This window comes from Labrys miyagiensis (assembly GCF_030160835.1).
Lineage (GTDB): Bacteria > Pseudomonadota > Alphaproteobacteria > Rhizobiales > Labraceae > Labrys > Labrys miyagiensis.
This window is the reverse complement of sequence record NZ_BSPC01000028.1, coordinates 1-115,343: the sequence shown is the minus strand read 5'-3', so window position 1 is coordinate 115,343 and position 115,343 is coordinate 1. Positions and strand designations below refer to the sequence as shown.

General features: G+C 61.4%; 93 protein-coding genes, 2 tRNA genes and 1 pseudogene (1 of these 96 running past the window's edge). 55 read left to right on the top strand and 41 right to left on the bottom strand.

Going from position 1 to position 115,343, the window contains the following annotated elements:
- Both QQL24_RS16775 and QQL24_RS16770 read right to left on the bottom strand, forming a co-directional pair.
- Positions 1 to 583, bottom strand: the 5' portion of a protein-coding gene (locus QQL24_RS16775) for an alanyl-tRNA editing protein (protein WP_284313436.1). Its footprint begins 131 nt before the window's first position; only the first 583 of its 714 coding nucleotides appear in the window; its start codon is at positions 581 to 583; its stop codon lies beyond the left edge, outside the window.
- A gap of 7 nt (positions 584 to 590) precedes the next feature.
- Entirely contained in the window at positions 591 to 1,622 is a 1,032-nt protein-coding gene (locus QQL24_RS16770) for a cysteine synthase A (RefSeq protein ID WP_284313435.1), read from the bottom strand.
- A gap of 329 nt (positions 1,623 to 1,951) precedes the next feature.
- Here QQL24_RS16770 and ybaK point away from each other — a divergent pair, with 329 nt between their 5' ends.
- Entirely contained in the window at positions 1,952 to 2,425 is a 474-nt protein-coding gene (gene ybaK, locus QQL24_RS16765; RefSeq protein ID WP_284313600.1) for a Cys-tRNA(Pro) deacylase, read from the top strand.
- 83 nt (positions 2,426 to 2,508) lie between these two features.
- Here the strand turns inward: ybaK and QQL24_RS16760 are convergent.
- A tRNA-Asn gene (locus QQL24_RS16760) sits at positions 2,509 to 2,584 on the bottom strand.
- A 156-nt stretch (positions 2,585 to 2,740) separates the two neighbouring features.
- Here QQL24_RS16760 and QQL24_RS16755 point away from each other — a divergent pair.
- The gene (locus QQL24_RS16755; RefSeq protein WP_284313599.1) at positions 2,741 to 3,022 is read left to right on the top strand and encodes a hypothetical protein; all 282 of its coding nucleotides are present in this window, start codon (positions 2,741 to 2,743) and stop codon (positions 3,020 to 3,022) included.
- A 79-nt stretch (positions 3,023 to 3,101) separates the two neighbouring features.
- On the opposite strand, the gene QQL24_RS16750 is transcribed toward QQL24_RS16755, so the two are convergent.
- Positions 3,102 to 3,175: transfer RNA gene (locus QQL24_RS16750), tRNA-Cys, on the bottom strand.
- 214 nt (positions 3,176 to 3,389) lie between these two features.
- Here QQL24_RS16750 and QQL24_RS16745 point away from each other — a divergent pair.
- The 4 genes from QQL24_RS16745 to glmS all read left to right on the top strand — a co-directional run bounded on the left by QQL24_RS16745 (position 3,390) and on the right by glmS (position 8,538).
- Positions 3,390 to 4,046: a protein-L-isoaspartate O-methyltransferase family protein gene (locus tag QQL24_RS16745; protein WP_284313434.1), complete on the top strand. Its 657-nt coding sequence runs from the start codon at positions 3,390 to 3,392 to the stop codon at positions 4,044 to 4,046.
- A gap of 437 nt (positions 4,047 to 4,483) precedes the next feature.
- Complete coding sequence (locus QQL24_RS16740) at positions 4,484 to 5,938, top strand: TolC family outer membrane protein (protein ID WP_284313598.1); 1,455 nt, start codon at positions 4,484 to 4,486, stop codon at positions 5,936 to 5,938.
- A 185-nt stretch (positions 5,939 to 6,123) separates the two neighbouring features.
- Entirely contained in the window at positions 6,124 to 6,564 is a 441-nt protein-coding gene (locus QQL24_RS16735; RefSeq protein ID WP_284313433.1) for a PopZ family protein, read from the top strand.
- Positions 6,565 to 6,711: 147 nt separating this feature from the next.
- Positions 6,712 to 8,538: a glutamine--fructose-6-phosphate transaminase (isomerizing) gene (gene glmS, locus QQL24_RS16730; protein WP_284313432.1), complete on the top strand. Its 1,827-nt coding sequence runs from the start codon at positions 6,712 to 6,714 to the stop codon at positions 8,536 to 8,538.
- A 195-nt stretch (positions 8,539 to 8,733) separates the two neighbouring features.
- On the opposite strand, the gene QQL24_RS16725 is transcribed toward glmS, so the two are convergent.
- A complete protein-coding gene (locus QQL24_RS16725) occupies positions 8,734 to 11,493 on the bottom strand; it encodes a glycosyltransferase family 2 protein (RefSeq protein WP_284313431.1) in 2,760 nt (919 codons plus the stop codon).
- A 112-nt stretch (positions 11,494 to 11,605) separates the two neighbouring features.
- Entirely contained in the window at positions 11,606 to 12,406 is an 801-nt protein-coding gene (locus QQL24_RS16720; RefSeq protein WP_284313430.1) for a DUF707 domain-containing protein, read from the bottom strand.
- 575 nt (positions 12,407 to 12,981) lie between these two features.
- Here QQL24_RS16720 and QQL24_RS16715 point away from each other — a divergent pair.
- The 4 genes from QQL24_RS16715 to QQL24_RS16700 all read left to right on the top strand — a co-directional run bounded on the left by QQL24_RS16715 (position 12,982) and on the right by QQL24_RS16700 (position 19,750).
- Positions 12,982 to 13,914: an ATP-grasp domain-containing protein gene (locus tag QQL24_RS16715; protein WP_284313429.1), complete on the top strand. Its 933-nt coding sequence runs from the start codon at positions 12,982 to 12,984 to the stop codon at positions 13,912 to 13,914.
- A 523-nt stretch (positions 13,915 to 14,437) separates the two neighbouring features.
- Positions 14,438 to 15,481, top strand: a complete 1,044-nt coding sequence (locus QQL24_RS16710; protein WP_284313428.1) for a tetratricopeptide repeat-containing glycosyltransferase family 2 protein — start codon at positions 14,438 to 14,440, stop codon at positions 15,479 to 15,481.
- Between the two features lie 58 nt (positions 15,482 to 15,539).
- Complete coding sequence (locus QQL24_RS16705; RefSeq protein WP_284313427.1) at positions 15,540 to 18,203, top strand: tetratricopeptide repeat protein; 2,664 nt, start codon at positions 15,540 to 15,542, stop codon at positions 18,201 to 18,203.
- Between the two features lie 221 nt (positions 18,204 to 18,424).
- Entirely contained in the window at positions 18,425 to 19,750 is a 1,326-nt protein-coding gene (locus QQL24_RS16700) for an alpha/beta fold hydrolase (RefSeq protein WP_284313426.1), read from the top strand.
- Positions 19,751 to 19,795: 45 nt separating this feature from the next.
- On the opposite strand, the gene QQL24_RS16695 is transcribed toward QQL24_RS16700, so the two are convergent.
- The 3 genes from QQL24_RS16695 to QQL24_RS16685 are packed head-to-tail and all read right to left on the bottom strand — an operon-like array spanning position 19,796 to position 22,102.
- Complete coding sequence (locus tag QQL24_RS16695; RefSeq protein ID WP_284313425.1) at positions 19,796 to 21,262, bottom strand: sulfotransferase family protein; 1,467 nt, start codon at positions 21,260 to 21,262, stop codon at positions 19,796 to 19,798.
- Positions 21,145 to 21,867 carry a B12-binding domain-containing radical SAM protein gene (locus tag QQL24_RS16690; RefSeq protein WP_284313424.1) on the bottom strand — a complete coding sequence of 241 codons (723 nt, stop codon included), beginning with the start codon at positions 21,865 to 21,867 and terminating at the stop codon, positions 21,145 to 21,147. The genes QQL24_RS16695 and QQL24_RS16690 overlap by 118 nt, the downstream gene beginning before the upstream one ends.
- Positions 21,860 to 22,102 carry a hypothetical protein gene (locus QQL24_RS16685; RefSeq protein ID WP_284313423.1) on the bottom strand — a complete coding sequence of 81 codons (243 nt, stop codon included), beginning with the start codon at positions 22,100 to 22,102 and terminating at the stop codon, positions 21,860 to 21,862. Before QQL24_RS16685 ends, QQL24_RS16690 begins: the two co-directional genes overlap by 8 nt.
- Positions 22,103 to 22,594: 492 nt before the next feature.
- On the opposite strand from QQL24_RS16685, the gene QQL24_RS16680 reads away from it, so the two are divergent.
- Positions 22,595 to 23,428 carry a bestrophin-like domain gene (locus QQL24_RS16680; protein ID WP_284313422.1) on the top strand — a complete coding sequence of 278 codons (834 nt, stop codon included), beginning with the start codon at positions 22,595 to 22,597 and terminating at the stop codon, positions 23,426 to 23,428.
- A gap of 136 nt (positions 23,429 to 23,564) precedes the next feature.
- Here the strand turns inward: QQL24_RS16680 and QQL24_RS16675 are convergent, their stop codons facing one another.
- From QQL24_RS16675 to QQL24_RS16655, 5 genes are all read right to left on the bottom strand, one after another.
- The gene (locus tag QQL24_RS16675) at positions 23,565 to 23,825 is read right to left on the bottom strand and encodes a hypothetical protein (protein ID WP_284313421.1); all 261 of its coding nucleotides are present in this window, start codon (positions 23,823 to 23,825) and stop codon (positions 23,565 to 23,567) included.
- A 238-nt stretch (positions 23,826 to 24,063) separates the two neighbouring features.
- Positions 24,064 to 24,822 carry an SDR family oxidoreductase gene (locus QQL24_RS16670; protein ID WP_284313420.1) on the bottom strand — a complete coding sequence of 253 codons (759 nt, stop codon included), beginning with the start codon at positions 24,820 to 24,822 and terminating at the stop codon, positions 24,064 to 24,066.
- A 35-nt stretch (positions 24,823 to 24,857) separates the two neighbouring features.
- Complete coding sequence (locus QQL24_RS16665) at positions 24,858 to 25,259, bottom strand: nuclear transport factor 2 family protein (protein ID WP_284313419.1); 402 nt, start codon at positions 25,257 to 25,259, stop codon at positions 24,858 to 24,860.
- A 26-nt stretch (positions 25,260 to 25,285) separates the two neighbouring features.
- Positions 25,286 to 25,465 (bottom strand): hypothetical protein, encoded by a 180-nt coding sequence (locus QQL24_RS16660; protein WP_284313418.1) that lies wholly within the window; start codon positions 25,463 to 25,465, stop codon positions 25,286 to 25,288.
- 224 nt (positions 25,466 to 25,689) lie between these two features.
- Positions 25,690 to 26,631 carry a LysR family transcriptional regulator gene (locus QQL24_RS16655; RefSeq protein ID WP_284313417.1) on the bottom strand — a complete coding sequence of 314 codons (942 nt, stop codon included), beginning with the start codon at positions 26,629 to 26,631 and terminating at the stop codon, positions 25,690 to 25,692.
- Between the two features lie 607 nt (positions 26,632 to 27,238).
- Between QQL24_RS16655 and QQL24_RS16650 the strand changes: the two genes are divergently transcribed.
- The gene (locus QQL24_RS16650) at positions 27,239 to 31,042 is read left to right on the top strand and encodes an autotransporter outer membrane beta-barrel domain-containing protein (RefSeq protein ID WP_284313416.1); all 3,804 of its coding nucleotides are present in this window, start codon (positions 27,239 to 27,241) and stop codon (positions 31,040 to 31,042) included.
- 7 nt (positions 31,043 to 31,049) lie between these two features.
- Here the strand turns inward: QQL24_RS16650 and QQL24_RS16645 are convergent, their stop codons facing one another.
- Positions 31,050 to 33,896, bottom strand: a complete 2,847-nt coding sequence (locus QQL24_RS16645; protein ID WP_284313415.1) for an ATP-binding protein — start codon at positions 33,894 to 33,896, stop codon at positions 31,050 to 31,052.
- Positions 33,897 to 34,177: 281 nt separating this feature from the next.
- On the opposite strand from QQL24_RS16645, the gene QQL24_RS16640 reads away from it, so the two are divergent.
- The 4 genes from QQL24_RS16640 to QQL24_RS16625 all read left to right on the top strand — a co-directional run bounded on the left by QQL24_RS16640 (position 34,178) and on the right by QQL24_RS16625 (position 38,419).
- Positions 34,178 to 35,479 carry an epoxide hydrolase family protein gene (locus QQL24_RS16640; protein ID WP_284313414.1) on the top strand — a complete coding sequence of 434 codons (1,302 nt, stop codon included), beginning with the start codon at positions 34,178 to 34,180 and terminating at the stop codon, positions 35,477 to 35,479.
- Positions 35,480 to 35,614: 135 nt separating this feature from the next.
- Positions 35,615 to 36,265, top strand: coding sequence for a VOC family protein (locus QQL24_RS16635; RefSeq protein ID WP_284313413.1), 651 nt, complete (start codon positions 35,615 to 35,617; stop codon positions 36,263 to 36,265).
- Between the two features lie 74 nt (positions 36,266 to 36,339).
- Positions 36,340 to 37,407 carry an alpha/beta fold hydrolase gene (locus QQL24_RS16630; protein WP_284313412.1) on the top strand — a complete coding sequence of 356 codons (1,068 nt, stop codon included), beginning with the start codon at positions 36,340 to 36,342 and terminating at the stop codon, positions 37,405 to 37,407.
- A gap of 316 nt (positions 37,408 to 37,723) precedes the next feature.
- Positions 37,724 to 38,419 carry a DUF502 domain-containing protein gene (locus QQL24_RS16625; protein ID WP_284313411.1) on the top strand — a complete coding sequence of 232 codons (696 nt, stop codon included), beginning with the start codon at positions 37,724 to 37,726 and terminating at the stop codon, positions 38,417 to 38,419.
- Positions 38,420 to 38,494: 75 nt separating this feature from the next.
- On the opposite strand, the gene QQL24_RS16620 is transcribed toward QQL24_RS16625, so the two are convergent.
- The 3 genes from QQL24_RS16620 to QQL24_RS16610 form a co-directional block, all read right to left on the bottom strand.
- Positions 38,495 to 40,090, bottom strand: a complete 1,596-nt coding sequence (locus QQL24_RS16620; RefSeq protein ID WP_284313410.1) for a methyltransferase regulatory domain-containing protein — start codon at positions 40,088 to 40,090, stop codon at positions 38,495 to 38,497.
- Positions 40,091 to 40,216: 126 nt separating this feature from the next.
- Positions 40,217 to 42,313: an ATP-dependent DNA helicase RecG gene (recG, locus tag QQL24_RS16615; protein ID WP_284313409.1), complete on the bottom strand. Its 2,097-nt coding sequence runs from the start codon at positions 42,311 to 42,313 to the stop codon at positions 40,217 to 40,219.
- A 55-nt stretch (positions 42,314 to 42,368) separates the two neighbouring features.
- Entirely contained in the window at positions 42,369 to 42,677 is a 309-nt protein-coding gene (locus QQL24_RS16610) for a HigA family addiction module antitoxin (RefSeq protein WP_284313408.1), read from the bottom strand.
- 105 nt (positions 42,678 to 42,782) lie between these two features.
- Here QQL24_RS16610 and QQL24_RS16605 point away from each other — a divergent pair, with 105 nt between their 5' ends.
- The 3 genes from QQL24_RS16605 to QQL24_RS16595 are packed head-to-tail and all read left to right on the top strand — an operon-like array spanning position 42,783 to position 47,665.
- Positions 42,783 to 43,079 carry an FAD assembly factor SdhE gene (locus QQL24_RS16605; protein ID WP_284313407.1) on the top strand — a complete coding sequence of 99 codons (297 nt, stop codon included), beginning with the start codon at positions 42,783 to 42,785 and terminating at the stop codon, positions 43,077 to 43,079.
- Positions 43,076 to 46,585, top strand: coding sequence for a transcription-repair coupling factor (mfd, locus tag QQL24_RS16600; RefSeq protein WP_284313406.1), 3,510 nt, complete (start codon positions 43,076 to 43,078; stop codon positions 46,583 to 46,585). Before QQL24_RS16605 ends, mfd begins: the two co-directional genes overlap by 4 nt.
- 12 nt (positions 46,586 to 46,597) lie before the next feature.
- A complete protein-coding gene (locus QQL24_RS16595; RefSeq protein WP_284313405.1) occupies positions 46,598 to 47,665 on the top strand; it encodes a D-TA family PLP-dependent enzyme in 1,068 nt (355 codons plus the stop codon).
- A gap of 97 nt (positions 47,666 to 47,762) precedes the next feature.
- Here the strand turns inward: QQL24_RS16595 and QQL24_RS16590 are convergent, their stop codons facing one another.
- The gene (locus tag QQL24_RS16590; protein WP_284313404.1) at positions 47,763 to 49,148 is read right to left on the bottom strand and encodes an AMP-binding protein; all 1,386 of its coding nucleotides are present in this window, start codon (positions 49,146 to 49,148) and stop codon (positions 47,763 to 47,765) included.
- Between the two features lie 6 nt (positions 49,149 to 49,154).
- Entirely contained in the window at positions 49,155 to 50,975 is a 1,821-nt protein-coding gene (locus QQL24_RS16585; RefSeq protein ID WP_284313403.1) for an extracellular solute-binding protein, read from the bottom strand.
- A 130-nt stretch (positions 50,976 to 51,105) separates the two neighbouring features.
- On the opposite strand from QQL24_RS16585, the gene QQL24_RS16580 reads away from it, so the two are divergent.
- The 3 genes from QQL24_RS16580 to QQL24_RS16570 all read left to right on the top strand — a co-directional run bounded on the left by QQL24_RS16580 (position 51,106) and on the right by QQL24_RS16570 (position 54,329).
- Complete coding sequence (locus QQL24_RS16580; protein WP_284313402.1) at positions 51,106 to 52,476, top strand: AmpG family muropeptide MFS transporter; 1,371 nt, start codon at positions 51,106 to 51,108, stop codon at positions 52,474 to 52,476.
- A gap of 334 nt (positions 52,477 to 52,810) precedes the next feature.
- On the top strand, positions 52,811 to 53,608 hold the full coding sequence (locus QQL24_RS16575; RefSeq protein ID WP_284313401.1) for an invasion associated locus B family protein: 798 nt from the start codon (positions 52,811 to 52,813) through the stop codon (positions 53,606 to 53,608).
- A 28-nt stretch (positions 53,609 to 53,636) separates the two neighbouring features.
- Positions 53,637 to 54,329: an invasion associated locus B family protein gene (locus QQL24_RS16570; RefSeq protein ID WP_284313400.1), complete on the top strand. Its 693-nt coding sequence runs from the start codon at positions 53,637 to 53,639 to the stop codon at positions 54,327 to 54,329.
- A gap of 66 nt (positions 54,330 to 54,395) precedes the next feature.
- Here QQL24_RS16570 and hspQ read toward each other — a convergent pair whose 3' ends face one another.
- Together hspQ and QQL24_RS16560 are read right to left on the bottom strand one after the other, a co-directional pair.
- Positions 54,396 to 54,728 (bottom strand): heat shock protein HspQ, encoded by a 333-nt coding sequence (gene hspQ / locus QQL24_RS16565; protein WP_284313399.1) that lies wholly within the window; start codon positions 54,726 to 54,728, stop codon positions 54,396 to 54,398.
- Positions 54,729 to 55,138: 410 nt separating this feature from the next.
- Positions 55,139 to 56,314 carry a UbiH/UbiF family hydroxylase gene (locus tag QQL24_RS16560; protein WP_284313398.1) on the bottom strand — a complete coding sequence of 392 codons (1,176 nt, stop codon included), beginning with the start codon at positions 56,312 to 56,314 and terminating at the stop codon, positions 55,139 to 55,141.
- A gap of 59 nt (positions 56,315 to 56,373) precedes the next feature.
- Between QQL24_RS16560 and QQL24_RS16555 the strand changes: the two genes are divergently transcribed.
- The 7 genes from QQL24_RS16555 (at position 56,374) to QQL24_RS16525 (ending at position 64,287) form a co-directional block, all read left to right on the top strand.
- Complete coding sequence (locus QQL24_RS16555) at positions 56,374 to 57,540, top strand: D-alanyl-D-alanine carboxypeptidase family protein (RefSeq protein ID WP_284313397.1); 1,167 nt, start codon at positions 56,374 to 56,376, stop codon at positions 57,538 to 57,540.
- Positions 57,537 to 58,178 carry a dTMP kinase gene (gene tmk / locus QQL24_RS16550; RefSeq protein WP_284313396.1) on the top strand — a complete coding sequence of 214 codons (642 nt, stop codon included), beginning with the start codon at positions 57,537 to 57,539 and terminating at the stop codon, positions 58,176 to 58,178. Before QQL24_RS16555 ends, tmk begins: the two co-directional genes overlap by 4 nt.
- Positions 58,175 to 59,215 carry a DNA polymerase III subunit delta' gene (locus tag QQL24_RS16545; RefSeq protein WP_284313395.1) on the top strand — a complete coding sequence of 347 codons (1,041 nt, stop codon included), beginning with the start codon at positions 58,175 to 58,177 and terminating at the stop codon, positions 59,213 to 59,215. The genes tmk and QQL24_RS16545 overlap by 4 nt, the downstream gene beginning before the upstream one ends.
- Before the next feature lie 122 nt (positions 59,216 to 59,337).
- A complete protein-coding gene (metG, locus tag QQL24_RS16540) occupies positions 59,338 to 60,903 on the top strand; it encodes a methionine--tRNA ligase (protein ID WP_284313394.1) in 1,566 nt (521 codons plus the stop codon).
- A 2-nt stretch (positions 60,904 to 60,905) separates the two neighbouring features.
- A complete protein-coding gene (locus QQL24_RS16535) occupies positions 60,906 to 61,706 on the top strand; it encodes a TatD family hydrolase (RefSeq protein WP_284313597.1) in 801 nt (266 codons plus the stop codon).
- A 3-nt stretch (positions 61,707 to 61,709) separates the two neighbouring features.
- Positions 61,710 to 62,522: an MBL fold metallo-hydrolase gene (locus QQL24_RS16530; RefSeq protein WP_284313393.1), complete on the top strand. Its 813-nt coding sequence runs from the start codon at positions 61,710 to 61,712 to the stop codon at positions 62,520 to 62,522.
- A gap of 106 nt (positions 62,523 to 62,628) precedes the next feature.
- The gene (locus QQL24_RS16525) at positions 62,629 to 64,287 is read left to right on the top strand and encodes a Na/Pi cotransporter family protein (RefSeq protein WP_284313392.1); all 1,659 of its coding nucleotides are present in this window, start codon (positions 62,629 to 62,631) and stop codon (positions 64,285 to 64,287) included.
- Between the two features lie 39 nt (positions 64,288 to 64,326).
- Here QQL24_RS16525 and QQL24_RS16520 read toward each other — a convergent pair whose 3' ends face one another.
- From QQL24_RS16520 to QQL24_RS16510, 3 genes are read right to left on the bottom strand one after another with little or no spacing between them, the layout of a single operon-like run.
- Entirely contained in the window at positions 64,327 to 65,484 is a 1,158-nt protein-coding gene (locus tag QQL24_RS16520) for a M20 aminoacylase family protein (protein ID WP_284313391.1), read from the bottom strand.
- Positions 65,481 to 66,737: a Zn-dependent hydrolase gene (locus tag QQL24_RS16515; protein WP_284313390.1), complete on the bottom strand. Its 1,257-nt coding sequence runs from the start codon at positions 66,735 to 66,737 to the stop codon at positions 65,481 to 65,483. Before QQL24_RS16515 ends, QQL24_RS16520 begins: the two co-directional genes overlap by 4 nt.
- Complete coding sequence (locus QQL24_RS16510; RefSeq protein WP_284313389.1) at positions 66,734 to 67,939, bottom strand: diaminopropionate ammonia-lyase; 1,206 nt, start codon at positions 67,937 to 67,939, stop codon at positions 66,734 to 66,736. The genes QQL24_RS16515 and QQL24_RS16510 overlap by 4 nt, the downstream gene beginning before the upstream one ends.
- Before the next feature lie 99 nt (positions 67,940 to 68,038).
- Between QQL24_RS16510 and QQL24_RS16505 the strand changes: the two genes are divergently transcribed.
- The 7 genes from QQL24_RS16505 to pstS all read left to right on the top strand — a co-directional run bounded on the left by QQL24_RS16505 (position 68,039) and on the right by pstS (position 76,136).
- On the top strand, positions 68,039 to 68,530 hold the full coding sequence (locus QQL24_RS16505; protein ID WP_284313388.1) for an Lrp/AsnC family transcriptional regulator: 492 nt from the start codon (positions 68,039 to 68,041) through the stop codon (positions 68,528 to 68,530).
- A gap of 480 nt (positions 68,531 to 69,010) precedes the next feature.
- On the top strand, positions 69,011 to 70,033 hold the full coding sequence (locus QQL24_RS16500) for a S1C family serine protease (protein ID WP_284313387.1): 1,023 nt from the start codon (positions 69,011 to 69,013) through the stop codon (positions 70,031 to 70,033).
- A 125-nt stretch (positions 70,034 to 70,158) separates the two neighbouring features.
- On the top strand, positions 70,159 to 71,175 hold the full coding sequence (locus QQL24_RS16495; RefSeq protein WP_284313386.1) for an AAA family ATPase: 1,017 nt from the start codon (positions 70,159 to 70,161) through the stop codon (positions 71,173 to 71,175).
- Positions 71,150 to 72,121 carry a DUF58 domain-containing protein gene (locus QQL24_RS16490; protein WP_284313385.1) on the top strand — a complete coding sequence of 324 codons (972 nt, stop codon included), beginning with the start codon at positions 71,150 to 71,152 and terminating at the stop codon, positions 72,119 to 72,121. Before QQL24_RS16495 ends, QQL24_RS16490 begins: the two co-directional genes overlap by 26 nt.
- The gene (locus QQL24_RS16485; RefSeq protein ID WP_284313384.1) at positions 72,118 to 73,194 is read left to right on the top strand and encodes a VWA domain-containing protein; all 1,077 of its coding nucleotides are present in this window, start codon (positions 72,118 to 72,120) and stop codon (positions 73,192 to 73,194) included. Before QQL24_RS16490 ends, QQL24_RS16485 begins: the two co-directional genes overlap by 4 nt.
- A 296-nt stretch (positions 73,195 to 73,490) precedes the next feature.
- Entirely contained in the window at positions 73,491 to 74,948 is a 1,458-nt protein-coding gene (locus tag QQL24_RS16480) for an MFS transporter (RefSeq protein ID WP_284313383.1), read from the top strand.
- Between the two features lie 123 nt (positions 74,949 to 75,071).
- Complete coding sequence (gene pstS, locus QQL24_RS16475) at positions 75,072 to 76,136, top strand: phosphate ABC transporter substrate-binding protein PstS (RefSeq protein ID WP_284313382.1); 1,065 nt, start codon at positions 75,072 to 75,074, stop codon at positions 76,134 to 76,136.
- A 159-nt stretch (positions 76,137 to 76,295) separates the two neighbouring features.
- On the opposite strand, the gene QQL24_RS16470 is transcribed toward pstS, so the two are convergent.
- Positions 76,296 to 77,879, bottom strand: coding sequence for a Na+/H+ antiporter (locus QQL24_RS16470; RefSeq protein ID WP_284313381.1), 1,584 nt, complete (start codon positions 77,877 to 77,879; stop codon positions 76,296 to 76,298).
- A gap of 760 nt (positions 77,880 to 78,639) precedes the next feature.
- Here QQL24_RS16470 and QQL24_RS16465 point away from each other — a divergent pair.
- Positions 78,640 to 79,437 (top strand): outer membrane protein, encoded by a 798-nt coding sequence (locus QQL24_RS16465; protein WP_284313380.1) that lies wholly within the window; start codon positions 78,640 to 78,642, stop codon positions 79,435 to 79,437.
- A 209-nt stretch (positions 79,438 to 79,646) separates the two neighbouring features.
- Here QQL24_RS16465 and QQL24_RS16460 read toward each other — a convergent pair whose 3' ends face one another.
- The 3 genes and pseudogenes from QQL24_RS16460 to QQL24_RS36675 all read right to left on the bottom strand — a co-directional run.
- Entirely contained in the window at positions 79,647 to 85,220 is a 5,574-nt protein-coding gene (locus QQL24_RS16460; protein WP_284313379.1) for a cadherin-like domain-containing protein, read from the bottom strand.
- Positions 85,221 to 85,494: 274 nt separating this feature from the next.
- Positions 85,495 to 86,394, bottom strand: a complete 900-nt coding sequence (locus QQL24_RS16455; protein WP_284313378.1) for a methyltransferase regulatory domain-containing protein — start codon at positions 86,392 to 86,394, stop codon at positions 85,495 to 85,497.
- A 237-nt stretch (positions 86,395 to 86,631) separates the two neighbouring features.
- Positions 86,632 to 86,970: pseudogene (locus QQL24_RS36675) on the bottom strand (methyltransferase domain-containing protein); the annotation flags it as partial.
- A gap of 408 nt (positions 86,971 to 87,378) precedes the next feature.
- Here QQL24_RS36675 and QQL24_RS16445 point away from each other — a divergent pair.
- From QQL24_RS16445 to QQL24_RS16435, 3 genes are all read left to right on the top strand, one after another.
- A complete protein-coding gene (locus tag QQL24_RS16445) occupies positions 87,379 to 87,930 on the top strand; it encodes a phage tail protein (protein WP_284313376.1) in 552 nt (183 codons plus the stop codon).
- Positions 87,931 to 87,963: 33 nt separating this feature from the next.
- Positions 87,964 to 88,518 carry a phage tail protein gene (locus tag QQL24_RS16440; protein WP_284313375.1) on the top strand — a complete coding sequence of 185 codons (555 nt, stop codon included), beginning with the start codon at positions 87,964 to 87,966 and terminating at the stop codon, positions 88,516 to 88,518.
- A gap of 123 nt (positions 88,519 to 88,641) precedes the next feature.
- The gene (locus QQL24_RS16435) at positions 88,642 to 89,187 is read left to right on the top strand and encodes a phage tail protein (RefSeq protein WP_284313374.1); all 546 of its coding nucleotides are present in this window, start codon (positions 88,642 to 88,644) and stop codon (positions 89,185 to 89,187) included.
- Positions 89,188 to 89,215: 28 nt separating this feature from the next.
- Here QQL24_RS16435 and QQL24_RS16430 read toward each other — a convergent pair whose 3' ends face one another.
- Positions 89,216 to 89,551, bottom strand: a complete 336-nt coding sequence (locus QQL24_RS16430) for a DUF6916 family protein (RefSeq protein WP_284313373.1) — start codon at positions 89,549 to 89,551, stop codon at positions 89,216 to 89,218.
- 108 nt (positions 89,552 to 89,659) lie between these two features.
- On the opposite strand from QQL24_RS16430, the gene QQL24_RS16425 reads away from it, so the two are divergent.
- From QQL24_RS16425 to QQL24_RS16400, 6 genes are all read left to right on the top strand, one after another.
- Positions 89,660 to 90,208: a GNAT family N-acetyltransferase gene (locus QQL24_RS16425; protein ID WP_284313372.1), complete on the top strand. Its 549-nt coding sequence runs from the start codon at positions 89,660 to 89,662 to the stop codon at positions 90,206 to 90,208.
- A gap of 3 nt (positions 90,209 to 90,211) precedes the next feature.
- The gene (locus tag QQL24_RS16420; RefSeq protein ID WP_284313371.1) at positions 90,212 to 90,835 is read left to right on the top strand and encodes an aspartyl/asparaginyl beta-hydroxylase domain-containing protein; all 624 of its coding nucleotides are present in this window, start codon (positions 90,212 to 90,214) and stop codon (positions 90,833 to 90,835) included.
- Complete coding sequence (locus tag QQL24_RS16415) at positions 90,835 to 91,113, top strand: hypothetical protein (RefSeq protein WP_284313370.1); 279 nt, start codon at positions 90,835 to 90,837, stop codon at positions 91,111 to 91,113. The genes QQL24_RS16420 and QQL24_RS16415 overlap by 1 nt, the downstream gene beginning before the upstream one ends.
- A 59-nt stretch (positions 91,114 to 91,172) precedes the next feature.
- On the top strand, positions 91,173 to 92,156 hold the full coding sequence (locus QQL24_RS16410) for a sulfotransferase family protein (RefSeq protein WP_284313369.1): 984 nt from the start codon (positions 91,173 to 91,175) through the stop codon (positions 92,154 to 92,156).
- 88 nt (positions 92,157 to 92,244) lie between these two features.
- Positions 92,245 to 94,017: a type I secretion system permease/ATPase gene (locus QQL24_RS16405; protein WP_284313368.1), complete on the top strand. Its 1,773-nt coding sequence runs from the start codon at positions 92,245 to 92,247 to the stop codon at positions 94,015 to 94,017.
- A complete protein-coding gene (locus QQL24_RS16400) occupies positions 94,014 to 95,324 on the top strand; it encodes an HlyD family type I secretion periplasmic adaptor subunit (RefSeq protein WP_284313367.1) in 1,311 nt (436 codons plus the stop codon). Before QQL24_RS16405 ends, QQL24_RS16400 begins: the two co-directional genes overlap by 4 nt.
- 67 nt (positions 95,325 to 95,391) lie before the next feature.
- On the opposite strand, the gene QQL24_RS16395 is transcribed toward QQL24_RS16400, so the two are convergent.
- The 7 genes from QQL24_RS16395 to QQL24_RS16365 form a co-directional block, all read right to left on the bottom strand.
- On the bottom strand, positions 95,392 to 95,835 hold the full coding sequence (locus QQL24_RS16395) for an acylphosphatase (RefSeq protein ID WP_284313366.1): 444 nt from the start codon (positions 95,833 to 95,835) through the stop codon (positions 95,392 to 95,394).
- Positions 95,836 to 96,070: 235 nt separating this feature from the next.
- Positions 96,071 to 96,823 (bottom strand): ribonuclease activity regulator RraA, encoded by a 753-nt coding sequence (locus QQL24_RS16390; protein ID WP_284313365.1) that lies wholly within the window; start codon positions 96,821 to 96,823, stop codon positions 96,071 to 96,073.
- 128 nt (positions 96,824 to 96,951) lie between these two features.
- A complete protein-coding gene (locus QQL24_RS16385; RefSeq protein WP_284313364.1) occupies positions 96,952 to 98,106 on the bottom strand; it encodes a mandelate racemase/muconate lactonizing enzyme family protein in 1,155 nt (384 codons plus the stop codon).
- Between the two features lie 23 nt (positions 98,107 to 98,129).
- Positions 98,130 to 99,230, bottom strand: a complete 1,101-nt coding sequence (locus QQL24_RS16380; RefSeq protein WP_284313363.1) for an ABC transporter ATP-binding protein — start codon at positions 99,228 to 99,230, stop codon at positions 98,130 to 98,132.
- Between the two features lie 111 nt (positions 99,231 to 99,341).
- Positions 99,342 to 100,223 carry a carbohydrate ABC transporter permease gene (locus QQL24_RS16375; RefSeq protein WP_284313362.1) on the bottom strand — a complete coding sequence of 294 codons (882 nt, stop codon included), beginning with the start codon at positions 100,221 to 100,223 and terminating at the stop codon, positions 99,342 to 99,344.
- Positions 100,220 to 101,158, bottom strand: a complete 939-nt coding sequence (locus QQL24_RS16370) for a carbohydrate ABC transporter permease (RefSeq protein ID WP_431310700.1) — start codon at positions 101,156 to 101,158, stop codon at positions 100,220 to 100,222. Before QQL24_RS16370 ends, QQL24_RS16375 begins: the two co-directional genes overlap by 4 nt.
- A 103-nt stretch (positions 101,159 to 101,261) precedes the next feature.
- A complete protein-coding gene (locus QQL24_RS16365; RefSeq protein ID WP_284313595.1) occupies positions 101,262 to 102,704 on the bottom strand; it encodes an extracellular solute-binding protein in 1,443 nt (480 codons plus the stop codon).
- A 284-nt stretch (positions 102,705 to 102,988) separates the two neighbouring features.
- On the opposite strand from QQL24_RS16365, the gene QQL24_RS16360 reads away from it, so the two are divergent.
- The 3 genes from QQL24_RS16360 (at position 102,989) to QQL24_RS16350 (ending at position 106,426) form a co-directional block, all read left to right on the top strand.
- Positions 102,989 to 103,714: a GntR family transcriptional regulator gene (locus tag QQL24_RS16360; protein ID WP_284313361.1), complete on the top strand. Its 726-nt coding sequence runs from the start codon at positions 102,989 to 102,991 to the stop codon at positions 103,712 to 103,714.
- Between the two features lie 112 nt (positions 103,715 to 103,826).
- Complete coding sequence (locus QQL24_RS16355; RefSeq protein WP_284313360.1) at positions 103,827 to 105,119, top strand: mandelate racemase/muconate lactonizing enzyme family protein; 1,293 nt, start codon at positions 103,827 to 103,829, stop codon at positions 105,117 to 105,119.
- Between the two features lie 110 nt (positions 105,120 to 105,229).
- Positions 105,230 to 106,426 carry a mandelate racemase/muconate lactonizing enzyme family protein gene (locus QQL24_RS16350; protein WP_284313359.1) on the top strand — a complete coding sequence of 399 codons (1,197 nt, stop codon included), beginning with the start codon at positions 105,230 to 105,232 and terminating at the stop codon, positions 106,424 to 106,426.
- Between the two features lie 118 nt (positions 106,427 to 106,544).
- On the opposite strand, the gene QQL24_RS16345 is transcribed toward QQL24_RS16350, so the two are convergent.
- A complete protein-coding gene (locus QQL24_RS16345; protein ID WP_284313358.1) occupies positions 106,545 to 106,823 on the bottom strand; it encodes a hypothetical protein in 279 nt (92 codons plus the stop codon).
- 210 nt (positions 106,824 to 107,033) lie between these two features.
- Positions 107,034 to 107,264 (bottom strand): helix-turn-helix domain-containing protein, encoded by a 231-nt coding sequence (locus QQL24_RS16340; protein ID WP_284313357.1) that lies wholly within the window; start codon positions 107,262 to 107,264, stop codon positions 107,034 to 107,036.
- A gap of 631 nt (positions 107,265 to 107,895) precedes the next feature.
- Between QQL24_RS16340 and QQL24_RS16335 the strand changes: the two genes are divergently transcribed.
- The 3 genes from QQL24_RS16335 to glgA all read left to right on the top strand — a co-directional run bounded on the left by QQL24_RS16335 (position 107,896) and on the right by glgA (position 110,396).
- Positions 107,896 to 108,267 carry a hypothetical protein gene (locus QQL24_RS16335; RefSeq protein ID WP_284313356.1) on the top strand — a complete coding sequence of 124 codons (372 nt, stop codon included), beginning with the start codon at positions 107,896 to 107,898 and terminating at the stop codon, positions 108,265 to 108,267.
- A 403-nt stretch (positions 108,268 to 108,670) separates the two neighbouring features.
- On the top strand, positions 108,671 to 109,018 hold the full coding sequence (locus QQL24_RS36670; RefSeq protein WP_431310699.1) for a DUF3309 domain-containing protein: 348 nt from the start codon (positions 108,671 to 108,673) through the stop codon (positions 109,016 to 109,018).
- Positions 108,957 to 110,396 (top strand): glycogen synthase GlgA, encoded by a 1,440-nt coding sequence (glgA, locus tag QQL24_RS16325; RefSeq protein WP_284313355.1) that lies wholly within the window; start codon positions 108,957 to 108,959, stop codon positions 110,394 to 110,396. The genes QQL24_RS36670 and glgA overlap by 62 nt, the downstream gene beginning before the upstream one ends.
- 151 nt (positions 110,397 to 110,547) lie before the next feature.
- Here the strand turns inward: glgA and QQL24_RS16320 are convergent, their stop codons facing one another.
- Positions 110,548 to 111,282: a Crp/Fnr family transcriptional regulator gene (locus tag QQL24_RS16320; protein ID WP_284313354.1), complete on the bottom strand. Its 735-nt coding sequence runs from the start codon at positions 111,280 to 111,282 to the stop codon at positions 110,548 to 110,550.
- 202 nt (positions 111,283 to 111,484) lie between these two features.
- Between QQL24_RS16320 and QQL24_RS16315 the strand changes: the two genes are divergently transcribed.
- Both QQL24_RS16315 and QQL24_RS16310 read left to right on the top strand, forming a co-directional pair.
- Positions 111,485 to 112,684 (top strand): sensor histidine kinase, encoded by a 1,200-nt coding sequence (locus QQL24_RS16315; RefSeq protein ID WP_284313353.1) that lies wholly within the window; start codon positions 111,485 to 111,487, stop codon positions 112,682 to 112,684.
- A gap of 110 nt (positions 112,685 to 112,794) precedes the next feature.
- Positions 112,795 to 113,091, top strand: a complete 297-nt coding sequence (locus tag QQL24_RS16310; protein WP_284313352.1) for a hypothetical protein — start codon at positions 112,795 to 112,797, stop codon at positions 113,089 to 113,091.
- A gap of 228 nt (positions 113,092 to 113,319) precedes the next feature.
- Here QQL24_RS16310 and QQL24_RS16305 read toward each other — a convergent pair whose 3' ends face one another.
- A complete protein-coding gene (locus QQL24_RS16305; RefSeq protein ID WP_284313351.1) occupies positions 113,320 to 114,291 on the bottom strand; it encodes a zinc-dependent alcohol dehydrogenase family protein in 972 nt (323 codons plus the stop codon).
- A 117-nt stretch (positions 114,292 to 114,408) separates the two neighbouring features.
- On the opposite strand from QQL24_RS16305, the gene QQL24_RS16300 reads away from it, so the two are divergent.
- Positions 114,409 to 115,011, top strand: coding sequence for a TetR/AcrR family transcriptional regulator (locus QQL24_RS16300; RefSeq protein WP_284313350.1), 603 nt, complete (start codon positions 114,409 to 114,411; stop codon positions 115,009 to 115,011).
- Positions 115,012 to 115,343: the final 332 nt, after the last annotated feature.

Sequence of the window (115,343 nt, the reverse complement as noted above, 5' to 3'; positions counted from 1 at the left end):
TCTCCACCAGGCGCACGCGGCCCGAGCCGCGCGGGGGCTTCACCGACATGGTCTTGACCAGGGCGGGATTGGCGTCGAGTTCGGCATCGGTGATCCAGCGCTCGGAAACCTCGGCGCCCTGGTTGATCATGCCGTTGACCTTGGCGGCGATCTCCTCCTTGTCCAGCCCGGCGTCCTGGATATCGAAGTCGAGCCGGCCCTCGCCATCGCCGATCGAGCCGCCGGTGACCGGATAGGGCAGGGCTACCGAGAGCAGATGCAGCGCCGTGTGCACCTTCATGCGCGCATAGCGGCGCGGCCAGTCGAGCGCCAGCTCCACGGTGTCCCCGATGGCGGGCAGGAGCCCTTCCGGAGGCGCGACATGGGCGATCTCGGTCTTGGCTTCGTCGTTCCACACGGCATTGACGATGGCAACGGTGCGCCCGTCCGAGAGGGTCAGGGTGCCGACATCGCCGGGCTGGCCGCCGCCCATGGCGTAGAAGATCGTCTGGTCCAGAATGATCCCGTGCTGCGACAGGCCGACCACAGTCGCGGTGGCGGTCAGGGCGTAGGCGTCGTCTCTGAAAAGCAGGACTGTGGCCATGATTCACCTATTCCAATGGAGCCTTGATGGTGGAACGTTTCTCGAGCCATTCCGGGACAGGCAGATTCTTGGAACGCATGAAGGCGGGATTGAACAGCTTCGACTGATAGCGCGAGCCGTGGTCGCACAGGATCGTCACGACGGTCTTGCCCGGCCCCAGGTCCTTGGCCATGCGGATTGCGCCAGCGATGTTGATGCCGGTCGAAAGCCCTACGCACAGCCCTTCCTCCTGGAGGAGATCATAGACCAAGGGCACGGCTTCTTCATCCGGGATCTGATAGGCAAGATCGACAGGGGCATCTTCAAGGTTCTTGGTCACGCGGTTCTGGCCGATGCCTTCCGACATGGACGAGCCTGAGAATTTCAGCTCACGATTGCTGAACCAGGAATACATCGCCGCGCCCATCGGGTCGGCCACGCCGATCTTGATGTCCTTGTTTACGGCTTTCAGGCCCATGCCGACGCCGGCCAGCGTGCCGCCGGAGCCGACCGAGCAGACGAAGCCGTCGAGCCTGCCGTCGGTCTGCTCCACGATCTCCCGGGCTGTCGTTTCGATATGGGCCTGGCGATTGGCGACATTGTCGAACTGGTTGGCCCAGACCGCGCCGCCCGGCTCCGTCTTGGCAAGCTCCGCTGCAAGGCGCCCGGAGACCTTCACGTAATTGTTGGGATTGGCGTAGGGCACCGCCGGCACCTCCACGAGCTCGGCGCCCGCGAGACGTAGCATGTCCTTCTTTTCCTGGCTCTGCGTCTCGGGAATCACGATGACAGTCTTGAAACCCATGGCATCGGCGACCAGAGCAAGGCCGATGCCCGTATTGCCGGCCGTGCCTTCGACGATGGTGCCGCCTGGCCTCAGCTCGCCTCGCGCCACGGCGTCCTTGATGATGAAAAGCGCCGCCCGGTCCTTCACCGACTGGCCGGGGTTCATGAACTCCGCCTTGCCCAGAATGGTGCAGCCCGTCAGCTCCGAGGCGCGATTGAGGCGGATGAGGGGGGTATTGCCGATGGCGTCGACGAGACCGGTACGGAAAGCCATGTGTGAATGTCTGATGGTTTGAGGGGCGGAGACCGTAACCCGTCTTGCGGGTCTGGGATAGAGGGGGCAGGCCACCGTTGTTTTTCTCGATTGATGACCGTTCGTTCGGAACGGGGTCCCTTTTGTTGTCTAGAGCAAAGCGCGTTCAAGCGTGAACGCTTCTTTGCTCTCACTCTTTGTTTCGACGCGTCTTTGCGATTCTTGCCGATTCCGGCAAATCGCAAAACGCTTTAGAGATCTCTCCCAGCCCGAGCAAACATCCATTCTTTCATGGCGCGGGATCGTCCGATATGAACGGCCATCTCAGGGTGAACGAATGGAACGCTGCCATGTCCAAGGCGACGCGCGCGACACAGATGCTGGAAAAGGCCGGCGTCGCCTTCTCCGTCCATACCTATGACTATGATCCGGATGCCGACCATATCGGCCTGCAGGCAGCCGAGGCGCTCGGCGAGGCGCCGGGCCGCGTGCTCAAGACCCTGATGGCGCTGGTCGACGGCAAGCCCGTCTGCGTGATCCTGCCGTCGGATCGCGAGGTCGCCATGAAAAAGCTCGCGGCGGCCTTCGGCGGCAAATCGGCCCAGATGATGAAGCCCGCCGATGCCGAGCGCAGCGCGGGTTATAAAGTGGGTGGCATCAGCCCCTTCGGCCAGATGCGCAAGGTGCGGACCGCCATCGAGCAGGCCGCACTCGACAACGAGTACGTCTTCATCAACGGCGGCCAGCGGGGCCTGCAGGTCCGCCTCAACCCACGGGATGCCATGAGTGTGCTCGAAGCCCTCGCCGCACCGCTGGTGGCGTAAGGCTCGTCATCCAGCAACAGACCGAACTGAAGATTGCGCAATTTGGGGAAGCTGATGCGTCAGCGACGCAAAGGGGAGGAATTTGGCTCCGCGAGCAGGACTCGAACCTGCGACCCAGCGATTAACAGTCGCTTGCTCTACCGGCTGAGCTATCGCGGAACAGGGTGTTCCCCGGTGGGCCGGGCGTATAGCAACATCATCGGGGGTTGCCAAGGCCAATCGTGCCCAGATTGCATCTCTTTTTCGGATTAACATCTATGGGTGAGGGAACACATCCGGATCAATGGGGCGTTTCATACCGTTTGGAGGGGCATTTTGGAGCCAACTGAGCCGATTAGCCGTCCCAAGGTGAGAATCCTGGGACGTCATTTTCATTTGCCGGGATCGCGCTGGCTTCGCATGATTCTGGGCGTCGCGATGATTATCGGCGGCTTTCTGGGCTTCCTGCCGATTCTCGGCTTCTGGATGATCCCGGTTGGCTTGCTGATCCTGTCGGTGGATATCCCGGCCGTTCGGCGTGGCCGGCGCCGGCTCTCGGTCTGGTGGGGCCGGCGGCGCCAGGCCAGCAAACAGGCGCCCTCGGAGCCGACGTCGTGACGGGGGATCATCGGGGTGGCACGGCGCAACTGCCCCTTCGATATGGGCTTGGCAAACCTGCATAAAGTGAGAGGTTTTTTGGAGGCCACGCCCGGAATCGAACCGGGGTGCAAGGATTTGCAGTCCTCTGCGTAACCACTCCGCCACGTGGCCATCCATTGTCGAGCGGTGCAAGACAAAGCGGAGGCGCGCCCTATAACAAGCCAATGGGGCGGGTTCAACCGGTTTTCGCGAGGCCGGCGATATTTGGCGGGAAAGTCGACGTGCGCGGAAAATCGGCGCCTGCGCTGTCCCGCAGCAGCCTGCCGACTTGCCTTTTGCGAGGGCTTGCCCCAAACAACGAACGGACAACCAAGAGAGCCGATCGATGACCGATTTCGCCCAAGCGCGCCGCACCATGGTGGATTGCCAGATTCGCACCAATGACGTGACCGAGGGCCGGGTGGTCGATGCTTTCCTCGCCGTGCCTCGGGAGCCTTTCGTGCCGGCCGCCAAGCAGGCGCTTGCCTATCTCGATGCGGATCTGCCTGTCGGCCTGCCCGGCAGCCAGCGCTATCTTATACAGCCGATGTTCCTGGCGAAGCTGGTTCAGTTGGCCGGCGTCAAGCCCACGGACGTTGCACTCGATGTCGGCTCAGCCACCGGCTACTCCGCCGCGATCCTGGCCCAGCTCGCCGCCAAGGTCGTGGCCCTCGAAAGCGACGAGGGTCTTGCCGGGGAGGCAAAGGCGGCACTTGCCCCCTATGACAATGTCAGCGTTACCATGGGGGCGCTCGCGAGTGGTGCTGCCGCGTCGGGCCCTTATGATGTCATTCTTCTGCAGGGCTCGGTGGAGGAGGTGCCACTGGCGCTGTTCGAATCGCTTCGCGAGGGTGGCCGCCTCATTGCGGTGGTCGGCCGCGGGCGCGCCGGGCGCGCCACGATTTTCGTCCGTGTTGGCAGCGATCACGCGGGACGTATCGCCTTCGATGCCTCTCTGCAGGCCCTGCCGGGTTTTGCCAAGGCACCTGCCTTCACGTTCTGATCAATAAGAATAAGGGCCGATTCGCTCGGAAACCCTCTACGGTTTTTGTGGTCAGAGAGGCGTTACCCTTACGCGGCAGGGTCATGGCAAAGCGGTGGCGCAGTCGGAATTCTGAAATATCACGATCGAGCGAACATCCGCATCTGGGGAAAGCCGTCGGTCAATATTGAGCGTAGCGGATGCCTGTCGAGGGTCGAAAGCAAAGCTTTTGCAAGGCAGTATCAGGCTTGCGTGCCGGCTGAACCGGGGACACACCCATGCCATGTCTGACCGACGATCAATTCGCACCGGAGGGCGTCGTTGACATCACCCTCCGTACTTAATCCTTCATTCACTATAATAGTGGCGTTGACAGTTGATTAACCGAACCTGGGGTTCACTGTCTCTTTTTTGCTTCAGCTCCGGAATTATCGTCTGGCGAATCAAATGAGGTGTTGGTGAATGGCGCCTGTCGGGTTATTTTTTGGCAAAGATTGGGCGGGTTAACCGCCTCTTTTGATTTTGGGTCGGGTAGAGTCATGAAAACTGTGAGCGTCATTTCTCTTTTGGCGGCAAGCGCTTCGCTTGTTTTCTTCATCAATGGCGCGCAGGCGCAATCGCTGCAGTCGGCGCTGTCGCAGGCTTACACTTCCAACCCCACTTTGAACGCTCAACGCGCTGGTGCGCGTGCTTTTGACGAAAATGTGCCCCAGGCTCTGGGTGGTTATCGCCCCACGATCAACGGTCAGGCCAACGTCACCGCCGAGGCGGATACCACGCGCGTCGCCAAGTTTGGGGTTGGCAACGACACTTTGTTTCCCCGCGGCGTCGGCGTCACTATTAACCAGCCACTGTTCGACGGCTTCCGCACGGCGAACTCCGTGCGCTCCGCCGAGGCCGGTGTTCTCAGCCAGCGCGAGACATTGCGCGACGTCGAGCAGCAGACGCTGCTCGCCGCGGTGACCGCCTATATGAATGTGCTGCGTGACGCGGCACTGCTCAACCTGCAAAAGAATAACGTGGAAGTGCTGCAGGAACAGCTCAAGCAGACCAAGGATCGCTTCAATGTCGGCGAAGTGACCCGAACCGACGTGGAGCAGGCCAATGCCAGCCTCGCCGGCGCCCAGTCGCAGGAGATCCAGGCTGGGGCGCAGCTCAAGTCCTCCACCGCTGTCTACCGCCAGATCATCGGCTCCCAGCCGAAGCGCCTCGAGCCCGCCAAGCCGCTCAAGATCCTGCCCAAGAGCCAGAACACTGCCATCTCGGCCGGTCTTGCCAACCATCCCTCCATCACATCCGCGCTCCATGCCGTCGACTCTGCGGCCATGCAGGTAAAGGTGGCCGAAGGCGCTCTCTATCCAAGCCTGAGTGCTCAGGGCGCGCTCTCTCAAAACTATGACGTCACTGGTGCGACACGGATTCAGAGCTCGGCGTCGATCGGCGCTTTCCTGACGGTGCCGATCTATGAAGGCGGCGTGGATTATTCCAAGATTCGCCAGGCCAAGGAGACCCTCGGTCAGGCGCGTATCAATGCGGACATCCTGCGCGACCAAGTCCGGGCCTCCGTCGTGTCGGCTTGGGGCAATCTGGATGCAGCGCGTTCCGAGATCGTGGCTAACCAGGCCGCGGTCGCCGCCGCCGGCGTCGCGCTTGCCGGCGTGCGCGAGGAAGCCAAGGTCGGCCAGCGCACGACCTTCGACGTGCTGCAGCAGCAGCAGGTGCTTCTCAACGCCCGCGCGACGCTGATTATCAGCCAGCGCGATCAGGTGGTGGCGTCCTATACGCTGCTCCAGGCGGTCGGCAAGCTGAACGCCTCGGCTCTCGGCCTCAAGGTGGCCAAATACGATCCGGCTGTCCATTACGACCAGGTGCGCGACAAGTGGATCGGCACCGACATTCCGGATGGCCGCTGAGCAGCGCCTCGCAACGGCGGGTCTGATACTCCGCTGATATCGACAGAATTCTGAAGACAACGCCCTCCACATTCTTGCGATTGGAGGGCGTTCTTGTTTTGAAGGGTATGTCGCATGACTGTCTCGGCCCGAGCCGGCATGCGCAGCGGGCAGGGCGCAAGGCCGGCCCCTCAAGGAGCCGTCCCATGTCCTCATCGAGCCGATTGGAGCCGCCCCAGGCGCCGAAGGAACCTTCCATGGACGAGATCCTGGCCTCCATCCGCAGAATCATCGCCGATGACGCGCCTTCGGTGCGGCGGCCGCGGCGCAGCCCGGTCGAGGCGCTGGTGGCCGAACGCCCGGGCAGCGCTGTCGAGCCCAGGGTAGAGCCGATCGATCCGCCGGCGCCGGCCAATGACGATGCGGGACAGGCGGAGCCCCTGCTGTCTACAGCGCGCGGGGCCGAGGCGGCGGCATCGTTCGCCACGCTCAACCACACCGTCTTCTCGAAGAATGCACGCAGTATCGAGGATGTCGTCCAGGATATGCTGCGGCCGATGCTGCAGGCCTGGCTCGACGCCCATCTGCCCACTCTGGTCGAGCGGCTGGTGCGCCAGGAAATCGAACGCATTTCCGGCAAGCCGTAAGCGCCCGCGGCACGAATTCGCGTTTCCGACCATCCGCGCCGCCATGCGCCTGTCACAAACTGTCAGGCATTTTGATTTCGCCCCGCGTTCACGAAGCCCTAAATCCCTCGCAGCTAGTCTGATGCGAATCGGTAAAGGGTAGAGCGTATGTGCGGCATTGTCGGTATTCTCGGAAAAGAAGCGGTTGCGTTGCCCATGGTCGATGCGCTGCGGCGCCTTGAATATCGCGGTTACGATTCGGCCGGCATCGCCACCCTCGAAGACGGCGCGATCACCCGCCGGCGTGCCGAGGGCAAGCTTCGCAATCTCGAAAACAAGCTCGACCGCGATCCGCTCGAAGGCCTCATCGGCATCGGGCACACTCGCTGGGCCACCCACGGCAAGCCGACGGAGGGCAATGCCCATCCCCATGCCACGAGCAGGGTGGCGGTGGTCCACAATGGCATCATCGAGAATTTCCGGGAACTGCGCGAAGAGCTGATTGCCGAAGGCGCGCGGTTCCAGAGCGAGACGGATACCGAGGTGATCGCCCATCTCGTCACGCGCGAACTCGATCGCGGCAAGATGCCGATCGAAGCGGTGCATGCGAGCCTGCGGCGGCTGCGCGGCGCTTTCTCGCTCGGTTTCCTGTTCTCGGGCGAGGACAATCTGCTCATCGGCGCCCGCCTCGGCTCGCCGCTGGCGGTGGGCTATGGCGAAGGGGAGATGTTCCTGGGTTCGGACGCCATTGCGCTGGCTCCTTTCACCAACACCATCGCCTATCTCGATGATGGAGACAGCGTCGCACTGACGCGCGGCTCAGCCACCATCTATGATGCCGCCTTCAAGCGTGTGCATCGCACGATCCAGAAATCGCAGGCTTCAGCCACCATCGTCGACAAGGGCAATCACCGGCACTTCATGGCGAAGGAGATCCATGAGCAGCCGGAAGTTGTTTCGCATACGCTGACTTCCTTCATCGACATGGTGGGCGAGACCATTCGCCTGCCGGAGGACCTTCCCTTCGACTGGAAGGATCTCAACCGCCTCACCATTTCGGCCTGCGGCACCGCCTCCTTCGCCAGCATGATCGCCAAATACTGGTTCGAGCGCTATGCGCGCCTGCCGGTCGAAGTCGATATCGCCTCCGAGTTCCGCTACCGCGAAGCACCGCTCGACAAGGGTGGGCTGTCGATCTTCGTCTCGCAATCGGGCGAGACGGCCGACACGCTGGCAGCCCTGCGCTATTGCAAGGAGCAGGGGCAGCACACGCTGGCCGTGGTCAACGTGCCGACCTCGACCATCGCGCGCGAGGCCGAGGTGATGGTGCGGACGCTGGCGGGCCCGGAGATCGGCGTCGCCTCCACCAAGGCCTTTACCTGCCAGCTCGCCGCCTTGGCGGGACTTGCCATCGGCGCCGGCAAGGCGCGCGGCACGCTATCGGCCGCGGAGGAGAGCGAACTCGTACATGCGCTCATCGAAGCACCGCGCCTGATGGCCGAAGCGCTGCGCCTGGAGCATGAGATCGAGACCTTCTCGCGTGACCTTGCCAAGGCCTCGGACGTGCTCTATCTCGGCCGCGGCACGAGCTATCCGCTGTCGCTCGAAGGTGCGCTGAAACTCAAGGAAATCAGCTACATCCACGCCGAAGGTTATGCGGCAGGCGAACTCAAGCACGGCCCGATCGCCCTGATCGACGAGACCATGCCGGTGGTCGTGATCGCTCCCTTCGACGCCATTTTCGAGAAGACAGTCTCGAACATGCAGGAGGTGGCCGCGCGCGGCGGCCGCATCATCCTGATCACCGATGCGAAGGGGGCCGAAGCCGCCGCCATGGCAACGCTCAAGACCATCGTCCTGCCCGAAATGCCGGCGGTGGTCACACCCATCGTCTATTCCGTCCCGATCCAGCTCCTGGCCTACCACACGGCCGTGATCATCGGCACCGACGTCGACCAGCCGCGCAACCTCGCCAAGAGTGTTACCGTCGAGTGAGGGCGAGGGTTTCGCATTCGCCTGTGTCGCCGTCGAAGATCCTGCGCTTCCGGCAGAGATCGCTAGAGCAAAGCGCGTTTAGGCGCAAACGCTGCTTTGCTCTCACTCTTTGTTTCGACGCGTCTTTGCGATCGCAAAACGCTTTAGAAGCAATCCGTGGCGTCGATCCTGATGGCAGTGATCGCACATCGGTGCCTATGCAAGGCGCCCTACAAGCCCCTTCATATCGAGAAGGGAGAATGCTTCCGCGAGCGTCATCCCGGCATGTGCGCCATCTGGATCGAGACTCAATGAGTTCAGCAGATAGGCGCGAAGATTGGCACGCTCTTCGTCAGTGATCATGAGGAGCGGCAGAACCGAAGAATCGATCCGCTCCCGTCCTGACATCGGGTCGCCGACGCCGACCAGGCTGCTTCTGCCGCAGGCGCAAACGACTATGCCGAGGAAACGCCGCCACCAGCTACGCGGGATATTCGCTTCCGCCCAGGAACGGAAGCGGTAATGGACCAGGCACGCACCGCCGATATTGCCAATTCTCGCTATCTGGCTGGTCCTGATCCACAGGTCGTAATCTTCTTGTCCATCGAATGCAGAGCGATATCCGCCGACCTTGCGGATGATCGACGGGCGCATCATCACGGAAGGATGGCCAATCGGGTTGCCTGCGAGCATCTGCGCGTCAAAACGCCAAAGGCCTTCGGGATATTGGATCACATCGCCGAGCGATCCATCAGGATACAACAGTCTCATCCAGCCGCCCAGCACACCGACATCCGGGTGCTGTGCCAGGAACTGCAACTGGCGCTCCAGCCTGTCGTGCAGCGCTATATCGTCAGCATCCATACGCGCCACGAACTCGGTCGACACCATGCCGAGACCATGGTTCAGGGCCGCTGAAATACCGCCATTCTTGGGCAGGTGCGCGACGATAACGCGGGAATCCCGCCGCGCGACGGTGTCCAGGATCGCTGCCGTTTCGTCGCTCGAACCATCATTGACGATCACGAATTCTATCTCGCGCAGTGTCTGGCCGAGAATGCTGTCGATCGCCCGCTGAAGAAATCGTGCGCCATTGAACACCGGCATCAGCACGCTCACTTCCGGAGTTTTACGGCGAACTGCACTGGGCGCGATCTTGGAGAGCTGCGAATTGGAGCGCGGGATCGACTCCGGTCCCATCATGCCGGCCGTCCCGAGAGCACTCAATTCACTCTCGACTGCCTTGAACGCCTGGTCGGTATTCTCCTCGCCGAGCAGTTCCGACATATGATGGCGCATCTCGTCCAACGGTAGATTCAACTCGCTCCAACCGATGATGTAGTTCCGAATTCGGTCTTGCCATGTCACCGCATAAGGAATTCCCATCGGGCGGTTGAAGCGATGAACCCAGCCCAGAAAAGGCAGGCACAGCGTGCGGGCACCGGCCTGTCTGAATTTCTCATGCAGATAGAACTCTTCGCCGCCGAAACCACGAAACATCGGATTGAACCCAACCCAGGCGGCCTTCCTGCAGGCAAAGAGCCCCAGACCCATGCAGGGAATCTCGAAGGGCTCGCCAGTCCGGTCGAAATCCGTCAATGGGGGCGCCCAGACCCCGAACATCCCTTTGTTCCATTTCAGGTCCCAGTGGGTGGTCACGGCATCGAGGCCGTCCATGAGGAGTGGGCCCTGAAGAAGGTCGGGCGTATCCGGGTGTGCCGCAAAATAGTCGATCAGGCTTCGCACCGCGCCGGGTACAAGCAGGACATGGCAGTCGATGCACAGGACGAATTCTCCCGCCGCCTCGCGAAATACAAAATCGCGCACGGCCGTTCCGGCCAACTCGGTCTGCGGTAGGTAGCGTAGGTTCAATGCGTGACGATCGAGTTCCTTGAGCGCTTCGGCACAAGCGCCGTCGGGGTGATTGTCGACAATCAGCAGCTCGACCTGATCCATCACGTCGCCATGGTACAATCGCAGGGCCTGGACCGAGAAATACACGCCGTCATAATCATCGTAAGTCGCCATTCCGATCGTAAGTTTCGGCGGCGGGGACATTGTCCGTTCGGTCGCAACCTGTCGTGGATAGACTGCGGTTGGCGGCTTGTGTGGCAACAGGGCCTGGAGAAATCGCTCCAACTGGGGGCGTGGGATCTCGCTTTCAAGTGCGTATCGGATCAGGTGGTCGGCTGCACCATCGAGCTGCGCCATATCGCCGTAGGTGATCCGCACAGCGGGCGTTTTCGTCACCAGGGCATTCATGGCGAAAAGATCATCGAGCGACGGCGCGTTCAGGCGGGCGCATTCGGCAAGGCAGATATCGTTCGCTTCTCCTGCCGACACCGGGCTTATGAGCAGCGCAGACCCTTCCATGAATTCCGGGACGATGATGAGTCCGCAGGGCGCCGACAACTCGTCGGGGCACCAAGCTGTCTCGGGACGCACGACAACAGCTTCCACCGATGCCATGGACGCAAGATTGCGAAATGCCTGCAGGGCGGAGACGTCGGCGGCGACACCGCTCGAAAGCAGGGCCGGCGCGGGAAAGCCTGTAACGACACCTTCGTCTGGGTCAAGACCGATGATGTCGTCGCCAAGATAGGTAAAACCGCGGTCGACAGCCCAGGCCGTGAAAAGCGTCTGGTCGTCTCTGTTCGATGCGAAGATCAGCGCCGATCGGGCCATCCAGCCGATGCAACCAGCGCGAAGGGTGGTCTGCCGCTCGCTGGCCATCTTTGTGGTGATGACGTTCAACAGGAGAGGCAGTACCTCGTTACGACTGTTCGCGACCGCGGGAGTGCGAATTCCCTGCGCGTAAAGTCGCCATGCGCCAGAGCGGCTTTGGATGATTGTCATATCCGGCAGCGCGGTATCTTCGGGCTTGCTGACAAGGTGGAAGAAAACGGCGATATCCCGCAGGATTTGCTCCGGCGCGTTGACTACAAACGACAGACCCAGAATTTCAATTGCGATCATTTACAGCGACTTCCCAGCATGGCGTCTGGTTAGGTGAGTGAAAATTACAGCAACGACGTCGCAACCCTCACAATTACGATGCTCGTGCCGCTCCTGGCTTCGGTGGGAGGGCCTAGTCACCAAAGGGGCCGACAGACGCTTTGTGGATGGTGTCGAAGAGCTGGTGCGGATATTCGGAAAGTCCGTACTTTGCCTTCACGCGCAGCCAATCGTCGTATCGATCCGAAGTTCTGCGCAGTTTTGTTATCTCTCTTGCTCGTCCCGGTCGCTGGTGATCATACGGGTTCAGGACAACGACCTCATCCAATATTGCAAATCGTCCGCTTACATCTGAACCCAGGTGGTTGCAGTACCACCAATCTATTCCCCAACCCGACAAATGATCATCAAAAACATCAAGAAAGCTTTTCAGCCTGTCACTTCTAAACAGTGGGCATGTGTTCTCGACAAAATTTACGAATCGGATACTTGAAGTGCCGCCCACATGTGCCGTAATCGGGTGGGAGATTTTTCCCTCCTGGCTGAAAGCCGGCTGGCAGACCCAAAGATCCAATTGCTGCGCAAGCCCAAAGGCGGCGTCGAAATCCGATATGCGAAGAATCAGATCGTCGTCAGCGACAAAAATAAAATCATATCTGTCGATAATATCAGGCCAACTATCATAGAATTTCTTCAAGTTTTGAAATTTGCCACCTTTCATTGGCAGGCAAATATCTGAAATCAGACACAGCCTGTCGTATGTATCTTTGTAATCGCCATAAAAGGCGGTGATCAGATCCCAGGATCTTGTCGGGGATCGCTCAATCCACGAAGTAACATTGTCGAAATTGCCAGCACTGGTAAATATGCACCATCGACGGTGCTCCGAATGCTTCGACGATGGCAGGGGGTTGTCGCTGTTTGAAATTATCATGCTGCCATTGCCGAGTGCCTGCCGCTTCTCCGCGGCATCCGAGTATAGCAGGAGTTCTTCCGGCTGCGCGGGGGTGGGGAAGGGAAGTTCCGAAGAGTTCGTACAAATCCCCAGTTACATCTCAGCCAATATCCACCATGTCCGGTTCACCGGCAGAAAACGGCAAAGCCGCCCATTATTTTTTCGATTGTACCCTTCTGCTATAAGCCCGTGTACAGAATTTGCACCCATCATTGCTCCGTTCTGCGGCCATCCATTCGGTGTTTCGCACGGGTGGAGAGGGGATGAAGTTGGTGGATTTAATCGCCCCAGGTTTGGCGTGCCTTCCACGCCCAAGGCTGGTCGCTCAAGCGCATTACGCGACGGTCGGCGCGCCAATACCTCCTGTTGGGGTGAGCAGTCTTGGATTTCCCACGGTTGTGGAAATCAATCATCTCGACTGTAACCGCGATGGCGGAACGTCGATTTCTTTGCAAAGCTATTCAATAGAGCGACCTGCGGCCCGGCTCGTCGAATCAAGCCTATAGCTTCGGGGCAGCACAAAACGGCCTTGTCGTGACCTTGCGGAGATGAGTATGTCGCAAACCCGCAATCTCGTTCTGGTGCATAGCGAGGGCTGGCAAGACATCGCGGACATGGAGACGATCAAGAAGCATGTCGAGGAGGCGGCTCCCGATATCGAGGTCTTCATCGCGTCGAATACCGCACGCTTGTCATACACGCGCAAGAAGGCGGCTGGCCGTCCTTGCCTGATTTTCTCGCCGATCAGCCTCCTGACCTTTCAGCCGAATCGCGGCAAGGTCTATTCCGGCCAACCGATGTCGAAGCTCATTGAAATGCAGCGACTGGCTTCGGCGGGAATACCGGTGCCGCATTTTGAGGAAATTCGCCCCGATACGGTTCTTTCGCCGGATTTCTACGGGCCTTTGGTGATCATCAAGCCGTCTTATGCCCTGGCGTCCTGGGGAGTTGGTATCGAATTGGTGCCGACGGCAGGCGTACGCTACAAAGCTCCTTCCGAGTATCTCGATGAGCATCCGGGCCGTAGAGGCCCCATGGTCGCGCAGAGGTTCATCGATTGCGGCTATGCCATGACCTGCCGGGTTCTGACCCTCTTCGGCGCGCCCCTCTTTACCTATTGCCGAGAATCGACCAAGCCGCTCGTACTGGAATCCCGGCATGGGCCCTTCAACCCACGGGACTTCATGCCGGCACCACCCGACAGCATCGCCTATTCCACGCGGGAGCCTGACATCCTGGCCCTGGCCGCCGCCGCCTACGAGGCAATGCCGGATGTGGCCCTGCAGGCCTGCGATATCCTTCGTTCGAAAACCGGTGAACTCTACCTTTTGGAGGTCAATCCTGGAGGAGGCACCTGGATGTTCTCCAGCAAGAACGCGGCAGGATATCGCGAGAGACTTGGCGTCGAGGATTTGGCGACCGAATTCGATGCCTTTCGTACCTGCGCGCGTGTTCTGATCGAGCGGACGCGCGCCGAGGCGATCTGAGGGAGCTAGGCGTCTTGCGGTGGCGGCGGACGATCTGAATGATGGTATTCTTGCTGATACCAAGGCCGCGTGCGATCCATCTTAAGGCGATAGCGTTGTTTAGCTGGAAACCGACGCCGTCGCCTGTGGCTGGAAGCAGAGGACAGCAGTGGTGTGCTATGCTACAAATTCTGAAATTGCGGCGGTTCACCAAGACCCGCGTTGATAATGCAGAGCCCCGATCATCTTGACGTTAGGTCATCAACTCGCCATAGGTGGAAATGTCGCCGGGAGGAGCAAGCAGTGGAACGTTCTGAAAGTAGCGAGGTTAAGGATCACCGTCTGGACGAAAGCGATGCTTTTGGGTTAAGTCCTTCGCTTGAAGCTGCGATAGATGAGCTCATCAACCGCACGGATTGGTCCAGCCCCGCAGCTCTTTCTCAAACCCTCAGGGGCCAAAGCCTAATTGTTCCGCTATCGTTGAGCGGCAACCTCTAGCCAGACCTTGCCAGCGGACATCGGAATTAACACGGTCAGCGCTGTCTTGATTGCACGCGACGAGGCGGTGTTTTTGCCCGGTTGTCTGGAATCGATCAGACCGGCCGTTGACGAGATCATTGTCGTCGACACCGGATCAAGCGACGAAACACGGGAAATCGCGCGAAGCTGGGGCGCCGTTGTCATCGATCATCGCTGGAATGATGATTTCGCTGCTGCGCGAAACGTGGCTCTTGATGCAGCACTCGGTGAATGGCTTTTATATGTTGACGCTGATGAGCGGCTGGTATCTTCACACCAAACAAGAATTTTGGACTGTTTCGACGCGACTTCGGCTCTCGCGGCGTTCGTGCAATTCAAGCCCAAAAGCGGCTATACTCGTTATCGCGAGCCTCGCTTGTTTCGAAATAGGCCAGATTTGCGTTTTACCGGGCCTATTCACGAAACAATTGTTCCCGCCTTGGATGTAATAATGGCGCAGGAACCCTTGGGTATTGTTTCATCTCCGATAAGGCTGGATCACCTCGGATATGACGGCGATCAATCGCGAAAGCATAGTCGCAATCTGCCCCTCCTGCTGCAAGCTGTGAGGGACCAGCCAGGACGCGTCTATTACTGGGCGCATCTGGCCGAGACTTTCGCCGCCTTAGGCAAAGGCGCGGCGGCGATTGAGGCGGCCAAAACGGGTTTGGTAGTGGGACGGCGCGCGGAAACTGACAAGCAGAAGGCCGATACGAGCCTGCTTTTTCAATTCCTGGCTCGAGCCGCACTTGACAAAAATCCTCTTGCCGCAATGGTGCTCATCCATGAGGGATTGGCGCGCTACCCGAGCGACTATGCGTTGACGTTTCTCAAAGGCCGTGGACTTTGCCTGACCGGCAGCTACGAAGACGCTCTTTTCATATTTCGTCAGTTGCTCGAAGTGGAGGTTGACGGACTCGTTGATGAGCTGATTGCTTTTGACGGACGAATATTCGGCGAGTTTTCGGCGCATCTCGCTGGCGTTTGCCTTATGAAGATGGGGCGGCAGAGCGAGGCGACTGCAATGTTTAGAGCGGCAATAGGTATGAGTTTACGATCCGTCTCTTAGGTCTATGCCGCTCCCTTTGCCGGTCGCAGGATTACGCGATCGGCGGATCATGCCTACCTTGTTTGAAGGCACCTTGACAACGATGAAAGCCAAAGCGCCTCCAGATCAAGCAGATGCGAATGAAGCTTATGCCAAAGGTCGGGCTGCTCTGGACAAGTATTCTCTAGACGAGGCACGATTCTGGTTCGGACGTTGTACACAGATAGCCGAGGGCGACCCGCGAGGAGACGTTGGATTAGCTCAAACGGCGTTCCTCGCTGGCCGCAGCCATGAGGCCGCACGGTACTGGCGGGCGGTCGTCGATCGCATTCCAACGAGTCCTTCAGCGCGACTGGGGCAAGCCGATACCTTGATGGCCTTGGGAGACTTCAAAGGCGCGATTGAAGCCGTGGAGTCGGCGGAAAGCCTTGCAGGAGCCAACTCCAACACGATACTTCGGCGTGCCCGGCTTGCTGTCTCTCAAAATCAGATGGAAGAGGCTTGCTACCTATTTGCGACGCTTCGCGCCGCAGTGCCGCCGCGGCTTGAAGGTTTCTTGGAAGCCGCTGCAATCCATATGCATGACGGTGACTATGCCCAAGCGACGGCCATTTTTGAGTCCGCTTGCGAGCTTTTCCCCAGCGTCCACGCCGCTCATGCCGGGCGAGCCCTGACGCTGGCGAGGTCTGGAGACACTGAACGCTTCTCCGAATGTCTTAAGGAGGGACGGCGGCGCTTCCCGGCGTCACCAGATTGGACCTATGCGCAGGTCGAGCATCTCCTGGCAAACGGCAATGCCAATGGGGCCTTGCGGTTGAGCGAAGAACTTCTGGCGCAGCATCCAGAGCGAATTGAAGGTCTGATCGCCGCCGCTCGCGTCGCCGAGGCACTGCAGGACTGGGGTCAGGCGCGCGATGCATGGACTCGTATTGCCGACAGAGACGACAGCCCAAAGGAGGCCCCGCTCTCAAGGCTTCTTTGTCGAATTCGGTTGGGCGAGGCAGCAATTGTGGACAGAGAACTGCCCGAACACCACGACGAGTTGAGAGCGGGGTCGTCTCTTGGTCCGCAGCTCTTGCAAGCGGAGATCGCCGCCGAGCGTGGTGCATACGCGGAGGCTGCGGCAATTTGGCAAGATATGTTGGCTGCACGGCCGACATCGCTTCCAATTCGGGCTGCCCTGGCCAAGATGCTCGCCCTGTCAGGTCGAAGTGACAGTGCTGCTTCCGTTCTCGATGCGGCGCCTCAGTTCAAGGATCACCCCGCACTTTTGGCGGCGCGGCTGATGATAAGCCGAGCAACCCATGACGCGCGGGCAACGGCCCGCAGCGCGAGCAGGCTGCTAAGGAGCAGATTCGGCCGTGCTCTTGCCGCCGCCTGGCTGATCGAAGCGCTTGTTGCGCTGGGCCGCGAGAGGCTCGCAGAGCGGCTCTCCTGCGCTGCAACCGTCATTCCAACAGAGCATGAGCGACTACAGGCCAGCTTCATGCTCCGCCACGCGACGATGCGTTATACCGAAGCTATTGAACTGCTTGAGAACGCAGACGTCAACGCCAGGCTCGGCCTTGATAATTGGCATTGTGACGCATTGATCAGGGTGGGTCGCACACGCGAAGCTGTCACCCTGGCTCGTTCGGCATTTGTCGAAGAGGTTGGAAGAGGTGAATCCGAAAATCGAAGAAATGCGTTGCGTAAGTTCGTACAGGAGCTCGGACAGAATAACGCTTCGCCGACCACCGAGAACGCCGCGCGGTATCGCAGGCTGACCGCCGAGGCGAGACTGAGTGTGGTGAATACAGGCTGGCTCAAGCGGCTGCCCACTCACCCGATTGTTGTTGAATTTCTCCAGGATGTGGAGCGTCGGAGCGGCGATGCCGCAACCCTTGTTGACCTTGTCGCGGAAAAGCTCCCAACCGTGCTCCCTCATTTGCGCTCAGGGCCGCTGATCGCCATGGTGCTGTTTCGAAAGGCAATGGCCTTATATGAAATCGGCGAGAAATATGCGGCGATCGAGTGCCTTCGGGAAGTTTTAGTCTACGATAACACGACCCGTCGTTACTACCTGATATATAAGAAATTATATCGAGAGTTTGTTAGGCCATTACAGATTGAAAACAATCTCTATCCCCTCGTAGTAATCCTAAGCTGCAGGAAAAATCTTTTGGCGGCTCGATTGCTGTCAAAGCAACTTCATGACTTTCCTCATATGATCATCATCGGCGATCCGGAAAGCAGAGTGCCGCTTTTCGATGGTGTACTTTTGACGCTTCCGTGCTCCGACGGCTATGAAGGTTTGCCAAAGAAAGTGGCTGCCGCATATGAATATCTAGCGATTACGAGCACGTGCAAGAGTTGCATCAAAATAGATGAAGACACGTATATAGAAAATTTTGAGCGATTTCGGCAGATGCTGGCGGACATAGGCTCAAGTGGCGCCGATTATGCCGGGGAGATCGATGTCTTCGGTGATCCGGCCTATCATTTCGGCAAGTGCCAAGATCCACTCATTTCCATTCGCCCGGCAAGGCACGCACCAGCCAAATTTTGCTATGGGCGAGCCTACTATTTGTCCAGGAAGGCCCTGGGACGCTTTGCGGAAATCACACGCCGCTTCCCGGTATTCCTGGACGATGCCGTATATGAGGATGTCATGGTCGGTGAGGTGATGGCATCCGTCGGTATTGAGCCTCGCTTTGCGAGCCTTGAGCATCAAGGGACGCTGTTTAGCGATACGCTGGACTAAATCGCACCGACCCCAGGAGATTGATCACCGCAGCATGCGGCAATGACATGATCGCAAACAATGACCGGCTTTTTTCGGCTCTTGTGTGATCGAAACGGCCATCTCACTTCGAGACCTTTGGTGAGTCTTCCGCCCGCACGACACGGACGCTCCTGACGACCACAACGGTGAACCTTGCCCAGGCGCGGCGGCGCTATCCCGCGCATCAAAGGAGTCGCAAAATGCATTCCGAAGCCATTGATCAGAACCGACGCAAGTTCCTGGGCACCACCGGGGCAGGGATCCTGGCCGTTGCCGGGGCAGCGAGCCTTCCTTCCCCCGCATCTGCCACGCCAGCCGATGCGATCCGTCCGTTCCGGATCGACGTCCCCGAGGAGGACCTCGTCGATTTGCGCCGGCGTTTGGCTGCCACGCGCTGGCCCAACAAGGAAACTGTCCCGGATGACTCCCAGGGTGTGCCCTTGGCGACCCTGCAGGACCTCGTGCACCACTGGCAGACGGACTATGACTGGCGCAAGGTAGAGGCCCGGCTCAATGCCCTGCCGCAATTCATCACCGAGATCGATGGGCTGGACATCCATTTCATTCACGTGCGCTCGAAGCATGAAAATGCCTTGCCGTTGATCGTCACGCATGGCTGGCCCGGCTCCGTCATCGAGCAACTGAAGATCGTCGACCCATTGACAAACCCTACAGCGCACGACGGCAGCCCATCGGATGCATTCGATCTGGTGATCCCGTCGATACCGGGCTACGGCTTCTCGGGTAAACCGACCGCCACCGGCTGGGATCCCACCCGCATCGCGAAAGCCTGGGTGGTGTTGATGAAACGCCTTGGGTATACGCGATTTGTGGCGCAAGGCGGCGACTGGGGGTCGCCCATCTCGAACGAAATGGCCAAGCTCGGCGCACCCGAATTGCTCGGCATCCATGTCAATTTGCCCGGCGTGATCCCACCCGAGATCATCAAGGCGCTTCAGTCCGGCGATCCCGCACCCCCAGGCCTGTCAGCCGACGAGCAACACGCTTTCGAGCAGGTCAAGCTGTCGTTCTCCAAGCGGCGCGCCTACGCGCAAATCATGGGTACGCGTCCACAGACTTTGTCGGGCCTGTCCGATTCCCCGGCCGGTCTGGCGGCCTGGCTGCTCGACCATGGCGACGGCTATGCCCAGCCGGCGGCGGCGGCGACCTCGGCCGTGGCGGGGCACACGATCAACGGACACTCTGCGGGCGATCTTACCCGCGACGACGTGCTCGACAACATGACGCTCTACTGGTTGACCAACACGGCGATCTCTTCGGCGCGCCTTTACTGGGAAAACAAGATCAATCTTTACCTCCCGGCCGACGTCTCCATCCCATCGGCGATAACGGTGTTCCCCGGCGAGAGTTTTCAGGCGCCACGCAGTTGGGCGGAGCGGGCCTATCACCACCTGATCTACTTCCATCAGGCCGACAAGGGCGGTCACTTTGCGGCGTGGGAGCAGCCCCAGCTTTTCAGCATCGAAGTCCGCGCTGCGTTCAAGCCGCTGCGCAAGCCGAGTTGAGAGAAACGGTAACTCGCTGGCGAGGGCGGTGGCGGCGAGCGATTGTTATCTTTGAGCCGATGTCACTGTCCGCAGACGGGTGCGCATGGTGCCGATAAGGCCACAAGCGGGACAACTGACCCGGGTCGAACCCCCGGGTTCCGGCAGCCACATTTCGATTTCCTCGCCGCAGCTGGGACAGGCGACACGGGCCGGAGGCGGCGTGCCGAAACGCTCGCGTGCGTGCTCGAGCTGGTCCGCAAGCGGCACCAAGCCCATGGCGGCGCGACGAGCATCGACCGATTCGGGATCCTGCAGCCGGGCCGCGACGAACCCCTCGGCACGCGCGACGAGTTGCGTACCGTAGAGCTGCGGCTCACCGCGCGCCAGCAGCACCCGGTCGGTGAGATGGGCGAGGTCGGCGGCCGAGGCCTCACCAGACTCGACCGAATGGGCAAGCAGCTTGAGACAGCGCCGTTGGAACGCTGGATGCCGATCGGCGTGCTGTGCGATGAGCCAAGCCGCATGAGCACCGTCGACACCAACCAGCGTACGGCCCGGCCAACCCACGCGATTGATGAGCGTTCGCAACCACAGGGTGTTCGCATCATCCATGGCGATAATTCGCGCCTTGTGTTCGGGAGTGCCGGCGAAGCTTCCGCGCTCCGCCTGATCAAGGTCGCGTCGACGAAGCAAGTCGATACGCAGTTCCTCTTGGCCATAGCCGAAGCGGAGCGCAAGCCGGACCGTACGCTGCCATAGGCTCGCCTCGGCTCGCCAGCCGCTCGGCTGCTCGACGGTGCGCGGAAGCTCGACCGCACGGGGGATCGGATCGCATAGGAAGCCCGGATCGTGCCCGCCAGTGACACCACTGCCCGCCAGGCCCGGTCTTGCGAATGGCGATGTCTCGGGATGCAGCATCGCTGTAATGGCGTCGTCGTCGGCGCGCAGTCCCAGCCATCGAGCCACGGCTGCGAGCTGTGGCTCTGGGTCGTCGAGTACGTCCTCCGACCGTATGCACAAAGCCCGCTCCGGCGGCATCCGCTCGAGGAAACGCGCGATACGCTGATGCACCTCAAGCCACGCCGCGATGCCTGCCATCGGCTGGCCATCAAGCGGATAGGATGGCACGGTGCGCCTGCGATGCTCGACCATCGAGACCTGCGTGGTCACCGGATGGCGGGTCACGTGCAGGTAGCGCGCCTTCGGGTATGCGCGGGCAAGGCGGCGCAGCGCTGCTCCGGTAGCCACGTTCTCAGGCGATTTCTCAACCGCCATGCGCGGCGCGAGCCTGGCCAGCAGTGCATCGAAGACGTCTGCGCCAGACCAGTGCTGCCGATCCCGAAGCCAGTGGCGTGCGCGTTGGAGCGTGTCCAGTTCCTGTTCGCCGAACTCGCACTCGGCTATCGCGCGGATCAGACCGGGACTGCACTTTCTCTGGCCTGCGCACCCGCACGACCTTGCCGGGTGCGGTGCGGTAGAAAGTGTGGATCGAGCAGAAGGAGCAGCGCCGGATACAGCCGCGACTTGCAAGCAACGGCAGTGTCGGAAAACCACCGATATGTTCGGGGCTTGAAGGGTCGGTATGGAAATGGCAACGCGTCGAGGTCAGGAACCAGTGCTCTGGCCTGCGTGGCCATCACTTCGGCATCCCGCATGTAGGCGATGCCGTCTATATCGCGCCAGTCCTGACCTGCTCGCAATTTGTCGACAAGCTCGATCAGCGTCTCCTCGCCTTCGTAGCGCACGACGCTGTCGATCTCCGGAAAGTTTTGCAGGAGTTCGTCGTGGCACAGGCTGGGATAGTGCCCGCCAATGGTGGAGTGGCTGGTTATGCCGGCCATCCGCAAGCGCTGCGCCACTTTGCGGAACTGTGGCAGGAAAAACTGAAAGATGAGCGAGAACCCGACAACCAGCGGCTGGCGCGAAGCGAGCCGCGCCGCGATTTTCTCACCTCCAAGCCGTACATCGATCAATTCGACCGTACGGCCTTGCCGCTGCAGGACGGACGCCAGGTAGCCCATCCCGAGATTGCCCTGATCCTGATAGCCAACGAGCGCAACCTCGGTGCGGGGCTGAATCGATGCGGAAACAACGGAGGCGTCTTCGAAGACCTGGCTCCGCTCGCCGTTATCCACGGGTCTTGAGCAGCTTCGCGGCCTGGTTCGAGGCACCGGGCATGGTCTGGTGAATCTGGGAATCCGTTTCGAGACGGAGTGCAGTCGCCTCGCGGCTGATTGCTGGATCCACGGCGAACAGGTGGTCCATGTCAATCGGGTCAGTTGCCAAGCAACGGATGTGCTGCCATGACAATTGCAATCCCCTGGTGTCGATTTTTTGTGCTGCTGGAGAAAGTTCAGGTTTCTTTGCCAAAATAACCTCCCCGCCATCCCACAAAGGTACAGTATGGCCATATCTGATCATTTGCCGAATACTGAACGGGCGGCATATTACTCCCGCTGACTTAGGTGCCAATCGTGAAGAATGCTGGGTTGATCAACTAGAACTTGCACGATTTATTCCGGCGTGCTGAAAAAAGATGTCTTCCATTTGAGTATTGGGGTCGAAAACGGTCGTTGGTCAGTGGGCTTTCGTCTCATTGTCGAGGCCATGACTTCTGACCGGCACAAGCGAGGTTCGCTGCAGCCCCAGACCGTGTTCGGAGAGGCCATTACAGGCTGCTTTTCGGGCCAAGGCGCCACCGGCTGGGATGAGAAGCTGGTCTCGGATTGCGCAAGACTATTGAGAGGCAGTCATAATGGCCTCTTCTTGGCGAGCCACGGAAAGAAAGAGGACTAATCCGAAAGAAGGCTGTATTCAATATTTCAATACTTAATACCGTTCGCCACTATCAAGAAGTAGTGGTTGCAGCAACCAGAAAACTCAGCAAAAAATCGCTCATCGAGAAAGGGCGATCCGATGCTGGACCTCACTACCCTTCCCCTGTGGCTGACAGGATTTATCCTGGTTATCGTGCCAACGCTTATCGCCATGGCGGGGCCGATTTTTATCCGCCAGCGCGTCAAGCTTGAGCAGCTCAGCAACAACAACGAGGTAGCCGGCTTCAAATTCGCGACGGTGGGGGTACTCTATGCCGTTCTGCTCGCTTTCGCAGTCATCGTGGTCTGGGAGAAATTCAGCGACTCGGAAGGCCAGGTCGCCCAGGAGGCCGGCGCTGCAGCGACGATCTATCGCCTGGCAGATGGCATCCAGGGAGATGCGGGAGCTGCCCTTGATGCGCGCCTAACAGAGTATGTCAAAGTCGCCATTTCGGATGATTGGCCGGCCATGGCAGATGGCCATGGCAGCAAGGCTGCAACCGAAGCCCTCAACGCCCTTTACAAGACGACCTTGCAGTTCTCGCCCTCGGGCGCCCGCGATAGCGATCTCCTCGCGGAGGTATTGCATCAGCTCGACCTACTTACCCAGGCGAGGCGTGCACGACTGGTGGCAGCATCCGGAATCGTCCCTGACCTGCTCTGGCTCGTACTTTTTGGGGGCGCCATTCTCACGGTATGCTTTACCTTTTTCTTCGGCACGGAAAATGTTTACGCTCAGGCGACGATGACTGGAGTCCTGGCCGTTCTGATTTTTTCGGGGCTTTTGATTATCGTGATGATTGATCGCCCCTTCGCCGGTTCGGTCTCCGTGCGTCCGGAAGCGCTGGTTGCGGTCCTTGATGATCTCGGCAAGCGATAGCCGCAGGACCAGGGATATATGGCCATTGAGCCGCATCAGTCCGTCGTGGCGTTTCCATGGGGGAACCTCGCCCACAGCGGGTCGGTGAGGAATGATTGTAATCCTCGGGGCTGACGGCTGAGACCAGCGCGGGCGTCTACCGAGACGCGGCGGCGATTGTTCGCCGCCATTCATAAGTCGCCGCCGCAATGAGGGCGATCGTCACGACGAACAAGCCGACGACGATCGTCCATTCCACGGACCCGTCGTGCTGATCAGGATCCCAACCGGTCAGAACTTCGATCCAATCCGGAAAGACCGGCGTGATAAATGCCAAGAGACCCGTGATTGCGGCCAAACCAACTTCGACCCAGAACAGCCGAGCGCGGCCGCGAACGGGTTGCTGAGCAGCCGCCAACGCCGGCTCTTGCGTTTGAAGTGCACGCTGGCGACGTGGAGGGTGCGCGCACCCGTGTGGCTTGCGCTGCCGGCCAAGCAGGCGAGGGGGCTTTTCACAGGACCTCTTTCAGGGTGGCCAGCACAGCGCCGCTGTGGGCTCCAGGCATCCCGCTTGGCCTAGCGTCGGTGTTGCTGCGGCGACTTGGAACGAGGTTCCGTTGCGGCGCCACGGAACGGACTCTCCGACACAGCCGCCGTCAAGGATGCCCGAACAGCGCGAGAGCATGCTGATTGAAGCCGTTGATTAGGGCGTGCTCGTTCGGGCCGGCGTTGGCGCGAAAGGCCTTTGCGCCTTCCACCAGGATCTCGTCGGCGTCCGTGGCGAGGACCGACATCGTCTCCGCAATGAACTCGTCGAGCGGCATCGCTTCTTCGGCCTCGCGGCTGTTCATGAGGTCGGTGCGCACCCAGGGCGGAGCGATCTCGAGCACGCGGATGCCGGCGTCTTTCAGCAGGAAGCGCTGCGACAGAGCATAGGAATGAAGAGCGGCTTTCGTCGCCGAATAGACCGCCGTCACCGCCATCGGGACGAAGCCCAGGACGGAACTCGTATAGGCGATAATGGCGTCGTTCTTGCCTCTCAGGTGCTCGACCAGCGCTGACGTCATGCGGATTGGCCCGACCAGATTGGTGGTGATGGTGTCGACCAACAGCTTGTCGTCTATCCGTCCGGCAGCCTGATCGGGCAACATGATGCCGGCATTGTTGATCAGGACATTGAGATCGGGATGGTCGGCCATCAGTCGGGCCGCGGCGGCATCGATGCTGACAGGGTTGGTGATATCGAGCTCGATCGCGACCATGCCGGGATTGGCGGCGATGACCTCATCGAGGTTGGCGCGTCGGCGGCCGGAAATGATCACCTTGTTGCCAAGCTTGTGGAAAGCCTCTGCCAGCCCGCGGCCGATACCCGAGCCGCCGCCTGTAATGAAGATGGTGTTGCCTGTGAGTTTCACGGGTCGTCTCCTTGAATGAAGTCAGATGTGAAAAGTCAGTCGGGAAAGCGGTCGCCGAACATCGGCAAGCCGCTCACGGATTGGGCCTTGGTCGCCTCGTCCTGGAGCACATCCCAGTGCTCGGCGAGCTTGCCGTCCTCGATGCGGACAATGTCGGCGGCGACCCACGCCGCGGGCCGGCCGCTGCCGGAGAACCGGCCATGCGCGATCACGTAGTCGCCCTCGGCGACGATGAGTTGGTTCTCGTATTTCAGGGTGTCCGGCAGCGTGCGGACCAAGTTGAACAGGCCCTCGCGGCCGGGTGCGATGTGGGCGCTGTGCTGGATGTAGCGATCGGACCAGTAGCGTGCGGCGGCGGCATAGTCTCGCTTGTTGAACAAGGCGTCGAAGGCGTCGAGAACGAGCGCCTTGTTCTGCTCAGGCGTGGTCTTGGTCATGTTGGTTTCCTTCATGTTCGAGCGGGTCAGGCCATGGCGTGCGGGATCGTCGGGGAATCGGCAGAAGCCGCGCCGTCCGAGTGGTTCAGGCCGATGGCATTGATGTGCAGGCGGATCTCGCCGGAAGCGGGCTCTCCGGCCTCGACGTCCCCGGCGACGAGGACGTCGGCGTTGCTGAATTCTTTGGTGCGGCTGGATCGGGACACGATGGAAAGCCCTCACATTGATGTCTTGTGAGTGGCTAGATCGTCAGCGCGTGCTTGGGCCGGTAGTTGCTGGTTTCAGCTAATTTCTATGCGCGTCATGCATTAATGGAAGAAGCGCCCCTTCGTTGTGCCCGCCATCCTCCGCCTAAAGCGTTTTGCGATTTGACGGCATCGGCAAGAATCGCAAAGACGCGTCGAAACAAAGAGTTAGAGCAAAGAAGCGTTCACGCTTGAACGCGCTTTGCTTTAGTCGTCAGGGGCCACATCGGCTCGCTGGACAAATCTTGCCGGAAGACAGCGACCAGATGATCGATGGCCGTCCGCGCCGCGGCGCGCGTCGCCCGGCCCATCGGGAAATAGGCGTGCACGGGAATGCCGGCCAAGGTCCATTCCGGCAGAAGGCGCACCAGAGCGCCGGCCTCCAGCTCTCGGCGGCAAGCCCAGCCGCTGGTCGAGGTGATGCCAAAACCCGCGACCACGGCCGCAATGGCCCCCTCGTTCTCATCGGTCGAGAAATGCGGCTCCAGCCTGATCGCAGCCTCCTCGCCGTTTCGCTCAAACCGCCAGGCCGTCGGCACCGCCGCGGCCGTGCCGCCGACAATGCGGTGCCGGAGAAGGTCATCGGGCGTCTCTGGCGCACCGTGGCGAGCGAGGTAGTCGGGAGATGCGACGATCACGCGCGGGATCGTGGCGATGAGCTTCGCCGTCGCGGTCGAGTCGGGCAGCCGGCCGAGCCGTATGGCGACGTCCACGGCGTCCCTGACGAGATCCTGTCGCCTGTCACCCAACTGGAGCTGGATGTGCAGGTGTGGGTGCCGCTCGGCAAATGAGGCAAGCCGGGGTATCACATCGCGGATGCCAAAGCTGGTCGGCATGCTCATTCTCAGCAGCCCCCGCAGTTCGCCGTTCTCGCGAATGCTGTGCTCCGCCTCGTCCAACGCCGCCATGATGGGCTCAATCCTGGCCAGGAATTCGCCGCCGGCTTCCGTGGGCACGACGGCTCGTGTCGTGCGCGACAACAGTCTGACGCCAAGTTCGGTCTCAAGATCGGCAACAATGCGCGAGGCCTGCGACTGCGACAGGCCACATTCTCGTGCGGCGGCCGAGAAGCTGCCGAGGCGGGCGACACGCGTATAAAGGCGGAGGGCGAAATTATCCTTGATCAAATCCGGAGAGCTCCCGCCGGAGCGTGCCGGCCACGCTGCGCGACGCCATTAATGTATTCAATACATAGAAGTTAGCCTAGGGCATCTGGCCAGCTAGGCCCCGGGCGTGACGAATTTCCCAAATTAGAAAATCGACGCTTCGTGGCAGACCGGCCAATGGGGGGCGTGACCTGCTTTGTCGTCGTGCCTTTCGAAGCGAACGGCGAGGGCGAAATTCAGATGCTGGATCCGGCCGACGCCCTAGCGGTGCCGATTCGGCACGGTCTTGGATGACGAAAAGGACAAATCCGCCTTCTTCGTCACGATGTACCACAGGGCACGCACTCGCATCGTCATGAATAAGCAAGAGCAGTCAATCGTCGATAAATCGATCACATCCCGCAGGTGCATGTCTCTTCTCCGCCACAGACGCCAGATAAAGGAAGCGTTCTGGGTAGATCGCGTTCAAGGATAACTTGAGATCTGAACATCAATATCGTAGCAGAATTGTATGATACCCGGGCACCTTAACGGCAGGTGGCCGATTCTAACGCAAAGTAAGATTGCCTGAGGAATTCGGGCTGCCCCTCGCCGGCCGCCGGGGGTGGGTGGAGGGGACGTCAAACGAATGCGCGGGATCATTCTTGTCGGACTGGCCCTTAGCTTTGCCGTCCTGTCCGTGCCCGCCTTGGCTGCCGACGAATGCGGCACCGGCGCCAGCGTCACCTGCGACAATTCAGGCACGCCGCCGACCAATACCAACTCTTACGCCAACGGCATATCCTATACCAACGCCGACCAGACCGTGACGGTCCAGCCTGGTGTTGTGATCAACACCGCGATCGCCAACGGCATCAGCCTCAGCGGCGGCGGAACACAGAGCGTCACATTTGCGCCGGGCGGGCCTCCGATTTCGCTCACCACGACGGGCACCTTTCCCGTCAAGGGCGACGGTATCCTCATCAACAACGCCGACAATATCGACATCAACACGGTGAATGGGTCGATCGCAACGGCGGGGACGATTACCGTCGGCATCGCCGCGACCTCTTCCGGATCGACACCCGCAACGCCTGACCGCATCGTGACGGGTGACATCACGACGACGGGGACGAATGCCCCCGCGATCACATATTTGAACTCTGGCGGGTCGGGCAATGTAACGATCGATACGACAGCGGGAACAATCCTCACCACTGGATTAGGCTCCGCTGGCCTGGACGTCGCTACCAACAATACCACATCGATATTCGACAAGATCGTCACGGCGGATGTCCGAACGGCCGGAGATTTTGCCGATGCAATCAACTACTCCGGTTTTAACGTTGCCGGCGTATCAATCGATACCACCGCTGGGACCGTTTCCACGGCTGGTGCGAGTGCCGTCGGCATCAATGTCTTGGGGACATCCACTGGAGATTTGAAGACGGCGGATGTCGCCACGTCTGGCTCCTCCGCTACAGCCATTTCGGTGCTCGCAGGCACATCCACTCCCAGTTCCTGGATGATCGACACGACGCGCGGAACTGTCGCAACGACAGGAGATTTTTCAGCGGGCGTCAATTCCACGCTCTATGGCGATATCAACACCAGGATTGCCTCCGGCGATGTAACGACAAAGGGATTTTTCGCACCGGGTATCGTTTCGGCCGGTGGCAGCTCTGTTTCGATCGATACAACGGCGGGATCGATCGTGACATCGGGCGATGGCGCCGCGGGCGTGGCCCTTCTGGGCGGTTTCCCTTTGCTGCCGGCTGTCGGTTCCGACCTGACCGTCACCACCGGCCCGATCACGACATCGGGCAATGCTTCCTATGGCATCGCTCAATTTGTGGATTCGCAATCCCCGTCACCGGCATCCACCGATCTGATCTTATCGCAGCCGGTCAACGCCTTGGGGAGCAATTCCGGCGGCGTGGTTTCGTTGCAGGTCGGTGTGACGGGTCCCTTGACAATCAAGGCAAGCGCCAATGTCACCGCGCCGGGCCAGAATTCTGTCGGCGTCGCGGCGGCATCGTTCGACGGACCTGTGAACGTTACTGTTGGGTCCGGCGCGACTGTCATGGGTGGTTGGTCGCAGAATGATGGCGATTTGTCGTCGGCACCGAATGCAGCGAACCAGAATCAGTCCGGTTTCTACTCGCCGACTTTAAGCATGACGGTCGGCGGCAACCTGCCAGCCGCCGGCGTGGTGGTTTGGTCCGGAGAGACAGGGCAAAGGCCGGCCGCCACGGTGGTCAATAACGGCACCATAGGTGCCTTGAGCGATCTAGCGATCACCCAAGGCGTTCCCTGTGGCAGAGGCCACGCGACGTCTTCCTCCCTGAGCCCCGATGAAATCCGGAATCCGGGCTTGTCCGGTCAGGCCGCCAAGTTCGCGGAGGCTGTACTGGACTGGATCGTGCCCTCGGCTCATGCGGAGGCGATGCCCTCCTCCTTTGATTGCCCAAATGTCGTAATCCCGCCTCCGTTTGCAGGAATCACCTTCACGTCGCCGGCTCCCACCACGAACGGCTCCGTGTTGGTCACCAACAACGGGACGGTGAACGGCTATGTGACATTATGGGATGGGGCGGTTCACACCTTCGACAATTTCGGCACCTTCAACATGCGCAACTTCGCCGACACCGATGGCGACGCGGTGCGCGACACCCGCGGCGTGGCGATCTCCGATTTCGGCGCGACGGTGACGGGCGGGCGGGGCGGCGGTATCTTCAACAACGAGGCGGGCGGGGTGGTCAAACCGCTACAGGTGACGGGAGCACAGGTGACCGACACCACCGGCCAGTATATCCCGACCACCGGCTCGAACAGTCGGCCGCTCGATGCCAGCGTCTACGACATGGCGCAAAACCCGGCGATCACCCAGTCGCAATTCGTCAATGTCGCCACCTTCACCAATTCGGGCACCATCGACCTGCAGAACGGGGTCGTGGGGGATGTCTTCCTGATCACCGGCCACGCCTCGGCTTCGGCTTCGGCTCAAGTCAATCCAGGGGTGTTCGTCTCCAATGGCGGGCAGTTGCTGGTCGACGTCAATCTCAATGCCGGCATTCCGGTGGGCGGACAGACCAATTCGATCTCGGACGTGCTGGTGGTGGATTCCACCCGGCGCGGCGCCCGTGGTGCGACGCGAATCTACGTCGCCAATGTTGGTGGCGTCGGCGCGACCACGCCGGGCAATGGTATCGAGGTGGTGGAGGTGCGCGACAAGGCAGCAGGCGCCTCCGCGCCGGGCGTCTTTGCGCTGGGGGCAGCGGTGGAGATCGGCGCCTATGAATACAATCTCTATCGGAACGGGGTGGGCGGGGATGCGCGCGACGGCAACTGGTACCTGCGCAACAATGGTCCAAACGGCACAAAGCCGCCGGCGCGGAGCCCGTCGACGCAGACGGTGCTGCCCTATCCGGATGTGCTTAACAACTATGCCTTTGCCACGCTCGGCACGCTGCAGCAGCGCACCGGCAACCGCATCTGGCCGGGCCAACCGCAGGCCCCACAGACGATCTGGTGCAAGGATCCTACGCAGAACTATCGCTGCACGGTGAGCCAAGCCGAGGCCGGCGTCTATGCTGACGCCAAGGACAGGCTGGTGATCTACGGGCAGGGGGCTTGGGGGCGGATCGGGGGAGAATATTCCTCCTATGATCCCAGGAAGGGCACGCCCTACACGGAGGGCATCGGCTTCCTGCAGGCGGGCTATGAAGGCGTGGCGTATGAGAGCGCTTCGGGCGACCTGACACTGGGCGCCTATGCGACGGTTGGCACGACGCGGGCCGACATGAACCTGACGCCGGATCCGGTGACGGGAGCGACGCGCAAGGGCCATATCACCTCGATGGGCTACGGGCTCGGCGTCAATGCCACCTGGCTGGGCAATGATGGGTTTTATGTCGACGGCATTGGCCAGTTCACCTGGCACGACAGCAACCTCTCCAACAAGCTGGGGAGCAACCAAGGTTACACGACGGCGCTGAGCCTGGAGGCAGGCAAGCGCTTCGATCTGGGCTCCGGCTGGGCGGTGGTGCCGCAGGCGCAGTTGGTCTGGATCCATGCCGGCTTCGACAACTTCACCGACATTTACGGAGCGCCGGTGAAACTCGGCGACGGCGATAGCCTGGAGGGCCGGGCGGGGGTGCGGGTCGAAAAGCTCGCCAGCTGGCAGGGGGATGACGGCAAGCCTCGCCGCTTGCAGCTCTATGGCATCGCCAATCTGGGCTACGGCTTCCTCGGTGGCACGAAGACCAAGGTGGCGGGCATTGCCTTCGAGCAGGAGGAGCAGAATTTGTGGGGCGAGATCGGGCTTGGCGCCACCTATGCCCTCGCCGACAAATGGAGCTTCTATGGCGAAGGCGACTATGCCACCTCGCTGCAGGATGTCGGCAATTCCTGGCGCCTGAAGGGGACCCTCGGATTGCGCTATATGTGGTGAGGGCCGATCAGGCCAATTGATCCAACAAGGCCTTGGCCCGTTTCACTCGCGATGCCGAGAAGCCCTCGGTAAAGCGATTGTATATCGACGAAAGGATGGCAACCGCCTCCTTGTCTCTGCCCTGGCCTTGTAGAAGTTCGGCAAGGCCGATCGCTGCGGACAGTTCCCAATAAGCTGCCTGTTGCGCGCTTGCCTGCCCCATGGACTGTCGCAGCAAATCCTCGATCAACGCAGGCTCGCTCGATCCGAGGAGCGCCAGCAGTTCGGCCTTGGTCCTCAGGATTTCCGGCATGTACCAGCGATAATTCGTCTCCACCGAGAAACGCCACGCCTCTTCGATCTCGGCGAGGCCGTCGTCGAAACAGCCAATCCCGCCCAGTATCGCGGCGAACTTTGTCCGAAAACAGGGATAGAACAGCAAATATCGCGCAGCCTGCATCTCGCCGAGACCGGCGCGAAGCGGCTCAATCCCGGTTTCAGGCTGGCCGCGCCCGGCCGCCACGATCCCCCGCAGACAGAGGCCCGCGGCGTAAAAGGGGCGGAGCGCGCGTTTGGAAGCAAGATCGACGAGCTCCTCGCCGCAGTCGTTCGCCCTCTCATGTTCGCCGAGGCTCATAGCAAGGAAGCCTGCGGACCAGAGGGCGACACACAGCACGAAGGGTTGGTTCGTGCCACGCGCCTCTTCGATGGCAATCCCCGCTGTCCGCGATGCAGCATCCAGCTGCCCCAATGACAGCAAATTGACGACGTTGTGGCTCAGGGCCGAACAGCGCACGTCGCCGCCAAGCCGGATCATATCCCGGCGGCGCCAGAGGACGGGATAGTGGTCGATCGCCCAGCGAAGCTGTTCGCTCGCCTCGACATGGGCGGCGCGATAGGACTGCGGCACGCCGACCAGCCATGCGGCCGTGGCCCGGGACTGCACATCACGGGCCTTGGCGATCTCCTCATATCCACGGGCGAATCCGAGTGCGTCGTTCAAGGCTCCCGATCGTGCGGAGAACAGCCAGAGACCGCAGGTCGCACGTTGCCGATAGTCGAAATCTTCTAATTCACACGCCAGTGCCAGCGCCCGCCTCAGGGCCTCGCAAGCATGAGGGCTCATCCCCTGGGTATAGATGAGAGCGAAGCCCAGACTGCATTGCAGCACCATTTCGCTGCGCGTGCCGACGGCCTCGCCCATCCCTTCCAAGGCCTTGCCGGCCCATTCGCAAGCCTCCGAAACCAGTGACAGCGCGACCCAGAAATCACTCGTTATGGCGGCAAGTTTGACCCCAACGGACAAATCGCCGGCGGGGGAGAACGCCCAGTTCAGCGCCGCGCGAAGATTATCGACATCCCGGCGATAGCGGCCGAGATTGTCGATGGCCGATTGAAGTTCGCTCTCAATTGCGAAGGGAGCGAACAGGGCAAGACAATACTCCGCGAGGCGGCACAGAGCCGGTCCCCGTTCGCCGCCGCCGGCCAGTTTCTCGAGCGAGTACATCCGAACCGTCTCAAGAAGTCGCCAGCGCGGAGCCGCCTCCGATACGTCCAATACGACCAGGGATTTCGAGACCAGACCTGAGATGCAGAGTGCAACGCGCGATTCCGTGTCGCCCGTCACGGTCGTGGCCGCCTCAAGCGTGAAGCCGCCCGCGAAGATCGCGAGGTGCCGAAGCAGCTTGCGCTCCTCCTCAAACAACAGTTCGTAGCTCCAATCCAAGGTAGCGCGCAGCGTCTGGTGTCGCGGCAGCGCCGTGCGACGGCCGCCGGTGAGGAGCGCGAAGCGATCGTCGAGGCGCCCTGCGACCTGCTGGATCCCGAGCGTTGCCGCTCGTGCAGCGGCGAATTCTATGGCGAGCGGGATGCCGTCGAGTTGCCGACAAATCGCGCTGATCGCCGGGAGTTCGTCGCCCTGCGGCAAGAAATCCGCCCGCAATGAGCGGGTTCTTGCGATGAAAAGCTGTACGGCGCTGTGGTGCAGGCCATCGTCGGAGCCCTCCAGATCCGCTGCCGGCACCTCCAGCGCCGAAACGCGATACGCAAATTCTCCCTCGATGCGGAGCAATTCCCGGCTCGTCGCGAGCACCGATACTTGGGGGCAGAGCCGCACCAGGGTTTCCGCCATCGTCGCAGCGGCGTCGATGACATGCTCGCAATTGTCGAGGACCAGCAGGACCCGTTTGTCGCCGATCGCCCGCGCGACTAGCTCCGGCGATATCTCATCGCCATGCAGCTGCAGATCGAGGACATGAGCAACCGTCGAGGGCACCAGACCTGGATCCGACAACGAGACCAGCTCGACGAACAGGACATCGCCTTCCAGGGCCGGGAACACTCTGCGCGCGACTTCCGAGGCCAGCACCGTTTTCCCGATGCCACCCGGTCCTGTCAGGGTCACCACCCGATAGGCGGAGACGAGGTCACGCAGTTGCTGTACCGCCGTCTCGCGGCCGACGAGAGCCGAGGCGGCTACGGGCACATTCGTCAGGAAAGGATGCGTTGGCGATCGCACCCGCTCTGGCAAGGCCGACCGCACCGGCAAAGTTTCCCGCTGGGTCGTCCAGTCGCCCAACAGGCGGTAGCCCCGACCTGAGATCGTCTTCAGCATGTTGCGATCCGCGCCAAGTGCCTTGCGGATCGCAGAAATATGGACCTGGACGGTATTGTCCTCAACGACGAGACCGGGCCAGACCCGCCTCATAAGGTCGTCCTTGGTAACCAGTTCTCCAGCCGCCTCGACGAGCGTCTCGATGATCTCGAAGGCTCGGCTGCCGATCGGGACGGCTGAGCCACGCGCACGCAGCTCTCGCTTTGCGAGATCGACCTCCCATCCGCGGGACTCAAACACGCGTAGCTCGACCAGCCCCAAGGCAATAACGATCCCGTTTGTTGAGTATTACCATTTTCTAGTTAAGGACGAACATGCCGACGAGGGCAATGGGCGATCCGGTTTATTGAACGCATCGGGCGATATTCATCGAACCTATGGGGCCCCTCGGTCGTTTCAGGTTATTTCAGCTATTCTCACACAGCTTCATTCGACCCTGTAAGGGGCTGAGCCTACCCTCTCCTCGGCGGACGAAATTGGCCCGCGGATCAAAATTCATCCGGACCGGCTGCGAATGAGCGGTTCGAAACAGGAGAAACGACATGTCAGACATATCGCTATCGCCGACGCGGCGCGAGATGCTTGCCACGACAGGTGCCGCCGTGGCCCTCACCCTGCTTCCGAGCGCATTCGGTGCCGTAGCCGCTGATGCCCCGATCCGCCCCTTCAACGTCAGCTTCCCGCAGGACCAGCTGGATGATTTGCGCCGGCGCGTGGCGGCGACCCGTTGGCCGGACAAGGAGACCGTCACCGACGACACGCAGGGTGTGCAGCTCGCAACGATCCAGAAACTGGCGAAATATTGGGCGACGGATTACGACTGGCACAAGATGGAGGCGCGGCTGAACGGGCTGCCGCAATTCATCACCGAAATCGACGGGCTGGACATTCACTTCATTCATGTCCGCTCCAAGCATGAAAAAGCGTTGCCGCTGATTGTCACGCATGGATGGCCCGGCTCGATCATCGAACAGCTGAAGATCATCGAACCGCTCACCGATCCGACTGCACATGGCGGGAGCGCATCGGATGCCTTTCATGTGGTGATCCCATCTCTGCCGGGCTACGGCTTTTCCGGGAAGCCGACAGCGCCAGGCTGGACGCCAACCCGTATCGCCAAGGCATGGACGGTGCTCATGCAGCGCCTCGGCTACACGAAGTTCGTGGCGCAGGGCGGCGATTGGGGGAACGCCGTTACGGAACTGATGGCCGTGCAGCAGCCGCCGGGATTGCTCGGCATCCATACCAACATGGCAGCCACGGTTCCTGCCGATATCGCCAAGGCGCTCGCAGCGGGCGGCCCACCGCCTGCCAGCCTCACTGCAGATGAAAAGCGCGCCTGGGATCAGCTCGACGACTTCTACAAGAACGGGCTGGGCTACGCGATCGAGATGAACAACCGCCCACAGACGCTCTATGGGATCGTCGACTCGCCGGTCGGCCTGGCGGCGTGGATGCTCGACCACGACATTCGCAGTTACGAGATGATCGCCCGCGTCTTTGACGGAGGGAGCGAAGGCCTGACGCGTGACGACATCCTCGACAATATTACGCTCTACTGGCTGACGAACACCGCCATTTCCTCGGCACGCCTCTACTGGGACAATGCGCATTTTCCGACAGGAGGCTTCTTTGATCCCAGAGGCATCAAGATTCCGGTCGCCGTCAGCGCCTTTCCGGACGAGATCTACCAGGCGCCGCAAAGCTGGGCGGAGAAGGCTTATCCGAAGCTGATCTACTACAACAGGCTTCCGAAGGGTGGTCATTTCGCTGCCTGGGAACAGCCGGTCGCCTTCACCGTCGAGCTCAGGACAGCGTTCCGGCCCTTGCGCCAGGATATCTAGGGCGAGCGGGCAGCCAGCAGGCCCCGCTCGGCGGAGGCTGATATGAACCTTTCCCTCAGCGCTCCCCCGATGCGCTACCATATCTCCGCTGCTGCCCAGTACGCTGAAACAACGTCAAACAGAAAGGACAGGACAATGTCAGATACGGCAACGGCCCGGCGGGGCACGACGATATCCAAAACTCTCGACATGAAGCTCGAAGTGGTCGTGATCCCGGTTTCGAATGTCGACCGCGCCAAGGCCTTCTATGGCGGCCTGGGTTGGAGGCTCGATGCCGACTTCGTGGTTGGCGACACATTCCGGGTGGTCCAATTCACGCCTCCAGGCTCGCCGAGCTCGATCCACTTCGGCACCGGTCTCACGACAGCCGCGCCAGGTTCGGCGCGGGGACTCTACCTCGTCGTATCGGACATCGAGGCGGTGCGCGCCGACCTTGTCGGCCACGGCGCTGGAGTGAGCGAGGTGTTCCACCGCGCCGGTCCGGGGCAGCCTGCAATCACCGGCCGGGACCCGGAGCGGCGCAGCTACGTCTCCTACGCCACCTTCAGCGATCCGGACGGCAATGGCTGGCTCCTGCAGGAGGTGACCGAGCGGTTGCCCGGACGGGTGGACCCGGACAAAACGACGTTCACCTCCTCCACCGACCTCGCGGCTGCGCTCCGGCGTGCGGCGGACGCACATGGTGAACACGAGAAGCGGGATGGCGGCCGGCATGACGAAAACTGGCCGGACTGGTATGCCGCCTACATGGTGGCCGAGCAGGCCGGCAAGCCTTTGCCCCTGTAAATGCGAGCTTCACGGGGCGACGGTACGCTGCCGCCCCAGATATCCGATCGCCGTCATCATGAGGAGGCCTTGCCATGAGCAAGACCGATATTCCCGACAGGATCGACCAGCGCCGCCGCCATATCGTCGGTGCAGCGGCGATAGGCCTTGCGTTCTCCCGGCTTGGCATCGCCTCACCGGCGCAAGCCGCTTCAGGCGGGGCAAGCGAGGCGACACCGGCTGCCATGAAGGCGGCCCCGGCGACATTTGGCCCGCTCAAGCAGATTGATGCCGGCGTGTTGAACGTCGGCTATGCCGAGCTGGGACCGGCTGACGGCCGTGCCGTCATCCTGTTGCATGGCTGGCCTTATGACATCCACAGTTTTATCGAGGTGGCACCCAGCCTGGCATCCAGGGGATATCGCGTGATCGTGCCGCATTTGCGCGGCTACGGCACCACACGTTTCCTGTCGGACACCGCGATGCGCAACGGCCAGCCATCGGCGCTGGCGAGTGACCTCATCGCTTTCATGGATGCGCTGGGTATCGGGAAAGCCACGCTCGCCGGCTTCGATTGGGGCGCGCGTACGGCGAACATCATCGCCGCGTTGTGGCCCGAACGCTGCAAGGCAATGGTCTCGGTGAGCGGCTATCTGATCGGCAACCAGGAGTCCGGTAAGCTGCCACTGCCGCCGAAAGCCGAATTGCAATGGTGGTATCAATATTACTTCGCCACCGAGCGCGGCCGCGCCGGCTACGAGAAATACACGCATGATTTTGCCAAGCTCATCTGGCAGCTCGCTTCGCCACAATGGACCTTCGACGACGCCACCTTCGACCGCAGCGCCAAGTCCCTCGACAATCCGGATCATGTCGCGATCAGCATTCACAATTATCGCTGGCGGCTCGATCTCGCCAAGGGGGAGCCGCAATATGACAAGCTGGAGCAGCAGCTTGCCAAGGCACCCGTCATCACCGTACCGACGATTACGCTCGAGGGCGACGCCAACGGCGCCCCTCATCCCGACCCCAGCGCCTACGCAAAAATGTTCTCCGGCAAATATTCGCATCGACTGATCACCGGAGGGATCGGACACAACCTGCCGCAGGAGGCACCGAAGGCCTTCGTCGACGCCGTCATCGACATCGATTCGAACAGTTAAACTGCGGAAGAGCCCGTGGGGTATGTTCTGGCCGGCGAAACCAGCCGCCGGCTTTCTTCTTGCTGGAGAATATCCCTCACGCGGCGTCTGACGAACGCCGCAGCCCATATGATGCATGACTATCAGGAAGGGCATGTTTCAGCCGAATTGGGTGGTGCGGCCAGCTGGTCGAGCCGGTGGCCGCGCGCTCCAGTTGGGCGAAATCGCATCGCCGATGTAATGGTTGAATGGCGGGATCCATCCTGCCTTCCGATCAACCAGGGTCTGCTCAAATTTGGATCGACAGACGGCTCACTTGCCATGCTAGAACTGACGCATGGTGCGCGAGACAATAACCCCGACCGTGACGCCGGCGGGCCCGCCGCAGAGGGTGAGCCGGTTTGGCGGACTGCATAATTATTTTCTGACCGGCCTGGTGGTCACTGGGCCGGTTGCTATCACGCTCTATCTGATCTGGACCTTCATCCAATGGGTCGACGGCTGGGTTAAACCTTTCATCCCGCAGCGTTATCTGCCCGAGACCTATCTGCCGTTCCAGATCCCGGGCTTCGGACTGATCGTCGCGGTGATCGGCCTGACCCTGGTGGGCTTCTTCACCGCTAACCTGGTCGGCCGCACGCTTGTGCGCTTCGGAGAGAAACTGCTCAACCGCACGCCGGTGGTGCGCAGCATCTACAAGGCGCTGAAACAGGTCTTCTCGACCGTCTTCTCCCAGTCCGGCACCTCCTTCCGCAAGGTGGGGCTGGTGGAATTTCCCACAGGCGCCTGGTCGATCGTCTTCATCTCCTCCGAACCAAGTCCGGTGATCGAGCAGAGGCTGCCCGGCGGCAATGGCGAGGCCTGGGTTTCCGTCTTCATGCCCTGCGCGCCGAACCCGACCACCGGTTTCTTCTTCCTCCTGCCGAAATCCAAGGTGATCGAGCTTTCCATTACCATCGAGCAGGCGACCAAGCTGGTGATCTCGGCCGGATTGATCCAGCCGGAATCCATCGTCGCCGTGGAAGCGGAATGAGCAGGGCTGGGCCTGACTGAATAATCGGAGACGGCCCGCACGTTCGCAATGACGGTATCCCTCTTGCCAGGCCCTTCAGGCTTCGAGCAGGGCGTTGCTCGCGAGCCACTGGATGGCATTGCCCAGGTGCTCGCGGGCACAGGCGGCGATATCCGCTTCGTCCGTGATCTGCTGGCCATTGCGCTGGAAATGCAGGGCGCCCGCCTTTGCCCGCGCCTCCAGATGGGCACAGAGCCCGTCGCGATCGAGCGTACCATCCATGACCGGCAAGATATGCTGGGCGACCACGCCGAGATCGACGCTCTCGTGGCGCAGATTGGCTGAGCGGGTTCGGCCTCCAGCCGCATCCTTGCGGGCGAGGGCGATCGCTTTCGGCTTTTCGGTATCCGCCGTGGCGGCCTCGATCGGCCGGGTGCGGGCCGAGAATAGACCGGAAAGCACGCCTTGCAGAAGCGCTCCGCCTATGTCGGCGCGGTCCTGGCTCGACAGCGTCTCGCCGCTGCTTTCGAGATCGGTAAGCAACTGGCTGAGATTGGAAGTCGATGGACGCCGCGAGGCCATCAACTGCAAGGCCTTTCGGACCGGTTCCCTGCTGACGCGCAGCTGGCGGCCCTGGCGGCTCTCGAAGCAATAGGGCAGCTCGGGAATGGGGGAGGGAACCTCCGTGATATCGGCGATCAGATGCAGGTTTTCGAGCCGCTGAGAATCGATCAGGCGCCGGACGGCCTGAGCGCGTTCCGGATTGATGAGCAACGTCTGCCGGAAGGTCCGCCCCGTCAGCACATCGATATAGTTCTCAGTGGCGTGCAGGTCGTTTGCACTCAATGCCCGCAGCGACTTGGCAAGATCGGGGCCGAAATTATCGGCCACCATCATGTTGATGTCGCTCTCGCCGAGAAAGGCGAGCTTGTGCTGGCCGGAGGCATGCATGAAGTCGTGGAAGGAGCAGGGCGCGTTGTCGAGCTCCAGGAACTCATGGGCGAGATACTCGTCAGTGGCCTTCTGCAACTCGGCCACGCTGTCCTTGACGGCGGCGCCGTAGGGATTGTTCGGCGTATGCTGGTTGAGGAAGCCCATGAATTCCCGGGCTCTCGTCACACGTTCGCGCTGGTTGCTGGTCTGGCCGACATGCGCCATCAGCGCGTCACGTAGGATCTGCTTGGGGCGCCAGCCAGGCAGGACGTTGTAGCTGACATAAGCGACGCCCCGGAGTTTCAGGTAGCGGGAACAGACCTTGAGGATCGCGTGCCGAACCGGCTCGGACACCCAGGAATAGACGCCATGGCAGATGATGTAGTCGAAGCGGTGCCCCGGACTGCGGAAGGCGGATATGTCCTGCTGGCGCAGTTCGATATTGGTCAGGCCCTGCGCCTCGATACGCCTCCTGCCGTCCTCGATCTGAATTGTGGAAAGATCGACACCCAGAAAGCGGGCCTTCGGATAGGTGCTGGCGAGCGGAATGAGATTGCCGCCGCTGGCGCAGCCGATTTCAAGCACGCTCGCGGTCTCTACCGGCGGCATCTCCAGGTTGAAGAGCGTGCCGATCGCCGCCATCCGGGCTGGATGGGTCTGCGGGAAGGCATGCGAAATATAGGGAAATTCGTCATAACTCGCCTGGGTGCGAGCCTGCGCTTCGGGGAAACTGAGGGTCTGGGTGCTTGTCATCACCATGCGGCTTCTGCTGAGCTGTCCTTGGGGAAGCCAGTCTAGTGCATATGCCGGGTCGGTAGGCAAGGGCGGTGCGGCGGCTATCCCCGGAAGCTCGGGTTAGCGCGACCATCTTGCGACAGTGGTGCATTACCCCGACCGAAGCAACCGCACGGCCTCGTCGCGCTCGAACAGATAGAGCAAGGCGCGCAACGCTTCGCCGCGGGGCGAGGTGAGCTGCGGGTCGCGCGCCAGCACCAGGCGGGCATCGTCATTGGCCGTCGGCAGGAGATGCCGGTGCACGTCGAGATTGGCCACCTTGAATCCGGGCATGCCGGATTGGCGCGTGCCGAGCACATCGCCTTCGCCGCGCAGCTTCAGGTCCTCCTCGGCGATGCGGAAGCCGTCCTCGGTCTCGCGCATGATCTCGAGCCGCTTCTTCGCCACCTCGCCGAGCGGGCCCTTGTAGAGCAGGAGGCAGGTGGACTTGTCCGAACCGCGACCGATACGCCCGCGCAGCTGGTGGAGCTGGGCGAGGCCAAAGCGCTCGGCATGTTCCACCACCATCACCGTGGCCTCCGGCACGTTGACGCCGACCTCGATAACCGTGGTAGAGACGAGGACGCGCAGATCGCCGGCAATGAAGCGGGCCATCACCGCATCCTTGTCGGTGCCCTTCATCTGGCCATGGAGCAGGCCGACCTTGTCGCCGAAGATCGAGGCGAGATGGTTGTAGCGATCCTCGGCGGCGGCGACATCGAGCGTTTCGGATTCGGCGATCAGCGGGCAGACCCAATAGGCGCGAGCGCCGGTCTGCAGCAGGCGGCCGAGGCCGCTGACGACCTCGCCAAGGCGCTCCAGCGAGATTAGGCGGGTATCGACCGGCTTGCGCCCCGCCGGCTTCTCGCGCAGGGCCGAGGCATCCATGTCACCGAAATAGGTCAGCACCAGGCTGCGCGGGATGGGCGTCGCCGTCATCACCAGCACGTCGATCGCCGCATTCTTGCGGCCGAGGGCGAGGCGCTGATGCACGCCGAAACGGTGCTGCTCGTCGACGATGGCCAGGCCAAGATCGCGGAACTCGACCTCCTCCTGGAAGAGGGCGTGGGTGCCGACGACGATGTCGATCTCGCCGCTCCGGAGCGCCTCCTGCATGCGCGCGCGTTCCTTGGGCTTGTCGCGGCCGGTGACGATGCCGAGGCGTAGGCCCGCCGCATCCGCCAGCGGCCGGATGGTGGCAAGGTGCTGGCGCGCCAGGATCTCGGTCGGCGCCATCAGCGCCGCCTGGCGGCCACCCTCGACCATGGTCGCCATGGCGAGCAGCGCCACCACCGTCTTGCCCGAGCCGACATCGCCCTGGAGCAGGCGCAGCATGCGGGTGGGGCCAGCCATGTCGGCCCGGATATCGGCGAGGGCCGTCACCTGGCTCGATGTGAGGCTGAAGGGCAGGGCGGCCTCGATCTTCGCCGTGATCGCGCCCGTGCCTTCGACGGCAAGGCCGGGCAGCGCCTTGTTGCTGGCGCGCACCATGGCGAGCGCCAGCTGGGAGGCCAGCAATTCGTCATAGGCGAGACGCAGGCGTTCGGGCGCATCGAGCGCCACCGCTTCAGGCGTCTGCGGCGAATGGATGCTGGCAAGCGCCTCGCGAAAACCCGGCCAGTTCTGGCTCTTGAGCCAGGCCGGATCCTGCCATTCCGCAAGCTCCGGCGTCTTGGCGAGAGCCTCCTGCGCCGCCTTCTGGATCTGGCGCGGATAGAGACCTTCGGTGAGCGGATAGACCGGTTCGATCAGCGGCAGCGCCTTGAGTCCGGCTTCGTCGACCATGCGGTCGGGATGCGCCATCTGGCGTATGCCATCGAACAGTTCGATCTTGCCGCTCACCCAACGCTTCTGGCCGATCGGCAGGGCGTTCTCGATCCAGGCCGTCTGGGGCACGAAGAAGGCGAGCATCAGATCCGCCGTGTCGTCCGAGCAATAGACGCGGAACGGCCCTCGGCCCGTACTGGGGATATAGCGCTCCGGCGTGACGGCCACCATGACCAGTACTTCGAAAGGCGCATCGATCAGCTTGGGCCGAAGACGCCGGTCGAGCACGCCGGAGGGCAGATGGAACAGCGCATCGATCACCCGCGCACCCACGGGCTCCGTCCCACCCAGCAGGCGCGTGAGAACCTTGACGAGCTTGGGACCAATCCCCGGCAGCGAGGAGACGGAGGCAAAGAGGGGATTGAGAATCGTCGGACGCATGCAAACCTCAGAGGCGCACTTTAGCTTCGTCTCTTCGGTTGGCGTACCCCGATCGTCAAGCAGCCGTGCTGAGTGGCCGTGCCCGCTCGATGCGCTCGAGCTCGTGAGGGTCGTGCATGGCGATCCACAGATCTGTGCGGCGCTGGACGTTCAGCCAGAAATCAGGGCTGTTGCCGAAGAGGCGAGCCAGAATCAACGCCGTCGCAGCCGTTACTGCTCTGCGATCGTTGCATAGTTCGTTGACATGCTTACGCTGCACACCCATGGCCTCCGCCAGGGCGGCCTTCGTAAGGCCAAGCGGCTGCATGAATTCCTCCACGAGGATCTCAGCGACTGTGGCGGGCTTGCGTTTTGTCGTCAGCATTGTCCCCTCCTGACGCCTTCAATCTCGTATCAGCGGCGGCATTTCACTTTGAATGTTTCCTCCGCCATTCCAACTCTCTATACAGCGTCGCAAGGGATTGAGAACATGTCCGGAACGATACGCACATCAGATGAGCTGGATCCGCGTCGTCGGCGCATCGTCTACCGCGCCTGGCATCGCGGCTTTCGCGAGATGGATCTGATCATGGGCCGCTTCTGTGATGCCGTGATTATCGATCTCACCGAGGGCGAGGTCGGCGAATTCGAGCAGTTGATCGACGCCCAGGACCATGATCTCTACAGCTGGATCACTGGCGCGGAGCCGGTTCCCACCCAATATGATACCGAGCTCTTTCGCCGCCTGCGCGAATACCATTCTCCCATGAAGCCGATGTTTGCATGAAAGCCGCTGACCACCTCGCCCAGGGCGGCCATCTCGTTTTTTCCAATTGCGCCGACGGCCAGGACGGTCTCGTCCTCGCCGACCTCGCGCGCGCCCTGACGGCGCAGACCCGCGACCGGCCGGCGGCCATGCTGCATATCGCGCGGGACGGCGCCCGTTCGGCGAGCCTCGAAGCCGCCCTGCAGTTCTATGCGCCCGAGATCGACGTCGTGACCTTCCCGGCCTGGGACTGCCAGCCCTATGACCGCGTCTCGCCCAATGCCGCCGTGATTGCCCGACGCATGACGGCCCTGTCGCGTCTGGCGACGACGCGAGGCGGGGACAGGCCGCGGATCGTGCTCGCCACCGTCAACGCCGCGCTCCAGCGTGTGCCGGCTCGCGATCTCATCGCGGCTCAATCCCTCTCGGCGGCGCCTGGCAATGCCGTGAACATGGACAGGCTGGCGGCCTGGCTCGAGCATAACGGCTATCTGCGCTCCTCCACCGTGCGCGAGACCGGCGAATACGCCGTGCGCGGCGGCATTCTCGATCTCTATCCGCCGGGGCTGCCAATGCCGGTGCGCCTCGACTTCTTCGGCGACACGCTGGAGTCGATCCGCAGCTTCGATGTGGAGACGCAGCGCTCCTCGGCGCAGCTGCGCATGCTCGACCTCGTGCCGATGAGCGAAGTCCAGCTCACCACCGAGACGATCAAGCGCTTCCGCCAGGCCTATCTCGCGGAGTTCGGGGCGCAGACCCGGGGCGATCCGCTTTATGAAGCTATCTCGGAAGGGCGCCGCTATGTCGGCCTCGAACATTGGTTGCCGCTCTTCCACACCAGGCTCGACACGCTGTTCGACTATCTCCCCGGCGTGCCTGTGGCCCTTGATGCGCTGGCCGAGGATGCGGCTGGCGAGCGCCTGGCGCAGATCAAGGATTATTACGACGCCCGCCGCGACGCCCTGGGCAAGCCGGGCGAAAGCGTGCCCTACAAGCCGCTGGGACCGGATAGGCTCTATTTCGGGCCGGAGGAATGGCGCCGCCGCCTCGATGAATCGTCACTCGTCCGCATCACGCCCTTCTCCGCGCCGGGGGCGCCTGGACGGGAAGTTGTCGATTGTGGCGGCAAGCAGGGCCACACCTTCGCCGCCGAACGCGCGGCGGAGGATGCCAATGTCTTCGACGCCGTCATCCGCCACATCCGCGACCTGCAGGGTGAAAACAAGCGCGTAATCGTCGCCGGCTGGACGGATGGCTCCCGCGAGCGTCTCGGCGCCGTGCTCTCCGACCACGGCCTCACCCAGGCCAAGCCGGTGCCGGACTTTGCCCGCGCCCTGGCTCTGCCGAAATCGGAGATCGCGCTCGGCATCCTGCCGCTGGAGACCGGTTTTACGACCCGCGATCTCGCCATCATCTCCGAGCAGGACATTCTCGGCGACCGGCTGGTGCGCCGCACGACCAAGCGGAAGCGTGCGCAGGATTTTCTCACCGAGATCGGCACGCTCTCGCCCGGCGACGTCGTCGTCCATGTCGAGCACGGCATCGGCCGCTTCGTCGGCCTGCAGACGGTGACGGCGGTCGGCGCGCCGCATGACTGCCTCGAGATCCACTATGCCGGCGGCGACAAGCTGTTCCTGCCGGTGGAGAATCTCGAACTTCTGTCGCGCTACGGCTCGGAGGATGCCGAAGCCCAGCTCGACAAGCTTGGCGGCCGGGGCTGGCAGGAACGCAAGGCGCGCATGAAGAAGCGCATCCGCGAGATGGCGGGTGAGCTGATCAAAATCGCTGCTGCCCGTGCCCTGCGCGAGGCGCCCAAACTGGTGCCGGCCCAGGGCATCTATGACGAGTTCGCGGCGCGCTTCCCCTATAGCGAGACCGAGGACCAGCAATTCGCCATCGATTCCGTGCTGGATGATCTCGCCTCCGGCCGGCCGATGGACCGCCTCGTCTGCGGAGATGTCGGCTTCGGCAAGACGGAAGTGGCACTGCGCGCGGCCTTCGCCTGCGCTCTCGCCGGTCGGCAGGTCGCCGTCGTCGTGCCCACCACGCTGCTGGCGCGCCAGCATACGAAGACCTTCGCCGACCGCTTCAAGGGTCTGCCTGTCAAGGTCGCGCAGTTGTCCCGCTTCGTCTCGGCGGAGGACGCGCGCAAGACCAGGGCCGGTTTGGCCTCCGGCGATATCGACATCGTTGTGGGTACGCATGCGCTGCTCGCCAAGACGATTTCCTTCCGCGATCTCGGCCTCCTGATCATCGACGAAGAGCAGCATTTCGGCGTCGGCCACAAGGAGCGGCTGAAGCAGCTGCGGGCCGAGGTGCATGTGCTCACGCTCTCGGCGACGCCGATCCCGCGTACGCTGCAGCTGGCTCTCACCGGCGTGCGTGAGCTGTCGATCATCGCCACACCGCCGGTCGACCGCCTGGCCGTGCGCACCTTCGTGACGCCGTTCGATCCCGTGGTGCTGCGCGAGGCGCTGATGCGCGAGCGCTATCGCGGCGGCCAGAGCTTCTTCGTGGTGCCGCGCATCGAAGATATCGCCGACGCCAAGGCGTTCCTCAACGAATACGCACCGGAGGCCAAGGTCGCCATCGGCCATGGCCAGATGGCAGCCGGCCAGCTCGAAGACGTGATGACGGCCTTCTACGAGGGCAAATACGACATCTTGCTCTCCACCACGATCGTCGAATCCGGCCTCGATATCCCCACCGCCAATACGCTGGTCGTCTGGCGCGCCGACATGTTCGGCCTTGCCCAGCTCTACCAGTTGCGCGGGCGTGTCGGCCGCTCCAAGACGCGAGCCTACGCCCTGTTCACCCTGCCGGCCAACCGCACCATCACGCCCGGTGCCGAACGCCGGCTCAAGGTGCTGCAGTCGCTCGATACGCTCGGCGCAGGCTTCCAGCTTGCATCGCATGACCTCGACATTCGCGGCGCCGGCAATCTGCTCGGCGACGAGCAGTCGGGTCATATCAAGGAAGTCGGCTACGAACTCTACCAGCAGATGCTGGAAGAGGCGGTGGCGGCACTGAAGGATGGCGGCGTCGAGACCGAGGTCGAGGAGCAGTGGTCGCCGCAGATCACCATCGGCACGCCGGTGATGATCCCGGAGGATTATGTCCCGGACCTCACGCTGCGCCTTAGCCTCTATCGGCGCCTGTCCTCGCTCGACACCGATGCGGAGATCGATGCCTTCGGGGCCGAACTTACAGATCGCTTCGGCGAGCGCCCGGCCGAGGTCGACCAACTGCTGCGGCTGATGTCGATCAAGGCGCTGTGCCGCCGGGCCAATGTCGAGAAGGTCGATGCCGGCCCCAAGGGTGTGGTCGTCTCCTTCCGCGAGAACTCCTTCGCCAATCCCAACGGGCTGGTGCGCTACATCGCCGACCAGGGCTCCTTCGCCAGGGTGCGACCCGACATGCGGATCCTGTTCCAGCGCGATTTCGAACAGCCCAATGATCGCCTCAAGGGCACCGCCGTCATCCTCAAGAACCTCGCCCGCATCGCCGAGACCAAACAGGCCGCCTGATCAGGATCAATCATGGGTAAAGCAGCTTATTCTTCCGTCGAGACGCCGGCTGTTCTCGTCGATCTCGATATCGCCGAACGCAACATCATCCGCTTCCAGGCCTATTGCGACGAACATGGCCTGAAGCTGCGCCCCCACATCAAGACGCACAAGCTGCCGCGCCTGGCACGCTTCCAGATCGAGAAGGGTGCGGTCGGCATCACCTGCCAGAAACTGTCGGAAGCCGATGCCATGACCGACGGCACCGGCATCGACGACGTTCTCATCACCTATAATCTGGTGGGAGAGGCCAAGCAGGAGCGGCTGAAGGCGCTGGCCGGCAAAATCAAGCTGCGTGTCGTCGCCGACAGCGCAGCCGTCGTGGAAGGGCTCTCGGCGGCGATGAACGGCTCCGGGCACAAGCTCACGGTGCTCATCGAGTGCGATACGGGCGCACGGCGCTGCGGCGTCGCCACGCCGGAGGCGGCAGCCGAACTGGCGGGGCGGATCGCGTCCTCACCCAACCTGCATTTCGGCGGGCTGATGACCTATCCGCCGGTGGGTGGAACCGAGGCCGTGCAGGAGTTCATGACGAAGGCGAAGTCCTTGATCGAAGCCTTTGGCACGCCTGTTGAAACCATCACCAGCGGCGGCTCGCCCGACATGTGGCGCGCGCATGAGGCGCCTGTCGTCACCGAATATCGGCCCGGCACCTATGTCTACAACGACCGCTCTCTCGTCGAACGAGGCATCTGCGGTTTCGACGACTGCGCGCTGCATGTGCTGGCGACCGTGGTTTCGGTGCCTGATGCACATCGCGCCATCATCGATGCCGGGTCGAAGGTGCTGACCTCCGATCTGCTCGGCCTGACCGGCTATGGCCATGTCGTCGGCCGCCCCGATATCGCCGTCGACAACCTCTCGGAAGAGCATGGACGCCTGGTCAGCCGGGAGCCCGTCGGCTTCAAGGTCGGGGATCGCGTGCGGATCGTGCCGAACCATGCCTGCGTGGTCGCCAACATGCTCGACGCTGTGGTGCTGACCCGTGGCGAAGATGTGCTGGGCCCGGAGCCCGTGGTGGCGCGCGGCAAGGTGTGGTGAGCAGGCTCCTGGGATCGCAGGCATCCTTGCCTGCTCTTGGAAGCGCTGCGTTCGACAGAGAGGAAGAGCAGGCAAGGATGCCTGCGATCCCAGGGTGTCAGGCTGCGCCTGCCAGTGCGTGCACCCTGCTGTGGTCGCCATTGTTTGCTGCCTGCTCGCTGCCCGCAAGAGCTGGCGATTGCCCGGCGGCTCCATCCGCACCATCCCCAAAGCGCGCGCCCGTGATCCTGATGCCGTCTTCCGCCGGCTCCACCGGATAGAACGTCGTCACCCAATCGTCGAGCGAGACCGGATAGGAGAGGTCACGGTCGGAGATATCGAAGCCCACCAGCGGTATCTGTTCGCCGCGTAGAGCGAGATGGCCGCCGTCCTCCACCACGGTCTCCAGTATGGTCGATTGCTCGCTGCCTCCCGCCCGGACCTGGTTCGGCAGCAGGAAGCCGCCATCGCCAGCCGCCAGCATCGGCACGATGCCGATCTCGCCCAGCACGGCAAAATGCTGCACGGGGCAGGGAGCCTGTGGCAGCGCGACGCTGCGATGAGGTTCGCGCGCCAGGCTGGCAATCCTTTCAAGCTTGCGACCGCCGAAGAGACCCTCGGCAAGCCCGGCCTGCAGCGCCAGATCCGGCAAGATCACATGGCTGACGGCATGCATGTTCATCTGCACCGCGAAGACGGTCGCATCGAAGGCTTGGTGCAGGACGAGCTGGCAGCCGGCGACCAGCCAAGCGACCATGCCGCTCGCAAGGCCGGCCAGGCTCGATGGCGCCATGGGGGAGAGCAGGCGCGACTGGCGGGAAAGGCCGATGCCATCCACCAGGATGGCAGCAGCGGCATGCCATTCCCGGTGATTGCGCGCGATGACAAAGGCGCCGTCCGGGTCGCGATCGACGGTCATGATGGCGAGGCTGTCTTCCGGCCGCTCGCGGCGCGACAGCCGTGTGATGGCCCCGGATTTGGGAAAACCGATACAGTCCTCGAAGGAAACGGTGCCCCCAGGCAGATCGGCGCCGAAGGCGCCAATGAAGCGGATATCGGCGATCGATTCGTCGACCAGATGGCGCAGCGGCCGCAGCGGCTGCTCCTGTCCCATCTTGCGGGCGCTCAGGATGGCCTTGGCGTTCAGCCGCTCGGCCAGCGCGACGATCTCGCCCGGGACATAGTCCACCGGCACGATCGCCGCCACCAGGCCGGCCCGGATGCAGCCCATCAGGGCGATCAGCGTATCCGTAACGTTGAGGCCCTGGATGCAGACGACGGATTCGCTCGGCAACCCCATCTCGAAGAAGCGGCCTGCCACTGCCGACACGGCGGTATCGACCTGGCTCCAGCTCAGCCGCCGCGGCGCGCCATCGGCCCACAGGGGGCGGTCGGGCGCATCGATCAGAGCCAGCAGATCGCCGTAACGCTGGGCATTCTGCCGCAACAGAAGGTCGAGGGTCGGGGGAGCCGTGCCGATCCTAGATGAGCTGTTCGACGTCATGGGGCCTCAGGGCGCTTTCACATGAGCAAGAATCGGATCGGATGCAAGTGTATCGCTGTATGCCCCCAAAGCCATAGCGGGTTTATCGGGCCGGGTCGTCTTGTTCCACCGCGCAATCCACATCCTGGGCGCATGGAAAAGGGGGATCGCATAATTGCCCGAGATCAACAGCCGATCGAGCGCCCGCACCGCGGCCACGAAATCCTCCTGGGTATCCGCCGCCAGCAGAGCGTGGATCATCGCATCCACGGCAGGACTTTTCACACCGGCAAAGTTGAAGCTGCCGGGCTGATCGGCGACCGCGGAGCTCCAGCGGAAATTCTGCTCCGTGCCCGGCGAGAGCGAGGATTGCCAGGCAAAAGGCAGCATGTCGAAGTCGTAATTCTGCTTGCGGCGCTGGAACTGCGCATCGTCGGTCATCCGAATATTGACCTCGACGCCCAGAAGCTTGAGGCCGTCGGCATAGACGAGAGCGATGCGCTCGGTACCCTTGTCCGGCACCGTAATTTCGAAAGTCAGCGGTTTGCCGTCCTTCTGAAGCTTGCCATCACGAATGGTCCAGCCGGCCTGCTGCAGGACGCCGAGTGCCTGGTGCGCCACCTTGCGGTCGCGTCCGGAACCGTCACTGACCGTTGGCCGCCAGGTTCCAGCCATCACATCGGGGCTCACCATGCCGACAAAAGGGGCGAGCAGGGCCTTTTCGCGCTCGTCGGCGGGAAGACCGCAGGCGGAAAGGACGGAGCCATCGAAATAGCCGCAGGTGCGTGTGTAGAGGTTGGCGAAGAGACGCGAATTCGCCCATTCGAAATCGAACATCATGCTGAGGGCCTGCCGCACCCGGACATCGGCGAAAACAGGCCGCCTTGTGTTGAAGACCCAGCCGACCGCCGGCTTGGGCAGGCCGTTGGCGATCTCCTGGCGGATCACCCGGCCGTCGCGCGCGGCGGGAAAATTGTAGCCCGAGGCCCAGTTCGAAGCCTCGTCCTCGGGGCGGACGTCATACTGGTCCGTCTTGAAGGCTTCGAACATCGTGACAGGGTCGCGATAATAGACATAGCGGATGCGGTCGAAATTATAGAGGCCGCGATTGGACGGCAGGTCCTTGCCCCACCAGTCGGGATTCTTGCGGAAGGTGACGCTGTTGCCCGGATCGATGCGGTCGAACATATAGGGACCTGAGCCGATCATTGGTTTCAGGGTCGATTTGTCGAAGCTCGCGGCATCGACGGCGTGCTCGGGCAGCACGGGCATGGCAGCCATCAGCATCGGCAGTTCGCGGTTGCTGGCATCCTTGAAGACGAAACGGATGCGATGCGGATCCTTGATGACGATGTCGTCGATCTGGCTGTAGGAACTGCGCGCGCCGGGCCGCCCCTTCTCCCTCAACAGCTCGGCCGAGAATTTCAGATCTTCCGCCGTGACAGGCACCCCATCGGAGAATTTCGCGCGGGGGTCGAGCGTGAATTCCACCCAGGACCGGTCCGGCGGCGTTTCCACCGTTCGCGCGATCAGCGGGTAGAAGGTGAAGGGCTCGTCGAAGGAGCGCGCCATCACCGTCTCGAAGACGAATATGTTCGTGCCCGGCGAAGGCGAGCCGTTGACGATCAAGGGATTGATGCTGTCGAAGGTGCCGAGCATCGGATAGCTGGCGCTGCCACCCTTGGGTGCGTCAGTGTCGACATAGGGAAAGGCCGTGAAGTCGGGTGGCAGGGCGGGATCGCCGCGCATGGCGATGGCCGGCTTGGGCTGGGCGCAAGCAAGGGGTGCGGCCAGTAGCGATGTCGCCACGACGATGCCGAGTAGTACCACTCGTAGGGAAATCGACATCTGCATCGTCTTCCGTCGCAACCAGATGCCTGCCAGATCGAATCACATCGGATTTGAGTGTATATCCGGGGTCGCTGCGTGGCCGCCTAAAGAATTTGGCCGTGCGGTCGAGCGACGCTAAAGGCGGACTATGATTCCCGGCAACAAATTTCTCTCCATACTGAAAAGCATCGCCAGCGATCGCCGCCTGGCTTTCATGCTGGCGCTTGGATTCAGCTCGGGACTGCCATATTTGCTCATCGTCTCGACACAGTCGGCACGGTTGCGGGAGTCCGGAATCTCGCTGACTGACATCGGCCTGTTCTATTATGCCTCCTCGCCCTACAGCCTGAAATTTCTGTGGGCGTCCTTCATTGATCGCTTGGACCCGCCCTTTCTGAGGCGCTTTTGCGAGCGTTGGCGTGGCTGGATGCTGCTGGCCCAGTTGGGGGTCGCCATCGGCCTTCTGGGCCTGGCCTTCAGTGATCCGGCGAAGATGTTCTGGGCCACCGCTGCATCCGCGATTTTTACGGCCTTTTGCTCAGCCAGCCAAGACATCGTGATCGACGGTTGGCGTATCAACATCGTACCAAAGGAAGAACAGGGGGTTATGCTGGCAGTTGCCCTGCTTGGGTATCGTCTCGGTGTCCTGTGCGCCGGTGCGGGCGCGCTCTATATTGCGGATTTCGCCAATTGGCGGATAGCGTATCTTTGCATGATGCTGATGATGCTGATCGGCATAGTGGCCGCATTGTTCACCCCGGCGCCGCAGCGGATCGAGACCCATTCGGATGACGTTGCAATCGTCGGGACTCTCACAGAAAAACAACCATCGGCAAAAGGACTGCCCCCTAAGAACTCATGGCTTGAGTCTTTCCTTGAGCCGCTCGGCGACCTATTCCAGCGTTGGAAATGGATGCTAATTCCGATCCTTCTGTTGGTCGCCATCTATCGCTTGCCCGATTTCATCTCGGGCACGATGAACACCCCACTCTATATCGACCTCGGGTTCTCCAAATCCGAGATCGCGAGCGTGACCAAGGTCTTCTCTTTCTGGATCACGATTGTGGCCCCCTTCTTCGCGGGCCTATCGATCTGGCGCCTGGGGCTCATGCCAAGTTTGCTGATCGGCGGAATTGCGGCAGCTTCATCCCATCTGAGCCTGGCCTTGCTTGCTGCACACGGCGCAGACATTAGTCTGCTCACGCTGGCTGTGAGTGTTGAAAGCTTGGCGGCGAGCTTCGCTGGCATTGCTCTCGCTGCCTATATGTCGTCGCTGACCTCCCCAAGATATGCAGCCAGCCAGTATGCCCTGTTGAGTTCCCTGTATGCATTGCCTGGCCACGGCCTTGCTGGGATATCCGGCGCAATCGTCGATACGATTGGCTATCCCGCCTTCTTTATTTCGACATCCACTATCGGCATACCCGTCGCCGCGCTCTGCGTGTTCATCTGGCTTGCTGCCGCCAGACAGTCCAACGCTTTGCCAAGGGGCGCGGAAGCGCGCCGGGGCGAATCCTGAAAGAACGATCTGAACTTTTCACGGCGATGCAGACGCTTGCGCTTGTCAGGAGGCCCATCTGGGCGGCAAGATTCGGCGCAGTTTCAATCAGAGATGGCCATGAAATTCTTGGCAATGGCCTGCCAGATCACTTTTTCTGCAAATTACCGCGCTATAGGAGGCGCGCAATGGTCATACATCGCTTTCGAGGCTGGAAACCCAAGGCTGCTTCGTTTATGGACCATCCCCGAAATGGTCATCTTGGCGCCCCGATTGGCGGTGAGAGACATTCAGCCCCATTGGTGCGTTGCCGCGTTGCGTCTGCGGTGACGGGCCCAGGACTCAAGGATTTTGCATGATGTCGTTTCGCCACTTTGCGACTGCAGCTGTTGCGGCGCTCTGCCTTGCGGCAACGCCCGCATTGGCCCAGGACAAGCCTGCCAAGCCGGCCGCAACCACAAAGCCGAAGGCACCTGCAGCCAAGCCTGCCCAGAAGCCGGCTCAGGCCGCGCCGGCAGCCGCCGCTCCGACCGATACCGCCACGGCGGATGTGCCCTCCCTCAAAGGGTCGGTCGTTCCGCCGCTGTCCAATTCGCAGCCTGAATGGGTAAAGCTCTGCCAGACGGATCAGCAGTCGAAGACGGAAATCTGCCTGATCCGCCGTGACCTGCGCTCCGAGACCGGCCAGACGATCATGACAGCGATCGTGATGCAGAACACCACCGACAAGAAGCAGATCCTGCGCCTTGTCATGCCGGTGGGCGGCCTGATCCCCAATGGCATCGCCCTCTATCTCGACAACGCCGCCTTCGCCACCGGCAAATATATCGTGTGCTCGCCCGAGGGGTGCCTCGTCGAAATCCAGATCGACGACAATCAGCTGGCTGCCCTGCGCAAGGCCAAGATGCTGACGATCGTGTTCAAGGCGCCGCCGCAGGACCAGGCCGCTGCAGAGGCCGCCGCACAGGCCGGCAAGCTGTCGCAGGACGTCCAGTTGCCGCTCAGCACCGAAGGCCTGGCCACCACGATCGACGGCAAGCCGCTCGACCCCAATGCGATCGCGAACGAGCAGAAGAAGCTGCAGGACCAGTTGCAGCAGGCTGCCGAGAAGGCCCGCGAGCAGCTCAACGCCAATCCCGCGCCCGCTCAATAAGAAGCGCTTCGGAACAGGAATTCTGACTATGCGAAACTCTCTGATCGCAGGCGCCGCGGCGGCCTTGATGACAATGACGGCTGGTGCCGCTCTTGCCCAGAACCAGCCGCAGCCCGCTCCGGCTGCCACGGCGCCCGACGCCGCTCCCCCAGGCCAGCAGCCCCCTGCGCTCCCGGCCTTCGATCAGCCGCCGTGGACCAAGATATGCGTGAAGCAGGACACCAAGGAATTGTGCCGTATCGTGCGCGATCTCTTGTTGCCCACCACGCAATGGACGATGACGGCCCAGGTCAGTCAGGAAAAGGGTGGCAAGACCACCCTGACGGTGATCGTCCCCGGCGGCGTGGTGCTGCCGCTCGGCGCCCGTGTCCTGGTCGACGGCCAGACACTCGATACGGCCAAGTACCGCATCTGCTACGGACCGAGCTGCGTCGCCGACATGCCGCTGAGCGATGCCAATCTGGCCGTTCTCAAGAAGGGCAAGAAGCTCACGGTGCAGGCTGTCACCTTCCAGGGGCAGCCCGTGGCGCTCGACATGACCCTCGACGGCTTCGGCAAGGTGTTCGACGGCGCCGGTATCGATACGCCCACCTATCAGGCGCAGGTGAAAGCCTTCAACGAGAACCTGCAGAAGCTTTTCCAGCCTTTCATCGACGCCCAGCAAGCCCAGATCCGGCAGCAGCAACAGCAGCAGGGCGCGCCGCCCGCTCCCGCTCAATAAGATAGAAAAGCAAAAGACCGGCGTTCGAGCCGGTCTTTTCATGTGGGGGTACGGGCTTTCGCGCGCTCAGTGCCTTACGCTGGGCTTGGGCCGATAGCCGCCGTTCTTGTCGCGGTCGAACATCTGTTCGACCTGGGCGTTGCGCACGGGCTTGCCGCTGTCATCCACGACGAGATTCTGTTCGGAGACATAGGCGACATATTCCGTTTCGTCATTCTCCGCCAGCAGATGGTAGAAGGGCTGATCCTTGGATGGGCGCACGTCCTCGGGTATCGACTGCCACCATTCATCCGTATTGGCGAATTCCGGATCGACATCAAAAATGACGCCACGGAATGGATAAACGCGATGGCGGACGACTTGACCAATAAAGAATTTTGCTTCGCGGGCTTTATTCATACGCAATTTCAGTTGTCATTCGAACCCGGCTGACCATCGGCCAAGTTCATACACTACTATCCAGGAGCAATCCGCGCCGCTAGAGCCGAGGCAAGTTCCAGGCTTACGCGACTGTCGCGCACTCGCTCCATGCCACCAAGGATAGCCGAATTTCAACCAAAGTCGCTTCAATTTTCATTAATTGCGCAATCTTGTGATGATTACATGCCGCGACACGGCGCTTTACCAAGGTCGGGACCGCTGCCGCTGGCCCCACCACGCCGCATTCACATCCATTGCTCCGTATGCTCGCGAATGCATTTCACGAAGAGCACATGGGTACGAGGGTTCGCGATACATCGATGACCTGGGTTTCGATGAAGACGTGGACGTCTCGACCTCCGGCTTTTGACGCCAGACGCACGGCCACTTCAATCCTCGACCGCGCGGGCAAGGCCCTGGCGCATCACCACGCGGCGCAGCGGGCCGATCCGTTCAAGCGCATAGAGGCCAAGGCCCCGCAGCCCCTGCAGCGCGAACTGGTCCGACAGCAGGGAACGGTTGAGGAGGTCGACGGCGGTGTGCCTTGTGCCGATATCCGCCCGCCGGGCTTTGACATAGGCGTCGAGCACCGCCGAGGCGCCCGGGTCTTTTGCATCCCGCAGCGCCTTGGCCAAGGCCGCGATATCGCGAAGCGTCAGATTGAAGCCTTGCGCCCCGATCGGCGGCAGGACATGGGCGGCCTCGCCGATCAGGGCGATCCGCGTGCCGGACTGTGACGTCGCCATGACCGTGTTCATCGGCCAGAAGGAGCGCTGCGAATCGATGCTAACGCGGCCGAGCAAGGCATGGCTCTGCTTTTCGATCTCGTGCGCCAGCGCCGCATCGTCGAGCTCCTTGAGCGCCTCGGCTCTTTCAGGCGAAACGACCCACACCAGGCTCGCCCGCCGACCGGGCAAGGGCACCAGCGTGAAGGGGCCGGATTCGGTGTGGAATTCCGTTGAGATCTCGCGATGGTCGCGGCTGACCCGGAGGTTGAGGGCGAGGGCGGTCTGCGGATAATCATGCCGCGTAGTCCCGATGCCGGCAGCCTGGCGCACCATCGAGTTGCGCCCGTCGGCGGCGATGACGAGACCGGCCGTCAGCGGCTCGGCGCCATCGATGGTCAGGCCGACATGCCCGTCGGCGATGTCGACCGACAGGAGCCGCCCGGTAACATGCTCGATCTCGAGTTCGGCAAGGCGGTTCAGCAGGGCCTGGGTCAATGCACCGTTGGCGATATTCCAGCCGAAAGCGTCGAGCCCAATCTCTTTTGCTTCGAAAGCAATCGGGCGGGCGCGGATCAGGCGCTGTGTCGCGTCCACGATCGACATCACCCGCAGCGGTGCCGCTGCCGGATTGCCGGCGATCACCACGCCGGCTTTCGCCAAGGCCTGCACGCTGCCCTCGAGCAGGGCGGTGGTACGCGTGTCGGCGGCATTGCCGGCCGGGCCGATGAGCGTGACGGCATGGCCCTGCGCGCGCAGCACCACGGCGCAAGCCAAGCCCGCCAGCCCGGCGCCGACGATTGCGATAGAACAGTGATTTAGTTCATGATTGGCTGGCATGATGCGTGATGGACTTATCGCGCATTTCCGGGCGCGTCAAAGAGAGCGGATGATCGGCGATGCGGGCGATCCTTCTCGGCCTCCTGATGGCGGCGGTGGCGCTGGTCGCACCGCTGCGGGCCGAGCCCTTTGCGACAAGTGCGCCCGTGGCCTTTTTGATCGATACCACCACCGGCAGCGTCCTCCTCGACAAGGGCGCCGACAAGCCGATCGAGCCCGCCGCCATGGCCAAGCTCATGACGATTGCCGTGGTGGCACAGGCTTTGCGCGCAGGCGAAACCACGCGCGAGACCGAATATCCCATCTCGGAACAGACCTGGCGCACGGGAGGCGCGCCTTCCGGCAGTGCGACCATGTTCGCGGCGGTCAAGAGCCGTATCCGGGTCGACGACCTCCTCCGCGGCGTTATCGTCCAGGCCGCCAACGATGCCTGCCTAGCTCTCTCCGAGGGCCTCACGGGCCAGCAGGAGGGCCTGGTGCCGCGCATGAACGCTCTCGCGGGGCAAATCGGGATGCAGCATTCCCAGTTTCGCAATGTCACCGGTTTTGCCGACCCCGAGCAACTGACCACGGCGCGCGATCTTGCGCTGCTGCTCACCTGGCTGCGCACGAATGAGCCTGAGGTCTATGCGATCTACCAGGAGAAGGATTTTACCTGGAACAAGATTCGCCAGACCAACCGCAATCCGCTGCTGACTGCCGATCTCGGGGTGGATGGCGGCGTCACCGGCGCGTCCGGTACGGCCGGCTATGGCCTCATCGTCTCGGCGGCCCATGGCGACCAGCGTTTCATCCTGGTGCTGCAAGGCATGAAGTCGATCGCCGACCGCGCGGCGGAGGCCAAGCGCTTGCTGCAATGGGCGGAAACCTCCTTCCAGCCGAAGACAGTCTTCACCAGGGGCGAAACGGTGGGAGAGGCCTCCGTGTTCGGCGGCTTGGCTCCCCGCGTTTCCCTGGCGGCGGATCGCGACGTCGAGCTCCTGGTGAACAGCGCCAATGAGGAAAAGCTGAGCGCCAAGCTTCTCTATGACGGCCCGCTGGAGGCGCCCATCCGCAAGGGCGCACCGGCCGGTCGCCTGCAGATCCTGCGCGAGGGCCAGGTTTCTCTGGAGATTCCCCTGTATGCTTCCGCCGATATCCCCATCGGCAGTCTTCCCCAACGCGCATTCGGTGCTATCTACGAGCTAGGCATCGGTTTGGTACAGGGTGGGCACGGCAAGCGATGAGAGGCCGGTTTATTACGTTCGAAGGTGGGGAGGGGGTTGGCAAATCCACCCAGATCCGCCGGCTGGCGGCATCCTTGAACAATCTCGGTGTCCAGACCCTGATGACGCGTGAACCCGGCGGCTCGCCTCATGCCGAAAAGCTGCGCGAGGTGCTTCTGTCGGGCGGCGCCAAGCCCTTCGGCCCCTTCGCCGAAACGATCTTGTTCAACGCCGCGCGGGACGACCACCTCGAAGCAACGATCCGCCCGGCGCTCGCCCAGGGCATCTGGGTGCTTTGCGATCGCTTCATCGATTCCACCCGTGCCTATCAGGGCGTGCTTGGCGAGATCGAACCGGACCTGATCCGATCCATGGAACGCGTGGTGGTTGGCAATACCATGCCGGATCTCACCCTCATTCTCGACCTGCCTGCCCGTGATGGCCTCGCCCGCGCCCGTGCCCGCAGCGCACAAGCCGATCGCTTCGAGGCAGAGAGCCTGTCTTTTCATGAGAAGCTGCGCGAGGCATTCCTGGCCATTGCCGAATATGAGCCGAAGCGCTGTGCGGTCATCAATGCTTTGGGGACCCCGGATGCCGTGGCAGCCGTTATTCTCTCCGTCGTCAGGCGTCGGCTCGCCAAGGAGCGCGCATCGACATGAGCGACCGTCTCGAGAGCGATATGCTGGCCGACAGTCCGCATCCACGCGAGACCACGCGGCTGATCGGGCAGGATGTGGCCGAGCAGGCCCTGCTTGCCGCCTACCAGTCCGGTCGCATTCATCATGCCTGGATCCTCGGGGGGCCGGAGGGTATCGGCAAGGCCACGCTCGCCTACCGCATGGCGAAGTTCGTGCTCACCAATTCCGATCCCTCCCGTATCGGCAGTGCTTCGGACCTGTCGGTACCGCCGGAGGGGCATGCGGCCCGGCAGGTGATGTCGCAGGCCCATGTCGACCTCACCGTACTCCGCCGCCTGCCTAACGAGAAGACCAAGGGCTTCTACAGCAATATCCGCGTCGACGACGTCCGCGATGTCGTGCGCTTTCTCGGCTCGACCGCCGGGGCGGGTGGTTGGCGCATCGCCATCATCGACAGCGCCGAGGACCTGGCGCGCGAGGGTGCCAATGCCCTGCTCAAGGTGCTGGAGGAGCCGCCGCCGCGCGTGCTGTTCCTGATGGTCTCGCACCAGCCGGCCCGCCTGCTGCCCACCATCCGCTCCCGCTGTCGCCTGTTGGCGTTGGAGGCCTTGGGCGAGGCCGATGTGATCGAAGCAGCGGCCCAGGCAAGGCCCGATTTGTCATCCGAGGCGATCGCCGCCGGCGCGGCTCTGGCACAGGGTAGCGTCCGGCGGGCGCTCACGCTGGCCGATGGCGAGGGCGTGGCGCTTCACCGGTCGCTGACGGAGCTTCTCGCCAAGCTGCCGCGAATCGATGTGGCCGCCGCCCATGCCTTGGCGGATCGCTGCGCCAACAAGGCTGGCGAGGAGAATTTCGCCCTTCTGCTCGATTTCATCGACGAATGGTTGCATCAACGCCTGCTTTCTGAGCGTTCCGAGCCTGCTCATCGCCTTGCGCGCTGGGCGGAGGTATGGGAAAAAGCCCGCAGTGCGGCGCGTGATGTCGAGGCCTACAACCTGGACCGCAAGCCGTTTGTGCTCTCAACCCTCTCCATGCTCGCCGAGGCGTCTGCCGCCTGATATCCCCGGCGGGCAAGGCATTCTTCGCGATACGAGGTCGAGCCCAACCTGGAATCCCTGGAGTGTGGCCGGGCGGATGAAACCGCCAGCCGTTGCGCTCCACTGTAAGGAAGAGCGTTTCGATGGCCGACAAGGACACGTATTACATCACCACCGCGATCTCCTATCCCAATGGCCGGCCGCATATCGGGCACGCCTATGAGTTGATCGCGACGGATGCCATCGCCCGCTTCAAGCGGCTCGACGGCCATGAGGTGTTCTTCCTCACCGGCACGGACGAGCATGGCCAGAAAATGCTGCAGACGGCAGCCAAAGAGAGCATGGCGGCTACCGCGCTTGCCGACCGGAATTCCCAATATTTCCGTGAGATGGCTGTCGCGCTTAATGCGTCGAATGATGATTTTATCCGCACCACCGAAGAGCGCCACTACCGCGCCTGCCAGGAGATCTGGAAGCGCATGGAGGCGGCTGGCGACATCTATCTGTCGAAATATTCCGGCTGGTACTCTGTGCGCGACGAGGCCTATTACGACGAGAAGGACCTCGCCCTGAATTCCGACGGCTCGCGCACGGTGATCGAGACCGGCACCAAGGTCGAGTGGGTGGAGGAAGAGAGCTATTTCTTCAAGCTTTCAGCGTTCCAGGACCGCCTCCTCAAGTTCTACGAGAGCCACCCCGATTTCATCGGCCCGGAGGAACGGCGCAACGAGATCCTGAGCTTCGTGCGCTCGGGCCTGCGGGACCTGTCGGTGAGCCGCACTACCTTCGATTGGGGCATTCCGGTGCCCGGCAACCCCAAGCATGTGATGTATGTCTGGGTCGATGCCCTCACCAACTACCTGACAGCGACGGGCTTCCCCCAGACCAATACCGGGCGCTCGAAGTTCTGGCCGGCCAGCGTGCATGTCATCGGCAAGGATATCGTACGCTTCCACGCGGTCTACTGGCCGGCCTTCCTGATGTCGGCCGGCCTGCCGCTGCCGCATCGCGTGTTTGGCCATGGCTTCCTGTTCAATCGCGGGGAGAAGATGTCCAAGTCGGTGGGCAATGTGATCGATCCCTTCACCCTGGCGGGGCATTACGGCGTCGACCAGTTGCGCTACTTCTTCCTTCGCGAAGTTCCCTTCGGCCAGGACGGCAATTATTCGCATGAGGGTATCGTCAACCGCATCAATGCCGACCTCGCCAACGATTTTGGCAATCTCGCCAATCGCTGCTTGAAGATGATCGCGGCCAATTGCCGGGGCAGGGTTCCCAGTCCTGGCGATCTCCTGCCCTCGGATGAGCAGTTGCTGAAACTGGCGGACGAACTCGTATGGAAGGCGCGCGACTCCATCTATTCCTTCGCGCTCCACACCATCCTCGCGGATCTTTGGGCCGTCGTGGGTGAGGCGAACCGCTATTTTGCCGCTGAGGAGCCCTGGAAGCTCAAGACGAGCAATGCCGCGCGCATGGAAACGGTGCTCTATGTCACCGCCGAGGTGGTGCGGCAGATCGCTATCCTTGCCCAACCGGTGATCCCTACCGGCGCCGCCAAGATGCTCGACCTGCTCGGCGTGCCCGGGGATGCCCGCGACTTCGGCTATCTGGGTGTCGACGGCCGCCTGGCACCGGACACGGCATTGCCGGCGCCCGAGCCCGTCTTCCCACGCTATGTCGAGCCGACCGAGGCGGCGGCTGGGGCATGACGATGCTGATCGACAGCCACTGCCATCTCGATTTCCCCGATCTCCAGAACGAGAGCGAGGAGGTGGTGTCGCGCGCGCGCGCCGCCGGCATCGGGCGCATAATCACCATCTCGACCCGCATCCGCCAGTTTGACCGGATACGGGCCCTGATCGAGCGCTTCGACGATGTCTATGGCTCGGTCGGCACGCATTGCCTGCACGCCCATGAGGAGGACGATATCCCCCTCGAAACCATCCTGGAACTGGCTGAGCATCCCAAGGTGGTGGCGATCGGCGAGGCTGGCCTCGACTATCACTACGATTACGCCCCGCGCGACATCCAGGAACGCGGCTTTCGCAAACATATCGCCGCCGCGCGGCAGACCGGCCTGCCTCTGGTGGTTCACGCCCGGCAGGCCGACCAGGATATCGGCGATATCCTGGAGGAGGAAATGGGAAAGGGAGCTTTCGCAGCCGTCCTCCATTGCTATTCCTCAGGCGCCGATCTGGCGCGGCGGGGCCTTGCTCTCGGCTTCTACGTCTCGTTCTCGGGCATCCTGACTTTTAAGACGGCCGAGGAGATCCGCGATATCGCCCGTTTCGTGCCGCATGACCGCCTGCTGGTCGAGACGGATGCGCCGTATCTGGCGCCGACGCCCTTCCGCGGCAAGCGCAACGAGCCTGCCTATGTGGTGAACACCGCGCGCGTGCTGGCTGAGACGCTCGGCGTCGGCGAGAGTGAGATTGCCACCAGGACGACCGAGAACGCTTTCCGACTGTTCTCGAAGATGCCCCGTCCGGACGACCTGAAGGCGGCGGCCTGACGCATGGTGCTGACAGCGACATTGCTGGGCTGTGGATCCTCGGGCGGCGTGCCCCGCGTCGGTTTCGGCTGGGGCAGTTGCGATCCCAGGGAGCCGCGCAACCGGCGCCGGCGCTGCGCACTGCTGCTGGAACAGGATGGGCCGGAGGGTCGCACCACGGTGCTCGTCGATACCGGGCCGGATGTGCGCGAACAATTGCTGGATGCCAACGTCGACAGGATCGATGGTGTGCTCTACACCCATGAGCATGCGGACCATACCCATGGCATCGACGATTTGCGCGTTCTCGCGCTTCATCAGCGCAGCCTCATCGATATCTATGCCGATCAGCGCACAGCCTCGCTCCTGCGCATGCGCTTCGCCTATTGCTTCGAGACGCCGCCTGGATCGAGCTATCCACCCATCCTCAGCCTCAACATGATATCGATCGGCGAGACGGTGAGTGTTGGCGGACCGGGAGGTTTCGTCCGCGCCTTGCCTTTCGATCAGGATCACGGCGACATCCAGTCGCTCGGGTTTCGACTCGGAAACTTCGCCTACTCTAGCGATATCAATGGCTTGTCATCAGAAAGTGAGAGATTGCTGCAGGACCTTGATGTCTGGATCGTTGATGCCCTCCGGCCCCAACCTCATCCCAGCCATTGGTCGCTGCCCGAGGCCCTGGAATGGATCGAGCGGCTGAAGCCGCGGCGCGCCATTCTCACCAACATGCACACCGAGATGGACTACCAGACGCTCCGCCGAGAACTGCCTGAAGGCGTCGAGCCCGGCTATGACGGTATGCGCATCGGCGTCGAGGTTCTTGAAACAGTTTGACCGGAAGCGTCAAATTGTGACGGTAATGTACATGTTGTTTCAATTGCTTATGTGATAGATTCCTTGTCATTGTCACAATGGGATTCGTCACAGGGGAATTGTTCGGTTGGCCGATCAGCACGTCTTTCTCAATCTTCTCGCCGGTATTGCGCTGCTTTTGTGGTCCACACGTTTGGTCAAGACAGGCATCATGCGGGCCTTTGGCGAGAAATTGCGGGGTGTGATCGCCAGGGCGACCTCCAACCGCTTTTCGGCCTGTCTCGCCGGCGCGGGGGTGGCCGCCGCCCTACAGAGTTCCACCGGCTCGACACTCCTGGTGATGTCCTTCGTCGAACGCGGCTTCCTGACGCTCGCGATGGCGCTCGCCGTGCTGCTAGGCAGCAATGTCGGTACCACCTTGGTCGTCCAGGCAATGTCCTTCGACCTCTCGGCGCTGATGCCGATCCTGATCGCCGCCGGCGTCGCCCTGTTCATGATCGCGCGCTCTTCCTTGGCCCAGAATGTCGGCAGGGCGATGATCGGGCTCGGCCTGATGATCCTGTCGCTGCATCTGGTCGTCGGCGTTGCCGAGCCGATCCGCCAGAGCGACATCATGACGCTCATCTTCGAGCGACTCGATGGCCAGCCCTGGGCGGCCTTGCTGATCGGCGCGGCGCTGGCCTGGCTGGTGCATTCCAGCATCGCCATCCTGCTCCTGGTGATCTCGCTCGCCGGGGCAGGGGTGATTGGGGTTCCCCTGGCGCTGGCCCTCACACTCGGCGCCAATATCGGCTCAGGCCTTGCGCCGCTCGGCCTGTCGCTAGCAGCGCCTATCGAAGTTCGCCGGGCCCTGATCGGCAATCTCGGCACCCGGGTGCTGTGCGCCATCCTGCTGCTTCCCCTGCTGTCCCTCATTCAGCCCTGGCTGGCCACCCTGGAGAGCGACGGCGCGCGCCAGATCGCCAATTTCCATGTCGGCTTCAACCTCCTGCTCGTCGTGGTCTTCCTGCCTTTCGTGACCCAGACGGCCAAGCAGCTTGAAAGGCTGATCGCGGCGCCTGAGGTCTCGATCAGCGAACGTCCTTCGCCCGTACTCGACGAGGCCGATTTCGACAGCCCGTCGGTGGCGCTGGTCGCCGCCTCGCGCGAGGTGATCCGCCTGGCCGAGCTGGTTGAGATCATGCTGCGGGAATCGATCATAACCTTCGAGGAACAGGACGATTCCCGGCGCAAGCAGATCAGCCAGCTCGACCATCAGGTCGACCAGCTCCAGGAGAACATCAAGCTCTATTTGACCCGGCTCACCCGTACACCGCTGGACAAGGAGATGAGCCGCAAGGCCTTCGATCTCATCCTCTTCACCACCAACCTCGAACATGTCGGCGACATCCTGGACAAGACGCTGCTGGAACTCGCAGCCAAGAAGCAGCGGCTCAACCTCAGCTTCTCAAGCGAGGGCTGGGCCGAGATCCAGGCCATGCATCGCGAGGTCGTGGCGCAGATGCGCCTCGCCATCACCGTCTTCATGACGCAGGACAGCGAGATGGCGCGTCGTCTCGTGGAAGCCAAGGACCACATCCGCAACTTCGAACGCTCTGCCGCCGAAAGTCATCTCAACCGCCTGCGGGCCGGCACACTCGCCTCGATCGAGACGAGTTCGCTGCATATGGATATTATCCGTGATCTCAAGCGCATCGTGGCGCATCTGACCGCAGTGGCCTATCCGATCCTCGAAGCCGAGGGCGTTCTGTCCACCTCGCGACTGCGGATCAAGGACGCAGGATAATTATTCCTAATCAGAGGTTTATCGAACGTCGATAAAGCATCAGGTGATCGGTAGGCGCCGTCGCACGATGGCTGCATGGAACCGTGCCCCGTGAATGAGGCCATCGTCGTTGAAGTCATAGGTCGGATTGTGCAGCGGCGCCGACGCTTCGCCATTGCCGAGGAAGGCGAAGCAGCCCGGCACGCGTTCGAGGAAACGGGCGAAATCTTCCGAGGCCGTCATTGGCTCGCGGGCAACCGCGATGTTCTCCGCGGCCAATATCGTACCGGCGGCGGCAAAGGCCTCGTTGACCGCTGCAGGATCGTTGATCGTCGGCACGAACTCCCTGCTGTAGCGGACCTCTTGCGCGACATTATAGGCAAGGGCCGTTCCTTCGGCGATCCGGCGCATCTGCCGTTCCACCTCGGCGCTGACTTCAGGACGGAAGCTGCGCACGTCGCCCAGGACGCGAGCGTGGCCGGGCAGGGCGTTGCGAGTGCCGTCGGTGATCAGCTCGGTCACGGAGACCACACCGATATCGGCAGGATCGAGCCGGCGGGAGACGATGGCCTGGAGATTGGTGACGAGGGCGCAGGCAGCCACCAGCGTCTCGCTGCCCGAGTGCGGACGCGAGGCATGGCCGCCGACACCGGTAAGGACGATTTCGAAATTATCCTCAGCCGACATGATCGGGCCGGGCCGGGTTTCGAAGTGGCCGACGGGAAGGCTGGGCATATTGTGCAGGCCATAGATCTCGTCGAACGGGAAGCGCTGCAGGAGACCATCCGCGAGCATGGCGAGGGCGCCCTTGCCCCATTCCTCCGCCGGCTGGAAGATGAAGCGCACGGTGCCATTGAAGCCGCCGGTAGCGGCCAGATGCGCGGCAGCCCCCAGCAGCATCGCAGTATGGCCGTCATGGCCGCAGGCATGCATGGTTCCAGGCACGGTCGATTTGTAGGGCCGGTCACCCTGTTCAGGAATATGCAGGGCATCCATGTCGGCCCGCAGCGCGATGCTGCGATTGCCGCTGCCTCGCCTGAGCGTGCCGACAACGCCGGTGCCGCCGATATTCTCGGCAATTTCGTCGAGCCCGAATTCCCGCAGCTTCGCAGCCACGAAACGCGCCGTTCGCTGTTCCTCGAAGCCGAATTCGGGGTGGGCGTGCAAGTCACGTCGCCAGGCGATCATATCCGGAAGGAGAGTTTCCAGCTCGCTCATGCCTGTGCTCCAGACGATCTCACCAGGTCCATGACGACATCCAGCAGTACCGTCGCGCCGGCGACAAGATCCGCCTCCGGTGTGAACTCAGCGGGATTGTGGCTGATGCCGCCGACACTTGGCACGAAGATCATCGCCGCCGGAGAGATACGGGCTATCATCTGCGCGTCATGTCCGGCGCCCGACGTCATGCGCCGGCAGGCGAGACCGCGTCGCGACGCTGCTTCCTCGATGTGTGCAACGAGATCGCCGTCGAAGATCACCGGCTCGAACCGGGCCAGGCGCTCGACCGAGACCCGCACGCCCTCCGCTTTCGCAAGGCCCTCCAGAAAGGTCGCCAGCGCTGCCTCCTCGGCGCGTAACCGTTGCTCGTTGGGATCGCGCAGGTCCACAGTGAACATGGCACGCGAGGGAATGACATTGATGGCATTCGGCTCGAATTGCATGCAGCCGACGGTTGCGACGGTCGGGCTGTTGGAAGCCATTGCCCGGTCACGGAGAAAGGTCACAACCCGAGCTGCCGCATGGCCGGCATCCCTGCGCATCGACATTGGCGTGGTACCGGCGTGGTTGGCGATGCCATCGATGGTGATGCGCTGCCATGAGATACCCTGGAGATTCTCCACCGCGCCAAGAGTGAAACCTTCGCGTTCGAGGACCGGACCCTGTTCGATGTGAAGTTCGAGATAGGCGTGCGGCTTCAGAAAACCGGGATCGAGCGTGCCGGCATAGCCGATACGGCGCAATTCGTCGCCCAGCACGCTACCGTCATGGCCGATGACGGCGAGGGCTTCCTCCACCGGCATGCCGCCGGCGAAGACGAGCGAACCCATCATGTCGGGAGCATAGCGCACGCCTTCTTCGTTGGTGAAGGCAGCCACGACGACCGGTCGTTGCGGGCGGATGCCCGCGGCCTTCAGGGTCTCGATGACCTCCAGCCCGGAGAGCACGCCGAAGCAGCCGTCATACATGCCTGCATCGATGACCGTGTCGATGTGCGAGCCCAATAGCAGCGGCATTTCTTTCTCATTGCTCTCATCGCGCCAGATGCCGAAGACGTTGCCGATGCGGTCCACGGCGACTTCCAGGCCGGCCTCGTTGAGCCACGACACCAGGCAATCCCGGCCGGCCTTGTCGTTGTCGGAAGCAGAGAGCCGGACCAGCTTCCCGTCCTCGCCGCGCCCGATGGCACCCAGCGAGCGGAGCCGGTCAAATAGGCGGTTCATGTCGATGCTGGGTTCCCTGACGTTCATGCTCCCATCCTCGCGCCTGCAACGACCTCCTCAGGCGGCAGGCCGACCAGTTCTCGATAGCGCGCCGGATCCGTGGCCCCCTCGGTGTTGACGAGCAGAATTCTCGCTTTGTCATCGAAATCGAGGGCGCGCCGCGCTTCTTCATTCCCCAATGCGTTCAGGAGACCAGCGAGCCCGACGCAGCCGCTCTCGCCGGCGACAATGGCCAGATCGCCTCCTTCGGGCCTTGCGAGCCGGTTCATGGCAGCAATGGCCTCTTCGTCCGTGACGGTCATGAAGGCATCGGCGGTGCGGGATAGGATACGCCAGGCAACCAGTGAGGGCTCGTAGCATTCGAGCATGGCCATCACGGTCGGCGCCCCATGCTCGACCTTGACCGGATGCCCCGCTTCGGCGCTGGCGAACAGGCAGGCGGCGAGAGAAGGCTCGACCACAACGACCCGGGGAGCGGCCTTGGCGAGCAGCAGCCGGAAATGGCCGGCGAGAGCGGCTGCGATGCCGCCGACCCCGGCCTGGATGAAAAGATGGGTCGGAGGCTCGCTCATCTGCCGCATGGCTTCGCGCACGATGGTGGTATAGCCCTGCATCACTAGGCTTGGCACGCGCTCATATCCAGGCCAGGAGGTATCGGAGACGACGGTCCAATTTCGCTCGGCGCTGATCCTGGCTGCCTCGGCAACCGAGTCGTCATAGGTGCCGTCGACACGGATCATCTCGGCTCCGAAGCGCGCAATGGCGGCGACGCGCTCCTCGCTGACCCCGGCATGCACGAAGATCGCCGCCCTGGCACCCACGAGTTGGGCGCCCTGCGCCACGGATCGACCGTGATTGCCGTCTGTCGCACAGGCAAAGGTCATCCGGGCGGCGGTGGCGTGCAGGACGGGTGAGAAGAGTTCCTCATACGCGACCGACCGTCCCAGCTGTCGGCCGGTGTCCTCCAGGACGAGCCGGACCACGGCATAGGCACCCCCGAGCGCCTTGAAGCTCCCGAGCCCGAGACGCCGTCCCTCATCCTTGACGAGGACGGCGCCGACGCCCAGTCGGCGAGCCAAATGGGGAAGAGCTTGCAGCGGCGTCGGCGCATGGTTGTCGCGAACGGCAAGGAAATGCTCAACCTCGTCGGCACCGTCGGGGCCGAGTGTCAGCGCATCGACGGCCTCCAGAGGCTTGCCATAGTCGGTATGGGAGTTGACGAGAAACATGACGGGCTCTCCAGGTTCCGACGAAATATTATTGCGAACGAGTAGAAAAAGGCGCTCTGTTTGGGTGCTCATTCTGCAATTTTGTTTCGTCCTGCTGCCATGCCGTCATCGTTTCGCTCCTCCCCCGAACTCGACAGCTTCGACATCGCCATTCTGGCGATCCTGCAGCGGGACAATCAGACGCCGCAGCGCCTGATCGGCGAGCGCGTCAATCTGTCGGCGCCGGCCGTACAGCGGCGTATCAAGCGGCTGGAAGCGGATGGCTTCATCCGAGCCAATATCGCTGTGCTTGATCCCGCGCGCCTCGGCCAGCGCCTGACCATCGTCGTGAATGTCGATCTGGAGAGCGAACGCGTCGACCTGATCGACGAAGCCAAGCGGAGCTTTCTTGCCGAGGCGCAGGTGCAGCAATGCTACTATGTCGCCGGCGAGACCGACTTCGTGCTGATCCTGAATGTCGGTTCCATGACCGAGTATGAAGGCCTGACGCGCCGGCTGTTCTTCGCCAATCCCAACATCAAGCGCTTCCGCACTTTCGTGGCCATGGATCGGGTGAAGGTCGGCCTGGGCGTACCCTTGAACGAGGTTTGACAGCTTTCTTGCTCTCACTGAAGCACCCGGTGTCGTCTTAGACCGTTACCCGTAAGCCGGATGGCGCCCTGATGACCGGCCGGGCCTGACGGGGCTTCGAAGCTCGCGCGACAGTGACAATGATGGACTGGCCGCCCTCGGGTGGCCTTTCTGCTTTCTGGATCCATCAAGTGACCGGGGGATCGCGGGGCTCTCTATCGGCAACGCAGACAAGGGGCTGCATCGGCGATAGTAATGTTACGGTGGTACCATACCGGGCCGGTGATGGTGGCAAGCGCCATGCAGTCGCAGCAATCGCACATGCCGGGTATGTAGATTGACCGGGAGACCCAATTTCCGGGACTATTCTTGCTGCTTAACGATTGGGCAGTCAGTCACGTTTGAGAGAGCAGCACCGCACTATTAACGAATTCACTTGGCGAAAACGCATCGGCATACCTAGCTTATCGGGATATGATGTAGCTTGAGCGGACTTCAGCCATGCGGAAGCAGCCACTCTACAGCAGGTCCGGCAAGGCCCGGGCAGACGCCAGGTCGCCCTGGATTGCTTCGGACGGAATAACACCCGTCTACATCGCGGGGGCAGGGGAGGATACCTCCCCCACGCTGCGCCAGCGCGCGCGGCTCTTGGCCGACAATGTCTACACACGCCATCGCGGCAAGGTGCTCGTCGGCGCGAGTGCGCTGGTGAGCCTTGCCATCGTGGGCGCCGATGCCCTGTTGTGGCCACCCCCGCGGGCGCTGACGCAGGGCCGGCTCAACGAGGCAGTGAATTACGCGCTCGATCACCGGCCCGAGCAGCCTGCGGTTTCCACGCTTGCCTATGCCCAGATCATTCCGTCTGTCGTGCGCATCGACGGCTACGAACCGATGACGCCCAATGAGTCCGGTAGCCCCGACGACCGCTCCCATCCCAGCGATCCGAACGCGCCCCTCGAGGGTAACAGTGCGCTGCCGGGCTATAAGAACGTCTCCGTGGGTGGCGGCGTGGTAATCGACGACAAGGGCAGCGTCCTGACGGCCCTGCATGTCGCTGTGTCGGCCAAAAGATTGCGCGTGATCTTTGCCGATGGCACACAGGCCAATGCCGACCTCGCCGCTGCCGACAAGCAGAACGACATGGCGCTGCTCAAGCCCGACAAGATTCCAGATGACCTGCAGCCGGCAACACTTTCTTCGACGCGGGGCCTCCGGCCGCGCGACGAAGTGGAGGCGGTCGGCTTTCCCTTCGGCATCGGGCCTTCGGCATCGGCAGGCGTAGTCTCCGGCCTGAAGCGGGAGTTCGAGGGCGGTGGCAAGACCAGGCTCTCCAACCTCATCCAGTTCGATGCTGCGGCCAATCCCGGCAATTCGGGCGGCCCGCTGGTCGATCGCCATGGCGAGGTGATCGGCATCGTCGACGCCATCGTCAATCCATCGGGCGCGCGCACCTTTGCCGGCATCGGCTTCGCGGTCCCGATCGAGAATGCGATGCGTGGAACTTTCGGAGAGTCGCCCCTCTAAGCAGACTTGCGTTGGCAGACCAACGCTTCGCCTGCTTAAGTCTTTGTTTCGACGCAGGTTCTCATCGGAAAACCGTGGGACACTTTTCCGAAACCTGCTTAGGAGCTGCAACCACGGAGAACCAGATGGCCGAACGCTCGGATGATGCCGCTGCTGCCGCCTCGTTGATGGAACAGATCCTGTACGAGGTGAAGAAGGTCGTGGTGGGCCAGGATCACTTCCTCGAGCGCGTGCTCGTCGCACTGCTGGCGCGCGGGCATCTCCTGGTCGAAGGCGTGCCGGGCCTCGCCAAGACGCTGACGGTCAACACGCTGGCGCAAGCGATGCAGGGCTCCTTCAAGCGTATCCAGTTCACGCCCGACCTGGTGCCTTCGGATCTGGTGGGTACCAGGCTCTACAATCAGAAGACTGGTGATTTCTCCACCTCGCTCGGCCCCGTGTTCTGCAACCTTCTGCTGGCCGACGAGATCAACCGCGCGCCGGCGAAAGTGCAGAGCGCGCTGCTGGAAGTGATGCAGGAGCGGCAGGTTACCATTGCCGGCGAGACCCATAAGGTCCCCAATCCGTTCGTGGTGATGGCCACCCAGAACCCGATCGAAACCGAAGGCACCTATCCGCTGCCGGAGGCGCAGGTCGACCGCTTCATGATGAAGGCGCTGGTCGGGTATCCCTCGGCCGAGGAGGAATTCGTCATCGTCTCGCGCGTCACCGGAGTGATGCACACGGTGGCGAAGGTGGCGACGACGGAGCAACTCGCAGAGCTGCAAACACGGAGCAGGGGCCTTTTCGTCGATCCTTCGCTGATCCAGTTCGCGGTGAAGGTGGTGGGCGCGACGCGCAATCCCACGCAGGCGGGCCTCGCGGAGACGGCCCGGCTGATCAGCTTCGGCGCCAGCCCCCGTGCCTCGATCGGCATGATCGAGGCCGGCCGGGCGCTCGCCTTCCTGCGCGGGCGCGGCTACGTCCTGCCCGAGGACGTCCTCGACGTCACCGCCGACGTGCTGCGACACCGCATCGTGCTGTCCTACGAGGCGCTTGCCGAGGAGGTGACTGCGGATGACATCATCACCCGCATCCTCAAGGTCGTGCCCGCTCCCGAAAAGCCGCTGGAGAGCCATGTCAAGCTCACCGCATCAGCCTGAGGCGCTGCTCCAGCGCCTCGAATGGACTGTCATCCGGCGGCTCGACGGCCTGCTGCAAGGCGACTATCGTACGCTCTTCCGCGGCTTTGGGCTCGACCTCGCTGACCTGAGGGAATACCAGCCTTTCGACGAGGTGCGCCACATCGACTGGAACGTAACGGCCCGGACACAGGTTCCGCATGTCCGCATCTACAATGAGGATCGCGACGTCACGGCCTGGCTGCTGCTCGACCTTAGCCCGTCGGTCGATTTCGGCAGCGGGCCGGTGAGCAAGCGTCAGGTCCTCGGCGAATTTGCCGCGGTGCTCGCCCGCCTGCTGACACGCCGCGGCAACAAGGTGGGTGCCATCCTTCATAACGGCCTTGACGATTTCGTCCTGTCGCCGGCTGCGGGGCGACGACATGTGCTCCATCTCGTCGAGCAGGTGTTCTCGAGGCCGAGGCTGCTGCGCGCGCCGCAGACCGATCTCGCGGCCTTCATCAAGCGTTCGCTCGCCATTATGCGCCGCCGCTCGCTGGTCTTCGTGGTTTCGGATTTCATCTCGATGCCAGGGTGGGAGAGGGCGCTTTCGATGCTCTCGCGCCGGCATGAGGGCATCGGCGTGCGCCTGGTCGATCCGCTCGACCTGGCGTTGCCGGATCTCGGCTTGCTGGCCTTCCAGGACCCGGAGACGGGCGAGCAGTTGTTTGTCGACACCACCGACAAGGCATTCCGCAGGCGCTTCGTGGCCATCGCCGCAAAATCGGAAGAGGCGCAGATGCGGGCCTTCGCTGGGGCCGGCGTCGACGTGCTGGAATTGTCGACCAGGGAGGATCTGATCGACGCCGTCCTGCGTTTTGCCGATTTGCGCAAGGCGCGGACAAGGCTGGCGAGCGGCGGGGGCATGCCGGCGCATGTCGGCTCGGCTGCGAGTGGGCCCGCCACCGGCATGGGGGAGCCGCCGTGACCTTCATCTGGATCGACGCCCTCTGGCTGCTGCTGCTCGTCCCCTTGCTGGTTGCCGCCTATCGGTGGCTGCTGCGGCGCAGAAAACAGGCCGCCCTGCGCTACGCCAATCTGGCGCTCGTGAAGCAGGCCATGGGCAGGGGCTTGTCCTGGCGCCGTCATTTGCCGCCGGCTCTGCTGCTTGCGGCAGTGACCGTGCTGATCCTGGCGGTAGCCCGGCCCGCGGCCATCCTGACGCTGCCGTCCAATCGGGCTTTGGTGATCCTCGCCATGGACGTATCAGGTTCGATGCGCGCCCAGGACATCGCGCCGAGCCGTATCGCGGCCTCACAAACCGCCGCCAAGCAGTTCATCGCTGACCTTCCGAACAACGTGGAAATCGGCATCGTGGCCTTTGCCTCGACGGCGCTGCTGGTGCAGGTGCCCACTATCGATCGCAGTGCGCTCGACGATGCCATCGACCGCTTTCAGCTGCGGCGTGGCACGGCCATCGGTGACGGCATTCTGATCTCGCTGGCGACGATCTTTCCCGACGAAAAGTTCGACGTCTCCCCGGGCAGCTCCATCGACCCAGGAACGGACCAGCTCGGAGCGCAGATGAATGCCGGCCCCGGCAATCGCTCACTCGACGACCAGACGCAGCAACCGCGGGCCGAGCATGTGCCGGTGCCGCCGGGCTCCTACGACAACGCCATTATCGTGCTGCTGACGGATGGCGCGACTACAACCGGCAAGGACCCGATTCAGAGCGGGCAGGTGGCGGCCAATTATGGGGTGAAGGTCTACACGGTGGGCTTTGGCTCGCCGGAGGGCAGCGTGGTCGATATGGGCGGCTTCACGATGCGGGCATTGCCCGACCTCGACACGCTCAAGAAGATCGCCGGCGCCACCAATGCCGAGTTCTTCAACGCCCAGTCGGCCGACGACCTCGCCAAGGTCTACAAGTCGCTGACCGCCAAGGTGGTCGGCGAGCGCAGGCTGACCGAGATCTCGTTCATCTTCGCAGGCGTCGGCGCGCTACTCGCCATGCTTGCCGGGGGCCTATCGATGCTGTGGTTCGGCCGCATCGCCTGACGTCGATCGCAAGATCATGCGGCTCCACCAGGTCTCGCCGGCAGCGCAATTTTCCAATTCATCGAGAACAGCCGACGCCCTGTCATTGCGCTGTCAGGTTGGAGCGTCACAAAAACAACCGGGGACTGGGCATCCGGAGGCATGAATCCGGAAATAGGGGCGTATTCGTCTCAATTTTCGCCGCGATACATTTTACGGCATTGTCCAATAGGAAAGTCCACATAATGGTCGATCTAGCAGGACGGGCAGAGGAGCCCCAGGGAAGGTCTGTTCAAGACCACATTGACGAATTGCCCATGTGGGCCGATGGCACGCAACTGCCGTCGGCGCCGATGACGGGCATGCAGTGGCTGATCTGGTCGCTCGCCGCCGCGGGCAAGTTCTTCGAAGGCTTCGTGGTCTTCATGACAGGCGTGGCGCTGCCGCTCCTGTCGAACGAATTCAACATCGGAGCCGCCGAACACGGCATCATCGGCGCGGCAAGCCTTGCCGGCATCCTGGTCGGTGCGGTGTGGCTGGGCGGCCTCTCCGATCGCTTCGGCCGCAAGCCGATGTTCGTGGCGGAGATGGTGCTGTTCTGCGCCTTCCTCGTCGGCCTCGTCTTCTGCCCAAACTATCCGCTGCTGGTGATTTTCCTGTTCGGTCTCGGCCTCGCGCTCGGCTGCGACTACCCGACGGCCCATATGATCATCTCGGAAAGCATTCCGAGCACGGCCCGCGGCAAACTCGTGCTCGGCGCCTTCGCCTTCCAGGCCGTGGGCGCACTCGGTGGTACCGCCGTCGGCTATGCCGTACTCTCGACGCTGCCCGAGATCAGCGCCTGGCGCTGGATGTACGCCACCGCCATCATCCCCGCCGTGATTGTTACGGTCGGCCGCTTCTATATCGTGGAAAGCGCCAACTGGCTGGCTGCCCGCGGCGAGACCAAGAGGGCCGAGGAGGCGGTACGCCGGCTTCTCATCCGCAAGCCGCAATATCCTGCCGAGATCAAGCTCTCCACTCGCGACGGCCAGTCCATCGGCCATGCGGGCGAGGACGGTGGCACCTGGATGTCGCTGTTCAACAAGACCAACAGGCGCGCCACGATTCTCGCCTCGGTGCCCTGGTTCCTGCAAGATCTCGGCACCTATGGCATCGGCATCTTCACGCCGACCATCCTGGCCGTGGCGCTCGGCGCCAATTCGGACCACCCGCGCTCGATCGTCGACCTCATCGCCAACGACATCATGGCGGCGAAGGGCGCGGCCCTGACCACAAGCTTCCTTATCGTCGGCATTCTCTTCGCGGTGGCGCTCGCCGATACGGTGGGGCGTATCGCGCTGCAGGTCTTCGGTTTCATCGGCTGCGCCGCCGGCCTCTTCCTCGCCTCGCTGGCCTCGAGCTTCAGCGGCGGCACTTCGACGCTGCTGATCTTCGCCGGCTTTATCCTCTTCAACTTCATGACCAATCTCGGCCCGAACGCGCAAACCTACCTACTCGCCGGCGAGGTGTTTCCCACCGCTATTCGTGGCAAGGGCGCGGGCTTTGCCGCAGCCTTTGCCAAGATCGGAGCGGTGGCCACCGCCTTCCTGTTCCCGATCCTGCTGGTGGCCATCGGCACCACGGCGCTGCTCTACGGGCTGATCGTGGTTTCGATCCTCGGCGCCATCGTGACCTGGCTCTTCCGGATCGAGACGACGGGCGTCAGCCTCGATCAGTTGGAGAAGCCCACGGGTCTCACCGCCGGCCAGCCGATGTTGGCACCGGCCGAGTAACTTCCTGATCGAGCACGAGCCCCGGGCGACCCCGGCGCATCCACCGCCCCGAACGGCGTTCAGGGCGGGGCGGTAGGCCCGGACTGATCCAGATTGCGATGACCAAATCCTCAGGAGAATTCAATGCGAGCCGATCGTTTGACGTCGGCGGCGCCAACCCTGGCAGCCGCCTTGATCGTGGGATTGCTTGCCGTTCCGGCCCTGGCCGACGACATCAAGCTTACGGAAACAGGTTCCACCCTGCTTTATCCGCTCTTCAATGTCTGGGTCTCCGAGTACACCAGGACCCACCCGGGCGTGACGATTTCGACGGCTGGCACCGGTTCGGGGGCAGGGCTCGACCAGGCTCTGTCGGGCGGCGTGCAGATCGGCGCTTCCGACGCTTATATGAGCGACCAGCAGGCGCGGCGTAATCCGCAGATCGTCAACATTCCGATGGCGATCTCGGCCCTGACGGTGAACTACAACATCCCTGGCCTCGGCTCCGACAATCTGAAGCTCGATGGGCCGACGCTGAGCGACATTTACACCGGCAAGGTGAAGATGTGGGACGATGGCGAGATCACCGGTCTCAACCCCGGCGTGAAGCTGCCCCACCAGACGATCATTCCGGTCCGCCGCTCCGATGCCTCGGGCGATACCTTTGTCTTCACCCAATATCTGGCCTTCTCCACGCCCTCGTGGGAGGACAATGTCGGCTATGGCACCACGGTGAATTGGCCGGCGGTGGCGGGCAGCGTCACGGCCGAAGGCAATGACGGCGTGCTGAAATCCGTGCAGCAGACGCCTTATTCGCTCACCTATATCGGCGTCAGCTATCACGCCGACGTGGACAAGGCGGGCCTCGGCACCGCGGCCCTGAAGAGCTATTCGGGCGAATTCCTGTTGCCGACGCCCGATTCGATCGCCGCGGCGGCTGCCTCGCTCGGCCCGCGCACGCCTGTGGACGAGCGCCTGACCCTGGTCAACGCACCGGGCGCCAACGCCTATCCGCTGGTCAATTACGAATACGCCATCGTCTCGACCAAGCAGGTCAACCCGGACGTCGCTACCGCCATGCGTCGTTTCCTGCACTGGGCCTCGGCGCCGGACGAGACCAACCAGAAATATCTCGACGACGCGCATTTCATCGCGCTGCCGCCGCATGTCTGGGTGCTGACCTACGACCAGATCGAAGCGATACGCTAAAGTAAAATGCGTTCACGTCTAAACAGTTTCCTGCTTAACACGCTGGGATGAAAAGCATTTTTGCGATTCTTGGTGATGCGGTTCGAAGGTAGAACACGCTAGCGTGTCTGGAAGGCAACGAGCTCGCCGCCGATCCGCAGGGCGGCGAGCTTTTCTGTTTCATGACTTGGCGGAGATAGCGCTCAGCTCCTCAAGATCGAGGTCGCGCTCCAGTTCCTGGAGCGTTTCTTCGTCGATATCGCCCGAGCGGTGGAGCCGGATGAGTTCGGCCCGTCCGGCCGCGATCGCCTCCAGCACCAGATCGAAATGGGCATGGAGCTGCGGGGCGTATTGCTCCTCTTGCCCAACATAGTCGACGATCGCCGTGGCCCTGCGCTGATAGCGTTCCAGCAGGCGGGGATGTACGAGGTTGCCCTCGTCGTCGTAGGCCCGGCTCTCGATGATCTTCGCCTGCACCTGCGCCATCGCGGCCTCGGCCTGGCTCATGCTGAAGCGCGCTTTCTCGGATATCGGCTCGCTCAATCCGGCCCAGCGGATCAGGAGCCCCAGGCTCGTGCCCTGGAGGAGCACGGTGCCGAGGATGACGGCAAATGCGGTGACCAGGATGAAATCGCGGCCTGGAAAGCCCTCGGGGATGCTGAGCGCCAGCGCCAATGTGACCACGCCGCGCACGCCGGCCCAGCTCAGCACGGCGGCGGAACGCGAGCCGAGTGGCGCATAGCGGCGCAGGCCCAGAATCCGGCAGACCGTGATCACCACGTCGGAGCCGAACACCCAGGCAAAGCGCGCCAGCGTCAGGGCGAGTAGGATGAGAAGGATCGGTCCGCCCATCTCGTCGATCACCACGCCGAAACCGCCGACGCGTTCGACAACGCCCCGCAGCGAGGAGCCGATCAGCATGAAGACCGAGGCCTCCATGAGGAAGATCATCACGGTCCAGAAGGAGGTGCCGCGCATGCGTACCGAGGCCGAGAGCACGGTATGCTGATGCCAACCCATGATCAGGCCGGTGGTCACCGTGGCGATCACGCCGGAGACGTGAATCATTTCGCCGAGCAGGTAGGAGGGCCAGGCCGCCATCACCGAGGCTGCGATCATCAGATATTCGTCGCCGAGGCGGCGCACCAGCAGGACCCAGGCTATGCCGACAGCGATGCCGACGAGTGCCCCGCCAATCGCCAGGATGAAGAAACTGCCGAGGGCATCAACGGTGCTGAAGGCGCCGGTGACGCCCGCCGCGATGGCGAAGCGAAACAGCACCAGGCCGCTCGCATCGTTGAGCAGGCTTTCGCCCTCGAGAAGGATGAGGAGGCGCCGGGGCAGCTTCACGCGTTGGAGTATCGCCCTGGCCGAAACGGCATCGGGGGGTGAGACGATGGCGCCCAGCGTCGCGCAGGCAGCCCAGGGCAGTGAGGGCAGCAGCCAATGCGTCACCACCGCGACCACGACGGTGGTGAAGACCACCGCGCCGACGGCGAGCGAGGCAATGCCGATCATATGCCGCTTGAGATGTCCCAGGGCGATAACCCAGGCGCCATCCATCAGGAGCGGCGGCAGGAAGATGACCAGCACCAGGCTGGGATCGAGCGCGATGACCGGTAGCCCCGGCATAAAGGCAAGCAGCGCGCCACCCGTGAGCAGCGCCACGGACGGCGGCAGGCCGAGCCTGTGCGCGACATAATGCAAGGCGATGATCGCCAGCAGCATGACGATCACCAGTTCGAACAATTGCGTCGGCTCCACGAATCCCCCCGATATGGCTCCAGTCATCGAACCCGAAGCACTATAGGGGAGCGGCGGGTTTAAACGCCATCCTTCGCCCGATATCCGGGCCCCGGGACGCCAGAAAGCTGCACTTCATGTTCCAATATAGGCGGTTTCGACCTACGTTGCTTTGGTGAGGCGGAAATAAGTAAGAATTTTCATACGCTTACATTGAACTGAAATCGCTTTTGGGTTTTTGGTGTTGTAAGGGCGAAATAAAGGCTGTTGCTGCCATCGTTATCGCGAATTGAGCAACGGGGAAGAATGCGCTGCGCCGACTTCTCTAACCAGGATATGTCGCGAACTGTTGGCTCGAGTTTCCACAGCCCATGCAGCTCCCATTGTCATGTCGGAACGATAGAAGAGGTGCAGCCGTGAGGAACCTCGTACTAAGGTCGCTAAATTCCGCTCCCATCCTCCAAGAATGGCGCGTACGACTCAGACAGATTTGCCGATTAATCAGTTTTAGTGCTTATTACAGGTTTTTCTTGCAGTAAAAGCACGAAGGTCGTGCTTGCAACTCGTCTCAACAGACAATGTTATATCAAAGAATCAGTTTTATGCTGTCGAACCCTTTGAATCAGTACCGAGAATCGGCATATACTGCCATCTCTATAGAACAGACTCTTCCCTTGGTTTGTAAAAATGTCACACTTGCGCGGCTTTATTGCTGCATCTCCAGATTGCGATGGCTTTCAGGGTCACTGCCCAGTATAAGAAGGCAATTGGGGGTATATCGATGAACATTGTGAAAAAGGTATTGCTCGCAGTTGTTGTCTGGGCTGGCGTCGGGTTTGGGAGTGCGGCTGTCGCCGCGGATCTGACTGCTTCCACTCCTCCGTCCTGGACTGGATTCTATGCCGGCGCCAATGTCGGATATGGCTGGGATTCGGGCTCGGTAAAGTCGTCGATGCGAGCAACGGACCCCACCCTCGATGGATTGGTGGCTGCATTACTCGCCGCGGGCAGTCTTCCCAGGTCCCTCTCGCCGTCGGTTCATGGTTTCATCGGCGGCGGCCAGATCGGCTATAATTGGCGATTGTCTGACGGCTGGCTTTTGGGAGCCGAGACTGATCTGCAGGCCTCCGGTATCGACGGTTCGACGACAGCGGCTCGCAATCCCGTACAGTTCGACCCCACCTTGACGACTGTCACCAAGAAGATTGGCTGGTTTGGGACGGTGCGGGGCCGCGTCGGTTATCTCATCACCCCGCAATGGTTGCTCTATGCGACAGCGGGCTTGGCCTATGGCGACACAACTATAAAATTTAGTACTTTTGATGTGACTGGCTGTGTAGTCGGGGGCACTATCTGCGCGGATGGATCGTCCTCCAGTACGCGGGTGGGATGGACTGTCGGAGGCGGTGTCGAGGCCATGCTGACGCAGAATTGGAGCGTCAAGGCCGAATATCTCTATGTCGACCTGGGCAAAAAATCAGCCAATATCGCCTCTTTCACTTCTCCGATTGTCTTTCGTTCGTCCGCTCACTTTCATGAGCAAATTGTTCGCGTGGGCCTGAACTATCATTTCGAGTAGGGTCAGGTCATAGGAGGCGTGGCCTCTTTCGCCACCAGTTTTGCGCCCAGGTCAACTTTGGCAAACAGCCCGTCAATATTTGTTGACGGGCTGTTATGCTTCCTGTGCCCCGGTCCTGATGCGCATTCCCGCGCCGTCCCAGAGTATCTTGGTGCCGTGTATCGCACCACGAGACCACGAGATCCAATGGCGAACCTCCGGCTGTTTGATCACACCAGATGGAAGTTCGAAGCGGTCAGGCTGGCGACCTGCATGTTGGTGATGGTGACAACATGATCGCTATCGAGCGTCAGGACGCTATCGGCACCAGCCTGATGCAGATCGGTCAAGACGTTGGCGATCGTACCGAACTGCGACTGCTGAAGCTGGATGGTGTCCAGTTTGGTGTGGAAATTATTGATGGTGTTGTGTCCGAAATTGCCCGCGAACACGAAGACATCCTGCCCGGTATTCGCGGCATTCAGGACATCGCCCGGGCCGCCGATCAGGATTTCATGGGCGTTGAAGGTCGCTGAGGCCGTGAGCGTGGCATGGCCGGCACTGCCGTCGAGGATCGTATTGCCATACCCTGTGGTCGCCGATCCACCGGATGGTACCTGAACATAGGCGTAGTTGCCGCCGACGACGCTGATGGTCAATGTCGTCGGCGAAGTCGGGCTATGGCCGTTGCTCGGCGTATAGGTGAAGCTATCGACGACGTAGCCGTTGGACGATGCGTTGGCCGTGTAGGAATAGCTGCCATCGGCATGCAGCGTCAGCGAACCATAGGTTCCGGCAATCGCATGATCCACGCCCGCAGCCGATCCGTTGACCGTGCTGACCACCAGATGGTCGGCCGGATTGGTGTCGGTGTCGTTGGCGAGCACGCCGTGAGCGGCGTTGACCGTAAGGGTGTGGCCGGCAAAGACGCTGTTGCTGTCGGGATTGGCGGTGATCAGAGAGCCCTCTACCGAAATCCCAGGGAACGTCGCGGTCACATTGGTGGCTGGGTTGCCGGCCAGATCGGTGATGCTTCCATGGGTAACGCCGGTGATAGCCAAGGCAGGGGTACTGCTGTCTCCAGCACCGACCGTGTAGTCGAACACCAGCTTGGTCGGATCGTTCAGCGTTGCCGTGGCGGCGCTGTCATAGGTGGCGGTACCCCCGTCATTGAGAGTGAGTGTCGGTGTTCCTCCGACAAATTTAACGGCTTCCGTGAAGGTCAGCGTGAACTGGACGGTCTGGCCGAAGGCCTCGACGCCGCTTGGCGGATTGGCGGTGGCCGTACTGAGCAGCGGTGCCAGCGTGTCGCCCGTGAAGGTAACGATATTGCTTGCCGCTCCGGCGTTGTTGGCCCCATCGGTATAGCTTCCTGTAACCTGGACCGTGCCGTTCTCGATATTGGTCGCACCCGGTGTGAAGGTCGCCGTGTAGATATCGTGACCCGAACCGTCGACACCGTGAGGCACCAGATTGCTGAGAGAGCCACCGCTTGCCACCACATCGCCAAGCGTGAAACCGGCCACCGCCTCGCTGAAGGTGAATGTCACAGCAGCGGTGTCGCCGGCCGTTAGAGCGGTGTGATCGCTCGAGACTGTCACCGTCGGCACGGTGGTGTCGATCTGGAGCGTGCCGGTCGGGTTGGTGACGGCGGCGCCGAGATCGGCGTTGTTGCCTGCCGCATCCTTTACCGTGCCGCTATTGAGGTTGACCGTGGACACCGCCAGGTCTGCGGTGTCATGGCCGGCCACAACGGTATAGTTGAACGTCAGGGCTGCGCTGCCGCTGCCGCCGGCATAGGTGGCGATCTCGCCATTGCTGAGCGTCAGCGACGGGATACCACCGCTGGTGTCGACGAGGACGGCCTCACTGGTGTTGACCGTGAACGTCACGATATGGCCGGCATTGAGGTCGCCGCTGCCGGCGGTGATGTCCAGGCCGGAGGTGGTCACCGAGGACACTGTCGGCGCGGTGGTGTCGATCTGCAGCGTGCCGGTCGGATTGGTGACGGCGGCGCCGAGATCGGCGTTGTTGCCCGCCGCATCCTTTACCGTGCCGCTATTGAGGTTGACCGTGGACACCGCCAAGTCTGCGGTGTCATGGCCGGCCACAACGGTATAGCTGAAGGTCAGGGCCGCGCTGCCGCTGCCGCCGGTATAGGTGGCGATCTCGCCATTGCTGAGCGTCAGCGACGGGATGCCGCCGCTGGTGTCGACGAGGACGGCCTCACTGGTGTTGACCGTAAACGTGACGACATGGCCGGCATTGAGGTCGCCGCTGCCGGCGGTGATGCCCGGGCCAGAGGTGGTCACCGAGGACGCCGTCGGCACGGTGGTGTCGATCTGCAGCGTGCCGGCCGGAGCCGGGATCGTCCCGGTGAAATCCGCGTCTCGGGAGTTGGTATCCCGGATAGTACCACCGTGGAGCTCGACCGCGTTCACCGCGAGATCGCCGATGTTTTCGCCTGCAGCAACCGTGTAGGTAAAGGTCAGCGCGGCGCTGCCGCTGCCGCCTGCGTAGGTGGCAGTTCCGCCATCGTTCAACGTCAGCGTCGGGATACCCCCGGTCGTATCGACCGTCACCGCGGTGCTCATGTCCACCGTCAGCGTAACGACATGGCCGGCGTTGAGGTCACCATTGCCACCGGCGTCGATGCCAGGACCGGAGGTTGCGATCGACGTGATCGTCGGCGCGCCCGTGACGTCGATCGTCAGCGTTGACCCGGCCGTGCCGCCACGGCCATCCGATGTCGTGTAGTCGATGACTTCGCTTGCCTGGCCGCTGGCCCCTGCAAGCGCGGTCTGCTGGGCGACGGTGGCGCCCGCCGCATAGGTGTAGGTCCCGTTGGCGTTGAGCGTGATATCGCCATAGGTGCCGTGGAACAAAGTACCGACGGTGCCGGCCGTGCCGTCCGTGAAGCCGTTCACGGTGAGAGTGTCGCCATCCTTGTCCGTGTCGTTGGTCAGCACGTTGCCCGTAGCGGCCACGCCGCCCGAGATTGCATTGTTGGTATCGGTCACGGTGACAGGCGCGCGGTCGATCGTGACCGTCAGCGCCGATGTCGAAGTACCGCCATTGCCGTCGGATGCGGTATAGGTGACCACCTCGGTGGGATGACTGCCGGCGGGAGCGTTGTCGAGGGCCGTCTGCTGCCCTGCGGTGGCGCCGGCCGTGTAGGTGTAGGTCCCGTTGGCGTTGAGCGTTATATCGCCATAGGTGCCGTGGAATACCGTACCGACGGTGCCCGCAGTGCCGTCCGTGAAGCCGGTCACGGTGAGAGTGTCGCCGTCCTTGTCCGTGTCGTTCGTCAGCACGTTGCCCGTTGCAGCGATACCCCCATTAAGGGCGGTGTCGGTATCGTCGGTCGTGGAAGGCGTACGATCGACAGTGATGGTCAGTGACGACGACGACGTGCCACCATGACCGTCGGATACCGTGTAGGTAACCACCTCCGTGGGATGGCTACCGGCCGCAGCATTGTTGATGGCTGTCTGCTGGCCTCCCGTGGCGCCTGCGCTGTATGTGTAGGTGCCATTGCTGTTGAGCGTCAGATCCCCATAGGTGCCATGGAACAGGGTGCCGACAGTGCCTGCCGTTCCATCTGTAAAGCCCGACACCGAAAGAGTGTCGCCATCCCGGTCGAGATCATTGCCGATCACGTTGCCGGTTACGGCTGACCCACCGGCGAGGGCCGCCTTGGTGTCGGCCGTCAGCTCCGGCGCCCGATCGATGGTCACCGTCGTGGTCGTGACGTTGTTCGGGCCGACCGGATTGCCGACGGCCCCATCGTTCACCTGCCAGGTGACGGTGCGTGTTGGATGCGTTCCGGTGCTGGTGTCCGTGCCGGTATCCTTGAAGGAGACCTGTGCAAGAAGAGCTTCATACTCGGCATAGGTGTTCTCAGTGCCGGATGCGTTGGCAATCGTCAGGATGTGCGAGCTTGCATCGAAGCTCACGGAGAACGTGCCGCCGGCGAAATTGACGGTCTGCGGCGTGCCGTTGAAGCTGAAATTAGAACCGATACCGATCAGGTCGCCGGCTTGGGCGTTCGAGATCGTGACCGATGCACTGGCGAGAAATCCACCGCTGTCGGAATCGGTAACGCCAGTTGGTGTCGCGCCCAGCAACAGCAAAGGCGACGAGCCCCCTTGCAGTGCCTGGGTGGATGTGCCTGTGAACGTGCCGATATGGGCCAACTCATCGAGAGCGATAGCCCTGGTGATGGCATTGCTCGATACACTCTCGTCGCCATGCGCCAATATGGTATCGCCGGTAAAAACCGTACCGGCGGCGTTGAGCGAAAATACATGGATCGCTGGAGCGACCTGCGGAGTGTGGAATGTGTCACCCCCGTCGCTCACGATAAGCTGGTTTGAATCGGCGTCGTAGGCCAGTCCGCCGGGCGAAACAAAGGCCAGCGACGTGGGCAGCGCCATCTGAACGGCAGTGCCGCCGCCGATCGGCATTTCCCAGATGGTGGAGTGCGTGGTGCCCGGACCGTTGCTTTGGTCCTCCGTCGCGAAATAGATCGTCCCTGTCGTCGTGTTGATCGTCAGGGCGGAGATCGCAAGTCCGGAGCCGGCCGCTGTAGTCGGAAACTGCGATTGGCTCGTGAGCAGCGTGGTGACGTGGGTCGTGAGATCAGTAACGTAGATACCGTTTGTATCCGCGAACCCCCCACCGAAAGGGCCGCTGCCGTCGGTCTTGAAATCGTTGGCCGCGAAGTAAATCTTCTGAGCAGCGACGTCGAGGTACAGGTCCTTCGGATTGGTGAAGGCGGCGCCGGTTGTAGAGATGAAATAAGATGGTGAGATCACGCCGCCGGAGACGATGGCGTTGCCATTGTTAACAACGCCCGTGGCCGGGTCATAGGAAAGCTTGATGATGCCGCTGTCGGCCAGGCTATCACCCCAGACACCGATGTAGATGAAGTGATTTTGAGGATCGGCCGTTATGCCTTGGATGACGTAGTCGTTAGGATTGAGGGTGAGGGTGCTGCTGATCGGCGCACCACCGCTGGTGTGGCCTACAACGAGATGAACATTCTGGGTAGCAGCCTCACCTTGATTGAGCGCAAAATACAGGCCCGCGGCCGTATCGAGTGCGATGTCGCTGAAGGTTGTCTGCCCTGAGCCATCACTCGGGCTCTCTCCCACCTGGGCGCGGCCGCTGCCGTCGGAATTGACATATCCGAACGGATTCTGGTTGCCGGTTAACGTATCGCGGTCGGCTCCGAACCAGATCTGGCTGGTGACCGTGCCTGCGAGTTCGCCCTGGAAATCGGCGAGCGTCGAGGCGGTGAAGGGTGTCGTCGCCTCGATCGCACCGGTCGACGCGTCGAGCGTCCATGAGCCGCCATGATCGGCGCTACCCACGAGATGTGTCGCCGCTGCGACGTCGACACCACCGGCATAGTGGGAGAGGTCTGTGATGAATTGCTGACCGGTGGCGCCGGCTGCCGTGTTGCAGGCGTAGAGTGCAAGATCACCGCCAGGCGCCAAGGCGGCACCAATGGTCGACAATGCAGTGGCATGGCCAGCCAAATCGGTATCGTCGAGCCAGCTCGAACCAAGCTCGATCTCGCCCGGGGCGCCGTGGCCGACGATCGAAATAGAGGCAAGATTGGTAAGGTTGTCGTTCGCCAGAATGTCGGCAATCTGCTGAATGCCGTCGCTGGCTGCATCGAGCACAAAGACCTGTTCGCCGGGCGTGGCGCCGTCGATCAGGGCCTGTATGTCGGGTACACGAGAATCGATGAAAACGATTTGTACCGGATCAGCGCCCGTGACATTGGAAATAGACATAGAAATCCCCCCAACATTGCAGAGGTATGGACGAAAAATTCACAAATTATTTATTTTTACTTTGAATTTTTCGCATACTTCTGATCAATGTCTTGATCAATTTGGTAACCGAAACGTTCGTTCACTGAGAGTCAGTTAGAACGAAATGGACCCGGGGGCGTGTCAAGTATTCTATATTAATTGAAAGCGTAGCATTGCCGACGTCCTCCCACAAGTGGAGGGCAGGAAGATAATACTTCACTTCATGTGAAGGTTTTATATCGGGAGTGTCCGATCACAGCATGCCGAGACGACGCCACAGGGGAATGTCGTCTACGATGACCGGTCTCATGCGTGCAGAAAGGAACTCTATCGCCTCATCGTCCTCCGTCAGAGCGCGTCCGTCGTCAAGGGGACGCCGGCCGAGTGCCGTGATGATCGACAGGCCGTGGCGTGCTGCGGCAAGGAGCGTATCGGCCTCGCCATCGAAGATCGCCGCAAGCGTCAGCAGGCCGAAATCGTCGACGCGGATTCCGGTGCCTGCGATCGGCGAGGCAAGATAGCCATAAAGCCGTCCTCCTCTCGCCCGATCGACGATCATGCGATTGAAGCGCCGTGCGGGCTCGGGGTCCATTGTGGGCTGGATGATGAGAGGTACGACCTGTCCAGAATGGATCAGCAGCGCAAGGCATTCGACGAGCCTGTCGACCGCATGCTCGCCGAAAATGGGCAACGCCAGCAATTCGTCGAAGGTTGCGAACCTTTCCGTCAACAAATCTGCAATTGGACTGTAAAAGTCGTCTCTGCCGATCAATTCGTTGAGCGGACCGCGGAACTTGAATACCTGCCTGCGCCTTGGCACAACGGGGGCGAAACGCATCCGCCCCAGAAGCTCTCGTCGTTCAGCCTTGCTGAGAATCTTGCCGCCACGCCCAAAAATGTCGCGCCTGAAATTCTTGTTGGCAGCAACGTCGCGCAATGTCTCACGCAGGATCGGATCGCCGGTCTGCGCAATAAGAGGCTGGAGGTTTGCCGGAACGGCGAATTGGTTGAAGTTTTCGGTCAACGTCGCCGAGGCGATGTATCCAAGGCCATCGGCCTCACCCAAACGCGCGGCGACGTCCGAGAATTGAAACAGCCGCCAATGCTCGCTGAGATATTCATGCGCCAGATAAACGCGATCCTGGCCAAGCATTGCATCGACATGGGCGCCAGCCACTGGATTGCAAGCGAAGTAAGTGGCGTCGCCCTGTTTCAACAGGGCAAGCAAATCGAGCGCAGCAGCGATCTGGCTCTGCGAGTTGCCCTCGTGGCGCCGCTTGATATCGATGATGAGTTGCCGGATCGGCACAAGGGGAGCCCAGCCTGGCAGGCAATTGTAGGAAAGGTAGAGAACGCCATTCCGGCGCAGGCGTCGGCGCAAGATCGCCAGGATCGCATCTTCCGCCTCCTTCGCCACCCAACTCAGGATGCCGTGGAGAAGGACGATATCGGCGTTGCTGTCGCCGGCCTGTGCCGCAACCACCTCGAAGCTTGCCTCCGCCACGGAAAGATTGGCGAGGCCTGCGGTCTCGATGAGATCGCTGGCATGCGCGACATGAGCAGCATTGAAGTCGCAACCCTCGAAAGCGATGTCCGGATTGGCCGCGGCGAGCAGCGCAAGGCCAAATCCCTGGCCAAAACCCAGCTCCAGCACGCGCGCCGGCCGCAATGCGCCGCCTGGGTCACGGCCAGTGACAAGCGTGGAAAAGGCCAGGTGACCCGGGGCCATCTCGGAATAGAAGTCCGAAGTGTAGCCGATGTCAGTAATATAGCCGTCACCCAAGGTCACAATACCCGCGCCATCCGGTTGAAACGCTCAATCATTGCCTCCACATTGCTGCGTCTTTGATGCAAGACTCATTCGCTTGTCGCAAAAATTTCATCACGTTGCGCCCCTTTGGCGAGAATCGAATTAATTAAAGTGAGCCAAAAGGCATCCGAGTGCAAAAACCCGTTGTGCTCGTCGTGCGAGAATCGTAAGCTACAGTTGGTTTGCACTTGTGTTCAAGAATCTAAAAGCGATTATATAATATTGTTTGCGGCCTGGTTGCTTCAGGCGGCAATGGGAGGCGATTATCTGCGTCGCATTTGCCGACTAATAAAACACGGTTAATGTAACGGTGAAAAGGGGAGGGGCATGTCCGACACCTATGTTGGTCAGATTCTGGCTTTTGCAGGCACATTCGCGCCAAGGGGTTATGTGTTGTGCGCCGGTCAATTGCTCCCGATCTCTCAATTCGACGTGCTGTACAACCTGATCGGCACGACCTACGGCGGTGACGGGGTCAACACTTTCGCGGTTCCGGATTTGCGCAGCCGTGTACCGATTCATCAGGGACAGGGGCCGGGCCTGTCGAACTACCTCCTCGGCACCGTTGCCGGCGTTGAAAACGTAGCGCTCATCAGCGCGCAGATTCCCGCGCACAGTCATCTGGTGACGGTCGTTACGGGGCAGGGCTCCAGTTCCGTCTCCACGCCAGGCAGCGCGACCTACCTTGCCGATGGATATCAAAACCCGCCCACGGCGGCTTACAACTACCTGCCTTATTCCAGCAGCAACACGCAGGTCGCCCTGGCCGGCAACACCATCAAGACCGCCGGCGGGGGGCTTCCGCACAGCAATATCCAACCCTGCCAGGCGATTTTGTACTGCATCGCGATAGCCGGTGTCTATCCAAGCCAGGGCTGAGTCGGACGGGCGGTTGAGAGCAAGGAGAGACACATGACAGAGCCATATCTCGGACAGGTACAGCTTTTTGCCTTCAACTTCGCACCGAGAGGCTGGGCGCTCTGCCAGGGGCAGATCCTGCCCATTCAACAATATACGGCGCTGTTTTCCTTGCTCGGCACGAACTATGGCGGCAACGGACAAACGACTTTCGGCCTGCCGAATTTGCAGGGGACCGCTGTCGTCGGGGTAGGGCAGGGACCGGGATTGACCGACTATGAATCGGGCCAGACCGGAGGCTCGACGTCGGTGACCCTCACCTATAACGAATTAGCGGCGCACAGCCATGGCTTCATGGCGGCGTCCGCCGCCGGGACGACCATAACGGCCGCCGGAAACCAACTCGGCATCAGTCAACTCGGCAGCAGCAAGCAGGGACCGTCGACTACAGCCAAAGTCTACAGCCCCAATCCGGGCAGCGCCACGACCGGACTGGCGCCACCGTCGATCAGCCAGGTCGGCGGCAATCAACCGCATAACAACATGCAGCCCTATCTCGTGCTGAACTATTGCATCGCGCTGAGTGGGATTTTCCCGGCGCGAAACTAAAGCGTTTTGCGATTTGACGGAATCGGCAAGAATCGCAAAGACGCGTCGAAACAAAGAGTTAGAGAAGAGAAGCGTTTACGCCTAAACGTGTTTTGCTCTAGATGTCCCGAGGAGCCGAGACCGATGACCACAGTTTATCTTGGGCAGATCGAGATCTTTGCCTTTAGTTTTGCCCCGAAAGGTTGGGCTTTGTGCAATGGGCAAATAATGTCAATTGCACAGAATCAGGCGTTGTTCGCCTTGCTCGGCGTCACCTACGGCGGCAATGGAACGACGACGTTTGCCTTGCCCGATTTGCGGGGCCGGGTCCCCTTGGGCGTCTCGCCATCCTATATCTTGGGAATGGTTGACGGCCAGGAGACGGAGACGCTCTTAACTACAGAAATGCCATCCCATAATCACTCGTTGATGGCGGATTCGACGACCACTGCAAACAGCAATGGCGGTACTCCGGGCAACAATACGGTGCTTGGAAATTCCACCGGGGTCATTACCCAGCCGGCAGGCAGTTTTGCGGTGCAGATTTACAGCAGCAAGGCCGCCACTCAGACCCTGAATCCGGCCGTGATCGCCCCCGGCGGTGGCACTCAGCCGCACGAAAACCGCATGCCTTATCTCGTGCTCAATGCCTGCATCGCCTTGCAGGGTGTTTTCCCGAGTCGGAATTAGAGGAGGGCGTGGATGATCGCCCGCCGATTCAGTTGAACACGGCTTGATATTCCTGGCGGTCCGGCTGCGGTGTAAAAATTGGTGCGACATGCATGCTGACGGCCGGACCGCCGGCGATCTCGCAGACATAAAGGCCCTCGGGCAGCACGTCAGCCTCCTTCGGTCCACGAAAGATCAGCATGAACGGCCGGCGTTTGACCCAGTCCGGCTGTTCCCTGCCGTCGTTGACGACCTTATCGAGGGGGAAAGCATAACGGGTGCCTCTAAAGCTGAAGATCTTGCCGACGTGCGGTTCAAAATATTCGGCCGACAGAACACCAACGGCTTCGCCCGCGCCACCCTTGTCAGCTTCAATCCCGGTCACTGCATCTCTCCCTGAACTGGCGATAATCTAAAGGCTGATACAGGAAACTCCAGCATGTTTTAGGCGCAATTGGACACATCTATACAGCCCATAAAGGCAGACAGGCCCATGTTCGACGACATGCAGGTAGACATCGCGAGCAACGAGGAGGCTGGAAGAATTGCTGTTCCTGGTGGCACTGTCTCTTTGCGCCGCGCCGACGAGACGGATGCCCCATTTCTGTTCGATCTGTTTCGCGGACATACCGGCAGCAGGCTGCGGATGGGCGGATTGCCCGAAGATGTGATCGAGCAGCTTGTCGCGATGCAATATCGCGCGCGTGTCCAGAGCTATCGGGACCGGTTTCCGGACGCCTGCTGGTCGGTGATTGAGGCAGCCGGCGTGCCGATCGGGGAATTGATCGTGACCGGAGAGCCCGGCGCCCTCTATGTTGTCGACATCGCCTTGAATCCCGGCCATCGGCAACAAGGCATTGGCAGCGCACTGATGCGAACCGTGATGGCTGCCGGGGCCGCTCGCGGCGGCGTCCGGGCCATGGTCGCGGCAAACAACGAGGCGTCTTTGCGCATGTTCCGTCGACTCGGTTTCAGCGAGACCAACGATGAAGATGGCGTCTATCTCGAACTGCAATGGCAGCCATCTGCGGATAGGGCGTGAGCGATGACAGACGCCACAAGCCCAATGCCGATGCGATTTCCCGATCGATTGCAATTGCCGTTCGCTTTCGACGCGGGCCGGCTGCAGCACGATCTGCGGAGCCTATCCGACACCGAGTGGATCGATCACTTCGTCAAGCAGAATTATGACGGCGAATGGAGCGTGATTGCGCTACGTGCTCCGGCCGGCGCTCGCCACCCCGTCATGATGATCTATTCCGATCCGTCGGCCCGCAATTATGAGAACACACCGATTTTGGAGGCCCGCCCCTACTTTCGAGAAGTGTTGGCGACGTTCGCATGTCCCTTGCTCGCGGTGCGCTTGATGCAACTCACCCCAGGCTCGGTCATCAGGGAACATAGGGATCACGACCTTCGTTTCGAGGACGGCGCGGTGCGCTTCCACATCCCCATCACCACCAACGCCGACGTCGACTTCCGGCTGAATGGGCGGCGCATCGTCATGGATCCCGGTAGCGCCTGGTATCTGCGGCTGTCCGACCCGCACAGCGTGGCAAATCGCGGCGCCTGCAGCCGCGTGCATCTGGTCATGGATGCCGTCGCCAACGACTGGGTCGAAGCACTACTTGGTGATGCTTTCGCGACCTCTATGTCGGTGGCTCCTTGATGGATGATCGCGGTACCCACAGATGGAGTGCGGATCTGCCGGAAATCTTCGCCCCGGACGCGGTTCCATCCAGCGTTCAGCTCGAACGATTTTGCGCCGTGGTCCTTGAGGATGTCACGCTCCAGGACGGTCTTGCTGCAATTGAGGACCTGGAGGTGTTCATCGCGCTGGTGCTCGAGATGGCAGAGGCTCGCGGATCCAGATTCACCGCCAGCGACATCCGCGCCGCGATGCAGACGACCCACCGTGTGTTCTGCGCTCGGTTGCTGGTTTCATGAACGAACCGCGGCTACCTCCCGCTGGCTGGCTTCCCGTCGCTGCATCCTGGCGCGACCACATGCTGTGGGTGGATTGGTCCTATTTCGGCGAGGGCCCACTTCGTGAGCCCTTTTTTGACGATGAAGTCCAGAATTGCCTGCGTAGGCCCTTCAACCGGCTGTTTCGCTATGCAACGCCTATCACCCGTCTGCCGGACTGCCTGAAGGCCAACCGGCATCTGCAGCCCGACGGCTTCATCTTTCATATGTCTCGCTGCGGTTCAACGCTGGTATCGCAGATGTTGGGTGGTCTTCCCGGCAGCATCGTCGTCTCCGAAGCCGGGCCTATCGATACGGTGGTCAATGCCCGTGGCGTGTGTTCCGATCTGAGTGAGGATGACCACGCGCTCTGGCTTCGATGGATGATCGGAACGTTCGGTCAGGCGCGGCGTGGTGACGAGCAGCTTTTCATCGTCAAGCTCGACTCCTGGCATACCCGTAACCTTGCACTTTTCCGCCGGGCCTTCCCCGATGTGCCGTGGATCTTCCTCTATCGCGACCCTGTGGAGGTGATGGTCTCGCATTTGCGCCGACCGGGCATGCAGATGGTACCGGCGCTGGTCGGGGCCGAACACCTCGGTCTGAACCCATCGGATGCCTGGCAAGCGCCGGCGATGTATTGCGCGCAGGTGCTTGCCCGGATCTGCGAACCCGTCTCGCGGCTGGAGGCGCTCGATGGCGGGCTCCTGATCAACTATCGGCAGCTACCGACTGCCGTGTTGACGTCGATCATGCCACACTTCGGCATCGCCGCCGACAATAACGCGCGCGCTGTTCTGTCCAAGATCGCCTCCCGCGATGCGAAGATACCAGGTTTGGCCTTCGCAGACGACAGTGTGGCCAAGCAACACGAAGCAAGCACACATGTGCGAGACTTGGCCAGGACGTGGCTCGACAGTCACTACCGTCAGCTCGAGGCAAATCGCCTCGGCGCTGCTACGGTGTGTGGAGTCAGTAACCACACCTTGAATGGAAGGGCCATCGCCGACATGGCTGATCTATAATCAAGTGGCGCTATTAGACGAACGGGATGAAGATGAGTAAGAATAGGCATAGATTTTATCTCATGTTCATGCCGAGAGAGCAGGGCTGATGGCCATTGTTCGGGGTATGGCTTCAAATCTTGCAGGTGGCCACCGGCATTCCGAACTGGGTGACGCACTGCGCGCCTGTCGCGGTGCTTTCATCGGTGTCGGCATCATGAGTTTCATGATCAATCTGCTGTACCTCAACGGTTCGCTGTTCATGCTTGAGGTTTATGATCGGGTGCTGCCGAGCCGCAGCGTACCGACGCTGGTCGGCCTCATCGTTCTTGCTGGTGGCCTCTACATCGCCCAAGGCATTCTGGAGCTTATCCGCAGCCGTATCCTGGTGAGGATCGGAACTTCGCTGGATGAAACACTCGGCAGCCGGATATTCGAATCCGTCATCCGCCTGCCTTTGATCGCCGGCGGTGGCAGTGACGGCCTCCAGCCGTTGCGCGACCTCGACAGCGTCCGGTCTTTCCTGTCGGGGATGGGGCCGAGCGCCCTGTTCGATCTGCCGTGGCTCCCACTCTATCTGGCGATCTGCTTCGCCTTCCACACCCTGCTCGGGGTGGCTGCCTCGATCGGAGCGATCATCCTGATCGTCATTACCGTTCTGACGGAATTCTTGGCCCGACGCCCCTTGCACGAGGCCATGGCTCTGGCTGTACGCCGCAATGCTCTTGCCGCCGCCAGCCGGCGCAATGCCGAAGTCGTGGTCGCCATGGGAATGACGGGTCACCACACCCGAAATTGGAGCGCGGTGAACGACGACTATCTGGTGGAGAGCCGCCGCAGCAGTGATGTGATCGGAGGGCTTGGCACCGCCGCCAAGGTCGCGCGCATGATGCTCCAATCGGCCATGCTGGGCGTCGGCGCCTATCTGGTCATCCATCAGGAGGCAACGGGCGGCATCATCATCGCCGGTTCGATCCTCAGTGCGCGGGCACTGGCGCCCGTGGATCTCGCGATTGCGCATTGGAAGAGCTTCACGGCAGCGCGCCAAAGCTGGCAGCGGCTCAATAAACTGCTCGATATCCTGCCGCAACAACGCGAGCAGATTCAACTGCAAGCGCCGTCGCAGCGGCTGCTGGTCGAGAACGTGAGCCTGGTGCCTCCCGGCAGTCAAAGGGTCGTCGTCTCCGAAATGACGTTTGCGCTCGAGGCCGGACATGGATTGGGCGTCATTGGACCAAGTGGCTCCGGCAAATCCTCGCTGGCGCGGGCTTTGGTCGGGGTCTGGCAACCGATGCGCGGCAAGGTTCGGCTCGACGGGGCGGCGCTTGACCAGTGGAAGCCCGACATTCTCGGCCGTCATATCGGATATCTGCCGCAGGACGTCGAACTGTTCGCGGGCTCGATCGGGCAGAATATTTGCCGCTTCGATCCGGAAGCAGGCTCCGAGAACATCATCGCTGCGGCGAAAGAGGCTGGGGTCCATGAGCTGATCATTGGAATGGCCAATGGCTATGACACGCAGATCGGCGACGGCGGCAATATTCTGTCGGCGGGCCAGGCCCAGCGCATCGCCTTGGCGCGCGCCCTTTATGGCCGGCCGTTCCTGATCGTGCTGGACGAGCCCAATTCCAACCTCGACGCCGAGGGGGATGAGGCGCTCACCCGTGCCATTCGGTCGGCGCGTGGGCGTGGTGCCGTCGTCGTGGTGATTGCTCATCGCCCTGTTGCGATCGAGGGGGTAGACCTGCTTTTGGTGATGAAGGACGGCCGTGCGCAGACCTTCGGACCCAAGGAGACGATACTCGGGCAGGTGCTTCGGCCGCCGCAACCGGCGCCCAGCCCCATCAAGATCGTGTCCGATGGCGGAGTGGCAAAACCATGACCTACACCGCGGCCGGACCGTCGCATCGTTCCATCCGCCTGCATCTGGTGGTTGGACTCGTGATCGTTCTCATTCTCGCTGGTGGCCTGGGAGGCTGGGCCTCGACCGCACAGATCTCGGGTGCGCTGATCGTTTCCGGATCGGTCGTCGTCGATTCAAACATCAAGAAAGTGCAGCATCCCACCGGTGGCGTGGTCGGGGAGGTGAGGGTGCGCGATGGCGATGTGGTCAAAGCCGGGGATATCGTGGTGCGGCTAGACGATACCTTGACCAAGGCCAGCCTTGCCATCGTCAGCAAGAATCTCAACGGATTGTGGGCGCGGGAGGCCCGGCTGGAAGCAGAGCAACAAGGTGCCGACAGGATCGTATTCCCCGCGGCGCTGCTCGATCAGCTTCCCAATCCTGAGGTCGCCGCCGTGATGGTGAGCGAGACGAAATTGTTCGACGTGCGTTCCATCGGACGGAGCGGCCAGAAGGCCCAGCTGGGCGAGCGCATCACACAGCTCAACGAAGAGATCCGCGGCCTTGCGGCCCAGGAAGATGCGAAGACCCAGGAAATCGGCTTGGTGGAGAAGGAGCTCGAGGCCGTTCGCACATTGTATGCAAAAAAACTGGTGGAGATTTCGCGTATTACCTCGGTCGAGCGTGAAGCGGCGCGGCTGAGCGGCGAACGCGCACAGCTGACCGCCGCGAGGGCCCAAGCAAAAGGCAAGATCGCCGAGACAGAATTGCAAATCATTCAGGTCGATAAGGACGTGGTGAGCGAGGTCTCCAAGGATCTGCGCGAGACCAACGATCAGATCGGCGAGGCCGTCGAGCGCAAGATCGCTGCAGAAGACCAGTTGCGGCGTGTGGATATTCGCGCGCCGCAGGACGGCATGGTGCTCCAGTCGGTGGTGCATACCGTTGGCGGCGTCATCAGCGCCGGTGATGCCATCATGCTGATCGTCCCGCAGAGCGACAATCTATCAGTCGAAGCCAAGGTCAATCCGCAGGACATCGACCAGGTTCAAATCGGCCAGAAGACGTTGCTGCGGTTTTCGGCTTTCAACCAGCGCACGACGCCGGAGCTGAACGCCACGGTCAGCCGGGTCTCACCGGACACCACGCCCGACCAGCGCACCGGCCAGAGTTATTACACCATTCGCGTTTCGATACCGCCGCAGGAGATTGCGCGCCTTGGCGACCTCAAGATCATTCCCGGGATGCCAGTCGAAACCTTTGTGCAAACCGGCGATCGGACCATGCTGGCATATCTCATCAAACCGTTGCGCGATCAGTTGATGCGGGCATTCCGGGAGAAGTAAGCGCCGCAATCGTGTTCTCTTCCTCCTTTCGTCAGCTATGGCCGCTCAGTGCGTCATGGCTGCGAACTCAGTCGTCGGGTCGCAGCTTCTTTCGATCGTCAGCGTCAAGCGTTTCTTCGAGGATCCGGTGCCATTCGACCTTGGCGTCCTTTGGCGAAATCGGCGTATCGTCGGCCCTCAGTTCAAAGACGAGAGTGTATTTGTTCGTGATGTTTCTGCTCGAAGATGTCCAATCCACGATCGTAAACGCATTCAAAGCTGGGTCGATTGTTGCGGTTTCAGTCGTGATGTTGATGTCAGATGATCTCTTGGTCCCTTCTCGAATGGTCGCGAGCGCCGAATCGATCCGTTTCTTATCGCCCTGCAGCGTAAAATGAACAATTTCGTTTGCATCGTTCCTCGCCGATCCAGCCAGATTATACTCGATGGCCTGTTTCATAACGGCGGCTCGGAAGCCCACTTGCTGGTCGTTTCCAGTAACGGTTGCCTCAATAGCTTCCTTCTTGGCCATAGCTTTTGCTCCTGCTGAACGTGGCAGACCCGGACGCCGCTAGCTCATCATAACGCAATCCGGAAGTTAACGACTCTCGCTTTTGCCTGGAAGCAAGTACCAAGGTTCTCCTGGACGGGTTTGCTTCGAAGACCCTGCAGCAACCTTATTTTGCAGGTTCTCCTCTAGCGCGGGTTGATAGTTGTCGGCGCAAGCCACGGCCAACCCACCATGGCATGATGGTCGGTAAAACGCCTCAGTTGCCGGTCGGCGCGGCGGGGTTCGCCCTGCGCCATTCCTCATACTCGGCGCGAGCGTCGTCATGGAGAGGGTAATAGCGCTGAAGCGGTGCGCCTTGCATCAGTTTCATGCGGGAGAAATCCTCCCATTCGTGATGCACCTTTGAGGTCTCGATGACCTTGGAGGCGAGGGCGACGGGCACGACCACGGCCCCGTCGTCATCGGCCACGATGACGTCGCCGGGAAGGACGGTGACGCCGCCGCAGGCGACGGGCACGTTGACGGCGAAGGGCATCAGACCGGTCTGTGTGTGGAAGTTGGGCGTCCAGCCGCGAATCCATAGCGGCAGATCGAGCTTCTTGAGATTGGGATAGTCGCGCAGGCAGCCGTCGATCACCATGCCAGCGCCGCCGCGTCCCTTGAAATAGGTCGACATCATGTCGCCGAACACGCCGGCGGTCATGTCGGCGCGCGCATCGACGACAACCACATCGCCCTCCTGCACATGATAGAGCACGTGCCGGTGGAGCTGCTTTTCAGGATCGGCATATTCGCCGTCACCATAGAGATCCTCGCGCTTGGGCATGAACTGCAAGGTCAGCGCCGGACCGGCGATCGCCTTACCCGGGTTCCAGCTTGTGGGCCCCAGGATGTGCGGATTGCGGATGCCGATATGACCCAATATGCCGGCAACGCTTGCCGCGCCGAGATGCCTGAGTGCGTCGACGATGTCCTTCGGCGGACGGGTGATGCCCGGCGTGTGGGTCATGGCAATGCTCCTTAATGGCTGCTAGAGCAAAACGCGTTTAAGCGTAAACGCATTTTACTCTAACTCTTTGTTTCGACGCGTCTTTGCGATTCTCGACGATCCGGTCAAATCGCAAAGCGCTATCGGCCCTACCAGTTGGTGATCGAACCGTCGGTGCGCCGCAGATGCGGCGCTTCCCAGAACTTGAAGCTCTGCTTGGTGATCGCGGCTTCATCGACCTCGACGCCGAGGCCCGGCGCATCGCCGACATCGAGGACGGCGCCGTTCAGGCGAGGCTGGGTGGTGAAGATGCCGCCATCGTCGAAACCGAGATAGAGTTCGCCTGGTGAGGCGCGGGTTTCCAGCCAGGCAAAATTGGGCACCGCCGCCGCAAAATGAATGGTCGCGGCCGTGCAGATCGGCCCCAGTGGATTATGGGGCATCATGTCGACGTAATGCGCCTCGCTCCAGCCGGCAACCTTCATCGCCTCTGTCAGGCCGCCGACATTGCAGACGTCGATGCGGTTGAACTGGTGCAGATCCTGCTCGATATAGGGCAGGAACTGCCATTTGCTGGCGAATTCCTCGCCGATGGCGAAGGGGATGTCGGTGAGCTTGCGCAGCGCTTCGTAAGCGGCCGGCGTTTCGTCGCGTATGGGCTCCTCCAGGAAGTCCAGCGTGCCGGAGGGCATCTTCTGGCAATAGGAGGCGGCTTCCGCGACCGAGAGCCGGTGATGGTAATCGACGCCAAGCACCACGGTATCGCCAAGCGCCTCCCGGGCCTTGACGCACCATTTGGCCGTCTCGCTGATGCTCTGCCGCGGCTCGTAGACGCCTTTGCTGTCGTGATCGGCCGGGAAGAGGCGGATGGCATTCCAGCCGCCCGCCATCAACTCCTTCGCCTGCTCGATGATCGCCGGCCCACAAGGCCCCCTGGTGGTGGCGAAGGTCGGGATGTGCTCGCGCTGCTTGCCGCCGAGGAGCTGATAGACGGGCACGCCGAGCGCCTTGCCCTTGATGTCATGCAGCGCGATGTCGATGGCCGAGATCGCGGCGGTGAGGACGCGGCCGCCCTCGAAATACTGGCTGCGATACATCTCCTGCCAGAGCGCGCCGATCGCCATGGCGTCGCGGCCGACCAGGAACTCGCGGTAATGGTCGATGGCGCCGATCACAGCCTTCTCGCGACCGGAGAGACCGCTCTCGCCCCAGCCATGAATGCCCTCGTCGGTCTCGACCTTGACGATGAGCTGGTTTCGTTTGCCGACCCAGACCGGATAGGGCGTGATCGCACTGATTTTCATGGGGATTTCCGAATTCCGCTCGATTACTCAGCTGCCTTGAGCGCCATGGTGGTCTGGCCGTCGAACAGGTGCATCCTGTCCTGGTCGAACTCGATCCAGACTGCCTCGTCGGGTTGAATGACGACACTGGGATCGAGGCTGATATTGACCACCTCGGCATCCACGATGATCTGGGCGAAGGTTACGTCGCCTGTGGGCTCGACACTGTAGACCTTGCCGGGCACGGCGCCGGGCAGGGCGGTCCGATGCAGCTTGAGGGTGGAATGGCGCGCGCCGAGCACAGCCTTGCCGTTGCTCGAGCCCTGGGCCTTGCGCGCATTGATGGCGGAGAGCGGCAATGTCCAGCCGCTGGCGCCCCTGAGCACCGTGCCGCCACCTTCGGTCGCGACGTCGACGGGAATGAGGCTCATGGCAGGGCTCCCTACGAAACTGGCGACGAAGGTGTTGATGGGATTGGCGAAGACATTGGCGGGCGTGTCGTATTGCTGCAGGCAGCCGCCATGCATCACCGCCATCTTGTCGGCCATGGTCACCGCCTCGAGCTGGTCATGCGTCACATAGATGATGGTGGCATTGAGGTTGTGGTGGAAGCGCTTGATCTCGCTGCGCATCTGCACGCGCAATTTGGCATCCAGGTTGGAGAGCGGCTCGTCCATCAGGAAGACGGCGGGGTCGCGCACGAGGGCCCGGCCGAGCGCCACACGCTGCTGCTGGCCGCCCGAGAGCTCGCGTGGGCGGCGGTCGAGCAGGTGCGTGATGTCGAGGACCTTGGCGGCGTCGCGCACCTTCTTGTCGATCGCCTCCCTGGACTGCTTGCGCATCTGCAGCGGGAAGGCGAGGTTGTTGAAGACCGTCTTGTTGGGATAGAGCGCGTAGTTCTGGAACACCATCGCGATATCCCGGTCCTTGGGATCGAGATCGGTGACCACCCGCTCGCCGATAACGATCTCGCCATCCGTGAGGGGAATCAGGCCCGCGATCAGGTTGAGCGTCGTGGTCTTGCCGCAGCCGGACGGGCCGACCAAGGCGACGAACTCGCCATGCTCCACCGTGAACGACACGTCCTTGACGGCATGCACGGCGCCATAGGCTTTCATCACGTCCTTGAGGACCACTTCGGCCATCGACGTCTCCTAAAGCAGAATGCGTTCAGGTCGAAACGTCCCTCTAGTGTAACTTACTGGAAATATGAGCATTTTTCGATTCCCGGTGTTTCGGTCTGGGGGTAAGACGCGCTAATGCTTGACGGCGCCTTCGGTGAGGGCACGCACGAAATATTTCTGCAGGACGAGGAAGAGCACCACGACAGGCACGCTCATCAGAAAGGTCGCCGCCATCAGGCCGGGCCAGTCGGTCGCGAATTCGGTGAAGAAGCGCTGGATGCCGACCGGCAGGGTCATCGTGTTCTGCTTGGAGAGGAAGGTGTAGGCGTAGACATATTCGTTCCAGGCACCGATGAAGGAGAAGATCGAGGTGGCGATGATCCCGGGTGTCGAGAGTGGCAGCACGATCAGCAGGAAGGCCTGGAAGCGCGTGGCTCCGTCGATACGGGCGGCCTGCTCAAGCTGGATTGGGATGTTGTCGAAGAAGCCCTTGAGCAGCCAGATCGAGAGCGGCAGGCCGAAGGTGAGGTAGGTCAGGATCAGCGAGCCATGGGTGTTGACCAGCCCCATCCAGCGCATCAGCAGGAACAGCGGCATCAGGAACACCACGGCTGGAAACATGTTGCGCACCAGCACGCCGAAGAACAGCAGGGACCGGCCGGGGAAGCGGAAGCGCGAGAAGGCGTAGGCCGCGGGCACCGCGATGATGACGCCCAGGATGGTGCTCAAGAGCGAGACGTAGAAGCTGTTCCAGAAATAGAGCAGGAATTCCTGCCCGATCGAGTCGGCCGGGTTGATCAGCCGCCAGTAATTGCTCAGGGTCGGCTCGGCCGGCCACCATTGCGGCGGGTATTGCAAGGCCGCGAACTGAGTCTTGATCGAGGTGAGCACCATCCACAACATCGGCAGCACGGTGAAGATCAGGAGGAGCACCAGGGTCAGCCGCCCGGCCCAGCGCCACCAGTCGGTGGGCTTGCGGGCGGCGCGGCGCGTGGGTTGCACGATCTGACTCATTCCGCCCTCGCTTCGTCGCCGCGCGTCAGTGCCTTCACGTAGAAATAGCCCAGCAGCATCATGACGATGAACAGGATCACGGCGTAGGCCGAGGCGACGCCGTAGCGCTGACGGCCGAAGGCGATGTTGTAGATGTCCGTGATCCAGATATCGGAGGCGCCCGCCGGGCCGCCGCCCGTCATGATCCAGGGAATGATGAAGGAGTTGAAATTGGCAACCATGAGCAGGAGCACGGTGACCATGGACACGCCCTTCAGGTGCGGGAAGGTCACATGCCAGAAGCTCTGCCAGGTATTGGCGCCGTCGACACGGGCAGCGCGCAGCAGCTGGTCAGGCACGGTCTGCAGCCCAGCCATCAGCATTACCATGGCGAAGGAGAATTCCTTCCAGATGTTGACCACGATCAGGGAGGGCAGGACGGTGGTGGTGTTGTCGAGGAAGTTGATCGGCCTGTCGGACAGGCCCAGTTGCACCAGCAGCGCGCCGATGACGCCGAAATCGGAGTGGTAGAGCCATTTCCACACATAGGAGGCGGCGACCGCGCTCACCACATAGGGGATGAGCAGGATGGCGCGCAGCAAGCCGCGCCCGGCGAATTCGCGGTGCAGCGCCAGGGCCGCGGCGAGGCCCAGCAGGAAGGAAAAGCCGGTCGAGCACACCGTCCAGATCAGCGTGTTGACGGTCACGCGGCGGAAGGATGCGCTGGAAAGGATGGCGGCGTAATTGTCAAACCCGACGAAGATCTTGTCCTTCATCTGCAGGTTCGGCGGCGTTTTGAAGAAGCTCAACTCTATCGTGTAATAGATGGGATAGGCGATGACGACGAGCATCACCAGGATGGCAGGCAGCACATAGAGATAGTCGGCGCTATGATCGACGATGCGTTGCAGGATGTTGCCGCGCTCGCGCCGCCGGGGCCGCGCAGGCACGATGATCTTCCGGTCGGTCGCGATGCTCACGGGCGCGAGACCTTTCAGGGCTGGATTGAACGTCCTGCCGGCGGCTTTGGCGCCGCCGGCTGCACCTTGCCTGACAAGATCATTTTCCGGCCATCAGGTCCTGGACCTTGGCTGCCGCATCGTCGGCCGCTTCCGATACCGACATCTTCTGCGTCAACACGTTCTGCATCATGTCCGGCACGATGTTGTTCATGATCTCGGTGGATTCCGGAACGACCGGGAAGGGGATGCCGTTGGGCAGCATGGATGTCGTGACATCGAGGAACTTGATGGTATCAAGCCGCTCCTTCATCCATCTGGTCTTGAAGCCGCGCAGATTGCCCGGATTGGAATCGACCCAGGCCAGCTTCGTCGACCACTCCGGACCGGTCCAGAAGCACACCAGCGCCTTGGCTGCCTTCTCGTCGAGGCCACCATCGACATAGTCGTTCTTGACGATATGTATGTTGGAGCCGCCGAACACCACGGCGCGCCGGGCAGGTCCCTTGGGGATCAGGCCATAGCGCATGTTCTGGACCACCTTGTCGGCCACGGCCTTGTCGGCGCCGGTGGCTTTGGCCGCCAGGTCCACCATCTTGGCGTATTCGGCCGGATGGGCGATCATCATGCCGAGCTTGCCGGCAATGAAGGGGTTCTGGTTCTCATTCTGCGTGTTGGTCAGCGCCGACACGGGAGCGGACTTGTCGCGCACATACATGTCATAGATCGCCTGGAGGGCGGCCTTGGCGCCCTCATTGTTGATCTCGACGCTCTTGTAGGTCGGCTTGTCGCTGGATTCGTCGAGGGCGCCGCCGCCATAGGCCCACAATTGCGGCATGAAGCGGAACGGCGTATTGCCGGCATTCTGCTTAGCCACCAGGCCGTAGCCGGGAATGCCCAGCTTGTCGTGGATCTGTTTGGAATAGGTGATCACGTCATCCCATGTCGCCGGCGGATGCTCCGGGTCGAGGCCCGCCTGCTTGAACAGGTCGGCATTCCAGATCAGGGCCATGGTCTCGTTGTTGGTGGGGATGCCATAGGACACCCCGTCATACATCACCGACTTCATGGCGCCGGGCCAGAAATCGGAGGTCTTGTAGCCGACATCCTCGGGTTTCAGCGGCATGAAGTAACCCTTGGAGGCGAATTCGACGCTGCCGAGGATCTGCAGGCGCACCACCATCGGTGCGGCGTTGCCCAGCGTCGCCGTGCGCAATTTGTCGAGCAGTTGGTTGTAGTCGATGTTCTGGTAGTCGAGCTGGATGTTGGGATAGGTCGCCTTGAAGGCGGCCCAGAAATCCGCATGGACCTTGCGTGACAGGTCGGGCGAGGCATCGTTCGGTCCCGTCCACCAGACCGATACCTTGCCCTTGTAGTCGAGCGGCACGACCTTGGAACACTCGGCCGCCGTGTCCACGGTTTCGGTACCGGCGATGCTGCGGATGTAGTCCGGTGACCATTTTGAGAGGTCGACGTCCTGTGCGTAAGCGGCGGTTGCCAGCATCGACACCGTCACACCCAATGCCACCGTCCACAGGCGCATCGGCCGTTCTCGTTTCGGCCGTGCGGCGGCGACGCGATCCTGCGAATTCTTCATCGGGATATCTCCTCCTCACGCCGGCAAGCCCTGCCGGCCGGCCGCGCATGCGCTTCTGAATTCGGCGCAGTTCCTCCCTCGGCGGTCGTTATTTTCCGACTTCGTCCGAAGTCCCGTGACAGTTCCAAACCAAATCGTATCTGTCAATCTAATTCAGATCATACATTATTTCGAATGATTAGCGTATGATGGGCTTGGCTTGCTGTGAAAAGGTGCTTAAACAGGCACTCATGGACAAAACCAGCCCAATCCCTCCATCATCCGGGGATTCCTTCGACCAGCCAGGCTGGGTCTATGAAAGGATCCGCGACGAAATCGTTTCGGGCCGACTCGGCCCCAACGAGCGGCTCAAGATCGCGGAGCTGGCGGCCCGTTATGGCACCTCGACCAATCCGGTCCGCGAGGCGCTGCAGCAGTTGCGGGGAGAGGGTTTCGTCCTGATCGAGCCCAATCGCGGGGCCCGTGTGCGTCCGATCGACGAGGACTTTGTCCGCGACATCATCGAGATCGAAGTGCTGATCGAGCCGGCGCTGACGCGCTGGTTCGTCTCGATCGCCACGGACGCCGATATCGCCGCGCTCGAAGCAGTGCAGGCCGAGATCGAGGAGCTCAATTTCAGCGATCCCGTCAGGCATGCCGCGCTCGACACGCGGTTTCACCAGCTGATCTATGACCGTCACTACAACCGTCACGCCGCGGTGCTCTGGTGGACGCATCGCGAGATCCTGCGCGCCATCAGCCGGCGCTTTCCTACCTCGCTCAGCCGGCGCGTCGCCGTACTCCGCGAGCATCGAGAACTGGTCGAATGCATCCGCGCCCAGGATGCCGATGGCGCAGCCAAAGTCGTTGCCCGGCACGTAGAAGGCTCGGGCCGCCACGTCATCGAGCAGATGGGCGCGGCAAGGAGAATGAGCCAGTCAACGCCAAGTCCGGCCAGTAAAAAGGAAGCTCGATAAAGCGTTTTACGATTTGCCGGCATCGGCAAGATTCGCAAAGGCGCGTCGGAACAAGGAGTTAGATATAAAATGCGTTTATGCTTAAACGCCTTTTGCTCTGGGGAAGGCCATTATGCCGCTTGATACGATCGAAAATAATATTCGCACTGCCTCGCGTCCGAGCGAGTTGCGTATTACCGACATCCGCACCGCCACCATTGTCGGCCATGGCTATTATCCGATGCTGAGGATCGACACCAACCAGGGCATTTACGGGCTGGGCGAGGTGCGGGATGGGGCCCATCATGACACCGCCATGCGCCTCAAGCATCTGCTGGTCGGGCAGAACCCCTGCAACGTCGATTATCTGTTCAAGTCGATCAAGACCTTCGGCGGTGACAGCCGCGAGGCCGGCGGCGTCTGCGGCATCGAGATCGCGCTGATGGACCTGGTCGGCAAGGCCTATGACATTCCCTGCTACCAACTGCTCGGCGGCAAATATCGCGACAAGGTGCGCCTCTATGGCGATACGCCGGCGCCTGACAGGATGACGCCGGAGGGCTATGTCGAGGTGGTCAAGCAGCGCAAGTCGCTCGGCCTCACCTTCATCAAATTCGACCTGCCGAGCCAGTTGTTCGAGGCGACTCCGGGCGCCCTGATCGGCACCAAGACCAAATATGAATATCCGCAATACAAGCAATGGTACGTGCCCGGCCGCGGGCCGGGGCCGCGCATCAGCCAGGCTGGCGTGGAACTCGCCGTCGAGATCACGCGCGCTGTTCGCGAAGCGGTGGGCGACGAGATCTCGCTGTGCACCGACCATTTCGGCGAAGGCTTCTGCACGGCGGACGAGGCCATCAAGATCGGCCATGCGCTCGAGCCGTTCAATCTCGCGTGGGTCGAGGATCCCTTGCCTTGGACCGATATCGCCAACCACAGGAAGGTAGCCGACGCGCTGCTGACGCCGGTGGCGGCGGGCGAGGACCTTTATCTCTGGGAGGGCTTTCGCGAAGCCATCGAGACGCGCGCCTTCGACATCATCCATCCGGACATGCTGTCCTCGGGCGGCCTCATGGAGACCAAGCGCATCGCCGATCATGCCGAGCGTTTCGGCATTCCGACCGCGCTGCACGCCTGCTGCTCACCCATCGGCTTCATGGCCAATGTGCATCTGGGTGCGGCCGTAGCCAGTCTGGTGGCGGTGGAACATCATGGGCTCGACCTGCCCTTCTTCACCGGCCTCGTCACCGGTATGGCCGACGATTACATGGCGGACGGCTACGTCACCGTGTCCGATAAGCCGGGCCTGGGCATAGACCTCAACGAGCCCGTTATCAGGGAGCATCTGCGCGAGGGTGCCCAGTATTTCGGCGACACCAGCGAGTGGAACCAACTGCGCGTTGGCTTCGACCGCGTCCCGCACTAGAGGACGCGCGCCTAGGTAGAAGCGTTTCTTTGCCCTAACCCTTTGTTTTCAAGCGCCTTGGCGAGTCATGCCGGTGTCGGCGAACGCGAGACGCACCGAGGATATCTCCCATGAAGATCATTGACCTGCGTTGCGCCGTCATTGGCCACCATCCCATTGTGCGCATCGTCACCGACGAGGGCCTCCACGGCCTCGGCGAAGTCGAGTACACCAAGCCCTATCTGAAACCCTGGGTGCTGCATTTCCGCGAGGCGCTGATCGGCGAGGATCCGACCGATGTCGAGCGGGTGATGCTCAAGATCCGCCAGCGCGGCTCCTTCAAGCCGTATGGCGCCGCGGTCAGCGCCATCGAGCACGCTCTGTGGGACATTGCCGGCAAGGCCGCGGGCGTACCCGTCTACAAGTTGCTGGGTGGCAAGGTGCGCGACAAGGTGCGTGTCTATAATGGCTCCATCCGCAAGAAGCGCACGGGTGACCGCGCCGAGGATTATGCGGCCGATGTGAAATGGATGATGGAGCGGCCCGAAAATTTCTTCATGGTGAAGCAGGGCATCAGCTTCCACTCCAACATGAAGCGCAGCATCCCTGGCTTCCACTACGGCGTCAGCCAGCCGCCGGATTATCACGGCGCCATGGACCAGGGCCCGATCAGCGAGCGCGGCATGGCCCATATGCTCGACTGCGTCACTGCCATGAAGGACGTGCTCGGCGACAAGGTCAGCCTGGCGCTGGACTGCGGCCCAGGATGGATGTTGCCCGACGCCATCCGCTTTGCCCGGGCCGTGGAAAAGTACAACCTCGCCTGGCTCGAGGACATGCTGACGGGCGACTACGTTCCCTGGGTCAATCCGCAGGCCTATCGCGAACTCACGCTATCGACCACCACGCCGATCCACACCGGCGAGCAGATCTATCTGCGCCATAATTTCAAGGAGCTGATCGAGACGCAGTCGGTGCGCATCATCGGCCCGGACCCGGCCGATATCGGCGGCATCGCCGAGCTTAAATGGGTGGCCGAGCACGCCTATATGCACTCGATCCTGATGGCCCCGCACGGCACCGCCAACGGTCTGCTCGGTCTCGGAGCCCTGATCAATGTTTGCGCCACGTTGCCGGCCAACTACATCGCCTTCGAATATCCCTCCGCCTCCGATCCCTGGTGGACCGATATCGTCATTGGCCTGCCCAAGAAGATCGTGACCGACAGCATGGTCGACCTGCTCGAAGCACCGGGACTGGGACTGGATATCGATGCCGAGGGGGCGAAGAAGTATCTCATGGAAGAAGATGCCGGGTTCTTTGACTAGAAGTCAACGGGATCGGTCGCAATAGCATCAGTTTCCGGCAGCATAGGTAACGGACATCGGAGCTGCAAAGCGTCGCCAACATCGTAACTATCGCGGTGGCAACGGTTCAAACGCGGCATCAGGTTGCGGCCTGTTTGGCGTGCTCTGGAAAATCGTCCCGCCTGTAAGTGGCTTGGATTGCCGCCAGGTTCATGAGTGAAGTCCCGCGGGTGGCGATGATCTGTGCCTTCAGTTGACGGTGGGAGCCTGCCCAATCAACGATGACGGTGCGCACGGCCTGCCACAATGGCATTTCTTCGATTGTTCCTCCCCAGCGCATGGAACCCCAACGCTCTGGACCGCCCTCATCCTCGCCAGGAGCGATGAGCTTCACGACCTCACTGTAGTCGATAGACATTCGAGACTGCCAAGCTGGAAATTGTGCTGTCATCATTTCTCTTTTGACGGGTGAGTTCCGGCAGTACCTGCGTGAAGAAGGCGTGACGCCAGCGTGACACTTATAGGTTTTGCTGCATGGTTCCCAACTGTGGACCGGAGCGGCTCGCATGCTGCTCACGAGGCCTGAACGCAGCTATGAGGCGGCCCTCTCTCAGACCGTTTGCGAAACTTACTCTTTCTCGATCTCATAGAAGTCAGCCGGATCTCTTTCCAGCCACTTGCACAACGCCAAAAAGGCCTCTTTTGTGCATTCGCCTCCCACGAAAAGATGGTTGAGCGTGGTTGAGGGAATATCCGTCGCCTGGGCAAGATCACGCGTAGTCAGGTCCTCGTCGTTGAGCTTGCGATGAACGCTCACGACAAACGACAGCCAGTTTATCCGAGGTCCCTCTTTTTGCATGCTTGGACCGATCGAGCCTCTGCGAAGCGCTTGTTCGTAACCTGAGTAACAGATTTACCTGCATACAGTTGCAAAAAAAGTGAACCATCAATCCGCCAGGATTGCTTACATGGGTATGAGAAGGCCCCGCTGCTGATGAATTTAGCTTTCGTGAGGACGGCCACAACTGATTTAAGTCCGGCCGTCGGGACTGCCATTATGGGCCGCTGTGACCACGCTGTACGAGCAGGCAGAGCCGGAGCGGCCTCCAGCTGGGCTAGCGAAAGTAGATTCATCAAAGACGATCGATGAGTTGAAAGAGGTGCTAAATCGCCAAGCGACAACCATAGCGCCTCATCCCGCGTCGTCCAAATTGGTGCACATTCCAACCGATACACACTTATGGTTGTATAGACGCCACACTTCACTTTTAAGGAGAAAAGTTGTAAGACCCGTTACACAAAGGTGATCATAACACGATTCCGTGCATTCGATTACTGCCCCGTTGTGCGCACGACAAAAGTGCGTCGCGGTTCTAAAGCGTTTTGCGATTTGACGGCATCGGCAAGAATCGCAAAGACGCGTCGAAACAAAGAGTTAGAGCAAAGCAGCGTTTGCGCCTAAACGCGCTTTGCTCTAGGAGGCCAGCGAAATGGGTGTCTTGCGAGGTTACGTTTATGAGAGCATCAGCCCATATATGCCGATAGTCGCGCTCGTCTTTGATGAGACTGATAACGTCATCGGAACCAGGGTTGTTGAGACCGCCGAAGAAGGCGCCAAATTCATCGCCGATGCAGTCGCCGCTTGTAACCGAACCGAAGAGGCACGCACGGTTCCGCTCGCCCGCCACGTTCCGACCGTCCGCAACCTTCCCGTCGATCGTGCGTTGAATCCAACACACCGTGCAAATCCTCAGCGAGCTGGAGGCATGCATGAAATCGATAATAGGATTGTTAGCGGGCACAGCGTTCTTGGCAAGCGTAGCGAGTGCGATGCCAGCCTCGCCGACGCAAACCAACGCTGACCCAATTACACACATAACAAGTTGCGAGGGCTCTGCTTGGGATCCCTGTATCCCAGACCGTCCTTCACCACCCATAGGTTGGGTGCCACGGCCACCCGCCCCGCATTGGCGTCAAGCGCCGATACAGCCGATGTGGGAACGCGAGCCTGAACGGGCGCCAGCGAAATCGCCAGTGTAGGGACTGCAAAATATTTATGGGAGGACATCAGTTTCGCTGGAACTTCTCCGGGACACCGGTGTTGTCTCTGCAGGTGACGAGCGACCCCTCGCCACTCAAACTTCGCCCGGCCCTGCTTTTCCAAATGCATCGCCGGGCTTTCTATGACCACTCCTTCCCACCGACGCCTCAAGTCGGCCACGACTTTTTCGGTGGTGCCGCGCCTGCGCACTTCAGCGGCTTCAGCTGGCTTGCGGAACATTCCCCGTATCATCAATCATTCTTCTGCTCGCCGCCCTGCCTACTTGGCCCTACAGCGCGGGTTGGGGCTATTATCCCTCGGGCTGTCTCTGTACTGTTCTCGTGATTGTGCTGATCTCCGTATCAGGCGGACGTTGTCATTGCGGGTACGCGTATCCCGCTTCTTTCCGTCCCCGGTTCTGGAGTGCGGCGTTTCGCGGCGTTTACGCTCTCTCCGTCTGCGGGAACAAAGGCTCGCAGCGGTGGTTCATGCCCAACAAGGAGCGTATCGGTGGAAGTGTTGTCAGCCGCATCGGAGTTCTTCCCTCTCTCCAAGACCGGCGGACTAGGTGATGTTGTAGGCGCCCTGCCGAAGGTATTGGCGCCCCTGGGAATTTCCACGACAACACTTATCCCAGCATACCCTGGCGTGGTGGAGAAACTCGCCGGCGTCCACAAAATTGCTGAAATGGAACTCCTGGGTGAAAGCGCAGACCTTCTGGCGGGGTCTTTTGAAGGCGTTTCAATACTGGCGCTGGATTGCGCCAGCTTATTTGCACGCTCGGGCGGCCCCTATTTGAATGAGCAAGGGGCGGACTATCCTGACAATTGGAAGCGTTTTGGCGCTCTCTCCCTCGCGGCTGCTTATGTTGCGGCTGGCAAAGGGGGCGCCTGGAAGCCGGATCTGGTCCATTTGCATGATTGGCAGACCGGACTCGCCGCTGCATACTTGGCCGCTTTTGGCGTCGATGTTCCGATCGTCATGACGATTCATAATTTAGCATTTCAAGGACAATTTTCTGCAAATATATTGTATGACCTTGAGCTTCCAGCTTCTTACTTTGACACGCGATATTTGGAATACCATGGTGATATCAGTTATATGAAAAGTGGAATCGTATTTTCGAATGCCATTACAACTGTAAGCCCCACTTATGCCCGTGAGATACTGACGGACGACATGGGAATGGGGATGCAGGGTGTTCTTTCCGAACGCCGCGAACGTCTGCAAGGGATCGTCAACGGCATCGATACGGATGTCTGGGATCCATCCAAGGATTCCCTGATACCGGTAAGATACGATAGGCGCTCGTTAAGGCGGCGGGACATCAATAAGGCAGAGATCTTGAAGCGGTTCGGGTTGATCGAAGACGACGGCCCGATCATGTCGGTCGTAAGCCGCCTAACATGGCAGAAGGGAATTGATATTCTCACGGCCGTCGTTCCAGGCATCGTTGACCGCGGCGCAAAGCTAGTGGTGTTCGGGCAGGGCGATCCCTTGTTCATCAATCCGTTGATTGATTTGGCCTCGAAATATCCGGGGAGGGTGGCCGTCTTCGCGGGATTCAGCGAGACACATGCCCACCTGCTTCATGCGGGCAGTGATATCGTCGTTCAGCCGTCGCGGTTTGAGCCCTGTGGTCTCACGCAACTCTACGCGCTCAGATATGGCGCAATCCCGATCGTGTCGCGCACAGGCGGTTTGGCGGAGACGATCATCGACGCAAACGAAGCCGCCATGGCCGCCGGGGTTGCCACGGGATTTCAATTCAATCCGGGATCCGCCGAGGACCTTTATCATGCCGTCGATCGCGCCTTACGCGCCTACGAGCGCCCTGACTTTTGGCGTAGGCTTCAATCTCAGGCGATGAAGGCAGACTTTTCCTGGAAAAGGAGCGCCAGGCAATATGCCAAGATTTATTCTCGGGTTCTCAAATCTGGCCGATCATAATCGATCGGGCAGGGGAGTGCTCACGGCGATTTGGGACTATGCCCAGAAGCCAATTCTGGGCGCTCTTGGGGATCGTCGGCCGCCTGATCCACCCCCGGACAATGATTTCCTGCTCGATCATGCATAGGCTTGTCGGTGGTCCTTCCCAAGCCTAGTCGACCGGGTAAATCCCATGCAGCACCGTATCGAAATGGTCCTCGATCTGGGCAGTGCAGGGGCATGATCGCAGGCGCAGAGCACCCTCGTCCTCGACGATGAAGACGCCGCGGCGCGTCGAGACCAGTCCTTCTTTTCTGAGATTTTGCACGACCCGCGTGACGAAGGTTCGTCCCACACCGAGCAACTGCGCAAGCTGTTCCTGCGTCATCTCGATCTCATTGCCTTTCGTGCGGGCCACAGCAGCAAGCAACCATTTGGCGGTGCGCTGCGAAATCGTATGCGTCGCATTGCACGCAGCGGTCTGGAATATCTGGGCCAGCAGGCAGTCGGAATAGCGCGAGAACCAGTGCCGGAGGGCGATCGAGTCAACCTTGGCCTGTTCCAGCGCGCTGGTCTTGATGCGAAGGAACTTGCCGGGCGCGCGAACGAGAGCCGTGGCATAGGCTGGCACATGGCCGTTCGATACGATGCCTCCTACGGCTCCTTCGCTGCCGATGAGAGCAACTTCGACCGCATGATCGTCGTCATCGACCCAAATGCTGAAGGCCGCCAGTGACGATCCGCAGGGAAACCAGGTGTGCTGCACATCCTCGCCGGCCTTCTGCAGCACGTCCCTGGCCTTGAGGTCGAATTTGAAGAAGTGAGGCAGGAGCCGGGCGCGGTCATCGTCGCGGAGCTGTGCCAGAAGCCGGTTCTGCATGAGCTCGTCTTCAATGGGTGGGCTCATCAAATGCACCTCTTAATTCCTCAACCGAACCGTCCACAAGTGGACCGACGAACCGGGGGGCTTGTGTTACCCATGAACATAACTCGCCTCTGAGGCAGAAGCGTAACGTGGCAACCCGCGCCAGCGTTCCATCTGCGAAGAGGTCGATGCATCTTCATTGCTGTGTGAGGGGCTCTTGCTCTCGACCTGCGAAAGAAAAAGCATGGGTGATTTCGATCCCGCCAAGCCCGATAGCGATCGGGTCTATATCACGCGGGAATTGTTGACTCGGCCCGTCGGGCGATCCGATCCGACCCGCGAGAAGGCGACCCTGCTGGACCTCGCCTATCAGATGAGCAATGCGCCCGACCAAATACTGCCGCGTTTCGTCCAGCACGCTTTGGCGATCACCGGCGGGGCCTCGGCCGGGCTGAGCCTCCTTGACAGCGAGGAGACGAAGACCTTTCGCTGGTGTTACCTACAGGGTGAACTTACGGTCTTCGAGGGGGCCGAAACCCCGCGCGACGACAGTCCCTGTGGAACGACGCTGGACCAGAACGCGACGGTGCTCGCCAGCCATCCCGAGCGGTTCCATACTTGGATTGCGGAGGCCGGCATTGTGGTGCCCGAGGTCTTGCTGGTCCCCCTCTATCTGGGCAGCCGGGCGCCGACCGGTACACTGTGGATCGTCGCGGCCCGGGAAGGCCATTTTGATGGCGGACATGCCCGCGCGATGATCGAGATCGCCGCCTTCGTCGGCATTGCCATAGAGCTCATCAAAGGCCGTGACAGGCTGACGGAGGCGCTCGACCAGCAGGCCCTCGTCGCCCGCGAGATGGGGCATCGGCTCAACAATCTTTTCGCCATCACGGATGGGCTTATCCGATTGAGCGCCCGGCAAGCAGCAACTCCGGCAGAGATGGAGCGAGCCCTGGTCGGCCGCCTGCATGCCTTGGCGCGCGCGAATGCACTGGTGAGGCGGGATCTAAGCAGGACCTGCTCCGTCTCACTGCCAGCCGATCTCGGCGGCATCCTGGAGGCGATCATGGCGCCCTACCGGGACAGCTCCGGCGCCATGCTGCGCTTTGCTGTCGACGGGCCGCATGTGGCCTGCGGCGAACGCTCGATCAATGGCATCGCCCTTCTCTTCTACGAACTCGCGACCAACGCCCTGAAATACGGCGCCTTGCAACGAGAAGGGTGCATCGCCATCACCTGGCACGAAGAGCCGGGTGAGGTCGTGGTCAGCTGGGCGGAGCGGTTTTGCGCGAGCGAAGCGCCGAAGCCGGAGGCCGGAGGCTTCGGAACAACCCTGATCGAGACCACCGTGGTGAAGCAGTTCGGCGGCAGCCTCGACTACGAATGGATCGAGCATGGGCTAACCATCACCATCAGGCTGCAGACGGCTCGCCTGGCTATGTAATACCGCAGCCTGCCGATGGCCTCCAAGCAACTCGCCAGGAACAATTTCCCGTACCGATCATTGGTCTTGAAGACCAACACCTGACAGTCGTTCCTGGGAGGGATGGTCATATGGGATACGTCATTCATGTTGCCATGGCCGGGCTTCTCGCAACGGCGCCTTTCCACATTCTTATTGCTCAAGAGAGCAAAGAGCCTCCTTCGATGGCGTCGGACCCCTGTCAGGTGAAACCAGACGATCCCCCGGACTCAAAGGCCAAAAGCAATCCGGATTACCTCGGTCGCTGCAAGGGTGTTCTAAAACCTCCAAGTGGCATGGATGAGCAAATCGAAAAGCATCCTCCACAGCAAGGCCAAACGCCTATCATTCGGCCGGAAGACTTGCCGTCACAGCAGAAGCCTCAATGAATACCGGTAGGATGCGCGTCAGGCCGGAGAGGCTTCAATTATATCGCTGATGGGGGCTGAATAGCCCGAAAGTCCCGCCCTCAACTTTCCAATTCGCAAGAAAGGCTTGCAGGTTCTCCGGCTCGTTTTTCTCCCGCGTCGGCGGTGCGCATGGCGGCAAGTTGAGCTCTGGGAGCGTGCCTGGGGCAGAGGACAGCCATTTCGGTCCCGCTCCCCCCGGGCGCCTACTCAGTTGGCGGCCACGTCGAGTAGCACCTTGCCCCCACGTTCCACGTGGGCCACGGCGTCCTTGATGGCTGATAAGGGATAGGTCGCGGCGACTGGGGCATAAAGCCCGTCCGATCGGAGCAATTCGGCTGCCTCGGCCACGGCCGGCAGAATCTTCGCCGCGTACTCCGGATCGCTCAGGAAGAACCCGCGCACCGAGATCCGTTTGAAGATCAGCGCTATGGCGCTGATCGGAATGGGTGCCTTGCTCAGCGCCGCATAGGCCACGATCGTGCCATCGCGGCCGAGCAGATCAATCAGGGTCGCAGCGCCCGTGCCGCCAACACCGTCGATTGCAAGGCGAGGGGAGGCCGCGCCGAGAGTTGCCTTCACCAGGTCCAGACCCTCCGTCGTATCCGTGATCACCAGGTCACCGCCCAGCGCTTTCAACTCGTCGATCAATTCCGGTCGGCGGACCAGATTGACCGTCTTGAAGCCGCGCGCCTTGGCGAAGGCGATGACAGCGCGACCCACGCCGGAATTGGCGGCATTTTGGACGACCCAGTCGCCGGGCGCCAGGTCGACGAACTCACTAAGCAGCAATGCAGCGGTCGGCGGATTGATGGTTAGCATGGCGAGTTGCTGCGGATCGACATCGCCAGGCAGCGCGAACAACCCCTCTGCCGGTGCGACGATCCGCTCGGCCCAGGCAAAGCCATAGAGCGGGGTCAGGACGCGATCACCGGCCCGGACATTCTCCACACCTGGCCCGACGGCCAGAATTCGGCCCATCCCCTCATTGCCAATGACGCTCGGCAGGCTGGGGCGAACCGGATAGGTGCCGCGAACCAACAGCAGGTCGTTGAGATTGATCGGAGAGAATTCGACGCCGATCAGGGCCTGGCCGGGGCCTGGTGCTGGCGGTTCCGAGATCTGGACGAATTCGAGACACTCAACAGGATTGCCGAAGGCGGTGAGATGAATGGCCCGCATGGGAGCTTCCTTCTTGCTTCGATGGCCGCTCCCAATTTATGGTTGCAGTCGCCATGATTATTTATTAATTGCATTCACAATCTTTATAGTCAAGCCACAACGACAAGGAGGTAGTCAGTGAAAGTCACCAGGGAAAAATCGGCCGAGAACCGCTCGGAGCTGATCAGGACTGCGGCACGCATGTTCCGGGAGCGAGGCATCGACGGCGTCGGCGTCGCGGAGATCAGCAAGGCGGCCGGCCTCACTCATGGGGCGCTCTATGCTCAATTCCCATCGAAGCAGGCCTTGGCAGCGGAGGCTCTGGCGCATGGGTTGGCGCACAGTTACGCCCACATGATGGCGCCCACGCCCGATGGGACGCCGACATTGTCCGACCTTCTGGATCTCTACCTATCGCTCGACCATCGCGACAATCTGGCTGATGGCTGCGCCATGGCAGCTTCGGCAAGTGAGATCGCCCGGCAGGACGAAGCCGTCCGCGCGCGTTTCGTCGAAGGCTTCGAGCAGATGGTCGGGGCGGTCCTGCCGACGCTTGAAACGACGGCGCTCAGGGCTGACGACCGTGCGCGTGCATTGACCATCGTCGCCGCCATGATTGGCGGGGTCGCGGTGGCCCGAGCGACCGCAAAATCGCGGCCGGATCTATCGGATCAGATCATTGCTGCCGTTCGTCGCGTGTTGGGCGAGGTCAGCGGTGAAGGTGGGGCGCCGCGGAGCTAAGCTTGTCGGCGGCGTCGCGGGATGCACATGCGTGCACGAGACGCTCATGGTCTGTAACGTTCGACAGCAGATGGCCGTTTCCAGAAGGCCAAAGAACGCTGCAGATGCGCCTGGGCGATACCAGCATCCCGCGGGAGCAAGAAACAACCAAACTGCGACGGCCAAAGGCGCTCATTAGGCGCCTTTGTTGCGAGCGGCGCATGCGTCAAGGCATCGGTTGCAACACTTTTGAAACCGCCTAAAGGTTCCATAATATATCTTATGCGAATCAAGGATGTAGAACCCCGTTAGAAAGGTCGCACCTCTCCTCATTAGACATGTCACTTTTTCCT

Coding starts and splice junctions, on each gene's coding strand:
- QQL24_RS16400 (WP_284313367.1), top strand. CDS start 94,014: ATGACCTACACCGCGGCCGGACCGTCGCATCGTTCCATCCGCCTGCAT.
- QQL24_RS16455 (WP_284313378.1), bottom strand. CDS start 86,394: ATGCTTGGCCAGGATCGCGTTTATCTGGCGCATGAATATCTCAGCGAG.
- QQL24_RS16700 (WP_284313426.1), top strand. CDS start 18,425: ATGCATTCCGAAGCCATTGATCAGAACCGACGCAAGTTCCTGGGCACC.
- QQL24_RS16395 (WP_284313366.1), bottom strand. CDS start 95,835: ATGGCCAAGAAGGAAGCTATTGAGGCAACCGTTACTGGAAACGACCAG.
- QQL24_RS16305 (WP_284313351.1), bottom strand. CDS start 114,291: ATGCGGGCCATTCATCTCACCGCCTTCGGCAATCCTGTTGAGTGTCTC.
- mfd (WP_284313406.1), top strand. CDS start 43,076: ATGAAAGCCGCTGACCACCTCGCCCAGGGCGGCCATCTCGTTTTTTCC.
- QQL24_RS16425 (WP_284313372.1), top strand. CDS start 89,660: ATGTTCGACGACATGCAGGTAGACATCGCGAGCAACGAGGAGGCTGGA.
- QQL24_RS16630 (WP_284313412.1), top strand. CDS start 36,340: ATGAGCAAGACCGATATTCCCGACAGGATCGACCAGCGCCGCCGCCAT.
- QQL24_RS16770 (WP_284313435.1), bottom strand. CDS start 1,622: ATGGCTTTCCGTACCGGTCTCGTCGACGCCATCGGCAATACCCCCCTC.
- QQL24_RS16545 (WP_284313395.1), top strand. CDS start 58,175: ATGAGCGACCGTCTCGAGAGCGATATGCTGGCCGACAGTCCGCATCCA.
- QQL24_RS16345 (WP_284313358.1), bottom strand. CDS start 106,823: ATGTCTATCGACTACAGTGAGGTCGTGAAGCTCATCGCTCCTGGCGAG.
- QQL24_RS16350 (WP_284313359.1), top strand. CDS start 105,230: ATGAAGATCATTGACCTGCGTTGCGCCGTCATTGGCCACCATCCCATT.
- hspQ (WP_284313399.1), bottom strand. CDS start 54,728: ATGAATAAAGCCCGCGAAGCAAAATTCTTTATTGGTCAAGTCGTCCGC.
- QQL24_RS16340 (WP_284313357.1), bottom strand. CDS start 107,264: ATGCAAAAAGAGGGACCTCGGATAAACTGGCTGTCGTTTGTCGTGAGC.
- pstS (WP_284313382.1), top strand. CDS start 75,072: ATGCGAGCCGATCGTTTGACGTCGGCGGCGCCAACCCTGGCAGCCGCC.
- QQL24_RS16460 (WP_284313379.1), bottom strand. CDS start 85,220: ATGTCTATTTCCAATGTCACGGGCGCTGATCCGGTACAAATCGTTTTC.
- QQL24_RS16570 (WP_284313400.1), top strand. CDS start 53,637: ATGCGAAACTCTCTGATCGCAGGCGCCGCGGCGGCCTTGATGACAATG.
- QQL24_RS16365 (WP_284313595.1), bottom strand. CDS start 102,704: ATGCGCCTGTGGACGGTGGCATTGGGTGTGACGGTGTCGATGCTGGCA.
- recG (WP_284313409.1), bottom strand. CDS start 42,313: ATGCGTCCGACGATTCTCAATCCCCTCTTTGCCTCCGTCTCCTCGCTG.
- QQL24_RS16665 (WP_284313419.1), bottom strand. CDS start 25,259: ATGACCAAGACCACGCCTGAGCAGAACAAGGCGCTCGTTCTCGACGCC.
- QQL24_RS16405 (WP_284313368.1), top strand. CDS start 92,245: ATGGCCATTGTTCGGGGTATGGCTTCAAATCTTGCAGGTGGCCACCGG.
- QQL24_RS16625 (WP_284313411.1), top strand. CDS start 37,724: ATGGTGCGCGAGACAATAACCCCGACCGTGACGCCGGCGGGCCCGCCG.
- QQL24_RS16640 (WP_284313414.1), top strand. CDS start 34,178: ATGTCAGACATATCGCTATCGCCGACGCGGCGCGAGATGCTTGCCACG.
- QQL24_RS16420 (WP_284313371.1), top strand. CDS start 90,212: ATGACAGACGCCACAAGCCCAATGCCGATGCGATTTCCCGATCGATTG.
- QQL24_RS16440 (WP_284313375.1), top strand. CDS start 87,964: ATGACAGAGCCATATCTCGGACAGGTACAGCTTTTTGCCTTCAACTTC.
- QQL24_RS16715 (WP_284313429.1), top strand. CDS start 12,982: ATGTCGCAAACCCGCAATCTCGTTCTGGTGCATAGCGAGGGCTGGCAA.
- QQL24_RS16480 (WP_284313383.1), top strand. CDS start 73,491: ATGTGGGCCGATGGCACGCAACTGCCGTCGGCGCCGATGACGGGCATG.
- QQL24_RS16320 (WP_284313354.1), bottom strand. CDS start 111,282: ATGAGCCCACCCATTGAAGACGAGCTCATGCAGAACCGGCTTCTGGCA.
- QQL24_RS16385 (WP_284313364.1), bottom strand. CDS start 98,106: ATGAAAATCAGTGCGATCACGCCCTATCCGGTCTGGGTCGGCAAACGA.
- QQL24_RS16555 (WP_284313397.1), top strand. CDS start 56,374: ATGCGGGCGATCCTTCTCGGCCTCCTGATGGCGGCGGTGGCGCTGGTC.
- QQL24_RS16515 (WP_284313390.1), bottom strand. CDS start 66,737: ATGAACGTCAGGGAACCCAGCATCGACATGAACCGCCTATTTGACCGG.
- ybaK (WP_284313600.1), top strand. CDS start 1,952: ATGTCCAAGGCGACGCGCGCGACACAGATGCTGGAAAAGGCCGGCGTC.
- glmS (WP_284313432.1), top strand. CDS start 6,712: ATGTGCGGCATTGTCGGTATTCTCGGAAAAGAAGCGGTTGCGTTGCCC.
- QQL24_RS16725 (WP_284313431.1), bottom strand. CDS start 11,493: ATGATCGCAATTGAAATTCTGGGTCTGTCGTTTGTAGTCAACGCGCCG.
- QQL24_RS16435 (WP_284313374.1), top strand. CDS start 88,642: ATGACCACAGTTTATCTTGGGCAGATCGAGATCTTTGCCTTTAGTTTT.
- QQL24_RS16390 (WP_284313365.1), bottom strand. CDS start 96,823: ATGACCCACACGCCGGGCATCACCCGTCCGCCGAAGGACATCGTCGAC.
- QQL24_RS16335 (WP_284313356.1), top strand. CDS start 107,896: ATGGGTGTCTTGCGAGGTTACGTTTATGAGAGCATCAGCCCATATATG.
- tmk (WP_284313396.1), top strand. CDS start 57,537: ATGAGAGGCCGGTTTATTACGTTCGAAGGTGGGGAGGGGGTTGGCAAA.
- QQL24_RS16735 (WP_284313433.1), top strand. CDS start 6,124: ATGTCCTCATCGAGCCGATTGGAGCCGCCCCAGGCGCCGAAGGAACCT.
- QQL24_RS16595 (WP_284313405.1), top strand. CDS start 46,598: ATGGGTAAAGCAGCTTATTCTTCCGTCGAGACGCCGGCTGTTCTCGTC.
- QQL24_RS16610 (WP_284313408.1), bottom strand. CDS start 42,677: ATGCTGACGACAAAACGCAAGCCCGCCACAGTCGCTGAGATCCTCGTG.
- QQL24_RS16635 (WP_284313413.1), top strand. CDS start 35,615: ATGTCAGATACGGCAACGGCCCGGCGGGGCACGACGATATCCAAAACT.
- QQL24_RS16580 (WP_284313402.1), top strand. CDS start 51,106: ATGATTCCCGGCAACAAATTTCTCTCCATACTGAAAAGCATCGCCAGC.
- QQL24_RS16465 (WP_284313380.1), top strand. CDS start 78,640: ATGAACATTGTGAAAAAGGTATTGCTCGCAGTTGTTGTCTGGGCTGGC.
- QQL24_RS16310 (WP_284313352.1), top strand. CDS start 112,795: ATGGGATACGTCATTCATGTTGCCATGGCCGGGCTTCTCGCAACGGCG.
- QQL24_RS16445 (WP_284313376.1), top strand. CDS start 87,379: ATGTCCGACACCTATGTTGGTCAGATTCTGGCTTTTGCAGGCACATTC.
- QQL24_RS16520 (WP_284313391.1), bottom strand. CDS start 65,484: ATGAGCGAGCTGGAAACTCTCCTTCCGGATATGATCGCCTGGCGACGT.
- QQL24_RS16500 (WP_284313387.1), top strand. CDS start 69,011: ATGCGGAAGCAGCCACTCTACAGCAGGTCCGGCAAGGCCCGGGCAGAC.
- QQL24_RS16650 (WP_284313416.1), top strand. CDS start 27,239: ATGCGCGGGATCATTCTTGTCGGACTGGCCCTTAGCTTTGCCGTCCTG.
- QQL24_RS16530 (WP_284313393.1), top strand. CDS start 61,710: ATGGTGCTGACAGCGACATTGCTGGGCTGTGGATCCTCGGGCGGCGTG.
- QQL24_RS16415 (WP_284313370.1), top strand. CDS start 90,835: ATGGATGATCGCGGTACCCACAGATGGAGTGCGGATCTGCCGGAAATC.
- QQL24_RS16605 (WP_284313407.1), top strand. CDS start 42,783: ATGTCCGGAACGATACGCACATCAGATGAGCTGGATCCGCGTCGTCGG.
- QQL24_RS16575 (WP_284313401.1), top strand. CDS start 52,811: ATGATGTCGTTTCGCCACTTTGCGACTGCAGCTGTTGCGGCGCTCTGC.
- QQL24_RS16355 (WP_284313360.1), top strand. CDS start 103,827: ATGCCGCTTGATACGATCGAAAATAATATTCGCACTGCCTCGCGTCCG.
- QQL24_RS16510 (WP_284313389.1), bottom strand. CDS start 67,939: ATGTTTCTCGTCAACTCCCATACCGACTATGGCAAGCCTCTGGAGGCC.
- QQL24_RS16315 (WP_284313353.1), top strand. CDS start 111,485: ATGGGTGATTTCGATCCCGCCAAGCCCGATAGCGATCGGGTCTATATC.
- QQL24_RS16375 (WP_284313362.1), bottom strand. CDS start 100,223: ATGAGTCAGATCGTGCAACCCACGCGCCGCGCCGCCCGCAAGCCCACC.
- QQL24_RS16560 (WP_284313398.1), bottom strand. CDS start 56,314: ATGCCAGCCAATCATGAACTAAATCACTGTTCTATCGCAATCGTCGGC.
- metG (WP_284313394.1), top strand. CDS start 59,338: ATGGCCGACAAGGACACGTATTACATCACCACCGCGATCTCCTATCCC.
- QQL24_RS16490 (WP_284313385.1), top strand. CDS start 71,150: ATGTCAAGCTCACCGCATCAGCCTGAGGCGCTGCTCCAGCGCCTCGAA.
- QQL24_RS16620 (WP_284313410.1), bottom strand. CDS start 40,090: ATGGTGATGACAAGCACCCAGACCCTCAGTTTCCCCGAAGCGCAGGCT.
- QQL24_RS16380 (WP_284313363.1), bottom strand. CDS start 99,230: ATGGCCGAAGTGGTCCTCAAGGACGTGATGAAAGCCTATGGCGCCGTG.
- QQL24_RS16410 (WP_284313369.1), top strand. CDS start 91,173: ATGCTGTGGGTGGATTGGTCCTATTTCGGCGAGGGCCCACTTCGTGAG.
- QQL24_RS16590 (WP_284313404.1), bottom strand. CDS start 49,148: ATGACGTCGAACAGCTCATCTAGGATCGGCACGGCTCCCCCGACCCTC.
- QQL24_RS16535 (WP_284313597.1), top strand. CDS start 60,906: ATGCTGATCGACAGCCACTGCCATCTCGATTTCCCCGATCTCCAGAAC.
- QQL24_RS16505 (WP_284313388.1), top strand. CDS start 68,039: ATGCCGTCATCGTTTCGCTCCTCCCCCGAACTCGACAGCTTCGACATC.
- QQL24_RS16745 (WP_284313434.1), top strand. CDS start 3,390: ATGACCGATTTCGCCCAAGCGCGCCGCACCATGGTGGATTGCCAGATT.
- QQL24_RS16495 (WP_284313386.1), top strand. CDS start 70,159: ATGGCCGAACGCTCGGATGATGCCGCTGCTGCCGCCTCGTTGATGGAA.
- QQL24_RS16360 (WP_284313361.1), top strand. CDS start 102,989: ATGGACAAAACCAGCCCAATCCCTCCATCATCCGGGGATTCCTTCGAC.
- QQL24_RS16585 (WP_284313403.1), bottom strand. CDS start 50,975: ATGTCGATTTCCCTACGAGTGGTACTACTCGGCATCGTCGTGGCGACA.
- QQL24_RS16720 (WP_284313430.1), bottom strand. CDS start 12,406: ATGATAATTTCAAACAGCGACAACCCCCTGCCATCGTCGAAGCATTCG.